This window comes from Marinobacter sp. V032 (genome assembly GCF_052645435.1).
Genome location: NZ_JBQXYE010000002.1, coordinates 57,672 through 173,014, shown reverse-complemented (window position 1 = coordinate 173,014; position 115,343 = coordinate 57,672). Strand labels below are relative to the sequence as shown.

The 115,343-nt window shown below is 55.0% G+C and carries 94 protein-coding genes and 4 tRNA genes (2 of these 98 cut by a window edge); 46 read left to right on the top strand and 52 right to left on the bottom strand.

From position 1 onward, the window contains the following. A protein-coding gene (locus ACUN9X_RS12360; RefSeq protein ID WP_445473471.1) for an ATP-binding protein crosses the window boundary here: on the top strand, positions 1 to 1,543 show its 3' portion. The gene continues 749 nt to the left of window position 1, outside the view; the window shows 1,543 of its 2,292 coding nt (coding positions 750-2,292); the start codon falls outside the window, past its left edge; the stop codon is at positions 1,541 to 1,543. Here ACUN9X_RS12360 and ACUN9X_RS12355 read toward each other — a convergent pair. From ACUN9X_RS12355 to ACUN9X_RS12345, 3 genes are all read right to left on the bottom strand, one after another. Next, the gene (locus ACUN9X_RS12355; RefSeq protein ID WP_260037800.1) at positions 1,531 to 1,983 is read right to left on the bottom strand and encodes a MarR family winged helix-turn-helix transcriptional regulator; all 453 of its coding nucleotides are present in this window, start codon (positions 1,981 to 1,983) and stop codon (positions 1,531 to 1,533) included. The genes ACUN9X_RS12360 and ACUN9X_RS12355 overlap by 13 nt on opposite strands. 9 nt (positions 1,984 to 1,992) lie before the next feature. Beyond that, on the bottom strand, positions 1,993 to 2,478 hold the full coding sequence (locus tag ACUN9X_RS12350; protein WP_445473302.1) for a glutathione peroxidase: 486 nt from the start codon (positions 2,476 to 2,478) through the stop codon (positions 1,993 to 1,995). 137 nt (positions 2,479 to 2,615) lie between these two features. Then, on the bottom strand, positions 2,616 to 3,284 hold the full coding sequence (locus ACUN9X_RS12345; protein WP_445473301.1) for a DNA-3-methyladenine glycosylase I: 669 nt from the start codon (positions 3,282 to 3,284) through the stop codon (positions 2,616 to 2,618). A gap of 169 nt (positions 3,285 to 3,453) precedes the next feature. Here ACUN9X_RS12345 and ACUN9X_RS12340 point away from each other — a divergent pair, with 169 nt between their 5' ends. The 4 genes from ACUN9X_RS12340 to ACUN9X_RS12325 all read left to right on the top strand — a co-directional run bounded on the left by ACUN9X_RS12340 (position 3,454) and on the right by ACUN9X_RS12325 (position 6,566). Next, complete coding sequence (locus tag ACUN9X_RS12340; protein WP_260037806.1) at positions 3,454 to 4,668, top strand: pyridoxal phosphate-dependent aminotransferase; 1,215 nt, start codon at positions 3,454 to 3,456, stop codon at positions 4,666 to 4,668. A 20-nt stretch (positions 4,669 to 4,688) separates the two neighbouring features. Then, entirely contained in the window at positions 4,689 to 5,144 is a 456-nt protein-coding gene (locus tag ACUN9X_RS12335; protein WP_445473300.1) for a hypothetical protein, read from the top strand. Between the two features lie 153 nt (positions 5,145 to 5,297). Then, the gene (gene htpX / locus ACUN9X_RS12330) at positions 5,298 to 6,176 is read left to right on the top strand and encodes a protease HtpX (RefSeq protein ID WP_445473299.1); all 879 of its coding nucleotides are present in this window, start codon (positions 5,298 to 5,300) and stop codon (positions 6,174 to 6,176) included. A gap of 219 nt (positions 6,177 to 6,395) precedes the next feature. After that, on the top strand, positions 6,396 to 6,566 hold the full coding sequence (locus ACUN9X_RS12325) for a PA1571 family protein (RefSeq protein ID WP_260037812.1): 171 nt from the start codon (positions 6,396 to 6,398) through the stop codon (positions 6,564 to 6,566). A gap of 17 nt (positions 6,567 to 6,583) precedes the next feature. Here ACUN9X_RS12325 and pdxB read toward each other — a convergent pair whose 3' ends face one another. The 3 genes from pdxB to ACUN9X_RS12310 form a co-directional block, all read right to left on the bottom strand. Then, entirely contained in the window at positions 6,584 to 7,732 is a 1,149-nt protein-coding gene (gene pdxB / locus ACUN9X_RS12320) for a 4-phosphoerythronate dehydrogenase PdxB (protein ID WP_445473298.1), read from the bottom strand. A 14-nt stretch (positions 7,733 to 7,746) separates the two neighbouring features. After that, positions 7,747 to 9,015, bottom strand: coding sequence for a DEAD/DEAH box helicase (locus ACUN9X_RS12315; RefSeq protein WP_445473297.1), 1,269 nt, complete (start codon positions 9,013 to 9,015; stop codon positions 7,747 to 7,749). Positions 9,016 to 9,179: 164 nt separating this feature from the next. Next, a complete protein-coding gene (locus tag ACUN9X_RS12310) occupies positions 9,180 to 9,770 on the bottom strand; it encodes an elongation factor P hydroxylase (protein WP_445473296.1) in 591 nt (196 codons plus the stop codon). A gap of 248 nt (positions 9,771 to 10,018) precedes the next feature. Here ACUN9X_RS12310 and dsbD point away from each other — a divergent pair, with 248 nt between their 5' ends. Further along, a complete protein-coding gene (dsbD, locus tag ACUN9X_RS12305) occupies positions 10,019 to 11,956 on the top strand; it encodes a protein-disulfide reductase DsbD (RefSeq protein ID WP_445473295.1) in 1,938 nt (645 codons plus the stop codon). A gap of 26 nt (positions 11,957 to 11,982) precedes the next feature. Then, positions 11,983 to 12,810, top strand: a complete 828-nt coding sequence (locus ACUN9X_RS12300) for a DMT family transporter (RefSeq protein ID WP_260037818.1) — start codon at positions 11,983 to 11,985, stop codon at positions 12,808 to 12,810. Between the two features lie 46 nt (positions 12,811 to 12,856). Here ACUN9X_RS12300 and tusA read toward each other — a convergent pair whose 3' ends face one another. Then, a complete protein-coding gene (tusA, locus tag ACUN9X_RS12295) occupies positions 12,857 to 13,096 on the bottom strand; it encodes a sulfurtransferase TusA (RefSeq protein ID WP_260037819.1) in 240 nt (79 codons plus the stop codon). Positions 13,097 to 13,248: 152 nt separating this feature from the next. Here tusA and ACUN9X_RS12290 point away from each other — a divergent pair, with 152 nt between their 5' ends. After that, positions 13,249 to 13,533, top strand: coding sequence for an antibiotic biosynthesis monooxygenase family protein (locus ACUN9X_RS12290; protein WP_260037820.1), 285 nt, complete (start codon positions 13,249 to 13,251; stop codon positions 13,531 to 13,533). Positions 13,534 to 13,546: 13 nt separating this feature from the next. Here ACUN9X_RS12290 and rlmM read toward each other — a convergent pair whose 3' ends face one another. Then, a complete protein-coding gene (rlmM, locus tag ACUN9X_RS12285; RefSeq protein ID WP_445473294.1) occupies positions 13,547 to 14,611 on the bottom strand; it encodes a 23S rRNA (cytidine(2498)-2'-O)-methyltransferase RlmM in 1,065 nt (354 codons plus the stop codon). A 215-nt stretch (positions 14,612 to 14,826) separates the two neighbouring features. On the opposite strand from rlmM, the gene ACUN9X_RS12280 reads away from it, so the two are divergent. After that, positions 14,827 to 16,560, top strand: a complete 1,734-nt coding sequence (locus ACUN9X_RS12280) for a sensor domain-containing diguanylate cyclase (protein ID WP_260037823.1) — start codon at positions 14,827 to 14,829, stop codon at positions 16,558 to 16,560. On the opposite strand, the gene ACUN9X_RS12275 is transcribed toward ACUN9X_RS12280, so the two are convergent. Next, positions 16,557 to 17,261: an alpha/beta family hydrolase gene (locus ACUN9X_RS12275; protein WP_260037825.1), complete on the bottom strand. Its 705-nt coding sequence runs from the start codon at positions 17,259 to 17,261 to the stop codon at positions 16,557 to 16,559. The two genes, ACUN9X_RS12280 and ACUN9X_RS12275, sit on opposite strands and share 4 nt — an antisense overlap. A 317-nt stretch (positions 17,262 to 17,578) precedes the next feature. On the opposite strand from ACUN9X_RS12275, the gene ccoN reads away from it, so the two are divergent. From ccoN to ACUN9X_RS12225, 10 genes are all read left to right on the top strand, one after another. Then, the gene (gene ccoN, locus ACUN9X_RS12270; protein ID WP_260037826.1) at positions 17,579 to 19,009 is read left to right on the top strand and encodes a cytochrome-c oxidase, cbb3-type subunit I; all 1,431 of its coding nucleotides are present in this window, start codon (positions 17,579 to 17,581) and stop codon (positions 19,007 to 19,009) included. A gap of 16 nt (positions 19,010 to 19,025) precedes the next feature. Then, positions 19,026 to 19,634, top strand: a complete 609-nt coding sequence (gene ccoO, locus ACUN9X_RS12265; protein WP_260037827.1) for a cytochrome-c oxidase, cbb3-type subunit II — start codon at positions 19,026 to 19,028, stop codon at positions 19,632 to 19,634. Positions 19,635 to 19,639: 5 nt separating this feature from the next. Further along, positions 19,640 to 19,825: a cbb3-type cytochrome oxidase subunit 3 gene (locus ACUN9X_RS12260; RefSeq protein ID WP_260037828.1), complete on the top strand. Its 186-nt coding sequence runs from the start codon at positions 19,640 to 19,642 to the stop codon at positions 19,823 to 19,825. After that, positions 19,822 to 20,724: a cytochrome-c oxidase, cbb3-type subunit III gene (ccoP, locus tag ACUN9X_RS12255; RefSeq protein WP_260037829.1), complete on the top strand. Its 903-nt coding sequence runs from the start codon at positions 19,822 to 19,824 to the stop codon at positions 20,722 to 20,724. Before ACUN9X_RS12260 ends, ccoP begins: the two co-directional genes overlap by 4 nt. 118 nt (positions 20,725 to 20,842) lie before the next feature. Further along, entirely contained in the window at positions 20,843 to 22,273 is a 1,431-nt protein-coding gene (gene ccoG / locus ACUN9X_RS12250; RefSeq protein WP_260037830.1) for a cytochrome c oxidase accessory protein CcoG, read from the top strand. Between the two features lie 33 nt (positions 22,274 to 22,306). Beyond that, positions 22,307 to 22,822, top strand: coding sequence for a FixH family protein (locus ACUN9X_RS12245; RefSeq protein ID WP_260037831.1), 516 nt, complete (start codon positions 22,307 to 22,309; stop codon positions 22,820 to 22,822). A 3-nt stretch (positions 22,823 to 22,825) separates the two neighbouring features. Continuing rightward, the gene (locus ACUN9X_RS12240; protein ID WP_445473293.1) at positions 22,826 to 25,318 is read left to right on the top strand and encodes a heavy metal translocating P-type ATPase; all 2,493 of its coding nucleotides are present in this window, start codon (positions 22,826 to 22,828) and stop codon (positions 25,316 to 25,318) included. Between the two features lie 22 nt (positions 25,319 to 25,340). Beyond that, positions 25,341 to 25,592, top strand: a complete 252-nt coding sequence (ccoS, locus tag ACUN9X_RS12235) for a cbb3-type cytochrome oxidase assembly protein CcoS (RefSeq protein WP_260037833.1) — start codon at positions 25,341 to 25,343, stop codon at positions 25,590 to 25,592. Next, positions 25,582 to 26,274 (top strand): sulfite exporter TauE/SafE family protein, encoded by a 693-nt coding sequence (locus ACUN9X_RS12230; RefSeq protein WP_445473292.1) that lies wholly within the window; start codon positions 25,582 to 25,584, stop codon positions 26,272 to 26,274. The genes ccoS and ACUN9X_RS12230 overlap by 11 nt, the downstream gene beginning before the upstream one ends. Positions 26,275 to 26,477: 203 nt before the next feature. Continuing rightward, on the top strand, positions 26,478 to 26,975 hold the full coding sequence (locus ACUN9X_RS12225; RefSeq protein WP_445473291.1) for a hypothetical protein: 498 nt from the start codon (positions 26,478 to 26,480) through the stop codon (positions 26,973 to 26,975). 15 nt (positions 26,976 to 26,990) lie between these two features. On the opposite strand, the gene ttcA is transcribed toward ACUN9X_RS12225, so the two are convergent. Further along, positions 26,991 to 27,884 carry a tRNA 2-thiocytidine(32) synthetase TtcA gene (gene ttcA / locus ACUN9X_RS12220; protein WP_445473290.1) on the bottom strand — a complete coding sequence of 298 codons (894 nt, stop codon included), beginning with the start codon at positions 27,882 to 27,884 and terminating at the stop codon, positions 26,991 to 26,993. 176 nt (positions 27,885 to 28,060) lie between these two features. On the opposite strand from ttcA, the gene ACUN9X_RS12215 reads away from it, so the two are divergent. The 3 genes from ACUN9X_RS12215 (at position 28,061) to ACUN9X_RS12205 (ending at position 30,490) form a co-directional block, all read left to right on the top strand. Next, entirely contained in the window at positions 28,061 to 28,684 is a 624-nt protein-coding gene (locus tag ACUN9X_RS12215; RefSeq protein WP_260037837.1) for a TetR/AcrR family transcriptional regulator, read from the top strand. Between the two features lie 70 nt (positions 28,685 to 28,754). Further along, entirely contained in the window at positions 28,755 to 29,432 is a 678-nt protein-coding gene (locus ACUN9X_RS12210) for a DNA-J related domain-containing protein (protein WP_445473289.1), read from the top strand. A gap of 8 nt (positions 29,433 to 29,440) precedes the next feature. Next, a complete protein-coding gene (locus ACUN9X_RS12205; protein WP_445473288.1) occupies positions 29,441 to 30,490 on the top strand; it encodes a polysaccharide deacetylase family protein in 1,050 nt (349 codons plus the stop codon). Positions 30,491 to 30,560: 70 nt separating this feature from the next. On the opposite strand, the gene ACUN9X_RS12200 is transcribed toward ACUN9X_RS12205, so the two are convergent. The 6 genes from ACUN9X_RS12200 to aceE all read right to left on the bottom strand — a co-directional run bounded on the left by ACUN9X_RS12200 (position 30,561) and on the right by aceE (position 40,201). After that, positions 30,561 to 31,868, bottom strand: a complete 1,308-nt coding sequence (locus ACUN9X_RS12200; protein WP_445473287.1) for a MalM family protein — start codon at positions 31,866 to 31,868, stop codon at positions 30,561 to 30,563. A 50-nt stretch (positions 31,869 to 31,918) separates the two neighbouring features. Then, positions 31,919 to 33,544: an OmpP1/FadL family transporter gene (locus tag ACUN9X_RS12195; protein ID WP_260037842.1), complete on the bottom strand. Its 1,626-nt coding sequence runs from the start codon at positions 33,542 to 33,544 to the stop codon at positions 31,919 to 31,921. Positions 33,545 to 33,583: 39 nt separating this feature from the next. Further along, positions 33,584 to 34,594: a transporter gene (locus ACUN9X_RS12190; RefSeq protein ID WP_260037844.1), complete on the bottom strand. Its 1,011-nt coding sequence runs from the start codon at positions 34,592 to 34,594 to the stop codon at positions 33,584 to 33,586. 74 nt (positions 34,595 to 34,668) lie between these two features. Continuing rightward, positions 34,669 to 35,469 (bottom strand): C39 family peptidase, encoded by an 801-nt coding sequence (locus ACUN9X_RS12185; RefSeq protein WP_260037846.1) that lies wholly within the window; start codon positions 35,467 to 35,469, stop codon positions 34,669 to 34,671. 423 nt (positions 35,470 to 35,892) lie between these two features. Beyond that, positions 35,893 to 37,518: a dihydrolipoyllysine-residue acetyltransferase gene (gene aceF / locus ACUN9X_RS12180; RefSeq protein ID WP_445473286.1), complete on the bottom strand. Its 1,626-nt coding sequence runs from the start codon at positions 37,516 to 37,518 to the stop codon at positions 35,893 to 35,895. A gap of 22 nt (positions 37,519 to 37,540) precedes the next feature. Then, positions 37,541 to 40,201, bottom strand: a complete 2,661-nt coding sequence (gene aceE, locus ACUN9X_RS12175) for a pyruvate dehydrogenase (acetyl-transferring), homodimeric type (RefSeq protein ID WP_260037849.1) — start codon at positions 40,199 to 40,201, stop codon at positions 37,541 to 37,543. 233 nt (positions 40,202 to 40,434) lie between these two features. On the opposite strand from aceE, the gene malT reads away from it, so the two are divergent. The 5 genes from malT (at position 40,435) to ACUN9X_RS12150 (ending at position 48,895) form a co-directional block, all read left to right on the top strand. Then, positions 40,435 to 43,191, top strand: coding sequence for an HTH-type transcriptional regulator MalT (malT, locus tag ACUN9X_RS12170; RefSeq protein WP_445473285.1), 2,757 nt, complete (start codon positions 40,435 to 40,437; stop codon positions 43,189 to 43,191). A 165-nt stretch (positions 43,192 to 43,356) separates the two neighbouring features. Next, positions 43,357 to 44,973 carry an alpha-glucosidase family protein gene (locus tag ACUN9X_RS12165; RefSeq protein ID WP_445473284.1) on the top strand — a complete coding sequence of 539 codons (1,617 nt, stop codon included), beginning with the start codon at positions 43,357 to 43,359 and terminating at the stop codon, positions 44,971 to 44,973. A 72-nt stretch (positions 44,974 to 45,045) separates the two neighbouring features. After that, positions 45,046 to 46,161: a maltose/maltodextrin ABC transporter ATP-binding protein MalK gene (gene malK / locus ACUN9X_RS12160; protein WP_445473283.1), complete on the top strand. Its 1,116-nt coding sequence runs from the start codon at positions 45,046 to 45,048 to the stop codon at positions 46,159 to 46,161. 339 nt (positions 46,162 to 46,500) lie between these two features. After that, positions 46,501 to 47,079 carry a peroxidase-related enzyme gene (locus ACUN9X_RS12155; protein ID WP_445473282.1) on the top strand — a complete coding sequence of 193 codons (579 nt, stop codon included), beginning with the start codon at positions 46,501 to 46,503 and terminating at the stop codon, positions 47,077 to 47,079. Positions 47,080 to 47,203: 124 nt separating this feature from the next. Beyond that, complete coding sequence (locus tag ACUN9X_RS12150; protein ID WP_445473281.1) at positions 47,204 to 48,895, top strand: AMP-binding protein; 1,692 nt, start codon at positions 47,204 to 47,206, stop codon at positions 48,893 to 48,895. A gap of 74 nt (positions 48,896 to 48,969) precedes the next feature. Here ACUN9X_RS12150 and malG read toward each other — a convergent pair whose 3' ends face one another. The 3 genes from malG to malE form a co-directional block, all read right to left on the bottom strand. Continuing rightward, positions 48,970 to 49,860: a maltose ABC transporter permease MalG gene (malG, locus tag ACUN9X_RS12145; protein ID WP_260037855.1), complete on the bottom strand. Its 891-nt coding sequence runs from the start codon at positions 49,858 to 49,860 to the stop codon at positions 48,970 to 48,972. 9 nt (positions 49,861 to 49,869) lie between these two features. Further along, the gene (gene malF, locus ACUN9X_RS12140; RefSeq protein WP_445473280.1) at positions 49,870 to 51,366 is read right to left on the bottom strand and encodes a maltose ABC transporter permease MalF; all 1,497 of its coding nucleotides are present in this window, start codon (positions 51,364 to 51,366) and stop codon (positions 49,870 to 49,872) included. A gap of 159 nt (positions 51,367 to 51,525) precedes the next feature. Continuing rightward, entirely contained in the window at positions 51,526 to 52,719 is a 1,194-nt protein-coding gene (gene malE, locus ACUN9X_RS12135) for a maltose/maltodextrin ABC transporter substrate-binding protein MalE (RefSeq protein WP_445473279.1), read from the bottom strand. A gap of 284 nt (positions 52,720 to 53,003) precedes the next feature. Between malE and ACUN9X_RS12130 the strand changes: the two genes are divergently transcribed. Continuing rightward, positions 53,004 to 54,887, top strand: a complete 1,884-nt coding sequence (locus ACUN9X_RS12130) for an alpha-amylase (RefSeq protein WP_445473278.1) — start codon at positions 53,004 to 53,006, stop codon at positions 54,885 to 54,887. Between the two features lie 70 nt (positions 54,888 to 54,957). Here the strand turns inward: ACUN9X_RS12130 and ACUN9X_RS12125 are convergent, their stop codons facing one another. The 6 genes from ACUN9X_RS12125 to ACUN9X_RS12100 all read right to left on the bottom strand — a co-directional run bounded on the left by ACUN9X_RS12125 (position 54,958) and on the right by ACUN9X_RS12100 (position 61,041). Continuing rightward, on the bottom strand, positions 54,958 to 56,700 hold the full coding sequence (locus tag ACUN9X_RS12125) for an ABC transporter substrate-binding protein (protein WP_445473277.1): 1,743 nt from the start codon (positions 56,698 to 56,700) through the stop codon (positions 54,958 to 54,960). A 156-nt stretch (positions 56,701 to 56,856) separates the two neighbouring features. Then, complete coding sequence (locus ACUN9X_RS12120; RefSeq protein WP_445473276.1) at positions 56,857 to 57,132, bottom strand: DUF2160 domain-containing protein; 276 nt, start codon at positions 57,130 to 57,132, stop codon at positions 56,857 to 56,859. A 31-nt stretch (positions 57,133 to 57,163) separates the two neighbouring features. Then, on the bottom strand, positions 57,164 to 57,964 hold the full coding sequence (locus tag ACUN9X_RS12115) for a carbohydrate ABC transporter permease (RefSeq protein ID WP_260037982.1): 801 nt from the start codon (positions 57,962 to 57,964) through the stop codon (positions 57,164 to 57,166). Positions 57,965 to 57,982: 18 nt separating this feature from the next. Continuing rightward, positions 57,983 to 58,849, bottom strand: a complete 867-nt coding sequence (locus ACUN9X_RS12110) for a carbohydrate ABC transporter permease (protein ID WP_260037864.1) — start codon at positions 58,847 to 58,849, stop codon at positions 57,983 to 57,985. Beyond that, a complete protein-coding gene (locus tag ACUN9X_RS12105; protein WP_445473275.1) occupies positions 58,846 to 59,946 on the bottom strand; it encodes an ABC transporter ATP-binding protein in 1,101 nt (366 codons plus the stop codon). Before ACUN9X_RS12105 ends, ACUN9X_RS12110 begins: the two co-directional genes overlap by 4 nt. A 6-nt stretch (positions 59,947 to 59,952) precedes the next feature. Continuing rightward, positions 59,953 to 61,041 (bottom strand): ABC transporter ATP-binding protein, encoded by a 1,089-nt coding sequence (locus tag ACUN9X_RS12100; RefSeq protein ID WP_260037866.1) that lies wholly within the window; start codon positions 61,039 to 61,041, stop codon positions 59,953 to 59,955. A 325-nt stretch (positions 61,042 to 61,366) separates the two neighbouring features. Between ACUN9X_RS12100 and ACUN9X_RS12095 the strand changes: the two genes are divergently transcribed. The 4 genes from ACUN9X_RS12095 (at position 61,367) to ACUN9X_RS12080 (ending at position 66,866) form a co-directional block, all read left to right on the top strand. Then, complete coding sequence (locus tag ACUN9X_RS12095; RefSeq protein WP_445473274.1) at positions 61,367 to 63,319, top strand: sigma-54-dependent Fis family transcriptional regulator; 1,953 nt, start codon at positions 61,367 to 61,369, stop codon at positions 63,317 to 63,319. Between the two features lie 165 nt (positions 63,320 to 63,484). Then, the gene (locus ACUN9X_RS12090) at positions 63,485 to 64,243 is read left to right on the top strand and encodes a DeoR/GlpR family transcriptional regulator (RefSeq protein WP_260037868.1); all 759 of its coding nucleotides are present in this window, start codon (positions 63,485 to 63,487) and stop codon (positions 64,241 to 64,243) included. A gap of 175 nt (positions 64,244 to 64,418) precedes the next feature. Continuing rightward, a complete protein-coding gene (gene glpD, locus ACUN9X_RS12085; RefSeq protein ID WP_445473273.1) occupies positions 64,419 to 65,948 on the top strand; it encodes a glycerol-3-phosphate dehydrogenase in 1,530 nt (509 codons plus the stop codon). A 66-nt stretch (positions 65,949 to 66,014) separates the two neighbouring features. Further along, positions 66,015 to 66,866 (top strand): aldo/keto reductase, encoded by an 852-nt coding sequence (locus tag ACUN9X_RS12080; protein ID WP_445473272.1) that lies wholly within the window; start codon positions 66,015 to 66,017, stop codon positions 66,864 to 66,866. Between the two features lie 17 nt (positions 66,867 to 66,883). On the opposite strand, the gene ACUN9X_RS12075 is transcribed toward ACUN9X_RS12080, so the two are convergent. The 4 genes from ACUN9X_RS12075 to edd all read right to left on the bottom strand — a co-directional run bounded on the left by ACUN9X_RS12075 (position 66,884) and on the right by edd (position 71,670). Then, on the bottom strand, positions 66,884 to 68,080 hold the full coding sequence (locus ACUN9X_RS12075; protein WP_445473271.1) for a M24 family metallopeptidase: 1,197 nt from the start codon (positions 68,078 to 68,080) through the stop codon (positions 66,884 to 66,886). A gap of 50 nt (positions 68,081 to 68,130) precedes the next feature. Beyond that, the gene (locus ACUN9X_RS12070) at positions 68,131 to 68,691 is read right to left on the bottom strand and encodes an LOG family protein (protein ID WP_445473270.1); all 561 of its coding nucleotides are present in this window, start codon (positions 68,689 to 68,691) and stop codon (positions 68,131 to 68,133) included. Between the two features lie 178 nt (positions 68,692 to 68,869). Next, positions 68,870 to 69,853: a glucokinase gene (glk, locus tag ACUN9X_RS12065; RefSeq protein ID WP_445473269.1), complete on the bottom strand. Its 984-nt coding sequence runs from the start codon at positions 69,851 to 69,853 to the stop codon at positions 68,870 to 68,872. After that, positions 69,850 to 71,670 (bottom strand): phosphogluconate dehydratase, encoded by a 1,821-nt coding sequence (gene edd, locus ACUN9X_RS12060; protein WP_445473268.1) that lies wholly within the window; start codon positions 71,668 to 71,670, stop codon positions 69,850 to 69,852. The genes glk and edd overlap by 4 nt, the downstream gene beginning before the upstream one ends. Positions 71,671 to 72,021: 351 nt before the next feature. On the opposite strand from edd, the gene gap reads away from it, so the two are divergent. Both gap and pyk read left to right on the top strand, forming a co-directional pair. Continuing rightward, complete coding sequence (gene gap, locus ACUN9X_RS12055; protein ID WP_445473267.1) at positions 72,022 to 73,029, top strand: type I glyceraldehyde-3-phosphate dehydrogenase; 1,008 nt, start codon at positions 72,022 to 72,024, stop codon at positions 73,027 to 73,029. Positions 73,030 to 73,076: 47 nt separating this feature from the next. Then, entirely contained in the window at positions 73,077 to 74,525 is a 1,449-nt protein-coding gene (gene pyk, locus ACUN9X_RS12050; RefSeq protein WP_445473266.1) for a pyruvate kinase, read from the top strand. A gap of 90 nt (positions 74,526 to 74,615) precedes the next feature. On the opposite strand, the gene ACUN9X_RS12045 is transcribed toward pyk, so the two are convergent. The 3 genes from ACUN9X_RS12045 to zwf are packed head-to-tail and all read right to left on the bottom strand — an operon-like array spanning position 74,616 to position 77,528. After that, positions 74,616 to 75,284, bottom strand: a complete 669-nt coding sequence (locus tag ACUN9X_RS12045; protein ID WP_445473265.1) for a bifunctional 4-hydroxy-2-oxoglutarate aldolase/2-dehydro-3-deoxy-phosphogluconate aldolase — start codon at positions 75,282 to 75,284, stop codon at positions 74,616 to 74,618. Positions 75,285 to 75,343: 59 nt separating this feature from the next. After that, positions 75,344 to 76,063 carry a 6-phosphogluconolactonase gene (gene pgl / locus ACUN9X_RS12040; RefSeq protein WP_445473264.1) on the bottom strand — a complete coding sequence of 240 codons (720 nt, stop codon included), beginning with the start codon at positions 76,061 to 76,063 and terminating at the stop codon, positions 75,344 to 75,346. Continuing rightward, positions 76,050 to 77,528 (bottom strand): glucose-6-phosphate dehydrogenase, encoded by a 1,479-nt coding sequence (zwf, locus tag ACUN9X_RS12035; RefSeq protein ID WP_445473263.1) that lies wholly within the window; start codon positions 77,526 to 77,528, stop codon positions 76,050 to 76,052. Before zwf ends, pgl begins: the two co-directional genes overlap by 14 nt. Before the next feature lie 430 nt (positions 77,529 to 77,958). Between zwf and ACUN9X_RS12030 the strand changes: the two genes are divergently transcribed. The 3 genes from ACUN9X_RS12030 to pulA all read left to right on the top strand — a co-directional run bounded on the left by ACUN9X_RS12030 (position 77,959) and on the right by pulA (position 83,925). After that, positions 77,959 to 78,831, top strand: a complete 873-nt coding sequence (locus tag ACUN9X_RS12030) for a MurR/RpiR family transcriptional regulator (RefSeq protein WP_260037884.1) — start codon at positions 77,959 to 77,961, stop codon at positions 78,829 to 78,831. A 376-nt stretch (positions 78,832 to 79,207) separates the two neighbouring features. Continuing rightward, on the top strand, positions 79,208 to 80,488 hold the full coding sequence (gene lamB / locus ACUN9X_RS12025; RefSeq protein ID WP_445473262.1) for a maltoporin LamB: 1,281 nt from the start codon (positions 79,208 to 79,210) through the stop codon (positions 80,486 to 80,488). 251 nt (positions 80,489 to 80,739) lie between these two features. Beyond that, entirely contained in the window at positions 80,740 to 83,925 is a 3,186-nt protein-coding gene (pulA, locus tag ACUN9X_RS12020; RefSeq protein ID WP_445473261.1) for a pullulanase-type alpha-1,6-glucosidase, read from the top strand. 91 nt (positions 83,926 to 84,016) lie between these two features. Here pulA and ACUN9X_RS12015 read toward each other — a convergent pair whose 3' ends face one another. The 10 genes from ACUN9X_RS12015 to ACUN9X_RS11970 form a co-directional block, all read right to left on the bottom strand. Continuing rightward, entirely contained in the window at positions 84,017 to 85,879 is a 1,863-nt protein-coding gene (locus ACUN9X_RS12015; RefSeq protein WP_445473260.1) for a SurA N-terminal domain-containing protein, read from the bottom strand. 298 nt (positions 85,880 to 86,177) lie between these two features. After that, positions 86,178 to 86,450 carry an HU family DNA-binding protein gene (locus tag ACUN9X_RS12010; RefSeq protein WP_260037890.1) on the bottom strand — a complete coding sequence of 91 codons (273 nt, stop codon included), beginning with the start codon at positions 86,448 to 86,450 and terminating at the stop codon, positions 86,178 to 86,180. 237 nt (positions 86,451 to 86,687) lie between these two features. Next, complete coding sequence (gene lon, locus ACUN9X_RS12005; RefSeq protein WP_445473259.1) at positions 86,688 to 89,105, bottom strand: endopeptidase La; 2,418 nt, start codon at positions 89,103 to 89,105, stop codon at positions 86,688 to 86,690. Positions 89,106 to 89,455: 350 nt separating this feature from the next. Further along, positions 89,456 to 90,739: an ATP-dependent Clp protease ATP-binding subunit ClpX gene (clpX, locus tag ACUN9X_RS12000; RefSeq protein WP_260037891.1), complete on the bottom strand. Its 1,284-nt coding sequence runs from the start codon at positions 90,737 to 90,739 to the stop codon at positions 89,456 to 89,458. A gap of 177 nt (positions 90,740 to 90,916) precedes the next feature. Next, positions 90,917 to 91,552, bottom strand: a complete 636-nt coding sequence (clpP, locus tag ACUN9X_RS11995) for an ATP-dependent Clp endopeptidase proteolytic subunit ClpP (protein ID WP_260037892.1) — start codon at positions 91,550 to 91,552, stop codon at positions 90,917 to 90,919. Between the two features lie 361 nt (positions 91,553 to 91,913). Beyond that, positions 91,914 to 93,221, bottom strand: coding sequence for a trigger factor (tig, locus tag ACUN9X_RS11990; protein ID WP_260037893.1), 1,308 nt, complete (start codon positions 93,219 to 93,221; stop codon positions 91,914 to 91,916). A 316-nt stretch (positions 93,222 to 93,537) separates the two neighbouring features. Next, the gene (locus tag ACUN9X_RS11985; RefSeq protein ID WP_445473258.1) at positions 93,538 to 94,095 is read right to left on the bottom strand and encodes a winged helix DNA-binding protein; all 558 of its coding nucleotides are present in this window, start codon (positions 94,093 to 94,095) and stop codon (positions 93,538 to 93,540) included. 65 nt (positions 94,096 to 94,160) lie between these two features. Next, positions 94,161 to 95,465 (bottom strand): TRAP transporter large permease, encoded by a 1,305-nt coding sequence (locus ACUN9X_RS11980; RefSeq protein ID WP_445473257.1) that lies wholly within the window; start codon positions 95,463 to 95,465, stop codon positions 94,161 to 94,163. A 5-nt stretch (positions 95,466 to 95,470) separates the two neighbouring features. Then, positions 95,471 to 96,010 (bottom strand): TRAP transporter small permease, encoded by a 540-nt coding sequence (locus tag ACUN9X_RS11975; protein WP_445473256.1) that lies wholly within the window; start codon positions 96,008 to 96,010, stop codon positions 95,471 to 95,473. A gap of 32 nt (positions 96,011 to 96,042) precedes the next feature. Then, positions 96,043 to 97,026: a TRAP transporter substrate-binding protein gene (locus ACUN9X_RS11970; protein ID WP_445473255.1), complete on the bottom strand. Its 984-nt coding sequence runs from the start codon at positions 97,024 to 97,026 to the stop codon at positions 96,043 to 96,045. 309 nt (positions 97,027 to 97,335) lie between these two features. Here ACUN9X_RS11970 and ACUN9X_RS11965 point away from each other — a divergent pair, with 309 nt between their 5' ends. Genes ACUN9X_RS11965 through ACUN9X_RS11955 form a run of 3 tightly spaced genes read left to right on the top strand, consistent with a single transcriptional unit; the run spans position 97,336 to position 99,754 of the window. Further along, positions 97,336 to 98,073, top strand: coding sequence for a 5-oxoprolinase subunit PxpA (locus ACUN9X_RS11965; protein ID WP_445473254.1), 738 nt, complete (start codon positions 97,336 to 97,338; stop codon positions 98,071 to 98,073). Further along, positions 98,073 to 98,816: a 5-oxoprolinase subunit PxpB gene (gene pxpB / locus ACUN9X_RS11960; RefSeq protein ID WP_445473253.1), complete on the top strand. Its 744-nt coding sequence runs from the start codon at positions 98,073 to 98,075 to the stop codon at positions 98,814 to 98,816. The genes ACUN9X_RS11965 and pxpB overlap by 1 nt, the downstream gene beginning before the upstream one ends. Then, a complete protein-coding gene (locus tag ACUN9X_RS11955; RefSeq protein WP_445473252.1) occupies positions 98,813 to 99,754 on the top strand; it encodes a 5-oxoprolinase subunit C family protein in 942 nt (313 codons plus the stop codon). The genes pxpB and ACUN9X_RS11955 overlap by 4 nt, the downstream gene beginning before the upstream one ends. 82 nt (positions 99,755 to 99,836) lie before the next feature. Here the strand turns inward: ACUN9X_RS11955 and ACUN9X_RS11950 are convergent. The 4 genes from ACUN9X_RS11950 to ACUN9X_RS11935 all read right to left on the bottom strand — a co-directional run bounded on the left by ACUN9X_RS11950 (position 99,837) and on the right by ACUN9X_RS11935 (position 100,485). Next, positions 99,837 to 99,921: transfer RNA gene (locus ACUN9X_RS11950), tRNA-Leu, on the bottom strand. A gap of 161 nt (positions 99,922 to 100,082) precedes the next feature. Then, positions 100,083 to 100,158: transfer RNA gene (locus tag ACUN9X_RS11945), tRNA-His, on the bottom strand. 134 nt (positions 100,159 to 100,292) lie between these two features. Beyond that, positions 100,293 to 100,369, bottom strand: a tRNA-Arg gene (locus ACUN9X_RS11940). A 39-nt stretch (positions 100,370 to 100,408) separates the two neighbouring features. Further along, positions 100,409 to 100,485 (bottom strand) — tRNA-Pro (locus tag ACUN9X_RS11935). 390 nt (positions 100,486 to 100,875) lie between these two features. Here ACUN9X_RS11935 and folD point away from each other — a divergent pair. Further along, complete coding sequence (gene folD, locus ACUN9X_RS11930) at positions 100,876 to 101,733, top strand: bifunctional methylenetetrahydrofolate dehydrogenase/methenyltetrahydrofolate cyclohydrolase FolD (RefSeq protein ID WP_445473251.1); 858 nt, start codon at positions 100,876 to 100,878, stop codon at positions 101,731 to 101,733. An 81-nt stretch (positions 101,734 to 101,814) separates the two neighbouring features. On the opposite strand, the gene ACUN9X_RS11925 is transcribed toward folD, so the two are convergent. The 3 genes from ACUN9X_RS11925 to ACUN9X_RS11915 form a co-directional block, all read right to left on the bottom strand. After that, a complete protein-coding gene (locus ACUN9X_RS11925) occupies positions 101,815 to 103,995 on the bottom strand; it encodes a malate synthase G (RefSeq protein ID WP_445473250.1) in 2,181 nt (726 codons plus the stop codon). Positions 103,996 to 104,145: 150 nt separating this feature from the next. Next, positions 104,146 to 105,543, bottom strand: coding sequence for a cysteine--tRNA ligase (cysS, locus tag ACUN9X_RS11920; protein ID WP_445473470.1), 1,398 nt, complete (start codon positions 105,541 to 105,543; stop codon positions 104,146 to 104,148). Between the two features lie 6 nt (positions 105,544 to 105,549). Further along, positions 105,550 to 107,226: a glutamine--tRNA ligase/YqeY domain fusion protein gene (locus tag ACUN9X_RS11915; RefSeq protein WP_445473249.1), complete on the bottom strand. Its 1,677-nt coding sequence runs from the start codon at positions 107,224 to 107,226 to the stop codon at positions 105,550 to 105,552. A gap of 239 nt (positions 107,227 to 107,465) precedes the next feature. On the opposite strand from ACUN9X_RS11915, the gene ACUN9X_RS11910 reads away from it, so the two are divergent. Next, positions 107,466 to 107,975: a peptidylprolyl isomerase gene (locus ACUN9X_RS11910; RefSeq protein WP_260037906.1), complete on the top strand. Its 510-nt coding sequence runs from the start codon at positions 107,466 to 107,468 to the stop codon at positions 107,973 to 107,975. Then, entirely contained in the window at positions 107,972 to 108,697 is a 726-nt protein-coding gene (locus ACUN9X_RS11905; protein WP_260037907.1) for a UDP-2,3-diacylglucosamine diphosphatase, read from the top strand. The genes ACUN9X_RS11910 and ACUN9X_RS11905 overlap by 4 nt, the downstream gene beginning before the upstream one ends. An 86-nt stretch (positions 108,698 to 108,783) precedes the next feature. Here ACUN9X_RS11905 and ACUN9X_RS11900 read toward each other — a convergent pair whose 3' ends face one another. Next, entirely contained in the window at positions 108,784 to 109,554 is a 771-nt protein-coding gene (locus ACUN9X_RS11900) for a ferredoxin--NADP reductase (RefSeq protein WP_260037908.1), read from the bottom strand. Between the two features lie 112 nt (positions 109,555 to 109,666). On the opposite strand from ACUN9X_RS11900, the gene ACUN9X_RS11895 reads away from it, so the two are divergent. Continuing rightward, on the top strand, positions 109,667 to 110,566 hold the full coding sequence (locus ACUN9X_RS11895; protein WP_445473248.1) for a LysR family transcriptional regulator: 900 nt from the start codon (positions 109,667 to 109,669) through the stop codon (positions 110,564 to 110,566). A 15-nt stretch (positions 110,567 to 110,581) separates the two neighbouring features. On the opposite strand, the gene ACUN9X_RS11890 is transcribed toward ACUN9X_RS11895, so the two are convergent. After that, positions 110,582 to 111,190, bottom strand: a complete 609-nt coding sequence (locus ACUN9X_RS11890) for a tRNA-(ms[2]io[6]A)-hydroxylase (protein ID WP_445473247.1) — start codon at positions 111,188 to 111,190, stop codon at positions 110,582 to 110,584. Positions 111,191 to 111,582: 392 nt separating this feature from the next. On the opposite strand from ACUN9X_RS11890, the gene ACUN9X_RS11885 reads away from it, so the two are divergent. Together ACUN9X_RS11885 and ACUN9X_RS11880 are read left to right on the top strand one after the other, a co-directional pair. Beyond that, the gene (locus ACUN9X_RS11885; protein WP_260037911.1) at positions 111,583 to 114,183 is read left to right on the top strand and encodes a bifunctional aconitate hydratase 2/2-methylisocitrate dehydratase; all 2,601 of its coding nucleotides are present in this window, start codon (positions 111,583 to 111,585) and stop codon (positions 114,181 to 114,183) included. A gap of 92 nt (positions 114,184 to 114,275) precedes the next feature. Next, the gene (locus ACUN9X_RS11880; protein ID WP_445473246.1) at positions 114,276 to 114,743 is read left to right on the top strand and encodes a YchJ family protein; all 468 of its coding nucleotides are present in this window, start codon (positions 114,276 to 114,278) and stop codon (positions 114,741 to 114,743) included. A gap of 39 nt (positions 114,744 to 114,782) precedes the next feature. Here ACUN9X_RS11880 and nuoN read toward each other — a convergent pair whose 3' ends face one another. Next, positions 114,783 to 115,343 carry the 3' end of an NADH-quinone oxidoreductase subunit NuoN gene (nuoN, locus tag ACUN9X_RS11875; RefSeq protein ID WP_445473469.1) on the bottom strand. The gene runs 888 nt beyond the window's last position, so 561 of the gene's 1,449 nt are visible here — the last part of the coding sequence; its start codon lies beyond the right edge, outside the window — the gene reads right to left on this strand; the stop codon is at positions 114,783 to 114,785.

Sequence of the window (115,343 nt, the reverse complement as noted above, 5' to 3'; positions counted from 1 at the left end):
GCAACGGGGTAACCGGGCGCTCATACGCGCCAAGGAAGATGCGGTTCATCGGGCGCGCAGCAGAGCCAACTTCCTTGCCAGCATGAGCCACGAAATCCGCACGCCACTTAACGGCGTGCTGGGCATGCTCAGCCTGGCACTTGAAGGCGAGCTTGAGCCGAGTCAGCGAAACCGGCTCGACATTGCACTCAACGCCGGCCAAAGCCTGCTCAACCTCCTTAACGACATTCTGGACATTTCCAAGGTGGAAGCTGGCAAGCTTAACCTCGAGAGCATCGAGTTCAGTCTGCGGGATGTGATCGAAGAATGCGCCACTCTGCTAAGCCAGCAGGCCCGACACAAACACGTTGAACTGGTTATCGATCTGGACCCTGCACTTCCGGATATTTTCCAGGGCGACCCTACACGGGTCCGTCAGATCATCAACAACCTGCTGGGCAACGGCATCAAATTTACTGAAACCGGCGAAGTACGGATCAGGGCCAAAAGCGACAAAACCGAGACACGAATCGATATCATCGACACGGGCATCGGCATGGCTGAAGAATCTCTGCGCCGGATTTTCTCGCCGTTCTCGCAGGCCAATGCAGACACGACCCGCCGATACGGCGGCACGGGGCTGGGCCTGACACTATGCCGGCAACTTGTTGAAAGAATGCACGGCCAGATTACGGTTGAATCCCGGGAGAACAAAGGCACTCACTTTACCGTTATCCTGCCCCTACCGGTGCGATCACAGGCCAAACGCGCGGTCTTTGAATCAGAACGCTTGCGACAAGCCGGCATTGTTCTCGACATGAACCACGCCAATCCACATCGACTGCCACTCGAACGGCAGCTCCAGTTCTGGAATATTCCGGTTCAGACATCCAGTGAAGCGCTTGACCGCGATAACCCTATTCACAGCGCTGCTTATCTGTGTGACACAGCAGACTGGATGCGGGGCAAGCTGACTGACATTCCGCTTCCCTGCCCGCTTGTTTTAATTGGCGAGCCCGCCGAATCCATCAAGCCGGTATCGGGCCGTCCGATGCAGGTTATTTCACTGCCATTGAGGCGGGAACAGGTTGAAACTGTACTTCAGTCGGCCACGAGCACACGCCAGCCATCAAAAGAACCGACCCAAACCCAGAACGGCGAGAGAACGAGCAATCGCGCGCTCGACATCCTTCTCGTAGAGGACAACCGCGTTAACCAGATCGTGGCGAGTAGCATGCTACGCAAATTGGGTTACCGGGTAGATCTGGCAGAGAACGGTGAGCGAGCGATTTCAGCCCTGAAGCAGAAAGGCTACGACGTGGTGTTGATGGACTGCCAGATGCCAGTACTTGATGGTTATGAAGCAACACAACGTATCCGGCAGAATCCGGAGTGGGCATCACTGCCTATTATCGCCGTCACCGCAAATGTCATGCAGGGTGACAAAGACGATTGCCTGACAGCCGGCATGAATGATTACATCACCAAGCCCTACAACAAGCATGAACTGCAGGCGATGATCGAAAACTGGGCCGCTGCAGGTGATCCCTCTCAGGAGAACTGATCCAGTAACAGCCTCAAATTGCGCCTGAGTTGATCAGCCTGCTCTACATCCAGACCACTCCGGCACAGCATGTCACCGGGTACCGTCAGCGCTTGCGTACGGAGCTGCTGGCCGTCCGGCGTCAAGGCGACATCCACAACCCGCTCATCGGTTTCCCTGCGACGCCGGGTGACCAGACCCCGATGCTCCAATCGTTTGAGCAAGGGGGTCAAAGTGCCTGAGTCCAGCCTCAAGCGCTCACCAATGCTTGATACCGTCACAGTCGGAGCACCCTCGGCAGATTGCCCCTGAGCCTCCCACAGCACCAGCATTACCAGGTATTGCGGGTAGGTCAGGCCCAGCGCATCCAACAGCGGGCGATATAGAGAGGTCATGGCCCTGTTTGCAGCGTACAACGCAAAACAGACCTGATTATCCAGCGCGAGAGGATCGGTATTCATCACGATGAACTAGAGCAATGCTTCGATGTCAGCACGAATGGCCTCTGGCTTTGCCGTTGGCGGATAACGCTTGACGACTTTCCCGTTACCATCGACCAGAAACTTGGTGAAGTTCCATTTGATTTTTTCTGATCCCATCAAGCCCTTTGCCTGGCTCTTCAAAAAAGCATAGAGAGGATGCGTGTCAGGACCGTTCACTTCAATTTTGGCAAACATCGGAAAATCAACGCCGTAATTCAGGCTGCAGAATTGGCTGATTTCATCGTTGTTACCCGGGTCCTGGCTCATGAACTGGTTGCACGGAAAACCCAGCACTTCAAAAGCATCGGCACCCAGGTCCTTGTGCAAGGTTTGCAGCCCCTCAAACTGCGGCGTGAATCCGCATTTGCTGGCTGTATTGACGATCAGCAGGGTTTTGCCCTTGTACTCCGCCAATGTGTGGGTCTCGCCTTTGATGTCTTCTACTTCAATATCGTAAAGGTTCTGTGCTGTCATGCTGTGCCCTCCTCGGCCTGTAGTATCCGGTATTCCACAATGCAGCCAGTATCCGTCAAATTTAAATTTGTTACAAACTAATTGTGCACAACTTAATTTAACGATACCGAGTTAAAAACCGTGACGCCCTTCAGGCATCAGTTTACTGTCAGCGACAAAATCCTGCTGATATGCGCCAGCGGACGGCCAGATTGTGCTTGCCATTCCATAAACGCCGCATTAACGCGTTCGCGATCAGGCTTTCGGGTCGGCTTGTCATCAATTGCATCACTCGCGATAAGTGCAGTGATAACGTCATCCGTCAGCTGGAAGGTGTCCCGCCCCGCCAATCGCAAAAAGCGTGCTCCCGAATGTCCGCCCATCCGCTCAAAGTGTTTTTTAAGATACGCCCATAACCCAAACAGATCCGCATCAGGCCAGCTGGCGAGAAAACGACCGAAACCATCATTTTCCCGACTGATATCCAGCATTCGGGCCGCATTGGTTGGTATCGTGCGCAGCTTGCCCCAATGGCGAATCAAAGCAGGATTCTGCATCGCTTTTTCGAGCTGCTCTTCCGAAAGCAGCATCAGCTTCTCCGGCTCGAATGACCAGAACCACTCCTCAAACACGGGCCATCGATCATTAATAACGCTGTGACGCATGCCGGCCTGAAAAATTCTCCGCGTCATCACGGATAGGAAGTATCGATCGGGCAGTGCGATCAGTTCACTCTCCGAGCGCACGGCTGGCATCAGGCCTTGCAGAGCTTCCAGGCTCCCAAGGCGCGCCACTGCGCGATCTTCAATCACATTAAATGCGAGCATATCGGCTTAACTCCGGGGAAATGCCCCTACGCTATGAGGTCAATTTCAGGCATTGTGCCACTATTCATCACATTTGATCGCACTTGATCACAACGCACCACTTCCTACCCACGTAACCCTTTGGATAGAATAGGGGTTTGACCCAAGCCGAAGCAGGAACCCTCAGCTCATGCAGAATTACAAGAAGTCCGCCAAACTGGAGAACGTATGTTACGAAATTCGTGGTCCGGTTCTGCGAGCGGCGCGTCAGCTGGAGGAAGAAGGTCACAGAGTGCTGAAGCTGAACATCGGTAATCCCGCTGCTTTCGAACTCGACGTTCCAGAAGAGATTCAGCAGGACGTGATTTCAAACATGTCAGCCGCTCAAGGCTACGTGGAATCCAAAGGCCTGTTCTCGGCCCGTAAAGCGGTCATGCATTATTGTCAGCAACGCGGCATAGACAAAGTGGATATCGACGATATCTACCTTGGCAATGGCGTCAGTGAACTTATCGTGCTTTCAATGCAGGCGCTTCTGAATACCGGCGACGAAGTGCTGGTACCCGCGCCTGATTATCCGCTGTGGACCGCGGCCGTCACCCTTTCGAGCGGTAAACCGGTGCATTATCACTGCGATGAGGAGCAGGACTGGTTCCCGGATATTGATGACATCAAGAGCAAGATCACCTCGCGCACCCGCGCCATCGTATTGATCAACCCTAACAACCCAACAGGTGCGGTCTACTCAACAGAGCTCCTTGAGCAAGTCATAGAGCTGGCCCGCCAGCATAACCTGATCGTGCTGTCTGACGAGATCTACGACAAGATCCTTTACGACGGGGTCAAGCATGTTTCCACCGCTTCGCTTGCAGACGACGTGCTGTTCTTTACTTTTAACGGACTTTCAAAAAATCACCGCGCTGCAGGTTATCGCTCCGGCTGGATGATTATCAGCGGCGCCAAGTATAAAGCCCGGGATCTGATCGAAGGCATCGACATGCTTGCGTCAATGCGGCTGTGCTCAAATGTGCCAGCTCAACTGGCCATTCAGACGGCGCTTGGTGGCTACCAGTCGATCAATGATCTGGTGCTACCAGGCGGACGTCTTTACGAGCAGCGGGAAACGGCCTGGTCACTCCTGAACGACATTCCGGGCGTTAGTTGTGTGAAGCCCATGGGAGCGCTTTACATGTTCCCCAAACTCGACCCCAAGCGCTTCCCTATTCACAATGATGAGAAGCTGGTGCTGGACCTTCTAACCCAGGAAAAAATCCTTCTTGTACAGGGTTCTGCCTTCAATATTGAAGACAAACAACATCTACGCGTGGTGTTTTTGCCCCGGGTCGATACGCTGGAAGATGCCATCAAACGATTGGCCCATTTCCTCTCGACTTACCAGCAATAATAAAAACAAGGCAGGCGACGATGGCGGACATTCATATCGAGGAGTTTTACAAGGACACAGCCATTATCCTTGTTCAGCTCTACAACGCCTTCCCACGCAAGGTGACGCTCTACGTCGAGGACATTGCAGGACCGGATTCCCCCGACGAATTCGGCCTGCACAGTCGCCGGCACAGAGCCTGTTTTTCCACCATGCTGTGGCTCGCAGCCGAAGGCCATATCCGCTACGACGATACCATTCTCCAGAATGCAGCAGACCAGGCCGTCCTGACTCAGGCTGCATTCGTTTGTCTCAACACCCCTGCAAGGGACGGTCGGCTATCGCCGGAACTGATGAACCGGATACCGTCCTCCCCAGAGGATGCGCCGCCTTTCATCCAGTCGGACATGTCAACGAATATTCACTTGCTGCGATCCGCATTGAAAGATGGCAATTCATCGTTTCTCGCAGAAGTTGTCAAGGCCGTGCTCTTTTAAACGCCGATCCTGAGGAAGCGCCCAAGCCTTTGAGTGCCCTGCCCCCTCCATCAAAACAGTCTTTACTTAAATTACTGTAAACCTATTGAACAAAATCCTGTCTGACCCGATATTCTCCGACATATCTCTGATTCAGTCTTTCAGGAACACACCATGAGAATCTTGCTTTTACTGGGCACCAACCTTGCCGTCATACTCGTCGCCAGCATCACGTTGCGCTTGCTGGGTCTGGACAGCTATCTCACCCAAAATGGCATCAACTACCAGTCGCTGCTGGTTTTTGCGGCGGTGATCGGATTTGGCGGATCGTTTGTTTCGTTGCTGATCTCCAAGAAAATGGCCATGTGGAGCACGCGCGCCCAGATTATCGAGAACCCGAAAACACCTGCAGAACGCTGGCTGGTGGACACTGTGGCTGAACTGGCGCAGAAAGCGGGCATTGGCATGCCGGATGTTGCGATTTTTCCCGCCTCCCAATCCAACGCGTTTGCCACTGGATGGAATAAAAACAGCGCACTGGTAGCCGTCAGCCAGGGACTCTTGCAACGCTTCGATAAATCGGAAATCCGTGCAGTACTGGGTCACGAGATTGGCCATGTGGCCAACGGTGATATGGTGACACTTGCGCTTATACAAGGCGTCGTGAACACCTTCGTGTTTTTCGCTGCTCGCGTGATCGGATCCATTGTGGATCGGGTTGTATTCCGCAACGAAAACGGTCATGGCATTGGTTTTTTTGTGGTCAGCCTTGTTGCTGAGCTCGTACTCGGCATTCTGGCGAGTACGATCGTGTTCTGGTTCTCACGGCGAAGAGAGTTTCGTGCGGACGTTGCCGGCGCAGAGTTGGCGGGGCGCAGCGCAATGATCAGTGCTTTGAACCGTTTGCGCCAGGAAAGCGAAGTACCGGACCAGATGCCGGACACGCTCCAGGCTTTCGGTATCAACCGCGGCGCCCGCCAGGGGTTAAGTGCGCTATTTATGACCCACCCTCCCCTTGAAGAAAGGATCGCTGCACTCCAGAGTAGGTCATAAGGGAGCATCATAGACTGCCGGCGGGTCACGCCACTGCCATTGCACCACCTTTGTACAATGGCGGTAAAACCGAAGGCTCGTCAGAATGGGGAAGTTGGTTAATAATGAAACAGAAGGTTGAGAGGACTGTCACGACTTCAGTGTCATCGTTGCGACATAATCGAACCGTATCCTGAGACGGAACTTGGATAAACAGAGACGAAAGAGGCCAGACACGTGATGACCGATACACAGTCAACGGAATCCTGGATGAATGGTGCTGCAATCATTCTTTCTGATGGAAGGGAAATTCCAATTACCGATACGATGGTGCGCAGTTCGCTCGAAAAACTGGCCGCCGATGACGAAGACGACCAGCAAACGTCACGGGTCGCAAACGGCGGCCGCTGATTCAGCGACCGGCCACTTCAGCTTTTCAGTTTGAACTCCAGCGCACGGAATACCTGCTGGAGTTCTTTCACCCCGCCTTTTAGCTGAATCTTGGTGCTTGAGAACTCCCTACGTATCGGATAGTCCCGCCGCATGGCATCAAATGCTGCTGCTCTCTGGTCTGCAGCTAGCAACAGGGAACGGCGATAGAACGCATCATCCTTGCGCACATCGTAACAGGCCCGGATCGCAAGATGAGCCGCATCCAGCGCCTTGGCCGATGACGTAAACGAAAGTTTTCCAAGTGCCGGATCACTCATGAACTGGCCGCTTTGCTTGCGTGCAGGCAACCCCAGAAACCGGCATAACGCCTGGTAAATCATCTCGGTTCCGCCAACTTTTCCCTCAAGGCTGTAGCCCGCAATGTGTGGCGTGACCATCCACAGGCGATCCGCCAACTCTTTATCTATTTCCGGCTCACTCTCCCATACGTCTAACGCAACGTAAGGGCTATTCTCAACCTGCAAACGCTGTTTCAGGGCAGCGCTGTCGATGACACCGCCGCGACTGGTATTGATCAGTAACTGATCGCTGGTAAGGCTTTCAAGACGACCTGCATCCAGCATGTGATATGTGGGAAATTCACCTTCCCGGGTAAGCGGCGTATGCAGCGTTACCACATCACATTGCAATACCTCCTCCAGCGAACTGAAATCGTCCTCACCTTCATTTTCGGCGCGAATGGGGTCGTGGACACAAACGTCAAAGCCCAGCCGATTCAGTCGCGTCCAAAGCCTGCTGCCCACATTCCCGGCACCCACGATCCCTACACTCAGATCGGTCCAGTCATCGTAGCCCCGCTGTTCGGCGTATACCGACAAACAACTCAGCACATATTCAGTCACGCTTGCTGCATTGCAGCCTGGCGCGCAACCGAAGGCGATACCTTCTGACTTGAGCCAGTCCACATCCACATGATCGGTGCCAATAGTGGCCGTGCCGACGAACTTCACCCGGCTACCCTCAAGCAGCGCCTGATCCACCCGGGTGACGGAGCGCACCAGCAGAATATCCGCATCGCGCACCTGATCCGCCGTCAGCGTGCGTCCGGAAACCCGTCTGATTGTTCCGATATCCTCAAAGAACGCATTCAACAAGGGGATATTTTCGTCTGCAACAATTAACATCGCCTTTCCTCGTATTAAGCCCGACGTGGCGGCCGACGCCCGGTAGACGGCCGACGACGGTTCCGCTGACGGGTAATCGGCGGCTTTTCAAGCGCTGCCATCAATGACTCTTCCGGCACGGTGCAAGTCAACTTCTGACCGATATACTTTTCGATAGGAGGCAGCGAGAAGGCATCATCCTCACTGGCAAAGCTGATAGAGGCGCCTTCCTGCCCCGCCCGACCGGTACGGCCGATACGATGGACGTAGTCCTCGGCATTTTCCGGCAGGTGGTAGTTGAAAACATGGGTCACCCCATCAACGTGAATCCCCCGACCCGCAACATCCGTCGCGACCAGAGCCTTGATGCTGCCTTCCTTGAATTTTTCCAGTGTTCGCAGGCGCTTGTTCTGTGCAATTTCACCTGACAGCAACGCCGTGCTCACATCCTGTCGTTTGAGATCTTCTTCCAGATCCCGGCACTGGTCGCGCCTGTTGGCAAAGATGATCGCCTTGGAAACTTCCGGACGCTTGAGGTAATTGACCAATACTGTGAGTTTGTCATCACCGCCAACCATGTAGACGGTCTGTTTGACCCGCTCCGCCGTTTTCTGCTCTGGCTCAATTTCGACAAATTCAGCGCTTCGCGTCCACATGGAAGCCAGATTCAGTACATCCTGATTAAAGGTGGCGCTGAACAACAGGGTCTGTCGCTCTTCCTTTGGCGTGCACTTGCGGATGATCCGTTTAACATCTGGAATAAAACCCATATCCAGCATGCGATCGGCTTCATCGATGATCAGCATGTCGAGCTGATCGAGGAACACATCCTGTGATCCCAGGAAGTCGATTAATCGTCCTGGCGTGGCAACCAGCACATCCACCACATCGTTGCGGAGTTGGTCGCGCTGTTTGTCGTAGTTCATTCCACCCAGTACGGTTACCACATTATGGCCGGTATGCGCACACAGGGTTTCCGCATCCTCGGCTATTTGCATCGCCAATTCACGGGTCGGTGCCAAAGCCAGAATGCGCGGCTCTGACGCGAACTGCTCGTTTTCAGGAATCGGTGATGCCAGCATGCGCTGAATCGCTGTAATCAGAAACGCAGCGGTTTTGCCCGTGCCCGTCTGGGCCTGACCAATCAGGTCATTGCCGGCAAGAGTCAGTGGTAATGTTTCGGATTGGATGGGGGTGCAGTATTCGAAGCCAATACCGGCGATCGCTTTCTGCAACTTCGCATCCAGTTTAAAGTCGGTAAAGCGGGCTTTCCCTTCTACTTCAGGAACATCAATATTATTCAACGGGTCCTCCCGGCACTATGATTCAACACGTTGGTGAGTGCGGGTTGAAAGCGCTTCGATTTCAACGCCAGGCCACCAATCACAACGCATCGTGCGTAAATTTCTGTCGTCTATTATGGACGATAAACGGATAATCAGCCCCGACATTCAATGAGGCTCTGTCGCTAGAGCGCAGCTGGCGCCTGCGCGTGGTTAAATTCCTTATCGGCTGCGCAGCCTGTAGCAGCGCCCCTGAAACAATCAGGGCAAAATTCGGCATGACGGCCATAAAAATCGAGCAACGCGTCTTTGAAAAGTGCAGCTCGTGGCGGCAATCCATTGGCGACATACCGTTGGGCCTGCTCTGAAACACGGGCACGGAACGCATCTTCATCCGCCGGGCCCTCACCCGAGAGGTTGTCAACGCTGATATTAAACTTAGAGCCGGCTGCAGCAGAAAAAACCCATTCTAGCGCCTGCGGCTTTATCTCCGCTTTTTCGAAGGCCGCCTGCTGCTGTTCTGTACGACCGTCTGGACAATACCAGTAACCGTAGTCATGTAACATACGGCGACGCTCGCCGGCTATGCACCAATGGCTAACCTCGTGCAAGGCACTGGCAAAATAGCCATGAGCAAAAATTACCCGGTGATGAGCATCGGCATCAGAAGCGGGAATGTATTCGGGCTCTATGTCCCCTTTAACAAGACGTGTGCGCCACTTCTCGAGAAAAAGGTCATTGAACAACATGATGAGATCGTCAGGATGGTGTTTCATGCGAGCGCTATTGTGCGTCTTTCACCCTTTCAATACCAGCCTGCCCCCCATTCCGCAAGTATTACCGGGTTACAGCGGCCTTCCGATACCGGAACTGACGAACGGTTTACACTCGAAACAGGGAACTTTCTGGTAACATTCCGCACCAAGAGTTGCTCTAAACAAGCCCGTTAGCGATTCAGATATGCTGTGAGGCGCCTTGCTTGTAACGCAACCCAACACCTAACTAGAGATCCAGAATCACCGTGATGCAGTTCATTTCCCACGGCAGCGCACAAGTTTCCTTCCGGCAAATCATTGCGTCAATGATGTTCAGTCTGGTTCTACTTGGAAGCGCATCATCCGTTCAGGCTTTTGATTTTGGAAAATCGGCAACGGCCGGTGCCATGGGCGAGTTCCTGCCAGTGGATGAAGCCTTACCGTTTACATCCGGACTTTCAGAAGACGGTGTGTCCCTGAGCTGGAACATTGCGCCGGAACACTATCTCTACCGCGGTCGCATTTCAGTCAAAGCCGACGATGACAGGGTGACAATCTCCGAGCCCGTTTTCTCTCAACCCGGACACGACAAACAGGACCCCTACTTTGGTGAGGTTGTTGTCTTTACCGAACCTGTCTCTGCCGATGTCGCGATCAGATTGCCGGAGGGCATGAAAGAGGCCAACCTGAAAGTCACCTATCAGGGATGCGCGGATGCCGGTCTTTGCTATCCGCCCCAAACCCGCGATGTGCTTTACATCAGCAACGCCGCTTCAACGCCGGCAGCTCCTGACAATACGATATCTCCCGCTTCCACACCCATCGCGGCGGCTACTGCGGCGGTAGCCATCGGGTCGCCCGTTAATACGGATAGTGCAACTGGCATCGCCGGCATTCTCGCCAATCAATCAACATCGGTGATTATCGGACTTTTCCTGCTGCTCGGACTTGGCCTGACCTTTACGCCTTGCGTCCTGCCAATGATTCCCATTATTTCGACACTGGTGTCGAGCCGAACCACGTCTTCAACGGCCCAGGCTTTCATGCTTTCTGTCAGTTACGTAGTCGGCATGGCGCTTACCTATGCAGCGGCAGGTGTAATCACAGGTATGCTTGGCGCCAGCTTTAACCTCCAGGCTCACCTCCAGTCGCCTGTGGTGCTCAGCGTGTTCGCGGCACTGTTTATCCTGTTCGCACTTTCAATGTTCGGGATGTTCGATATTCAACTACCTGCGTTCCTGCGGGATCGCCTGAACAATGCAAGCCAACGCATGTCCGGCGGCAAGGTGGCCAGCGTGTTCGGTATCGGCGCCCTTTCCGCTTTGATCGTGTCGCCCTGTGTATCCGCACCGCTGGCAGGAAGCTTGATTTACATCAGCACTACGCAGGATGCCGTGCTCGGTGGAGCCGCATTATTTGCACTTGGCCTTGGCATGGGAATTCCACTGATTCTGGTTGCTGTCGGCGGACGACGCTTGCTACCAACAGCCGGCGCCTGGATGAACACCGTGAAAGCTGTCTATGGTGTGATGCTGCTTGCGGTATCAATCTGGTTACTTGAGCGCCTTGTGCCAGGCTGGGCATCAATGGTGCTGTGGGGGCTCCTCGCGGCTGTTACCGGCGTACAATTGGGCGCTTTTGAAAGTGCAAGAGCCGGCTGGCAGCGCACCTGGAAAGGCCTCGGACTGGTGCTATTCGCCTATGCGCTCGCACTGCTCGGCGGCGCGATGACCGGCGCAACTGATCCGCTTCGTCCTCTGGAACCGCTGGTCACCGGCGCAGGTTCGGGCAATGCTGGCAATGCCGCAACAGCCGGACATGCTGAAACCGGTTTTGTGCAAGTGGCGGAACCTGCTGAACTGCGCACGCTGATGGCCGCCGCAGCCAATAGCGGAAAGCCGGTCATGCTCGATTTTTATGCCGATTGGTGCATCAGCTGTAAGGTTATGGAGCGCAATGTGTTCAGTCGACCGAGCGTACAGTCGGCATTGAGCGGATTCACCCTGTTGCAGATCGATGTGACCGACAACTCGCCGGCCCAGCAAGCCCTGCTTGATGAGTTAGGCCTGTTCGGACCACCCGCAATTTTGTTTTATGACGCCAGTGGCAACGAGCTGAAACCCGCACGCGTTATGGGCGAAATGGATCGGGAGCAGTTCCTCGCCCATATTAATGGCCTGCCCGATACCATTACCTCCTCCCTGTGAGCCCACTCTATCGTGGCGCCGCTTGCGTGCTGGCCGGCGAAATGTTGCTGGCGATCATGGGCGCCATTATCAAGTATCTCGCCCCGGACCTGCCCAATGCTGTTCTCGTTTTTCTTCGCAATGGGCTGGGCCTGCTTATTATCACGCCCATCGTACTGTTCCAGACGGGACCTTCGGCACTGAAAACTCGGCATTTGCGCTTTCACCTGATGCGCGCGGTAATCGGCGTGAGCGCCATGTACTGCTACTTTTTCAGCCTCAACAATCTGGCGCTAACAGAGGCCGTACTGCTGAAGCTGACAGCCCCCTTCTTCATCCCGATTATTGCCCTGCTATGGCTAAAGGAAGCGACCAGCTCCAGAATCTGGCTGACGATTGCCATCGGCTTTGCCGGCGTACTGGTGCTTCTTGATCCTCAAACGGCCGGGTTCGACGACTACCTGTTTGTTGCCGCCGGGATGCTGGGCGCGCTACTCGGCGCAACGGCAAAGGTGACGATCAGGAGAATGGGGGTTGCAGAGCCGAGCGCCCGAATCGTGTTTTATTTCGGTTTGTTTGGCTCCCTGGTTACCGCGCCCGCGGCGATACTTGGCTGGGTCACACCGACAACCAGTCAGTGGTTCTGGTTAATCGGACTAGCCGCATGTGCCACTCTCGCCCAGATGCTGATTACGACCGCTTACCGGATCGCACCGGCCGGCCAGATCGGTCAGTTCACCTATTCTTCCGTGCTGTTTGCTGCACTACTGGGGTGGGTTGTTTTTCTGGAACCGACCACTCAGGAACAACTGATCGGCTGTATCCTGATTGTTGGCGCCGGACTCATGAACCTGCGACAGCGCCAGCCAGTGTAACCAGGCAATGAAACAAGCGAGGAAACAGACGGTTAAAGTGTCAAACTCACTGACCTCTGCGGATAAAATAGACAAATAAGGTGTCAGTGTGCTGCTCATCAATCAGCACATGATTCAGAAACTGACAAAACCGGGGCACGTCCCGTGTAGTAGAGGGATCTGTCGCCACCACTTTCAATACGCCATCGACTGGCACATCGTGGATGCGATTATGTAACATCATCACCGGTTCAGGGCACATCAGCCCGGTTGCATCCAACTCGAGATCAAAACAACGTTCTGACACACCTTACTCCCATTCGTTACCGCCTTGTCTCAGGGGTCGTGCTACCTCTGCTGCCACAGCGCTCCGCTGTGATCCCAGTCGCGCTGACTACGCAAAATCGCCAACCACGTGCTAGATTAAAATGACCAGATCAAAGAGCTGTGGAGGATATTATGATCCGGGTATTAATAGACCGCCATATTGCTGACACGCTTGAATCCGTCTACGAACTCAACTCCCGCACACTGCTCCAGCACGCCGTCGCGACCCGCGGATTCATTTCGGGTGAAACCCTTGTCGACTCCCAGGACCCCAATCACAGGCTAACGCTTTGCAACTGGCGTTCAACGGCGGACTGGGACAAATGGTATCACTCCGAAGAACGCAAAGAACTGATGAACGAACTGGTGCCGATCATGGATCAGGACGAGAAAATCATCATTCTCGAACAACACTGACCGGCAGTGGCGTTTAGCTCATCCGCTCGATAAAGCAGGTGATTTCCTCACGATCATGGTAGAGATGCTTTGCCCGGAATATGACGTGGATGCCGGCGGCGTCCAACTGTTCGAGCATACTATCCCGACATACCAGCCATTCGTCATAGCGCTTTTTCATCGGCAGCTTGAGGTTAAACACCGTGTACTTGCACCGCCGGTGGGTCAGCCAATCCACCACCATGTCAGCCGTTCGGCGGGGCTTGTCAACGATATCGCATACCATCCAGTCAACGGCGCTGCGCGGTCGCCATTGATAGCCGTCAGCCTTGACATGCTCGACGTGGCCAGACGCCATCAAGGCTTCATCCATCGGGCCATTGTCGATTGCTGACACCAGCATACCCTGCTCTACGAGCTGCCACGTCCAACCGCCCGGCGCTGCGCCAAGATCAACCGCCTTTTTTGCGCCACCAAGGTAATCCAGCCACTGATTGTCCGGAATAAAAACCTTCCATGCCTCTTCCAGCTTTAACGCCGATCGACTGGGTGCCGCTGGCTGAAGCCGTAATCTCGGAATACCACTGAGATACTTTGCACGATTGCCAGTGAGACTGACACCCAGAAGGACACGATCAAACGTTGGCAGAAATACTTCAAGCCTGGAGCCACCGGCAGACTCCACCAGAAACCCGGACTCCCTCAGGGCTCTGGAGAGCGGCGCCACCCACTTCTTGCCGAAATTGCTCAAGTCCCGGTTCTGGGACTCTTCCGGTATGCGCACTTCTACCCTGGATGATGGTCGCAACCCATCCTGCTCTCGCAGAATATCCAGCACCGCGCCAACCCGATCCGCCTTCGGCAACACCTCATCCGCTACAACAGCGAACCAGTCGCGCACAAAAACCAACGACTCGAAAGGAATTCGATCCATCAATGTGATCGCGTCAGTGCCATCAGCAAGTATAAACAGCACCCAGCCGCTACCTGACTCGGGCTGAAAATATCCATAAACGCCCTCGGCTGCGGCAGCATCCGTCAATTCCCGGCCAGCTTCCGTTTCAAAACCTGCACGACAAAACAAAAAAATCTGACTCATATCTCAACTACTTAAAGAATTTATAATGTTTTAAAGCGTGCCAGCGGGCGCTTTAGCTATACTCAGCGCCTATGCACCCACACCGTAGAAACGGCTCTCACTCGCAACGTGCCGGCCGCTGCATCTTCCGTTTTATACTATTGCTCTGCACTTTGTTGCCGGGCACGCATGCGCTTGCCCTGAACGCAGCAAGCTGTCCGGAAGTCGCAGCCAACATGCCGGAACACAGGGCAAGTCTGCTGGACAACATCTGCTACTACGTCGACAGGCGCCGGCTTGCAAACCCCGAAGAAAATGCGCGATTTGAGAACCCCGATGAGCTCGCGTCCATCCAGGACTGGCAGCGCAGCAAAGGTGACGAACTGATCTTCACCCAGTCCAGCGCTGATTACTGGCTCAAGATTACCATGAAGAACACAGCGGACAGCGCCGGATACTGGTTTCTGATGCTGAGCTACGCGCCCCTCGACAACATCGCGATGTGGGTAAGCGAAGGCGACGGCTATCGTCAGATTCACACCGGCGATCATACGGTATTTTCGTCCCGTGACGTCGACTATCGATATTATCTGGTACCCATTCTGCTGGAAGGAAATGCCAAAACCGACATTTATATGCGCATCAACAGCAGTGGTGCCATCAACCTCCCCTTGAGCATTGAAGAGCCAGCAAACCTGATTGCCCAGAGTAATGCACTGACACTGACTCACGGGCTATTTTATGGCGCACTATTGATATTCTCGGCATTCAACCTGCTGCTGTTCTTCAGCACAGGCACAGCCTATTACTTTTTTAACGCCTTTTATATGCTCGCCACCGGACTCTTCCTGTGTTCGATGGCTGGCCTGTCGTTCCAGTATTTATGGCCGAACGTTCCCTGGCTGGCCAACATGGCGATCCCGCTGAGTGAGGGCCTCAGCACGCTCGCCTTCATCCTCTTCGGTCGCGCCTTTCTGGACATTGACGAAGCACAACCCCGGCTCTCCGGTTTACTGAAATACCTGGCGTCGTTCAGCGTGCTTGTGATCGCGCTGTGCTTTGTTTTGCCGTACAGCATCGTCATCAAAATTGCGACGCTGTACGGCCTGTTCTGCATCGTCACGCTGTTCGTCATCGGCATTCAGCGCTGGCTTCAAGGTTACTCCCCTGCCAAATGGTACGTGTTTGCCTGGTCAACAATGGCAATAGGGACGTGTATATACGCCCTTGCAGCATTTGGCTATCTGGCCGATTTTCTGGCCCAGGAAATTCTGATGCAGATTGCAGTGGGCGTGCAGGTTATTCTGCTGAACTACGCGATGGTTCAGCGCTGGCGACTGCTGACAGACAAGGTTCTCAGCATGGAAACGGCTGCACGGCATGAATTGGAGATTCGGGTTGATGAACGAACAACCCAGTTGCGCGACACCATGCGACAACTTGAAGTCGCTAACCAGCGGCTGGAGGAACTCAGTATTCACGACGACCTCACTGGCCTCCACAACCGCAGACATCTGGATGCCGCGCTGCCCGACATTTGCGCAGAGGGGCGGCGCCTCAAGCAACCGGTCGCCTTAATCATGCTGGATGCCGACCGTTTCAAGACGATCAACGATACCTACGGACACCCCTTCGGCGATCGGTGCCTCAAAGTGATTGCCGAAACGCTTTTGCGGCACATCAAGCGCCCGATGGATATTGTGGTCCGGTTTGGTGGCGAGGAATTTGCCGTGGTGCTACCAAAAACCGAACTCGCGGGTGCGATGGCTGTGGCGCAGGCTATTCTGGAGGATATCGCATCACAGGCGATCGAAACGCCAGACGGTGATACCTATACGATCACTCTCAGCGCTGGCGTGGCCACCTACAGTCATCGGGATTCACTGGAAGCGCTATACCAAAGAGCGGACAAAGCGCTTTATCAAGCGAAAGAAACCGGTCGCAATCGCGTCTGCGCCAGCGAAGCCTAGTCGTTCAATGTGCGCATCCAGGTTGCTGCGTCCTGCGCTGCAGAGGCAATCAAATCGTCCTGATCGCGACCGGACGCCTTCGTCGGCCTGAAGTCATGCTCGCCGCTTTCCAGCCAGCTCACCGTTAGCGACGGGCTGCCAAGCAGCCGCTCTGCCAAATGATGCTCGACCTCCTCGTAACGTCCGAAAGGATCACGCGTGCCCTGAGCTATTCGGACTGGCATCGCCAGTTCATTGAAATGATCCGTTCGCCACCGCCCGGGCTTCCCGGGAGGGTGGAATGGATATCCAGCGCAAAAGCATCCCGCCACACCGCTTTCGACCCAGTTGGCATCGGCTGCGAGCAGACTCGCAATCCGCCCGCCCATTGACTTGCCGCCGATAAATAAGGGCATGCCAGAGTTCATGGCCGATACAGCCTCGACAACCTCCCGAAACTCGCCAAGCAGTTTCTCAGCTTTTGGCGGTGGCCGGCGTTTACCGTCAAGACGACGCTGGTGCATATAGCCGAACTCAAACCGAATAACATGGACACGATTCAGGGCTAGCTGTTCTGCCATGGCTACCATGAAACCAGAATCCATTGGCGCGCCGGCACCATGGGCAAAGATGATCATCGCTATTGCCTCGCCTTCCGACGAATGGTTCACAAGCCAACCAGCCTTCTCGGCGCTACCCATATTCTCGGTTCTGACTTCCATTTTTCGTTATCCATTTATGTCGATGAATGTGCAAAGCTCATCATTTATTACAAGGACTGCAGTCATGCACTGTTTTTCATTCCGCATCCTTATAAAGAGGACGGCGCGATTTTTCCAGAACCCGCTACCCTTATCTAGAAGTGTCCTTGGAATTTCGTGTCAACTGAGCGCTGCAAGCGTGTAACTTCGCGAGATAAACCGCCCCATGTTGCTGATTTCGGCGGGTTGTTTCCTTGATTTGGGTCATTGCAAATACGTAATCAATTCCCCATACTTGCGGCCTCAAACATTCCCACTCGTAATCCTCTGGTAAGGCTATGAGCACAGTACATCCAAACCTGACTTACAATTACAAGGTGGTGCGTCAGTTCGCCATCATGACGGTGGTATGGGGTATCGTCGGAATGGGCATGGGCGTGCTGATCGCAGCACAGCTTCGATTCCCGTTCATGAACTTCGATCTTCCATGGACTCACTTCGGTCGTCTTCGCCCACTCCACACCAACCTGGTTATTTTCGGGTTCGGCGGCAGCGCCTTGTTTGCCACGTCTTACTACGTGGTTCAACGCACCTGTCAGGCGAGACTGTTCTCGGCTGGCCTGGCGGCTTTCACCTTCTGGGGCTGGCAAGCCGTTCTTGTGGCAGCGATTATCACGCTGCCAATGGGCTTGACGTCTACCAAGGAATACGCAGAGCTTGAGTGGCCGATTGATATCCTCATCACTCTGGTCTGGGTGTCCTATGCGGTCGTGTTCTTCGGAACCATCACTCAACGCAAAACCAAGCACATCTACGTTGCCAACTGGTTCTACGGCGCTTTCATACTGACAGTTGCCGTTCTTCACATCGGTAACAACCTGGCACTGCCTGTCAGCGCATTCAAATCCTACTCAATCTATGCCGGTGTAACCGATGCCATGATGCAATGGTGGTGGGGACACAATGCGGTTGGCTTCTTCCTGACAGCTGGCTTCCTTGGCATGATGTACTACTTCGTTCCCAAGCAAGCTGAGCGTCCGGTTTACTCGTACCGCCTTTCGATCGTTCACTTCTGGGCACTGATCGCCACTTACGTCTGGGCTGGTGCTCACCACCTTCACTACAGTGCACTGCCAGACTGGGCACAGACAGCAGGCATGGTGATGTCCCTGATCCTGCTGGCACCAAGCTGGGGCGGCATGATCAACGGCATGATGACGCTTTCAGGTGCCTGGCATAAGCTGCGTACTGACCCCATCCTGCGCTTCCTTGTGGTGTCACTGTCGTTCTATGGCATGTCCACATTCGAAGGCCCCATGATGGCAATTAAAACCGTCAACGCCCTCTCTCACAACACTGACTGGACCATCGGCCACGTTCACTCCGGTGCACTGGGCTGGGTTGCCATGATCAGTATCGGCGCCATTTACCACCTGATCCCGCGCCTTTGGGGACTGCAGAAGATGTACAGCATCAACCTGATCAACGTTCACTTCTGGCTGGCGACAATCGGCACCGTACTTTACATCGTCGCTATGTGGGTCAACGGCATCATGCAAGGTCTGATGTGGCGTGCAGTCAATTCGGACGGCACCCTGACCTACAGCTTTGTTGAAGCTCTTGAAGCCTCCAAGCCTGGTTACCTGGTTCGCCTCATTGGCGGTGCCCTGTTCCTGTCGGGCATGCTGGTAATGGCCTATAACGTGCGAATGACCATTCGCCAGAAAGATGCAGTAGCGCTCGACAACAGTGCGCCACAGGCTGCCTGAGTAAGAGAGAGACAGAATGAAACACGAAATTGTCGAAAAAAACATCGGCCTGATGGCAGTACTGATCCTGTTAGTGATCAGTGGCGGCTTTTTGGTCGAGGTTGTCCCCCTGTTCTTCCTCAAGGAAGTCAATGAGCCGATTGCCGGTCTCGAGCCGCTCACGCCGATGGAAATGGAAGGCCGTGACATCTATATCCGCGAGGGCTGCCACGTCTGCCACACCCAAATGATTCGCCCATTCCGTGCCGAAACTGAACGCTACGGGCACTATTCGGTTGCCGGTGAGTTTGTTTATGAGCACCCCTTCCTTTGGGGCTCGAAGCGCACAGGGCCGGATCTGGCGCGTGTTGGCGGACGCTACTCCGATGCCTGGCAGCGGGTGCATCTCTACAACCCGCGTGATGTTGTGCCTGAATCCGTAATGCCTGCGTATCCCTGGTTGTTCGACACTAAGCTCGACCCTGAGGGAATCACCGGCAAGCTTGAGGCAATGCAGACACTCGGAGTCCCCTACACTGACGAGCAGATTGCCAGCGCCCCGGACGAAATTCGCGATAAATACGAAATCGAAGCGCTAGTAGCTTATCTACAGCAGCTCGGCACGGTGATTTCAACCAAGCGGTGATGTCGATGGATATTAATGATGTGCGCGGGATTCATACCCTGCTTGTTCTAATAGCCTTCATTGGTATTTGCTGGTGGGCCTACAGCTCGCACCGGAAAAACGCCAACGATGAAGCGGCTCATCTGCCGTTTGACGACGATGAGATAGACCAGCGCACTCAACAGCAAGACAAGACGGAGAATAAGGAATGAGTACGTTCTGGAGCATCTGGATCAGTGCGATCGTGCTCGGCACGGTGTTTGGGTGCTGGTGGCTTCTGTGGTCAACACGTAAAAGTCAGGTGACCGACAAGGAAACTGACCGGACAACCGGTCACTCCTTTGACGGTATCGAAGAATACGACAACCCGCTGCCAAAATGGTGGTTCTATCTGTACGTCGCTACTTGCATCTTCGCGCTGGGCTACCTCGCGCTCTACCCTGGCCTGGGCAACTTCAAAGGCATACTGGGCTGGACACAGGAAGGTCAGTGGCAGGAAGAAATGCAATTGGCAGATGCCAGATACGGCGAGTTGTATGCAAAATACGGCAGCGTACCGGTAGAAGAACTGGCAAAAGACGAAGATGCCCGCAAAATGGGACAACGTCTTTTTGCAAACAACTGTGCAGTTTGCCACGGCTCAGCGGCGCGCGGCGCTGTTGGCTTTCCAAACCTGACAGATAATGCCTGGATCTGGGGCGGCGAACCTGACCGCATCGTTGAGACTATTCACAAGGGGCGTCAGAACCAGATGCCCGCAAAAGGCCTGATGCCCGGGATGACCACGGATCAGGTTGATTCGGTTGTAAACTATGTCCTGAGCTTCAGCGGCCGCGAAAAAGACGCTGAAGCAGCCGAACGTGGCTCAAAGATCTTTGCTCAGGCCTGTGCCGGGTGCCACGGTCAGGAAGCCAAAGGCAATCCTATGGTGGGTGCTCCCAACCTGACAGACGATGCCTGGCTTTACGGCAGCACCTATGAGTGGATCAAGGAAACCGTCACTCATGGACGCCAGAACAGAATGCCGGCCCAGGAAGGCCGCCTCAGCGACGATCAGATTCACATCCTCGCTGCCTACGTGTACGGCTTGTCCCACCGCGAAAGCAAGTAATCCGTCGCGACCGACAGGGTAGCTCGAGGCTGCCCTGCCGGTTGTCGGACACAGTCTTTTGAAATCTGGGCACCTCTCGTGCCCATACTTGAGAAGACCGTGCCATTGAGAGGTCCCTATGAGCAGTCAAATTCCGGTCAAACAAGTTGACCCCGCGACTGACGCCTCCTCTAATAATAAAAATACCGAGACCGTTGAACTCTACGCCAGCCGCAAAAAGATATACGTCAAATCTGTTAAAGGTTTCTTCCAGCGCATACGGTTTGTGAGCCTGTGGGCCCTCATGGGCATGTACTTCCTTTTCTGCTGGATTCATATCGGCGGCGAACCCCTGCTTTACTTTGACCTTCCAGCACGGGAATTCCATCTGTTCGGGACGACGTTCTTTCCGAAAGATTTCATCATGCTGTCAGGCATGTTGATCATTGCCGCCTTCGGCCTGTTTTTCATCACCACACTGTTTGGCAGGGTCTGGTGCGGGTACACCTGTCCGCAAACGGTCTGGACCTTCATTTTCATGTGGGTTGAAGAAAAAATAGAGGGTAGCCGCAACAAACGGATGAAACTCGACAAGGCACCCAACAGCGCCGAAAAGATGATTAAAAAGGGCGCTAAACACGCTGTATGGCTGCTCATCGCCTTTGCCACAGGCTTAACATTTGTTGGTTACTTTTACCCCGTTCACGACCTGACGATTGACCTGTTTACGCTTAACGCCAATGGCTGGGCCTACTTCTGGGTCGGCTTTTTCACACTGGCGACGTACACCAACGCAGGCTGGCTGCGCGAGCAGGTCTGCCTTTACATGTGCCCCTACGCCCGCTTTCAGTCCGTCATGTTTGACGAAGACACCCGGGTTGTTGCCTATGATTTCAACCGGGGCGAACCTCGCGGCGGCCGGCGAAAAGATGCGGACAAGGACGAGCTGGGCATCGGCGATTGCATCGATTGCGGCATGTGCGTGCACGTCTGCCCTACCGGCATTGATATCCGGGATGGCCTGCAATACGAATGTATCAACTGTGCGCTTTGCATTGACGCTTGCGACGAAGTCATGGAAAAGATGGACTACCCCACCGGACTGATTCGCTACGCCACCGAACACGAACTCGAACACAAGACATCAAAGCTGTTGCGACCTCGCACATTCGGCTATGGTGCAGTGCTGGTGCTGATGATCAGCGCCCTCGTATACACACTGGTCACCCGTGTACCCATTGAACTGGAAGCAATCCGAGATCGCGGCGCGCTCTATCAGATGAATGGCCGTGGCATGATCGAAAATTCCTACACGCTGAAGATCCAGAACATGACCGAGATACCGCAGACGTTCTCGATCACAGTATCAGGTCTGGATAGCGTGCGGATGCTGGGCGACAACGAGATCACGCTGGGTGCCAGTGAAAGCCTGTCACTTCCGACTGTTGTCGAAGTCAGCCCCGATGCCCTGCAAGGCACGAATAACAACATTACTTTCACAGTGAAAGTCGAAGGTAACGACGAGCTCATGGCCGAGAAAGAAAGCCGGTTCCTTGGTCCGAACCGATAACGCACGTTATTTACGAGAAAGGCGTACACCTGAATGAGCGAACACGTAACTGAAACCATTGCACCCTGGTACCGCCAGTTCTGGCTATGGTTCCTGCTGTCTATTCCCGGCATAACCATCGTGTTGTGCATCGGGATGATTTACGTTGCAGTGGTCACCAAAGACCCGCTGGTCACCGATGACTATTCAAAAGAAGGTCTCGGGATCAACCTGGAACTGGCTCGGGATCGCGCGGCTGCAGATTTCAAACTCGGTAGCACCGTCATTTTTAGCGGGAACACCATAACCCTCGAGATAGAAAAGGCTGGCAGGCCCGCCAGTTTCGATTATTTGATACTCGACCTCTCCCATCCAACTCTCGCCGATCGGGATCGACGGATCCAGTTCCAGCCTGTTGGTGATGGTCTGTACGAAGCGAAGCTGCCCGTTAAACTCGATGGCCGCTGGTATATGGAGTTGCGGGGCCCTGAAAACAACTGGCGCTTGAAGGGAGAGGCAATACTCCCCTCGGACAAGCCCCAGGTACTGGCGGCAGCACATCAGGGGTAACGATTGTCCTTCGAAGTCTGTTTCCATTGCGGCGAACCCGTTTTGAGTAGCGCCCGGATTGAGCTTGACGTCGACGGCTCGATTCGGGCGTTTTGCTGTCACGGCTGCCGGGCCGTGTGCGAACTGATTGTGTCGGAGAATCTGACAGGGTTTTACCATCACCGCACCAATACTGCGGTCACACCAACCCCGCTCGCGGAACAAGAGAAAGAACAACTCCGGCTTTACGACCACCCGCTTGTCCAGGACACCTTTGTTTCAGACGTGCCAGGCAAAGTCGGTCAAAGCAAATCGGAGCCCATTAGCCGCGAAGCCCTCCTTCTGATTGATGGCATCACCTGCGCCGCCTGCATCTGGCTACTGGAGCATCACCTCGCCGAACAGGCGGGGGTCGTCCAGTTCAACGTCAACCATTCTACTCGGCGGGCGCGATTGGTGTGGGCCAAAGACGATACCCGTCTCAGCGACCTTCTGATCGCTATCCATCAACTGGGTTACCGTGCCCGTCCGTTTGAGCCTGATCAGGCCGAGGCAGCGCTCCAAAGGGAGAAACGCAGCGCACTGATTCGACTGTGTATCGCCGGCATGGGCACGATGCAAAGCATGATGCTGGCGATGCCGTTGTATTTCGGCATTATCAGCGGGCTTTCTGAACAATTTCTCGAATTCTTCCGCTGGGTCAGCTTACTGGTGGCCACGCCGGTCGTGTTCTACAGCGCCCGACCGTTTTTCACCAACAGCCTGCGGGATATTCGTAGCCGGCACCTGACCATGGATGTGCCGGTTGCGCTGGCCATCGGGCTCGCCTACTGCGCCAGCGCATGGGTTACTGTCGTGGGTGGCGAAGAAGTCTATTTTGAATCCGTCTGCATGTTCACTTTCTTCCTGTCACTGGGACGGTATATCGAGATGCAGGCTCGTTACCGGGCAGGCCTGACCGGCGCATCAGTCGGATCGGTGATGCCCGCGATAGCGACTCGCCGCCAGAACAACACGCTGGAGATCGTCCCGGTACATCAGCTCCAGCCCGGCGACACCGTTGAGGTAAAGCCTGGTGAAGTTGTTCCGGTTGATGGCATCATTTCCGCGGGTAGATCCACGCTTAACGAAGCGGCGTTAACTGGCGAATACATGCCCGAACAACGCGGCCCGGGTGATGTCGCGCACGCCGGCGCCATTAATGGCGAAAGCCCACTGACACTGACCGTTGAACGCGCCGGCGCAAACACCCGGCTGTCCAGCATTCTTCGTATTCTCGACCGCGTGCAATCTGAAAAGCCACCGGTTGCCCGAACCGCAGACAAGGTTGCTGGCGTCTTCGTCAGTCGTATTCTGTTGATCGCGCCATGCGTCTGGCTTGGCTGGTGGCTGGCAGGTTCTGACCGAGCGTTCGATATTGCTTTGTCGGTATTGGTCGTGACGTGCCCCTGCGCATTGTCGCTGGCAACGCCTACCGCGATTACCAGTGCCACCATGAAGCTTCGCAATATGGGGTTCTTGCCCACTCGCGGCCATACGCTGGAATCCCTTAACAAGATTGATACGGTGGTTTTCGACAAAACGGGTACGGTCACAGAAGGTGCGCTGACTCTCCAGCAGACCAGGACCTATACGGAGATGTCCGAGGCAGACTGTCTGGCGCTGGCAGGCGGTCTTGAGCAATACTCGGAGCACCCCATCAGCCGGGTGTTCCGGCGCTTCGCACGCTCGGACACCCCGATAAGCGATGTGCACAATCACCTTGCCGGCGGTCTGACCGGGCACCTCAACAACGCGCCCATTATAATTGGTCATGCCGGTTTTATCCGTGAGCACAGCACTGCTCAGGAGCTGGACGAATCCGGCGACGGCCTGACAGTGTTTCTGGCCACTGACACTGCGGTTTTGGCCAGGTTTGTACTGGACGATCAGCCCCGGGCCGATGCCCGGATTGCGATTGCGCAACTGCATGCTCTCGGGCTTAACACAGCCCTCTTAAGTGGCGATCGCTCGGCGCATGTCCAACGCATCGCCAACGAGCTGGGTATTGCCGAGGTCCGCGGACAGGCATCACCGGAGGACAAGCTCGCTTACCTCAGAACACTGCAAGAAAGCGGCTGCCACGTTATGATGGTGGGGGACGGCTTGAACGATCTCCCGGTCATGGCGGGTGCCGACGTGTCCGTGGCCCTGGGAAGCGCCGCGGACCTGACACAGTTACGAGCCGATGCGGTTTTGCTGAATGGTCAATTGACCCGACTGGTCAGCGCACTTGAAACAGGCAAGCAAACCCGGCGGATTGTCCGCCAGAACATGACCTGGGCGATTGCCTACAATATTTGCGCCCTGCCTCTCGCGGCTGCCGGTATGATTTTGCCCTGGGTCGCCGCGATTGGCATGTCAGCCAGCTCACTGGTGGTTGTCGCCAATGCGCTACGGCTGGGCAAACGCAAAGCCAGCGACAAGACTCGAGAGACGGAGCTGGCGATGCCATCGCGGGCTGACACGCTGAATTAACGCAGTTTTAGAGGTCCTGATTGTGGAAATTGTTTATCTGTTGGTTCCGGTCACCCTGATACTCGTCACCATTGGTGTCGTTGTATTTTCTTGGGCGGTGAAAAGCGGCCAATATGACGACCTTGAAGGCCCTGCACACCGTATTCTCTACGATGACGACCGCGACATGATCCCCGAAGACGCCAAGACCGAAGCTCAGAAAAAAGCAGCTCGCCCTTCAAAGACCGCTCCGGAACAGTCCGGACAGGATAAAACGAACGACAATGGGCAGTGAGCTCTACCTGAGTTATCCCGGTGCTTTCATGATTGGTTTATTGGGGAGCACCCATTGCCTGGGAATGTGTGGCGGCATCAGCGCCTCACTTTCCATGGCCATTCCAGTGGGTCAAAACTTCCGGGCGCGCCAGTCTCTTATGCTGCTGGGGTTTAATGCAGGTCGAATCGGCAGCTATATGCTGATCGCCGCACTGATTGCTTTGGTCAGCACCCAGGCAGTGGATACCTGGGCCCAGCTTGGCACTGCATTGCGATCAGTCGCTGGCCTGCTGCTGATTCTGATGGGATTGGCGATGGGTCAATGGTGGCAGGGCATCCGTTATATCGAGCGAGTTGGTGGCCCGTTATGGCGACGACTGGCACCCCTGACGCAACGCCTTATGCCTGTGCAACGTCCGTATCAGGCGCTATTGCTTGGAATGCTTTGGGGATGGCTTCCCTGCGGTCTGATTTACAGCACACTCGGCTGGGCGGCGCTTCAGCCCACGGTCCCTGCGGCTACAATGACCATGCTTTTCTTTGGGCTGGGAACATTACCGTCAATGCTGGCTTCGGGCTTCGCGGCGACATCGCTCCAACGCCTCAAGTCCAACCGCTACTTCAGGCAAATAACTGGCGCCTTGCTCATTGCCTTCGGGCTGTGGACACTACCGCTCCTTCATATCCCACAACTAACCTGACGCGACCATGAAACACGTGCGGATCGCGAGGGATCCCCATTTTGCCATGTTTAACTGTTTATTTATTGACCACACCTGCGTTGCCAGCTATATTCATCATGAACTTAGCTTTAAATGCTAGAGTGTATCTGCAGAATAAAACTTAACTTGTTGTTTCTGCTAAAGACCCGGTCGTAAGAGTATTGCTAGCGAGGACGTTGGTCATGTCCCAGGCACACGCACTTCTGAACCATATCATCCGCCCAGTCTCCCTGGCGCTAGGCGAACCCCATCTGATTCACGAAGAAATTCTACTGAGCGCGGCAACGCTTCGGGGTTTTGATCCGTTTGCGGAAGACCGGGATGAAGGACTGGGTGTATTTGGCATCTCCCCTACCCTTCACCGACAGGTGTGGGATGAATACCTGGCATTTGAACCCGACAAGGCAAGCCAGGTGCGCGGCTTCGCCAGTCAGCGGCAGTTTCTGGTGAACCCTGATGCCGAACTGATCACCAACACCCAGTATGCGGCAGCTGTAGGTATCAGCGCACTGCAGTGGGTTCGACCATCCTGGCCAATGCCAGATGATGCACCGGCTCTTTCTCAGCTCTGGGCAGACCTCACCCACATACAGGAGCGCCGTTGCATCGCCCGGTTCCAGAAAACGCTGGAAAAACTGTGTTTACAGGGGACTCCAGACAACTTATTTCATCCTGCCTGAAAACGGGAACCCTGGTCAGATATTCAGTACATCCAATCGGTCATAGCTTGGCGCCGGCTCAGACGCCGAGGCTGTTACGGCGCTGCCAGTATTGCCAGCCACACCCTCTACCCTCAGGTTTTCAAAGTCATACAGCTTCGGGTCAGCAAGATGCGAAGGTTCGACATTGCAAATTGCCCGGAACATGGACTCGATGCGTCCCGGGTGCTGTCTGTCCCACGTCTGTAACATATCCTTGACCACCTGGCGCTGCAGATTCTCCTGCGAGCCACACAAATTGCACGGAATGATAGGAAATGAACGCAGCTCGGAGTAGCGCTCAATATCTTTTTCCCGAGCGTACGCCAAAGGACGAATGACGACATTCCGACCGTCATCACTTTTGAGCTTGGGCGGCATGGTTTTCAGCTTGCCGCCATAAAACATATTAAGGAACAGCGTTTCAAGCATGTCATCCCGGTGATGGCCCAGCGCAATTTTTGTGACGCCGTGCTCATCTGCGAAATTATACAGGATGCCCCGCCGCAGCCGTGAACAAAGGCCGCACGTGGTTTTACCCTCCGGCACCTTCTCTTTCACGATGCTGTAGGTATCTTTCTCGATAATATGGTATTCGATGCCCAGCGCTGCCAGGTATGCCGGCAGAATATGCTCAGGAAACCCAGGCTGCTTTTGATCGAGATTCACCGCAATCAGCTCGAAATCGACCGGCGCGCTCCGCTGCAGGTTCAACAGTATGTCCAGCATGGCGTAGGAGTCTTTGCCGCCACTGAGGCAGCACATTACCTTATCGCCTGCTTCGATAAGTCCGAAATCAGATATCGCCTGACCGACATCGCGCCGCAGTCGTTTTTGCAGCTTGTTCAGTTCAAGTGTTGATTCGCGGTCACCGGTTTGATGCTCAGCCATAACCCTGCCAGACATTAAAAAAATTGGGGTGCGGAGTATAACGGATACACCCCGGCTGCGTCAGTGTCGGAATCCCCTGTTCCGGATTTCACGTATAGCCCGAAAACGGCCAATCAACGAGCCTATGAACAACTGATTAATCTTTTGAAATCAATCCCACGGACAGGGAATACGACATGGAAGCGTTGAAACTCGGTAAACGTGAGCAAAACCGAATCAATAATCGGCATGCGATATTACAGGCTGCCAAAGCCTGCTTTCGCGAGCTCGGATACGAACGAACCACCATTCGCGATATTATCCGCCGCACTGATCTCGCAGCCGGCACCTTTTACAATTACTTCTCTGATAAACGTGACATCTTCTCCGCCCTGCTGCACGACTTTCTCGCCACGCTGAATCGCAATATTGAAACACTTCGCCAGTCCGCACGCACCGAAACCGACTTTATTCGCTCGACCTACCTGGCATTGTTTCAAGCGACTGCGGAAGATCCTCTCATTTACGAGTTGGCCCACAAGAATGATCAGGCCATCAGGGAATTATTTGGATCCGACATTTTGGGGCTTGCCATGGCCTCCCTCGATGACGATATTCGCAATGCTGCCAAACGCGGGCTATTCCAACACGTCAACCATGAATACCTTAGCGCAGCCTTTTTCGGCATTGCCTACGAAATGAGCCTCCAGGTGGCGCGCCGGGTTCATCACGCTCCCGAAACCCGGGACTCCGAGGCTGAACAGGCAGCCGATTTCGTCACTTCGCTTTTTCTGCGCGGTATTTCGCGGTTTGATGCATAAGGGCGCGACAAAAGCGTCGCCCGGAAAGTTTACCCTTTCCCTGAGCTGATGGCTGGCTTAGGCTTGAGTGATGAACAACCGTCAACAAGACTATCCAGCCCGACATGAATCGCACAATGAGCTGAAGCCAGAGGAGGCGCTGGAACGGCAGATTGTGCTGCTTTCGGAGGCCATTGAAGCCACTCTGAGGGAGTTCCCCGAGGGGCTTTCCGAGCTGCAGCTTATCCGCACGCTCCAATCACCGCCCTGGGCTTTGCTCGAAAGCGTGGACTTTTCCGATCCGGCCTCACTGTATCCTGTTCACTTTCTGGTATTTCATTGCCTGTATCGACTCAGGGATGAACTGTCTGTTCAGGGCGAACAACTCACCATCTCGCCTCTGCGCATCACTCTTGGCCCCGCCAGTACGGTAGCGGGCAGCGGCGTTCCCGATGCTCTCGATGCACTGCGGCTTTTTTACCTTGATCTGTCCCAGTATGATTTGTCCGGACTGACTGTTCGCCGGATGGTCGACGATTTCTGGAAAGGGGTTCGCCGTCCGTTCATCGGAGAAAGCGATATTGCTGAAGCTGCCAGAGCACTCGGCTTTGATACCGTGCCAGATGATTTTTCAGTAGTTAAGAAAGCGTATCGCAAGCAGGCCATGCGGGCGCACCCGGACCGGGGCGGCAGCAATCAGGACGTTCAGGTTCTCAATCAGGCATTCGCATGTTTGCGTCAGCATTTCCGTTCAGCTGTACAGGAGTGATTGAACTAGTGATTTCGAAACAACGTCGTTTTAATAGCGTCGCGGCTGCGGCCGTCCTGCTGCTGGCCAGTGGCGCAGTATCTGCTGATCTGGCAGTTCTGCAATACCATCATGTCAGCAATGAAACACCGGCCTCAACCAGCACCACCCCGTCGCTTTTTCGCAACCAGATCGACATGATTCAGTCTCTCGATATCGACGTAAAACCGCTTGAATCCGCCACTAAAGAAGCACTTGACGGAGATTTGAACGAGAGCCAGCAAGTGGCGATCACGTTTGACGATGCCTACAGCTCGGTCTACACATTTGCTGCTCCGCTGCTGCTTGAGAAAGGGTTGCCGTTCACTATTTTCGTAAACAGCCAGGCGATCGATGATCAAGACCGAGGCTCAATGACCTGGGAACAACTTGAAGAGTTGGCAAACCACCCGGAAGTGACGATCGGCAATCACAGCCTGGATCATGGGCATCTGGCCCGCAAACCCAATGAGGCTGAAGCGCAATGGCACGAGCGGGTATCGCACAGTCTTGACGCATCTGCCGCGCGTATTGAAGAGAAGCTGGGCGTAACGCCCACGTTATTTGCCTACCCTTATGGCGAATATGACAGCGAACTTGAAAAGCTCATCGAAGATCGCCAATGGCTGGCGTATGGTCAGCAATCCGGCCCCATAGGGGCTCAATCCGCCAAAACCCGGCTGCCCCGTTTTCCCATGGCGACCAGTTTCGGTCAGTTGTCATCACTTAAAGACAAGCTCATGAGCAAGGCATTGCCGGTAGATGCAGCCTCGCTGCCGGATGGCATCGTTAAGGACAACCCACCGGAGCTCCGATTCAGTCTGCCTGCCAACATGCCCACCAAAGCACTATCCTGCTACGGTTCTGGCGTGGGGCAGCTGGTGGTAAAAAGCGATGAAGCTGAAGGCGCCGTCATGGTGACGGCGGACCGGGCGTTCGATAGCCGGCGATTCCGATATAACTGCACGTATCCGGCTAGTGAGGGGCGTTTTTACTGGCAGTCAGTGCAGTGGATTGATCTTTCAAAGCCGGAGGACTGAACACACCAACCCACGCCACTCCAGACGCATCAAGCACCCTGCCTGGCATTCAAATGTGCCAGGCAGGTTTCTAGTGAAGTTGCGACACGCCCAATAATCCGGTCGGTTTGTGGGGAATAACCAGTGGGCCCGTATCTGTTTCGACTACAGTCTGATCACGCTGGTCCGCACCACGGCTCATTACCAGTAGCCAGCGATCGCCCTCTGCAGGAAAAACCGGCACTCTCGCCTCAATATAACCGTGGCTATGCCAGGATTCCGGCTCGTAATCAAAAGCAACTTCGGTCACCAACCGCCTTGTAGCCATTCCTTTATCTAAAAACACCAAAGTGGGCACAAAGACACCAGACTGGACATAGGAGCGAATACGCACAACGAATGCCGGTGCCTCGGAAGAAGCGGGCAATTTCATGAGGCGGTAGGCACTCTCACCAGTAGAGAACAGATATTCAGGCGCCATATCATCAAGGTCTACCTGAAACTCCCTGGAATCGTCCCATTCGACAAGATCCTTTACCGGCAAACCGACACAACAGTTCGCCATCCACTCATCCATCAACGAGCCGCTCTGGTCGAGTTCCAGAACCGCTATCGCTTCAGCGCTCATCTTGTTATCGGCCTTACCGCGCGAACCATCGAGCACCATCGCCTCGCTCAGTTCAGGTGGTTCAGCAGCTGATTTCTTTTTCTCGAATCCGGGCTCAGGCCGATAGTAATCGACCCTGACATTGCCTTGCGCATCGCGCCAGGTGTAATACGGCAGTGCGTCTCCTTCTCTGAGAAACCCCTTTTTGGCCAACTCATCACCATCGGGATAATTTTTGAGGTTGTAATCAGGGTTGGTTGGACGCTGCACGCCGCTCGGCGCGGCATCAGCTCCGGAAGTGGCCGGCGTAGCGGCCTGATTCGCGGGCGCTTCAGGTGCAGCGGCAGCAGGTTGGGCTTGTTGCGGGAGTGGCGCGTCCGATATGGGTGCCTGTTCACCGGCTTCGGGCACAGGCTCTGTCACCAACTGGTCACCGGCCGACTTCGGGAATTCTGCAGCTGCAGGCCCATTTTTTGCGGTCGAAGCCTCGTCATCCGAAGCGGCTGGCTCATTGGCACCAGCAGGTTCGGAGGCCGTTTCCTTCTGCTTACTGGCTGATGATCGCGGTTGGTCGACGTCGGTTGCTGAACTGGCTGATTTCTCTTCGCGGACGGCTTCGGCCCGCTCTTCCACCGGATTGTCTTCTTCCTGAATTAGCGTGTGCTGGACGTGACCGTTTTCATCCACCCAAGTAAAGTACCGGTCAGCGCTTTGAAGCGGTCCGGCCGTGGCTATCAACGCTGCCACCAGCATAATCCCGGCCGGGCCGATCGTGAGTCTGGAATTAGCCATTCAGCCTCCGCTGGAACCCGGAGCCTGCTTGCGCCGGATTCGGGCGACTATCAAAATTTGGTTCGAAAACTCAGGCCAGCCATGACAACACGCAAAGACGTTTTAACATCAAGCCCGGCATAAGGATTGTAAATGATATTGGTGATACCAGTGCAGTTCAGATTACAACTGGTATCTGCAGGGATCGATTCAACCGAATGTAAATAGCTTAAGCTCAAATCAATTTCGGTATCGCGATCCCAGCGATAGCCCATCCCGACACTGTACAGGTTTGCCCCGCCAAACGGCGCCATGACCTGTCGCTGATCATCCGGAATAACCGAATCACGTATCTCCACCCCTGCCCTGAGATCAAGCCGTGACGACGCATGAAACTCTGCGCCAAACCCCCAGTTCCACTGATCCTTGAACCCCAGAGGCAGACTCAATGAGTTCGAAGTCGCGTTGTCTGGTGACAAAATACGGGCGGCATTCAGGAACTCAAGGTTGCGGTCAAACACGAAGTTGAAAGCATCCCATTCGGAATAATCGGTCCAGCCCACATCAACGTTAAGAGTCAACTTGGGATGTACGTCGATACTGATACCGGTCTGAAAGTGCTGGGGGTAAGTCAGGTTAAGGCTGACGTTGCCAGCTTCCCGCGGTGCGCCGGACGGCAGACTTAGGATTGCGGAGCCGATCGCGCCCAGAATCGAGCTGTTAACGCTCTGCCAGAAACCAGACCAGTCTTCGGTATACTCGATCGAAAACTGACCTTTCATGTTCATGTCAGCTTCCGAGGTATAGCTCGCCCCCCACCTGAACCACTCGGTGGGCTCCCAGGTCACACCAAGCGAGTAGGTAGGCGAAATCGACTCCTCAACGTCAATACTCAGCGCGCCGATGTCATCCCAAGGGCCCACATTACCGCCACACAAAGCCAGCCAAGGTGCCAGAGGCTCATCACCGGACTGACAGTTAAAGGCATCCTGCAGCACTTCTGCCACGCCAAGCAGCATGTTCGGCGCGCGCATATACTGGTCTGCCGCTACCGCCATATGGGAAATATGAATACCGGCACCAACTGACCACTCGTCATTGATTTCGTAGGCCACCGTTGGTGACAGATAGGTCGTACGCTGCAATGCCGTGGCTTTTGGCTGGTATTTGCCCGGATCGTCATAATCCCGGTAAAAGCCGGCCGCCATCGGTATAAAAAAGGCGTTGGCAAACGTCAGCTTGGATCCCGGTTTCTGGAGACTGATACCTGCAGACGGCGCAAATGCGGGGCCTGGTGGTAGCTTAGTGATGCCGCGCCCGGGAACATATAGCGCAACGGTGTTGGTATGACTGTGGCTGTTGGCAACAGGATCCCGCTGTTCGCCGGTGACAGGATCTGTTTCAAGTCCATCAATACCAAAAATGTTGTATCCAGGCGGTGCGGTAAAATCAGCATCAACATCCAGATAGATGCTCATCAGGTTCACTTCAAGCTGGCGACCATCCAGTTTGGTCAGGCCGGCAGGGTTGTAGTGAATCGCCATAATACCCGGGGTATCCGCGGTCACCGCGTTACCCAAAGCCAATGCTTTCGGGTGGATCGTCAGATTCTGCGCCAACTGTGCGTGAACACCGCACGACATTGCGCTGGCTGCAATGGCCCCGATAAGTCGTGATTTGCAGCAGTTCAATTGCATGACATTCGTCCCTAACCGATAAAACGTCCGAAGCGCCAATTATTCCTTCAGACCCGAAATGTTGATCGGGAGTGAAAGGCCCAGAGAAAAATCCGGAGCGTCTTCAGTCAGGCCTATACCCAAACTGGTGTTGATAATGGTCGTATCGCTGACACGAGTACCCAGAGAGAAGCTCAGGAAACCGGTCATCTGGTCCTGGGCAACCGCCTGTTCGCCGGTACTGAACGTCAATGTGGTTTCATCGCTGTAGCTGATTTGCGCGGAGGCGCTCAGGGAGATGTCATAAGACAATGAGTAGGCAAAGCCCATCGATCCTGACAGACCAAAACCCGGTTCGACTTCAGTCAGCAGGCGTGCGCCCCTGACCTGGTTGAGATTGTCCTGTGGTGTGTTGTAGCTTGCGCTCGCGGAGCCAAACAACACCACTGGATCAAGCACCTTTGACAGACTCGCGCCGCCGGCGATGGTGTAATAACCACTACCGGTGGAAAGTTGGCGGCGAATGTCGATTTCGTAGGGGCTGACACCGGTTTTGGTCGTCAGTGACGTAAACAGAGTGGTCGACATCTTGCCCGGCACGTAGGGATTTGGCTGCCAGCGTGCAGTCAGGGAAACGTCACCCAGATCATAGATGTTGAGCTCGTCTTCGGTGTCGTACTTGACCACCAGCGGCACCCGGGTACCAATCGTCAGGTTGTCCAGCAGACCGTAGTCATAGGAAAACGCATTGGTGAAGCTGTGTGTGGCTGACGGTACGATATCCAGATTCCGAACCGAGCCGTTCTCGATATTCAGATCAAGCCGCTGGTCTCCGGTGTAGGCATAATCGAAGGAGTAGGTCAGCGCATGGCTGCCCTTTTTCTGCAGCGAATAATTCTGCTCTGCAGACTGGAATACTTCTTCGAGCTGCTTGGCCGAATCTTCGTCATCAGCCTGTTTGGCAAGCGCCTCACGGGCCTTGTCCACACTGTCGTCTTCCTGAGCCCACACCATTGCCGGCTGGCCCGCCACGGAACAGATGAGTAAACCTCGCACAACCCAACGATTCATCCTGGCTCCCTTTTTATTGGTATTTGTTTCCCTGACGCCGTGCCTGCTAACAAGGCGCCGCATGACAATCGTGGTCAGTTGCGACGGTAATAGAGTTCTTTACGGGTGTTCTCTACCGTGCCGTCAGGATTATTTTTCTGTCGTTCCAGCAAATTATTAATGCGACGATCAATTGCTTCGTAGTATTCGGGTATGTGATCCAGCGCCAGTTGCGTCATGGTCTGATCATCAATAAACCGGAGATCCTCTTCTTTGAGCTCCAGAGCATCCAGCGGCTTTTCACCGCCCGGGAACACAATAAACAGGACGTTGTCGTCCCACTTCTCTTCGAACTGGGCCAGCGTGAATGAGATATTGCCGACGGAAGGATCAGCGATGAAGATGCGATCGTGCTGAATCGCACGCACCACAACAAAGTGCTTAAAGCCCGCGTGTTTGATGGGCACAATCGCCGGATGGTCGAGTTCCTTGAGGTCTGCCATGGTGGCCCTGAAGCCCCCTGACGGATAACCGAGAGCCGTTACCAGGCGCTTCATGTCCAGCATCGAAAATGCGCGGCGTTCAATGATGCGTTCGCTCTGACCGTAGTGCAGCAGGCCTTCCATAACCTGGCGTTCCTGCAAGTTGCGGCCGAGGTAATATCGGAGAACCGTGGTCAGTGCCGCTGCACCGCAACTGTAGTCGTATGCCTGACGCACCACATTGCGATAGCGCTGCTCAACAAGCGGCGCAATTCGGACATCGTTGCGGAGCTTCTGGGGAGTCTTGTCGTAGTCCTGCTCAATGACCACAGCGCCTCGTTCAAAAGGCTCAACAACTGTAGCCTCCTGCACGATTGCAAATGTCAAAAGGGACCCCGCCAGCACCAAAATCATGGCAAAAAAGCTTCCTTGTTATTGGAATAATACGATGGCGCACGGTCAGATTCGTAGCGCAGCCGGCGGTCTGGATTATGATTATTTTGGGCCCAGTCGCCGTTACATCCTGTTACGGTAAGATACCGGAATGGTAAAGCGCTGAAAGATAACTGTGCCTCAATTCTATTCGGGCAAAAAAGGCCTGAGAATGCTGTTTTGGGAGCCAGTTCACGTCATTCACACAATGTTCAGAGCGCGCGGCAAGTGGGGAGCTGTCAGGAAGGTAGCGGCAACAGGAGGCCAAGATGCCCCGAACAACACGCAGTTCAGGTCATCAATTGTTCAGCAATTGATAAGCGCGGTTCCGGCGTCAGCATCATATCGCCAACACCGGTGACCGCTCATTCGGAGATTGTTTCAGGGAATGCCCTGGATCTTTCCCTACAGAAGAAGCTGGCGCAGGTCCTCCAGTGCAGCCTTCAATGTATTGGTAAATCGCGCCGCATCAGCACCATTGACCGCACGATGATCATAGGACAACGACAGCGGCAGCATCAGACGTGGCTGAAATGCGTTCCCATCCCAGACCGGTGCCATCGACGCTTTGGACACTCCCAGGATAGCCACTTCAGGCGTATTCACGATGGGTGTAAATGCCGTACCGCCGATACCACCAAGACTGGTGATCGTAAAGCATGCACCCTGCATGTCCCGCGGGCCCAGCTTCTTGTCACGCGCCCTCCTGGCCAGGTCCTGCGCTTCTTCGGCAAGCTCCCACAACCCTTTCTTGTCAACATCGCGAATGACCGGCACAACCAGTCCGTCAGGGGTGTCCACCGCTATACCGATATGGATGAAACGTTTTTGAACGACTTCCTTTTTCTCCATGTCCAGTGACACATTGAAGCCGGGATGAGCGGCCAGCGCCTTGGCGCAGACCTTCAGCAAGAACGCCATGGGCGTAAGCTTCACACCTCTCGTCTCGCCCTGCGATTTCATCGACTTTCGGAAGGCTTCCATCTCGGTGATATCAGCCTGTTCAAACTGGGTTACGTGAGGCACATTGAGCCAACTACGCTGCATGCTGTCTGCCGTCAGCTTCATCAGGCGACTCATGGCCTGTCGCTCAACCTCACCAAACTGGCTGAAGTCTGGCAGCTTCACACCGGGAAGACCGGCACCCGCCGTCGAGCCACCTTCCTGCGACGTCGCCAGAGCCTGCTTGATATAAGCCTGAACATCTTCCTTGAGGATGCGCTTTTTGGGGCCGCTGCCCTGCACTCGCCCAAGATCGGCACCCAGCTCACGAGCGAGGCGTCGAACCGCAGGGCCTGCGTGAACACGTTTTCCGGAAGCCGGCGAGGCTTCTGCCTGCGGTGTTGGTGTGCTTTCCTGCCTCGCTTTAGGCGCTGACTCAGTATGCTTTTCTTTTTCCGTCGAAGAGGTCTCTTGAGCAACCGTTTCCGACTTTGGCCCGGCGCTGCCCCCTGCCACTTCGATCTGACCGACCACGTCACCTTCGCTGATCCGGTCGCCCACTTTTACGGTGATCGATTTAATGGTGCCACCACTGGGAGCCGGCAGTTCGACTGACGCCTTGTCCGATTCGACCACGAGAATCGGATCTTCCTCGCCAACCTGATCGCCCTCTGCGACCGCTATTTCGATCACCTCTACGGAATCAGCGCCGCCAAGATCCGGTACGCGGATGTCGTCAATGCTGGCAGAGCCGGACTCAGGTTCAGATGATGTCTCTTTGGCGCTTTCATCAGACTCAGATTCGGCTTCAGGTTCGGATGCAGGTGTGTCCTGCTCGCTGTCGTCTTCACCCTCAATTTCCAGCTGGCCAATCACATCGCCTTCGCTCACGCGGTCGCCGACGCTGATGCTCAGGGACGCAATCTTGCCGGCCAGCGGCGACGGCAGTTCAACAGAAGCCTTGTCTGATTCCAGTACAAGAATCGGATCTTCTTCAGCGACGGTATCACCCACCTTGACGCTGATCTCGATGACCTCAACCGACTCGGAGCCGCCAAGATCGGGAACACGAATATCTTCAGTCTGCATAATCGGGTGTCTCCTCCTGGTTTCAGCTCAGCGCCGGATCCGGCTTGTCGGCATCAATTTCGAATGCCCGAATCGCATCTTCCACGACTTCGGCCTTGATCTTGCCCTGGCGAGCCAAGGCACCCAGCGCTCCTACCACAACGTGATGGCGATCCACCTCAAAATGGCGACGCAGCTTCTCCCGGGTATCACTGCGACCGAAGCCATCAGTTCCGAGCACCGTATAGTCCCCCGGTATCCACGCGCGCACCTGCTCGGCAAACAGACGCATGTAGTCCGTGGAGGCAATAACAGGCGAATCCGTCTCACCCAGGGTTTCCTGAACAAACGCACTACGCGGCCGGGAAGCGGGATGCAGACGATTCCAGCGCTCAACATGCTGACCATCCCGCGCCAGCTCGGTAAAGCTGGTGACGCTGAAGACATCGGACGCCACGTTGTACTGCTCCGCAAGAATCGTCGCTGCTTCCCGCACTTCATTGAGAATGGTGCCGCTACCCAGAAGGCGAACAGCCAATGCCGATTTCTTCTGCTTTGCAGGTTGGGACTCAAGCTTATAGATACCGCGAACAATGCCGTCCTCGACACCCTCAGGCATCGCCGGGTGGGCGTAATTCTCGTTCATCAGGGTGATATAGAAGTAGACGTTCTCGTTGTCGCCGTACATCCGCTGCAGGCCGTGACGCACAATTGTCGCGACTTCATAGGCGAAGGTGGGATCGTAAGACACGCAGTTGGGCACTGTGGACGACAAGACGTGACTGTGTCCGTCCTGATGCTGCAGACCCTCGCCGTTTAGCGTTGTGCGCCCGGCTGTGCCGCCCAGCAAAAAGCCTCGGGCACGCATATCCCCTGCCGCCCAGCACAGATCACCCACGCGCTGGAATCCAAACATCGAGTAGAAGGCGTAGAACGGAATCAGAGGGTAATCATTGGTACTGTATGACGTCGCAGCAGCAATCCAGGCCGACATGGCGCCGGCTTCGTTGATACCTTCCTGAAGGATCTGCCCCTTGCGATCTTCCTTGTAATACATAATCTGTGCACGATCGTTTGGCGTGTACTTCTGGCCTTCAGCGGTATAAATACCCAATTGACGGAACATGCCGTCCATACCGAAGGTTCGCGCCTCATCCGGAACAATAGGCACAACGCGGGAGCCGATCTGCTTGTCTTTGATCAGGGTCCCGAGCATGCGAACAAACGCCATGGTCGTCGACAACTCGCGATCGCCACTGGATTCCAGCTGAGCTTTGAAGGTGGAAAGCGGTGGAATGGTGAGCGGCTGACTGTCTTTCAGACGACGAGGCAAAGAGCCGCCAAGCTTGCTCCGCATTTTCTGCATGTAGAGCATTTCCGGCGAGTCCGGAGCCGGCTTGTAGTAAGGCATCTCCTCGATTTCATCATCAGAAATCGGAACACCGAAACGGTCCCGGAAGGCCCGAATGGTATCGCTGCTGAGTTTCTTCTGTTGGTGCGCGGTGTTTTGTGCCTGCCCCTGCTCACCAAAACCATAACCCTTAATGGTATGGGCCAGAATCACAGTAGGACCGCCTTTGTGGTTGACCGCCTCGTGATACGCAGCGTAAACCTTGTAAGGATCGTGACCACCACGATTCAGAGCATAGATATCATCGTCGGATAATTGCTCAACACGCTTCAGCAGCTCCGGATCCTGCCCGAAGAAGTGCTTGCGCACGTAGCCGCCGCCGTTGGACTTGAAGTTCTGCATTTCACCATCGACGGCGGTATCCATAACCTTCTGCATGCGCCCGTCAGTGTCTTTCTCGAACAACGGATCCCACAGGCGTCCCCAAACGACCTTGAGAACATTCCAGTTGGCTCCGCGGAAGATACCTTCCAGTTCCTGAATAATCTTGCTGTTCCCACGCACCGGGCCGTCCAGGCGCTGCAGGTTACAGTTGACCACGAAGATCAGGTTATCCAGTTTCTCCCGCCCAGCCAGGCCGATAGCGCCGAGTGTTTCCGGCTCGTCACACTCGCCATCACCAATAAAGCACCAGACTTTTCGATCCTTGTTTTCGGTGAGTTCACGCCCCTGGAGGTACTTCATCACATGGGCCTGGTAGATGGCCTGAATCGGCCCCAAGCCCATCGAAACCGTAGGAAACTGCCAGTAATCAGGCATCAGCCACGGATGCGGATAGGAAGACAGGCCATTGCCATCCACTTCTCGGCGGAAATTATCCAGCTGCTCTTCGGTCAGACGACCTTCCAGAAACGAACGGGCATAAATGCCGGGCGACGAGTGGCCCTGGATGTAAACCAGATCGCCTTCGCGCGTCTCGTCACCGGCATGGAAGAAATAGTTGAACCCTACATCCATCAATGTCGCAATAGATGAGAACGAATGGATATGCCCACCGAGATCTCCGGGCCGCTTATTGGCACGAATCACCATCGCCAAAGCGTTCCAGCGGATCAATGACCGGATCCGGCGCTCCATGAAAAGATCCCCGGGCATCCTGACTTCCCGACGGGTGGGAATAGTATTGCGATAAGGCGTATTAACGCTGTAGGGCAGCTTTACGCCATCTCGACTGGCTCTTTCTCCCAGTCTTTCCAGCAGGAAAGCAGCACGCTCCAGCCCCTCTTCATCCAGCACCGAGTCCAGCGACTCGATCCATTCACCCGTTTCAATAGGATCTTCATCATGCAGCATTGATTTCTCCTGGCATGAACAAAGACATCAACTGACACTTACCGGATCGCCTATCCGAAATCGGACACAGATTTGGCAGAAATAAACAGGCAGGATAAGTGGATCAGACATGATCGCCTTTGCTCGACATGTCGTACCTATGTAGTAATTTGATAAACAAACATCTACTTTACTACACAATAATAGTATTTTTTTACTAGTATTTACATCATACCAAGGTATTGGCAGACACAATGACCACAACAATTACCGCTGGCAGCCACACCTATATCGGCGCAAAGACCTTGCCACCACAGGCCCCGACCGCATTGGTTGCGCGGGAAAAATTTAATGACCTGTTGCACGAAACCGATCCAGTGAGCCTGCTACTGGTGCAGGCACCGGCTGGTTTTGGTAAAACAACGACCATCGCTGATCGCCTTGCCGCGCTTGAGGCTGACACCGTCTGGTATCGGCTCGACAGACCTGATGACAATCCATCTCAGTTTGCGGCCTATATGGCATACGCACTGGAGACCCATCGTCCCGGCGCCTGCCCCGATACGCTCAAGCGACTATCGTCCGAAGGCTTCCCTGATTTACAGACGTTCCTGACGCATCTTGTGGCTGAATTGCCGCTGGACGCGCCACCCCTGTATCTGGTGCTGGATGACTATCATCTGATAGCTGACCCGGCCATTCATGACGGCATTCGCTTTTTACTGCGCCATCAGCCGGCCTACCTCACATTGGTTTTGCTGTCTCGCACATTGCCGCCAATTGGTGTCGCGCAGCTGCGCATGCAGGGGCGGATGATAGAAATTGGACCACGGGAATTGGGCTTTGGTGCTGACGAGGCCCAGACCTATTTCGATGCCCGCCTTCCCTACGAAATATCCCGGGAAAGTATCGAACGCGCCGTTCGTCGTGTTGAAGGCTGGGTGTCTGCCCTGCAGTTACTCGCCGCAAGCGCTCCCACCAGCGTGGATTTCAATGATCTGGTTGCACAGTTCGAGCATGGCAACCAGTACATTTTTGACTACTTTGAAGAACTGCTCGGGCGCGGCATATCCTCCGAGGAACTGTCGTTCCTTCTGCGCACCAGTATTCTTGATCGCTTCAATGCATTCCTCGCCATGAGGGTAACCGGCCATAACGACGGCCAGGCGTTACTCAACCAGCTTATCGGGCGCGGTCTTTTTGTGATGCCACTCGATAGCAGCGGACTCTGGTACCGGTACCACCCGTTATTCAACGCCTATCTCAGGCACCTGCTGGCCTGCACCGCTGGCGAAGACGTCACGCTGATACATCAGAAGGCCTCCGATGCGTGGCGGGAAATGGGTCAGCATGAAGAAGCCGCCCGCCACGCGGTCAAAGCGCGTGATGCGGACAGGATTATCCGGATCCTGATGGAAACCGGCAGAAGCTTTTTCACCGAGGGCCAGTTTTCGCTGCTACAACAATGCCTGGATGCTCTGGATCCGGCCGTTATCGCTGACGAGCCGCTGCTTACTTTGCTGAGAGCCTGGGTGACGCAAAGTCAGTACAAATTCGACGAAGTGGAACAGTGGCTGTCAGCCGCTGAAACCCGCCTGAAAGAAACGCTCGGCGAAGCGGATCTGAATGCCCTGCGCTGTGAGTTCAGCGCATTACGGGCACAGGTAGCGATGAACTATGGTGACGTCGATACGGCAATGGGGCTGGCCGAAGATGCCATTCAACAGGAATCCAGGTTCCTCCCCACATCAAAGGTCGCGGCGGCATCTGTGATGGGCGAGGCGCTGTTTGTTCAGGGTCACCTGACAGATGCGTTGGCGCGAATGCAGGACACGGAACACCTGGCTCGGACACACGGCGCACACCAGAACGTGCTCTGGTCCCTGTGTCAGCAATCTGAAATCTGCATGGCGATGGGGCTGCTTCAAAAGGCCTACAACATTCAGGAACGCGGCTTCCAGTATGCCGAGGAAAACCACCTCAACCACATGCCGATTCTCGAGTTTCTGTACCGGGTGCGCAGCCAGATCATGTGGGAGTGGCATCATCTCGAGAATGCAGAACGGTGCGCGCTCGTCGGCATCGAGATCCTCGAATCCCAGGGCGAGCGCTGGTACGTGCAGAGCTACACGTCGCTTGCCAAGGTCGCCCAGGCAAGAGGTCGACAGACACTCTGTGCGGACTACGTTCAGAAGATTCAGAAAATGCTGGCGTCCGGTGAATACCATATCGACTGGGTCGCCAACTCCCATGCCACCATGCTGTCGTTCTGGGATGCGGTCAGAGACCTGGAATCAATCCAGCGCTGGTTGACGGCTGCACCGGAATACACCATCGAAAACGCTACCAATCACTTCCTGCAGTGCAATGCCCGCAACTGGGCACGCGCCTACCTGAGCCTTGAGCAACCCGACAAGGCCCTGCCAATTCTGGAAGGCCTTCAAACGGTAGCCGAGCGCGTCGGCCTGCAGACCGATCTGAACCGAAATCATATCGCCCTGGCGCAGCTTCACTGGCTAAAAGATGACCGGGAACGGGCGCTGCACCACATGCATCAGGCGCTACAATTGGCCAGCACAACCGGTGCCGTCGGCAGCTTCCTGCGTCTGGGCAAGGTGCTGATTGTGATTCTCAAAGGCCTGATTGCAGATCACGCACTGGATGGCATGGAACTCCAGAGGGCCGAACGTCTGATTCAGCTCGCTCAGCAGCAACGCGATTTCAGCCGGGCCATTCGCATCTCGCTTGATGAGGCAATTATTCAGGACATTATTGACCGGCCCGATGTGCCCGAGCTAATCCGCACGTCACCTCTCACCCGTCGGGAGTGGCAGATTCTGAGCCTGATTCACGCCGGCCTGTCGAATGACCAGATAGCAGAGCACCTCAAGGTTGCCGCCACTACTGTCAAAACCCATATTCGCAGCCTCTATCAGAAGCAAAACATTGCGCATCGGTCAGAGGCCATTGCCCTCGCGCGTGATCTGCTCAGCAAAATCCAGGGGGAATAACCGCCAGATCAGAGCGCAGCAGATTGCCTCCTCCCCCTCTCATCCCCCGGGCTACGCCAGCAAAAATAAGCCCGGGAGGATGCACGAACAGATGCCGTGTCGCACCATCAGATCATCGATAGCTATCAACAACTAATGACAACAACACGATCTGAGTGAGGCAGCATGCAGCAGAAAGATCCGGACTGGTGGCGCGGCGCCGTCATATATCAGGTTTATCCCCGAAGCTTTTATGATTCCAACGGCGACGGCATCGGCGACTTGCCCGGCGTTACGGCCAAGCTTGATTACATTGCCAGCCTGAATGTAGATGCTATCTGGCTGTCCCCCTTTTTCACGTCACCGATGAAAGATTTCGGTTATGACGTTGCGGATTACCGCGGTGTCGATCCGATCTTCGGCAACATTGACGATCTGGATGCACTGATTACCAAGGCCCATGACCTGGGCCTGAAGATCATGATCGATCAGGTGCTGAGCCATTCATCAGACCAGCATGCCTGGTTCGTTGAAAGCCGCAGCGGCCGGGACAACCCCAAAGCAGACTGGTATGTATGGGCAGAAGCCAAACCAGACGGGTCGGTACCCAATAACTGGCTTTCGGTGTTCGGTGGACCAGCCTGGACCTGGGACACACGGCGCAAGCAGTACTACCTCCACAACTTCCTGAGCAGCCAGCCGGATATCAATTTCCACAATCCGGATGTCGTGGCACAGGTACTGTCCGATATCCGGTTCTGGCTGGACCGGGGCGTGGATGGCTTCCGCCTCGATGCAATCAATTTCTGCTTCCATGACCCGGAGCTGAGAAACAACCCGCCCAGCGAGGCCGTCGCAGAAGCGTCAATTGGTGTTCGCAAAGAGAACCCTTACGGCTACCAGCAACACATTTACGACAAAACCCGCCCGGAGAACCTGGCCTTTCTGAAACAGCTGCGCTCCTTGTTGGATGAATACCCGGGCACAACGACAGTCGGCGAAATCGGCGACGACAACTCGCTGCAAACCATGGCGGACTACACCAGCAACGGTGACAAACTGCATATGGCCTATTCGTTCGACCTGCTGACTGAGCAGCACAGCGCTGCATTCATTCGTCACACAGTCGAAACCATTGAAAACAAACTCCAGGATGGCTGGCCCTGCTGGGCTGTCGGCAACCATGATGTTGCCCGCGTGGCCTCGCGATGGGCAACCCGCTCGCCTGAACAGATCAAACTTTACATGGTGCTGCTGCTTAGCCTGCGAGGCAGTGTGTGCATCTACCAGGGCGAAGAGCTGGGGCTTGGAGAAGCCGAACTGAATTATCGGGATCTGGTTGATCCCTATGGCATTCGCTTCTGGCCGGAATATAAAGGACGCGACGGCTGCCGCACGCCGATGGTCTGGCATCCTGAAGAACAAAACGCAGGTTTCTCGTCGGGAACCCCCTGGCTACCGGTTTACAGCGAGCACTACAACATGGCGGTCGATATCCAGGAGCAGCAAGATGAGTCAGTGCTGCACGCGTATCGCACTTTTATGGCCTGGCGGCGTGAGCAACCCGCTCTGCTGGAGGGCGACATAACCTTCCACAACAGTCCGGACAACACACTGCTTTTCAGCCGAAAAACCGATGGTCAGCAGTTATTGATCGGGATTAATCTGGGCGATCAACCCGCTGCATTCGACTTGCCAGCCACTGCGCAGCGCATCGACAATGCACCGGCCTCCCTTGGCGGTGACTGGCAAGGCAACAGGCTCGAGCTACCGGCGTTCGGTGCCGCCATCGGCCAGCTGTAAGGCAAACGCATCGGAACATCGCTCCGGCATCGCACGGAGCGTGCGATTTACCAACAACAAAGACGGCATATTATGGCAAGCGTCACCCTCAGAAACGTCTACAAGCGTTACGGCGACATTGAAGTGACTCGCAACGTTAACCTCGATATTCAGGACGGTGAATTTGTTGTCTTCGTCGGGCCGTCAGGCTGCGGCAAATCGACCTTGCTTCGCATGATTGCCGGGCTTGAGGATATCTCCGATGGCGATCTGTATATCGGCGAGTCGCGCGTTAACAACCTGCCCCCCAAAGAACGCGAGGTGGGGATGGTGTTCCAGTCTTACGCCCTGTACCCCCACATGAACGTGGCCGAAAACATGGCGTTCGGCCTCAAGCTGGCAAAGGTCCAGAAAGGCGAAATCGATCGGCGCGTGAACGACGCCGCACACCTGCTGCAACTTGATCCCCTGCTGGAGCGCAAACCCAAGGATCTGTCCGGTGGCCAACGCCAGCGGGTAGCGATCGGCAGAACGATTGTGAGGGAACCGGAAGTCTTCCTGTTTGACGAACCGCTTTCCAACCTCGATGCCTCATTGCGGGTTCAAATGCGCATTGAGATATCCAGCCTGCACAAGCGGTTGGGCGCTACGATGATCTACGTAACCCACGATCAGGTTGAGGCCATGACCATGGCAGACACTATCGTGGCATTGGATCACGGCAGTATCGCGCAGGTCGGCAAGCCACTGGAACTCTACCACTACCCGGCAACCCGGTTTGTTGCGGGCTTTATCGGCTCACCGAAAATGAACTTTGTGGCGTGCAAGGCGGTCAAAGTAAGCAGTCAGGAGGTGACCGTCAGTCTGCCGGGGGCAACGCAACTCACCTTGCCCGTGAACGGAACCGATGTGACGGAAGGCGACATGCTCACGCTAGGCATTCGCCCCGAGAATTTCTGCACTGAAGAAGATTGCGAACTGTCGATGGCCGGCGAGGTCACGGTCGTTGAACGACTGGGCTACCAGACCCTGGTGCATATGACCGTCGAAGGTGTTGATGACATTCTGACCATGCGCACTGATGGCGGCAATCCCGTTCAAGAGGGCGATACCGTAACACTCGGTATTCGCGCCAATCGGTGTCACCTTTTCCGGGGAGACGGCAACGCCTGCCCGAGGCTCTACAAAGAACCCTGCGTCGATCTTTAGACGCCCCCAGTTTTCAGGCCCTGCCTGGAATGCCCGTGTGTTTGTTGTGTCACGTTGCCCGCCCACTCCGGCGGGCTTTTTTATGTCAGGAAAGGAAAGTCCCCCTGCCTGGGCGCCACATCAATCGCTGATTCCCGGCGGCTGCTATTCTTTTACGCACAGCTTTGGAAGCGGTTGTATCCTGCTCCACTTTGATCTAATTTACGTTTACGTAAACTTTATCTAGTGTAAACAAATTCTGACGTTAATTCGGCTGGCATGGTGAGCAAATGCGGGTCCCGACAAGCGCGATATCATCCCGGCCGGTAAGCCTTAAAACGTAAATCTGAAGGTAACATCATGTCTGATAATGAACGGCCCGTCGCACTGGACTTACCTATCCCGGACCCCGCGGATCTCCCGGAAGAAACCCGGCGTTACTTCGATATCTGCCAGACCAAGCTGGGCATGATCCCCAACGTATTGAGGGCCTACAGTCAGAACCTCGAACAGCTTGAAGCCTTTACCCGCATCTATAATCAAATGATGTTGGGTGAAAGCGAGCTCGATAAACTCGAGCGAGAAATGATTGCCGTCGTGGTGTCTTCCGAGAACAAGTGCTTTTACTGTCTTGTGGCCCACGGCGCAGCCGTTCGCAAATACAGTGGCGACCCGGTTCTGGGGGAGCATCTGGTGATGAATTACCGCAGCGCTGAACTGTCAGCCCGGCATCGCGCCATGCTGGATTTCGCCTCTGCCCTCACGCGCTCCCCTGCAACGATTTCCGGGGCTGATACTGATGCGTTACGCCAGGCAGGTTTCAACGATAGCGCTATCTGGGACATCAGCAACATCGTCGGTTTCTACAACATGACAAACCGGGTCGCGATTGCCAGCGATATGCGCCCCAACCCCGAATATCACAGCCAGGATCGCTGATATCTTCGATTCCGGCACGATTGCAGCTCGACCATCGCTCGATCGGCTATCGATCAGAACCAGGTCAAACCGGATGAATAGCAACTCCAAGCCCACGGCTTAACAACAATAATGGAGCCCGACTATGAGCACAGCACTGCCCAGCTACACCAGCGGCACTTCGGAAAAGCCGCTTATCGGCATGACAATCGGCGATATGTTCGACCGGACTGCCGAGCGCTTCCCTGACAACGATGCACTGATCGCACTGCACCAGAATATCCGCTGGACCTATCGTGAATTTCAGCAAAAAGTGAATCAGTGCGCCCGCGCCCTGCTCGCGATCGGCGTTAAGCCGGGCGATCGTGTCGGCATCTGGTCACCTAACCGGTATGAATGGACGGTGACCCAGTTTGCAACCGCCAAAGCGGGGGCCATTCTGGTCAACATCAACCCCGCCTATGGCATTCACGAACTCGAGTATGCGCTTAACCTCGCCGGCACCCGCTTTGTAGTAACGGCGGACAGCTTCAAGGCGTCCAACTACCGCGCCATGTTTTACGAGCTGGCACCGGAGCTGAAAACCTGTGCACCCGGGCAACTGAAAGCGGAACGGGTGAAACAGCTTGAAGGCGTGATCAATATGGCCGAAGAGCGCCATGACGGGATGTGGTCGTGGCAGGATTTCATGGCCCGGGCCGATGATGTCTCTCAAGCGCAGCTCGACAAGGTGCAGTCAGATCTGCAGTTCGATGATCCTATCAATATCCAGTTCACCTCAGGCACCACCGGCGCCCCAAAGGGTGCAACCCTGTCGCACCACAACATTCTGAATAACGGCTACTTTGTGGCCGCCAGCATGAACTTCACCGAACAGGATCGCCTGGTCATCCCGGTGCCGCTCTACCACTGCTTTGGCATGGTGATGGCCAATCTGGGCTGCATTACGCATGGTGCGGCAATGATTTATCCTGGCGAAGGTTTTGAGCCGCGCGCTGTGCTCGAGGCAGTCCACAAAGAAAAGGCGACCGCGCTTTACGGTGTGCCGACCATGTTTATTGCCGAACTGGCAGATCCGGACCTTGCATCGTTCGATTTATCGTCATTGCGCACTGGCATCATGGCCGGCTCGATTTGCCCGGCGGAAGTGATGAAGAAAGTGAACAGCACCATGCACATGAAAGAAGTGCAGATCGCGTATGGCATGACAGAAACCAGCCCGGTTTCCACCCAGACCAGCTCAGATGATCCGTTCGACAAGCAGGTCACTACCGTAGGCCGCACTCAGCCGCACCTGGAGTCAAAGATTGTGGATGCCGCCACTGGCCGCATTCTCCCCAGAGGCGAGATCGGTGAGCTGTGCACCCGTGGCTACAGCGTGATGCTGAAGTACTGGAACAACGAAGAGAAAACCCGCGAAGCCATCGATGAGAGCGGCTGGATGCATACCGGCGATCTGGCTCAGATGGACGAAGACGGCTACCTGCAAATTGTGGGTCGCATAAAGGACATGGTGATTCGCGGCGGCGAGAACATCTACCCCAAGGAAATCGAGGAATTTCTGTACACACACCCGGCGATATCGGATGTGCAAGTGACGGGCATTCCCGATGATAAATACGGCGAGGAACTGATCGCCTGGGTCAAGCTGCGCCCGGATGCCGGCAGTGTGACCAGCGAAGACCTGCAGGCTTTCTGCAAGGGCCAGATTGCCCACTTCAAGATTCCGCGCAACTTCAAATTTGTCGATGACTTCCCGATGACGGTCACCGGCAAAATCCAGAAGTACAAAATGCGCGAGATATCCATTGAGGAATTGGGGCGAAGCAAGAACTGACGTCACCCCCGCCATACAGAAATGCCGCCGGGGAATGGTCAGCGAATGGCCATTCCCCGGCCTCCAGCTCTCCCCTAGCCTTTAACACCGCCTGCGGTCAGGCCGCCGACAATCCACTTCTGGCAGTAGAGGAACACCAGCGTAATGGGCAGCCCTGACAGCACCGCAGCTGCAGCAAAGTCGCCCCAGAGGTAGTTCTGCTCATAGAGGTATTGCTGGGCACCCACCGCCAGCGTCAGCTTGTCTGTATCCACCAGCAGGATCGACGCCATGGGGTATTCCATGATCGTCATAATGAAGGCGAGGATAAATACCACCATCAGAATTGGCACAGACAATGGCAGCAGAATATAGCGGAATGCCTGCCAGGTTGTGGCCCCGTCAACGATAGCCGCCTCTTCAAGCGACCGGTCGATCGAGTCAAAGTAGCCCTTGATGGTCCAGATATGCAGCGCCATCCCCCCCAGCGAGGCCACGATAACCGCACCATGGGTATTGAGGCCGAGCCAGCTCACATGATTGCCGATCTGGTCAAACAACGCATAGAGCGCAACCAGCGACAGCACCGGCGGAAACATCTGGAAGATCAGCATCGACTTGAGCACAAACCCCTTGCCGGCGAACCGCATCCGCGCGAAAGCGTAGGCACTGGTTGTCGACAGCGCGAGAATCAGTATCGACGACACCACCGCAATCTTGATCGAGTTCCAGAGCCACAGCAGCACCGGAAATGGCGGCTGTGTGACATTGCCCGCGTCGTCGGTATAGGGAATCCCCAATGCCAGCGACCAGTGTTCAAGCGATGGCACCTCCGGCAGCAAACTGCCGGTTGCAAAGTTACCGCTGCGGAAGGAAATCGAAATCACCATCAGCAGTGGAAACAGGATCAGTGCGATAAAACACAGCATCCCGATATGGGAGGCCAGCACCCGGTATTTCGTGGATCGTGGTTGAACCATTGCCATAGCCGCCTCCTATACCTTGATTTTGGACAGTTTCAGATTGATCAGGGACAGCGCCCCGACCACCAGGAAGATCACCGTCGCAATTGCCGCTGCCAGGCCAAAGTTCTGACCGGAATCCTGAAACGCAATGCGGTAGGTGTAACTGACCAGCAAGTCTGTTGTACCCGCCGGTGTACTGGCGCCCAGAATATCCGGCGCGCCGCCTGTCAGCAGTGCAATCAACACGAAATTATTGAAGTTGAATGCGAAGCTGGCAATCAGCAACGGAGCCAACGGCTTTATAATCAACGGAAAGGTAATGTTCATCAGGTTGTTGATCGGCCCGGCACCATCCATCGCCGAGGCTTCGTACAGGTCCCTTGGAATCGACTGCAGTAGCCCCATCGACAACAGCATCATGTATGGATAACCCAGCCAGGTATTGACGATCAGAATCATGGTCCGGGCCAGTGCCGGATCGCTGAACCAGTCAGGCCGAATGCCAAACAGGTTCTCCAGCACCAAATTGATCTCGCCAAAATTCTGGTTAAACAACCCCTTGAACACCAGTATCGAGATAAAGGCCGGCACTGCATACGGCAGAATCAGCATGGTGCGATAGAAGCCTTTCCCGCGAATCTGGTCCCACTGCAACAGATTGGCCAGCAGCAGCCCCAGAATCAGGGTAAAGATCACCGTGCAGACAGCGAATACCAGCGTCCAGATAAAAATCTGGAGAAACGGCCCGCTGATCGTCGGGTCCGTGATCACTTTGGTGTAATTATCCCAACCGGCAGAGACCGTCCAGCCAGGCACCAGCCTGTCACCGTCCGCGCTTTCGTAAAACCCCTCATCATGATTAGGGAAATAAGTAACGCCGGTCCGGTTGTTGGTTAATGTGTCATTTTCGCTAACAGCATAAAGCGACTGTATCGCTGCGAAGTCCCTCAGGCTCGCCATGCTGAGTTCGCGTCCGTCTTCGGTAGACAGTTTCAACTCGTTGAGCGCCGAACGGTGTTTGATGATGTCACGAATCTGCAGGGGCTCGCCGGACGGCGTCTGCTGAGCCGGCAGAACCGGTACCGGTTGAATCTCGTCGCCTTCCAGACTGAACGGTGGCGACATCAGGTTCTGGTGCTTGCCTTCCAGGTAAATAACATAGCCCTTGTCTGTATCGTAAAGGCTGTAGCCATAGCGGACGGATTCAGACTGGAAGGTGCGCCCCATCAGGTTATTCTGCACCCGCTCGAAGCTCAGCAGGTTGCTGGCGCTATAGTTGGTAAAACCGATGCCCACGGTATACATCAGCGGAAAAATCACGAACAGCGTCATGCCTGCGATCGCAGGAAAAATGTAACGGTGGGCGTACATCCGCTTGTTCACAAAAACGAATACGGCCGATGCCGTAAGCACCAGAAACAGCATCGCAAAAACAAATGCCTGTTGCGCATAGAGCGCAAATATCAGATAGAGCGCCATGCTGACGGTAATCGCCAGCGCACTCCATTTCAGAATTGATCGAGTCATGAATGCTCTGTTTTCGGCTCGAGGGTAAGTCAGCGTATCAGTCAGCATTGTAGTAAGCCCTGCCACAGTAAGCCCTGCAAATACCTTGCAACCGCTATGGAGTGCGATCACACGGAACCCGACGCCCCTCCTGACGGAAGCCGCCGGGTTCTCAAGGCATTATCGGGTGATGCGCTTCGCAGCGGCATTCAGCGCTTCTTCTACTGACTGGCGCCCGGATGTAATATTTTGCAGAGCCGGCGCCATGGAAGACCAGAAAGCTCCCATCGCAGGCACGCTGGGCATGGGCTCGCCCATTTCGGCGTTCTTGAAGGTCGCGTTGATGTTCGGATCTGCAGACAGCTCGTCCATCAGCTCCTTGTTGGCAACGGCGCCCAGTGGTACGTCGTCGTTCACCATCTTCAGCCCTTTAACCGAAAGCGCGTAGTTCTCAAGAAACTCGACAGCCAGCGCCCGGTTCGGGCTGGCTGTATTGAGCGTCGCGGCCATCACACCGACCATCGGCTTGGGCTCACTGCCGTTGATTGTTGGCAACGTCGTGACACCAAAGTTGATGCCGCTCTTCTTGAGATTACCCCAGGCCCAGGGGCCACTGATCATCATCGCCAGCTCGCCCTTGTTAAAGCGCGAATCCATAGCGCCGTAATCCGCTCCGCGAGGCATGACGCCCTGTTCGATCAGGCTTTCAAGCACCGTGGCACCCTTGATGGCGCCATCAGAATTAACCCCGGTGTCTTTAACATCGTAACTGTTGCCGGATTTGGCAAAGATGTAACCACCGTTGGCCGCCATCATCGGCCAGGTGAAATAGGTGTTGTTATAGTCCCACAGGATGGCCTTCTTGCCCTGCTCGGCCAGCTTTTTGTCCAGCGCCGGGATTTCCTCGAAGGTCTTGGGTGGTTCGGATACCAGATCCTTGTTATAGATCAGGCCAATGGATTCAACGGCCATGGGGTAACCGTATACCTTGCCGTCAACTGTTACGGCATCCCAGGTAAAATCGTAATTGGCATCTTTCACTGACTGGGAAGGATTGAGCTCGGCAATCAGGCCACTTTGAGCCCACTCGCCCAGACGGTCGTGTGCCCAGATAAAGATGTCGGGCCCGTTACCGGTTGCGGCAGATTGCTGAAATTTGTCAGTCGCACTATCAGGATGTGCCACTTCAACGGTAATACCGGTTTCTTCAGCGAACCAGTCACCTACTTCCTGAAGACCGTTATACCCCTTGTCACCATTGATCCAGACAACAAGCTTACCTTCCTGAATGTCAGCCTGCGCGGGCGAGACCGCACCGAGTGTCGCCAGGATGGATACGGCGAGTGTGCTGCGGATAAATTTCCGGCGGTTCATGGTTCAGTACCTCTCTTTCCTTGACTTATTCTTGTTGGCCGGTGCCGGCATGAGGCTTTCGATCACCGGGGCGGTCGCAATCTTTTCTGCGATGCTTCAAATCCTGTGGTAATCGGGCAACAAGAGCATCCCCCCTGTTTTTAATCGACGAGGCGTAGAACGGGGGAGTAGACCGGCATAGAGGATTCCGTCTACCCACAATCACCACACTCTGGTTATATCGGTTAAGTCTCAACTCGTCCGCAACGCCGGACTTGCCGATAACAATAAAACCGGAGTCGCCCATGTTGGCCCTACACAGATCCGTCTATGCCTTCCTGCCCGGCAAGGCCCTTGCTACTGGCATCACAATCGTCGCCATTGCCGCTACTCTGTCTGCCTGTGCGACCGGAGAGTCAGCCAGGCGTGCCGGTGATAGTAAGGGCACTACCCCGACCAGTTCCAGCGACCAGCCAGCAAATCCATCCTCTGCGGCGTGCGCTGTGGATGATGCACCGGTCACCATCCCGGTCAACAGCACTTTTGCCGATGGAGCCTGGTTAAAAGACGCCTTCTCGGGTCAACGGGTACAGGTTCGCCAGGGTGAGGTCACGATTGCCCCCGCGCTGGGATCGGAAGGGGTCATTCTGCTGGAACCTGTCGAGCCGGAGACACAGCACTTCAGTTGGGCCGGCGCCACGGTTTATTTCGCACTGACCGACCGATTCAACAACGGTAACCCGGCAAATGACAACGCCTACGGTCGCCAGCCAGACGGCGACCAGGAAATCGGGACTTTTCACGGTGGCGATTTCGCGGGACTCACGCAGAAACTCGATTACATCGCCGCACTGGGTGTTGATGCACTATGGATATCGCCGCCAGTTGAACAGATACACGGCTGGGTCGGTGGCGGCGATCAGGGCGACTTTCGTCATTACGGCTACCACGGCTACTACGGGCTCGACTTTACCGTTCCTGACGCGAGCTACGGCAGCGAAGCCGAATTCAGAACACTGGTAGACGAAGCGCACAAACGCAACATCCGGGTGGTCATGGATGTGGTCCTGAATCACCCGGGTTACAGCACATTGCAGGATATGCAGGACTTCAAGTTCGGCGCACTGTTCGAAGGCTTTGAACAATACCTGCCCGAGCACTGGGGTAACTGGCAGCCCGAGTCGTGGGAAAACCTCCATGCTTACCACGCGCTGATTGACTACGACAACACGAATGCCTGGGCAAACTGGTGGGGCAAAGATTGGGTACGCGCAGGTATCGCTGACTACGACTCGCCACCAAACGCCACTATTGATCCCATTCGTGGGTCGCTGGCGTTTTTACCTGACTTCAAAACCGAGTCTGCTCAGCCTGTTTCCCTTCCGGCGTTTCTGACCTCCAAGGCTGATACAAGAGCCCGCCCTCTCGACGGCGCCACAGTTAGAGATTACCTGATCGCCTGGCAGACAGACTGGGTGCGCCGCTACGGTATCGACGGGTTCAGGGTTGATACCGTCAAACACGTGGAGCCCGCCACGTGGATAGCGCTCAAAGCGGCAGGACAACAGGCCCTGGATAACTACCGCAAGTCGCATCCGGACAATCCCCTGCCGGCATCGGATTTCTGGATGGTGGGTGAAGTATTCCCGCACGCGGTTACCCGCAGTCACTATTTCGATGAAGGTTTTGATGCTGTTATCAACTTTGATTTTCAGGAGCAGGCAAAAGCGGGCGCACTTTGCCTGCCAGCGATGGAGCCTGTTTACCGGCAATACGCCGAGAGCCTGCAGGGTGAAAAAGCCTTTAACGTTATGAGCTACATCTCATCCCATGACACCGCGTTGTTCAGCAGCGAAACGGCTGATGATCCGCTTTTGCAAAAACGCGTTGCCGCTGCATTACTGCTGGCGCCCGGCACCACGCAGATTTTTTACGGCGATGAAAGCGCCCGCATTGCAGGGCCCGGCGGCTCAGATCCGCAACAGGGAACCCGATCGGATATGAACTGGCGTGCAATCGATTCGGGAGAAGTGGCCGCGCTTATTGAATACTGGCAGACACTTGGACAATTCAGACAACGGCATCCGGCCATTGGTGGCGGTCAGCATAAAATGCTCAGTGAGCGACCGTATGCTTTTTCAAGACAGAATGGAAACGACAAGGTCATCGTCGTGTTTGCGCGGAAATAGCTTAAGGACATCACCATAACCAGTTTCAGGCGACAGAGACCTGCTCTCTGCCGCCTGAATACCGGGATGCCTAGCTTTCAGCTTCCCATTTCTTCAGCAGTTCCTTGTATGGCACGGTCTGCCCTTTAGGCTTCTCGTTGTCCAACTTCGGCTTGGGCGCACCCGGTTGGTCCAGCCAATATTGCGCATCGCGTTCTTCGTTCAGCTTGGGACCGCAGGTTTCCATCACATTGGCCCGCTCCAGACGCATCATGATGTTGTCCTGAGCCTTGGCCAGGCCGTCCAATGCTTCCTGCGGTGTGCTTTCGCCACTGGCTGCCTGAGAAATATACTGCCACCACAGCTGGGCCAGCTTGGGGTAATCCGGCACGTTGGTGCCAGTCGGACTCCACTGGACCCGCGCAGGACTGCGGTAGAACTCAACCAGACCGCCCAGCATTGGCGCCGCTTCGGTCATCGCATCTGAATTGATATCAGACTCGCGGATCGGAGTCAGACCCACCAGCGTTTTCTTCAGAGATACCGTTTTGGAGACCGTGAACTGCGCATACAGCCATGCAGCCAACCGACGCTCTTTAGGCGTTGATTTCATGAAGGTCCAGGCGCCAACGTCCTGATAACCCAGCTTCATGCCCTCTTCCCAGTATGGTCCGTGGGGCGATGGCGCCATCCGCCATTTTGGAGTGCCGTCTTCGTTGACGACCGGCAGCCCTTTCTTGGTCATGCTGGAGGTGAACGCGGTGTACCAGAATATCTGCTGCGCGACATTACCCTGCGCAGGTACCGGACCGGACTCGGAGAAGGTCATGCCTTTTGCTTCAGCCGGGGCATACTCGTTCAGCCAGTCCACATACTTCTGTGTGGCATAGACAGCTGCCGGACCATTGACGGCACCACCACGGGTGACACTGGAGCCAACCGGGTGACACTCTTCAACCCGAATACCCCATTCATCAACGGGCAGACCATTAGGCAGACCCTTGTCGCCCGCACCCGCCATTGAGAACCAGGCATCAGTAAACCGCCAACCCAGAGACGGGTCTTTCTTACCGTAATCCATGTGGCCGTATACGCGCTTGCCATCAATGGTCTTCACATCTTCGCTGAAGAACTTGGCAATGTCTTCGTAGGCTGACCAGTTAACCGGCACGCCTAGCTCGTAGCCATAAATTTCCTTGAACTTCTTTTTCAGATCTTCGCGCTCGAACCAGTCGGCCCTGAACCAGTAGACGTTTGCAAACTGCTGATCGGGAAGCTGGTAGAGCTTGCCGTCGGGTGCAGTCGTGAAATCCAGGCCGATGAAATCGTCAAGATCAAGCGTTGGCAAGGTGAAATCCTTGCCGTCGCCTTCCATCATGTCGGAGATCGGGACCACTTTGCCGTAGCGAAAGTGTGTGCCGATCAGATCAGAATCGTTGATGAATGCATCATAGATGTTGCGGCCTGACTGCATCTGCGTCTGCAGTTTCTCAATGACGTCACCTTCCTGAATCAGGTTATGGGTCACCTTGATACCGGTAATGTCGGTAAACGCCTTGGCCAACACACTCGACTCATACTCATGAGTGGCGATGGTTTCAGACACCACATTGATCTGCATGCCACGCATGGACTTGGCGGCCTGGGTAAACCAGGCCATTTCTTTGAGCTTTTGCTCTTCCGTCAATGTCGATGTTTCGAACTCGCTGTCGACCCATTTCTTGGCGGCATCCGAGTACTGATCTGCCAGAGCCGGCATTGCGGCCCCCAAACCAGCAACGCTGATGGCGGCACTCAGCATGAGCGCTCTGGGACTTTGATTGTTCCTGAACATAGCCAACCTCGTTCGTATTGTTAGAGTTGTAGACGAATGGGTCTCGGTAAGACCCCTTTTTCACCGCTCATGCCCATGCGCACAGCAACTACCGGGCAACAGATTGAAAAACACTTTCCAAACATTCGTTCTATTGTCAGTTCACACCTTCAAGCGCTATCCCCAGCGCAACAGGATGCACAACCACACCACCGAAATCCCCAGCGCGATCCATAAACTCACTTCGGATAGCCCAAGAAACATCAGATGAATATAGGCGCTGGTAAGCAAACCGATAAACAACCGGTCGCCCCGCGTTGTCGCAATCGGCAGAAACCCCTTGCGCTCGGTACAGGGCGACACGACTTCGTAAACGGTCATTACCAGCAGTATGGCCGCAATCACCGCGAAGAAAATCGCCGTCGGCATTGTCCAGGACATCCAGGCAATCATTGTTGTTCTCCCCCGGGTTTATTCATGGCAATTACACCCGACCCAGCGCGAAGCCGGTGGCCACGTGATTACGTACAAACCAGATCACCAGCAAGCCTGGCACGATAGTCAGAACACCGGCGGCCGCCAGCACCCCCCAATCGATACCACTTGCCCCCACCGTTCGAGTCATGATGGCGCCAATCGGCTGGGCCTCCACTGATGTCAGTGTTCGGGCCAGCAGCAGCTCGACCCACGAAAACATGAAGGCAAAAAAGGCCGTCACGCCAATACCGGAGCGGATCATCGGAATAAAAATCTTGATGAAAAACTTTGGGAAACTGTAACCATCGATATAGGCCATCTCGTCATATTCACGCGGAACACCGGAGATAAACCCTTCCAGGATCCAGACCGCCAGCGGCACATTGAACAGACAGTGCGCCAACGCCACAGCGATGTGGGTATCAAACAACCCGATCGACGAATAGAGCTGGAAGAATGGCAGCAGGAATACCGCCGGCGGGGCCATCCGGTTACTCAACAACCAGAAGAACAGGTGCTTGTCGCCGACAAACTTGTAACGGCTGAAGGCGTAGGCTGCGGGTAACGCAACCAGCAATGTGATCACCACGTTCATTGAGACGTAGATCATCGAATTGATATAGCCGTTGTACCAACTGGGGTCAGTGAAGATCACCGCATAGTTTGCCAACGTGAAATTCTGCGGCCAGAGCGTAAGCGCGCCCAGAATTTCCTGATTGGTCTTGAATGACATGATCAGGAGCCAGTAGATCGGCAACAGTACAAAGACGATGTAAATGCTGATCCCGAACCCTTTGCGTTTATTCATTTTCATATCAGGCGCCCCTCACTTTTCTTTGTCGAGGTGGGTGATGGCCGTAAAGAACAACCAGGACACCAACAGGACAATCAGGAAATAAACCAGCGAGAAAGCGGCCGCCCGACCAATATCAAACTGGCCTATCGCCATGGTGGTGAGTGTTTGACTGAGGAAAGTTGTGGAGCTGCCCGGTCCGCCGCCCGTCAATACGAAGGGTTCGGTATAGATCATGAAGCTGTCCATAAAGCGCAACAGCACCGCGATCACCAGTACACTTTTCAGACGCGGCAACTGGATGTAGCGGAAAATCGCCCAGCGGGACGCCCGGTCAATCTCGGCAGCCTGATAGAAGGCCTCCGGAATGGCCCGCAGGCCCGAGTAGCACAAGAGCGCGACCAGCGGCGTCCAATGCCAGACATCCATCAGCAATACAGTGGCCCAGGCATCACCGGTATTGCCGGTATAATTGTAGTTGATCCCTATCTCGTTCAGCGCCCAGCCAAACAGCCCAATATCGCCCCTGCCGAAAATCTGCCAGATAGTGCCTACCACGTTCCACGGAATCAGCAGCGGAATGGCCAGCAGAATCAGGCAAAGGGAACCGCGCCGTCCCGATGTCGGCATCATCAATGCCACACCGATTCCCAGCGGAATTTCGATCAGCAACACAGCGGCTGAAAACACAAACTGGCGCCCAAGAGACGCCTGGAGATTCTCGTTTTGCAGCACTTCCCGGAACCAGTCAGTGCCCACAAAGTAAGCGCTATTGGGGCCGAAGATGTCCTGCACCGAATAGTTCACCACCGTCATCAGTGGAATCAGCGCAGAAAAAGCCACCAGAATGAAAACCGGCAGCACCAGCCACCAGGCTCTGTTATCAGGGATCTTGTTCATTCTGCTTGCTCCTCAATCAGAAACTCATCGACATAGAGCTTCAGCCACTGGCGGGGAAATCCTGCATGGATCTTTCCAGGCGCTACAGCGTGATCTTCGTCCACGCGCGCCTTGATCGACTGATTGCCCAGCATGAGAGACACAATCTTGTATGTGCCCAGATCCTCAATGTCCGTCACATCACACTCAAAAGTGTCATCCGACGGCGTGGTGGTCAGCTGAATAAACTCCGGGCGAATGCCCAGCTTCAGGTTGGATGAGGTGCTTTGCTCCAACAGCGATTGCAATCCGGCGCCAAGTTTGACGGTCATACCATCGAAACGAACCCCTTCTTCGCACCGCTCGACCGCGACCAGATTCATCCCCGGGCTCCCGATAAAGTAGCCTACGAATGTGTGATTCGGGCGCTCGAACAGTTCTCGCGGCGTGCCAAACTGGACAATCTGGCCGTCGTACATCACTGCAATCTTGTCAGCAAAAGTCGATGCTTCTAGCTGATCGTGGGTGACATACACCATCGTGATATTGAATTGCTCGTGGATCTGCTTCAGCTTGCGGCGCAGTTTCCACTTGAGCTGCGGGTCGATAACGGTGAGCGGCTCGTCAAACAGAATGGCCGAGACATCGTCTCTGACCAGTCCGCGACCCATCGATACTTTCTGTTTTTCGTCAGCCGTAAGATTCCGTGCCTTGCGGTGAAGCACCGTTTCCAATTCAAGAATTTCAGCGACTTCGTTAACTTTGGTCTCGATGCGGTCCTTTGCCATGCCGGCATTGCGCAATGGAAAAGCAAGGTTCTGGAACACTGTCATCGAGTCGTAAATCACCGGAAACTGGAACACCTGAGCAATGTTCCGCTCTTTGGGCGATAGTTCGTTGACCCTGACATCATCAAACAGAACCTCACCTTCCGAGGGGGCCAGCAATCCCGAAATGATATTGAGCATCGTGCTTTTGCCGCACCCGGATGGCCCTAGCAGCGCATAGGCCCCCCCTTTGTGCCAGGTATGGCTTATTTGCCTGATGGCATAATCTTCGGGGCCTGATGGATGCTTGCTATAACTGTGAGCGAGGGATTTGAGCTGAATTTCTGCCATGACCGCTTACTCCCCTGCCCGTTGTGAAGGTGCATGAACCAGCGCGCCATCAACATCAAAAACAAACAACTTGCTGATGGGCAGATAGATTTTGATCGGCGTGTCCGTGTGATATTCATGAACCCCCATCAACTGCAGCACCATGTGGAAGTGCTCGTTGTTCACGTGCATAAAGGTTTCGGAGCCGCTGATTTCTCCCAGCTCAACCGTCATGGCTAATTCCAGGTCGTCTTCGTTCTGGGGAACAAGACTGATGTGACTCGGCCTGATACCAAACTGATAATCGGCAGGACTCAGGGATTGAAGTTCGCGCGTCAGTGGATGGTGTGCGTAGTTATCGAAAGTGACGTCGGTATCCGTTACCCGGCCGGGTATCAGATTAATCGGAGGCTCACTGAACAGTTCCGCCGCGGTGACATTGACCGGTTCCCTATACACCGACATCACCGGTCCGGACTGAATAATACGGCCTTCATGAAGTAATGTGGTGACGCCTCCCAGGGCCAGCGCCTCGTTCGCTTCAGTGGTGGCGTAAACCGCAATACAGTTGCGGGCACGGAACAGTTCCCGGAGCTCTGCTCGCAGCTCTTCCCGCAGTTTGTAGTCGAGGTTGACCAGCGGCTCGTCAAACAGGATCAGACTAGCGTCCTTCACCAACGCCCGAGCCATCGCCGTACGCTGTTGCTGACCTCCCGACAACTCCAGCGGATACCGCTTCAACAGCGGCTCGATCTGCAACATCGCGGCGGTTTCCTGAACTCGCCGGGTTATCTCGGACTCGGGCATTTTGGCCAGCCGCAAGGGAGACGCTATGTTTTCCCAAACTGTGAGGTTCGGGTAGTTAATGAACTGCTGGTAGATCATCGAAATATTGCGGCGCTGAACGGACTCGCGGGTGACGTCACGGCCGTCGACCAGCACGCGGCCTTCCGTGGGCTTATCCAGCCCGGCCATCAGCCGCATCAACGAGGTTTTGCCAGCCAGTGTCCGGCCAAGCAATACGTTGAAGGAGCCCGCTTCAAAGGTGATGTTCGCGTCCGCAATGTAGGGCACGCCATCCACAACATGGGAGACGTTTTCCAGAGTGAGCGACATTAACGCTTTCCTTGTTTTTGTTTTGGACGTCCGTGATGTCATTCCCGCAGGCATGATCCGTCACGTGAGCGTTCGAATACGAATACCGCAACGCAATGAACATACCAGTCCACATCATTTTATTTCGCACACACCCTATAATATTGATTTTTATTATTTTTTGTCTTCAACCGAATATTTTCGGTTGCTCAATAAATGTTCGCATACGAATCAACTTGATCAGTGTGAACATTGACAAGTCAGTAAAATGAACACAATACTGAACAAAAACCACATCCTCTGGCGCGCGAAAACATAAAAACGAAACAACAACAGGGACGATACGTTGAGCAGCCAAGTAAACCTCAGCAAATCAGACGATTTTGCGGATGCGATCGCCGCTTCGTGGGCGCGGTGCCAGCAATTCGGCCTGTCACCCGCTACCAGGCCTCAGGCCGAAACCTTTGATGAACAGGACCTCGCAGCGTTGCGCAACAGCAACGCCATATTGCTGACGACGACAGAAAATGAAGTACTGCCCTATTACGACAACATTTTGTCCAATAGCCGCAGCATGATCGTGCTGGCCGACAACGGCGGCCGGGTTCTGAAATACTGGGGTGACAAGCGTTTTATTCAGGCCGGTCGGGAATCACTGTTCATTGAAGGTCGCAGTTGGCTCGAGCAAACCAGCGGCACCAACGCAATTGGCACCGCTATTGCCACCGGTCAGGCCGTTCAGGTGCAACGTAATCAGCATTATCTGAAAGCGAACCGTTTTATGGCCGGCAGTGCTGCTCCCATCCTTGATGCTGAACAACGTCTGATCGGCGTGCTCAACGTCTCCAGCGACGCTTATCTGCCGCAGGCCCACACGCTGGGGATGGTCAAATTGATGTCGCTCGCGGTCGAAAACAGACTGATGATGCGAAGCTATAAGACCACCTGCTTTTTGCTCACGCTCAATACCCACGCCGATAATCTCGACAGCGAATGGTCGGGGCTGATTGCATTTGATGAAAGCGGATGCATTCGTGCAGCCAACCGCCGGGCATTGCAGCTGCTGGGGCACGATCTGGTGGGCCAGCGCCTCGCCGATGTATTCTCAGCGGGCGAGCAGCCGCCCGTCAGCGATATGGAAGATGGCAGCCATGTGCAGCTGGCAACAGCTCAGCAACGACGGTTCCACGGTTTGATCAAACGGCCTGCACCAAAGCAAGCGACGCTCGACACGCCAGCCATAACAACGCTGTCCCCCAGCACGCCTCCAACGACCCGGGACGCGCCTTACCACAGGCATGGCCAACAAGGCGCTGTACCTCTCAAGCACATTGAATTCGGCGACCCTCAAATCAAACGCTGCATACGTCAGGCTTCCCGTGTTGCAGACAAGGATATTCCGATCCTGATTCATGGTGAGACCGGCGTCGGTAAAGAAGTCTTCGTAAAAGCACTCCATGGCGCCAGCGCACGACACAACCAACCACTGGTAGCCGTCAACTGTGCCGCCATCCCCTCGGAGCTGATCGAATCTGAACTTTTCGGGTATGAAAAAGGTGCCTTCACCGGCGCCAGTACACGAGGGGCTATCGGCCTGATTCGCAAGGCCCATCAGGGCATACTGTTTCTGGACGAAATCGGTGAGATGCCTCCCCGTGCCCAGGCCCGGCTATTGCGCGTATTGCAGGAGCGCGAAGTAACGCCTCTGGGTTCAACGGAATCCTATCCCGTTGATATCCGGCTGGTCTCAGCAACCAATCAGCACCTGGAAGAACACCTCGAGTCAGGCCTGTTTCGCCGTGATCTGTTCTACCGTATCAGCGGCCTGAATATCGAATTGCCACCGCTGCGCAAACGCGCCGACAAACGTGAAATATTCAGGCAGGTTCACCGCCAGCATCGGGAGCCGGAGCAGGCGCCAGACTTGCCCGATGCGGTGCTTGATCTGTTCGAGAAGCACCCCTGGCCGGGCAATATCCGCCAACTGATCAATGTTATGAAGGTGGCACTGGCAATGGCCGATAACGATCCGCTGGAGATGTGGCACCTGCCCGACGACTTTATCCGGGACTTACAGGCGATGTCCTCCCCCTCCGGCGCTGCGGGTGACGCGCAAATGCCAGAACCCCAGACGGCGAAAGCATCGGTCAACACATCAGACCATTCAAAAGACAATGGGCTGGATCGGCTGCTGGAAACCTACAACCATTACCGGGGTAATATCTCCAGAACCGCACGGCAACTGGGATACAGTCGGAACACTATTTACAAGCACCTGAGGGAACTCGGTGTTCGGTAAGGTGTGAGGTAAGATTTTCAATCGGACATCAGTTGACTTGAGCCCCTGTTGCATTATTCCATAGCGGGCTGAATCGCTTCATGACCGGGCTTCCAGGGTGCCATCAAACGCATGGCGTCACCTGATTTTCCCGGCATGGGTTTTGGCTGTATCAAGAGGCGCGGAATGGCACAGATTAACCGGCATGATCTGATTATCGAACTGATCCAGAAAAACGGGTTCGTCACCACCGAACAACTGGTTGATCATTTTCAGGTTACACCGCAAACCATTCGCCGGGATCTCAACCAGCTGGCTGAGCAGAACCGGGTGCGGCGTCATCACGGTGGTGCGGGCATTGACTCAAGCACCGTGAACACCGCGTACCAGACCCGCAAGATCATGGAGCTCGAAGCCAAAAAGCGGATTGCCGAGGACCTGGTGCGGCATATCCCCGATGATGCGTCGCTGTTCATCAACATCGGCACCACGACCGAAACCATTGCCCAGGCGCTACTGAACCACAATAACCTGCGAGTGGTAACCAACAATCTGCACGTCGCGTCCATCCTTGCCGCCAAGGAAGATTTCAACATCATTATCGCAGGCGGTGAAGTGCGTAACAGGGATGGTGGTATCGTGGGTGAAGCGACCCGCGACTTTATCAACCAGTTCAAGATGGACTTCGGCATCATCGGTATCAGCGGCATTCATACTGATGGCTCATTGCTCGATTTTGACTACCGTGAGGTGCGGGTGGCACAGACCATCATCGCCAATTCCCATCAAGTACTGCTTGCAGCTGATCACTCCAAGTTTGGCCGCAACGCCATGGTCCGGCTAGGCAACATTACCCAGGCCGATCATTTCTTTACGGATCAGGCACCGCCCCGTGAAATCCAGCAAATGCTCAACGACAACGCCGTGGAACTTCATGTGGTCTGAACCACACTGAACACTACGAAGCAGGCATCCGAAACCGGGAATCCTGCTTCATTTTCGTTTTCAATCTTTGTCTTTTCCTTTACGAACCTCCGCGGGTTTCCCATAATCATCAGGGAATCCATTTGCATCGACAGTGGCTCGCCTGAAAACAAGGTGAGTACGGGGACGTAGAGGCATGACGGCAGACAATACCGAGTTCGATCTGATTGTAGTAGGTGGCGGTGTCAACGGTAGTGGTATCGCCCGTGACGCCGCGGGCCGAGGCCTCAAAGTCTTGCTTTGTGAGATGAACGATCTCGCATCAGCCACCTCATCAAACAGCAGCAAACTGATTCACGGCGGGCTGCGGTATCTGGAGCACTACGAATTCAAACTGGTCCGTCAGGCGCTGGGCGAACGAGAGGCACTGTTACGCAGTGCGCCCCACATCATGTGGCCCATGCGTTTTCGGCTGCCCTACCTCCCTCACCTGCGCCCTGCATGGATGATCCGCACCGGGCTTTTCCTCTACGACCACCTGGCCAAACGCGAATTACTGGGTGGCTCAAACAGCATTCGTTTTGACGAAAACTCCCCGTTACTGCCCTCGATCACCAAAGGCTTTGAATACTCCGATGGCTGGGTTGACGATGCCCGGCTGGTTGTTATGTCGGCAAAAGGCGCCGAAGAAAACGGCGCCGAGATCTGTACGCGAACGCGATGCCTTCGGGCCGAACGCGATGGCAAGCACTGGCAGGTGACGCTGGCCGATGTTGATAGCGGTGAGCAAAGACACTGCCGGGCACGGGCGATGGTCAATGCCGCCGGCCCCTGGGTCAGCGCCCTGTTCAAGGAAACACTGAGCCTGCCCGCACCGAAGCAGATCCGCATGGTAAAGGGCAGTCACATTGTAGTGCCGAAAGTCCATGACGAGCCTGAAGCCTATATGCTCCAGAATGCCGACAACCGGATCATCTTCGTTATACCCTACGAGGATGACTATTCGCTGATTGGCACAACCGATGTGGATTATCACGGTGACCCCGGCAAAGCGACGATCTCTGCTGAGGAAACCGAATATCTGATTGGCATCGTCAACGATCACTTCAAGAATACCCTGTCGCCAGCCGACGTTGTCTGGTCATACTCGGGGGTGCGCCCATTAATGGATGACGAATCCGGCAGCGCCCAGAAAGCCTCCCGAGACTACACTTTTGAAGTGGACGGTAATGCCGAGACTGCGCCACTTATCTCGGTCTTTGGCGGCAAGATTACGACATACCGCAAGCTGGCCGAAGCGGCGACAGACCAGATCTGCCGCTTCTTCCCTGATGCAGGCCCACGCTGGACCCGACAAGCCACCATGCCTGGCGGCGACTTCTCCAGTCAGGACGAACTCATTGCGGCTTTCAAAGCGGAGTTTCCATGGTTGGATGAGGTTCTGATACGACGTTACGTGCGCACCTATGGCACGCGCACACGGCAAATGTTGAAAGGCTGCCAGGCGATGACTGATCTCGGCCAGCATTTTGGCGGCACCCTGTACGCCCGAGAAATCGATTACCTGACCATCCATGAATGGGCGCGTGACGCTCAGGACATCATCTGGCGCCGCACAAAGCTGGGCTTAAGGCTAACCGCCGCGCAAGTCAGTAATATTCAGAGTTATCTGAAGACCCACACCCCATCCACTGCGCAGCATGAACCTGATCACGACTTACCTTAAGCCCCCGGTTATGCCACGCTAACCGACCGATAATTATCTACTAACCCCAAGCTGGAGGAGTAACCCATGCCCGCCTTTCCCCCGTTGATCCTTGGCATGATGCGCCTGGAGGACTATCCGGAACTGGCAGGCGCCGGGCCGCTGGCTCGCTGGATCGGAGAGCAACTCGATAAAGGACTGAACACCTTTGACCATGCCGATATCTATGGTGGCGGGTCAGCAGAATCAGCCTTCGGGGCAGCGCTGGCGTATGCGCCCTCACTCAAAGAGCAGATCCGGATCATCACCAAAACAGATATTGTGCATGCCACAGACGACACCGTTAAACACTACAGGGCCGAGCCCGGCTACGTGGCGCAAGCGATCGACAACGCTCTGGCGCGCCTCAACATCGACCAGATCGACACCTTTCTGATTCATCGCCCTGATCCGTTAATGGATGCCGAAGGCGTGGCAAACGTGCTGGAAGAGGCGGTACAGGCTGGCAAGATCAGCCAGATCGGCGTGTCCAACTTTTTGCCGGAACAATGGCGTTGGCTGCAAGCCAATACCGATCTGCCACTGGCCTGCAATCAGAGCGAACTCTCACTGACCGCAAACGCCCCCCTCTCTGACGGGGTTCTGGAAGCGCACCTGACGGACCGATTGCAATGGCTGGCCTGGTCGCCACTGGGCGGCGGCAGCCTTGCGAAAGGTCGCATTGCCAGTGCACTTAAGAAGTTAGGCGCTGAAACCGGTTTGTCACCCACGGCACTGGCGATCGCCTGGCTCAGGCAGATCCCCGGCAACCCGATTCCGGTGCTGGGTTCAATGAAGCCAACCCGCATTGATGACGCCCTGACGGGCGCTGAAGTGGGCATGTCACGGACCGACTGGTTCACACTGCTAGAGGCCGCACGCGGGAACCCCGTCCCCTGACGCCGGCCATACGGGACTCAGTGACCACTGCTCGTGAGACGCCAGTCGTTTCGTGTGATCGGCTCAGCCGCGTCAATACCGACTCTGACAGTATCGCTGAACCCGATACCCCAGACGCCGGGTATCCGGAAGCAAAGCGGCAGGTGAAACACCATGTTTTCTTCAAACTGGACATTCTCACCCGCCGCAACAAACCCGCTCCCCTCAACCCATGACGGCGGAAACTGTGCACCCACGGTGTAACCGAATACGCCGGAGAAAAACACCTCATCCTGAATCGGTCTTAGCGCCTCATTTGCAACCCGGGCAGCGTCACCAAACCTGTTGCCAGGGCGCATGGCTGCCAACAAACGCTCATAGACATGACGACAGGTATCGAAGACTTTCAGCATACGGACATCTGGCGTTTCGCTGCCTGCTACCACTGTATGCATGATCGGTGCGGTGTATCGCTGCCAGGCCGAACCCAGCTCGATAAATACCGGTTCCCGGTCGGCAATGGTGAAACGCCGGTGGTTGGTGTGAATCACGCTGCTGCGCTGTCCGGCGACTACAATGGGTTGCATGCTCATAAACTCGCTACCCGCAGCAATCATGGCCTCTGCCGCCGCTGACGCCACCTTATTGTCAGTGCTCCCCACAGCTACAGCGCCACGTGCAGCCAGAATACCGGCTTCCGTGATACGCGCGCTTTGGTGCAGGCACTCCAGCTCAACCGCAGACTTCACACGCTTGATGCTGGCGAGTATGCCGGAGGCGTCAAGCAGTTCATGACGACCCAGGCGTTGACGCAAGCCATCAACGATCCCCGGGCGCAGGCCGCCGCCCCAGCAATCCATACCGATACGGGGCCCCATACTCCCAAGCGTGTCGGCGAGCGGCGCCAGAACCTCGCCCGGCCCCTCCCAACGATAGCCGATTACCTCATCGCATCGTGCACAGGCGATTGCAGGTCCGGTTTCAATCGACGGCACCTGTAGCACGCAACGCTCAGGTCCGTAGATAAGGGCGGTGTGAACGGAGACTTCGAAGGTGTTGTAGCCGGTAAGGTAATAAATATCGGAGGGGTGAGTGATCAATATCGCATCCAGCCCGTTGTCGCTCATTTTGCTATTCAACAAGCGTTGGCGGCGATCATATTCGGCATCTGGAAAGGCAGACTCTCGTCCTGCCAGCATGTGTCTGAGTTTTAACTGGTACGCCACGTGATCCATAACGGTCTCCCGTGCCTGATGAACGTCTGGTCAGGCCAGTTGGCAACGACTCAGCGCCACTTCGATTGCGGCGCCTCATATTCGACACACGACGCCAGCAGCTCAGCTGGCGAGTCGCTCACCAGCAGCATGTCACGATAGACCGGTTTCAAAAACTGTTTATCACACATACTGTCAATAAACGTCAGCAACGGATCGAAGTAACCTTCGACATTCAGAAAGCCGCAAGGCTTTTCGTGATACCCCAGCTGGGCCCAAGTCCAGACCTCAAAAATCTCTTCCAGCGTGCCGGCACCACCGGGCATCGCCACAAAGGCGTCAGACAAGGCGGCCATCTTGGCCTTTCGGGCGTGCATGTCATCGACAATGAAAAGCTCACTGATATCCTCATGAGCCACTTCCCGCTCTTTCAGTAACCGCGGAATCACACCAACGACCTTGCCACCCCGATCCATCACTTCATCAGCAATAATACCCATCAGCCCCACATTTCCCCCACCGTAAACAAGGCTGTGCCCGCCCTCGGCTATTTGCTTGCCAAGGGCTTTTGCCTGATCGGTGAAAACGGGGTCTGAACCGGTGCTTGAGCCACAGAATACGGCGATTCTCATCGGGACGGGATCTCCTTGATGTCTCGCAGAGTGCGACGATGCCGGTACCAGGCCCGGCACAAGATGGCGGAACCCCGTCAGGCTTCAGCCTGCGAGGTTCCTGTATAGAGTGTATTGAAGCATGGAGAAAGGCATGTGTCAGCTAACCGACATCAAACGGACACCGATTCAAATAGCCTCAGACTTCCGGATTGCGCAACGCCTCGCCTGCACCCAGCAAACCGGTATATTGCTCGGTGACAATATACACAGGCGTTGATTCCATCAACGGGCGCATTCGCCCTTTATCTTCGAAGCCAGTCTGAAAGGGGCTCTCAAGGAAGAAATCGATAAAACGGGGAACGATGCCGCCACAGATATAGACGCCACCCAGTCCTCCCAGCGTCAGCACTCCATCGCCGGCCACTCTTCCCAGAATGCCACAGAAATGCCGCAAGACTTGCCGCGCCAGCGGATCCGCCTGCTCGACTGCTGCCATCGTGATCTTGTGAGGTTCATCCAATGGCGCGGCAACGCCCTGAATCTCGGCGTGGGCCTGATACAGGTTCAGCAGCCCCTGACCACACAGAATTCGCTCCACCGATACCCGACCGAAGCGGGCCTTGAGAATACGCAGCACCGCGATTTCGGTTTCGTCGGTTGGCGAAAAATCCACATGGCCACCTTCTGTAATCAACGGCACCCACCCGTCCCGGATCGGGATAAGCCCTGATACACCAAGCCCTGTGCCCGGACCTATTACCAGGCGAGGCCGCGTCGACTTGCCCGCGCCCCCACAGACATGAACCAGATGGTCTTGCGGCACATGAGGCACACCCAGTGCCATGGCGGTGAAATCGTTGATGACCTTGAAGTGGCGTAAACCGAACGCCTCGCGAATCGCCTGTACACCAAACCGCCAGTGATTGTTGGTCATGCGCACTTGAGCATCGGGATCGTTGGGCTCTGGCACCGGCGAGGCAACAGCAAGACAGGCATCGGTAACCGATGCCACGCCAACTTTGGCAAGATAGGCTGTAATCGCACTGTCCAGATTGTCGTAGTCACCACAAGGCAGTACCTCGATAGCCTCCGGACGCACCTCGCCTTCGCGCACCAGCGCCAGTCGCGCATTAGTGCCGCCGATATCGCCTACCAGTGAAAAGGACAGGTTATCATTCATGCATCGTGGTTCCAGAAAAAGCAGGCGCCTTCTTCAGGCGTGCTTGCGGAACGGCGCATCCAGCCAAACATTTCACGCCCCAAACCGCTGTGATGTTTGGAAAGGTCATTTTTCGCAAGCGCCCGTTCACTGAGTTCATCTTCCGACAACGCCACCGTCAGCGCGCCCTCTACAGCATCCAGACGAACAACATCGCCACTTTTCACTCGCGCCAGCGGGCCGCCGTCCAGAGCCTCAGGATATACATGAATAGCAGCGGGCACCTTGCCGGACGCTCCGGACATACGACCATCCGTCACCAGCGCGACATGATAACCCCTGTCCTGCAGTACACCCAGATACGGCGTCAGCTTGTGCAACTCCGGCATTCCGTTGGCTTTGGGGCCCTGGAAACGCACAATAACCACACAATCCCGATCAAGATCGCCGGCCTCAAAAGCCGCCTTCAGTTCGTTCTGGTCGTCAAAAACAACTGCCGGTGCTTCAACAATATGATTTTCCGGCGCTACAGCAGACACCTTGATCACGCCTCGCCCGAGATTACCATCGAGCACTCTCAAGCCCCCTTCCGGCGCAAAGGGCTCAGTAGCCGAACTCAGCACCGACAGATCGGATGATTCTGTCTTGGCGGGTGACCAAACCAGCTTGTCACCGTCCAGCGACGGCATTTGCGCGTATCGTTCAAGACCGTGCCCCACAACGGTTTCCACATCGTTGTGCAGCAACCCCTTATCGAGCAGTTCACCGATCAGATAAGGCGTTCCGCCTGCATCATGAAAGGCGTTGATATCAGCCTGGCCGTTTGGATAGATGCGTGTCATCGACGGCACAGCGGATGACAGCTCCGAGTAGTCATCCCAGTTGATATGGATACCCGCTGCACGGGCAATGGCTACCCAGTGAATGGTGTGATTGGTCGATCCACCGGTTACCAGCAATGCCACGAGCGCGTTGACAATCGTTTTCTCGGACACCATGTCCGCAAGCCCGAGCGCCCCCCCATTTGGCTTGGACAAACGAATCACCTGCTCCGTCGCAGCGCTGGTCAGAGCGTCCCGCAACGGGGTATCCGGATGAATAAACGCGGCGCCAGGCATGTGCAACCCCATAACCTCAACCAGCAGCTGGTTGCTGTTGGCCGTGCCGTAAAAGGTACAGGTGCCAGGACTGTGGTACGACTGACTTTCGGATTCCAGCAATTCATCTCGGCCAACCTTGCCTTCAGCGTGGAGCTGGCGAATACGTTGCTTTTCTTTATTGGGGAGCCCGGAGGGCATAGGGCCGGCAGGTACCAACACTGTTGGCAGATAACCAAAGCTCAGCGCGCCGATGAGCAGGCCGGGCACAATCTTGTCGCAGATACCCAGCAACATGGTCGCATCAAACATATTGTGACTCAGGGACACCGCCGTGCTCATGGCGATAACGTCCCGGGAAAACAGACTCAACTCCATTCCAGGCTGCCCCTGCGTCACACCATCACACATTGCGGGCGTGCCACCGGCAAACTGGGCAACTGACCCCATTCCATGCGCCGCCTGGCGGATAATATCGGGAAACCGGTGGTAAGGCTGATGCGCCGACAGCATATCGTTGTAGGCCGAAACGATCGCGACATTCGCCTTGTTCATGAGCTTAAGGGTGTCTTTGTCTGATTTGCCACATGCCGCAAATCCGTGAGCCAAATTACCGCAGGAGAGCGATTCCCGCTGAGGAGACTGAGCTCCCAACGCCGCCATCCGCTGCAGGTAATCTTCGCGGCTGCCACGGCTGCGCTCAATAATCCGCTGCGTGACTTTCTCGATCGTAGGATGCATTGCCCTCTCCTCACTGACTGTTGACGCAAGACCCTGATTGCTGATTCGGCACACCGACCAGGCCTTTAGCCCTTCTCGGCGCCGGGAACATAACGTTGCAGCACAGGTCGTAAACTTTAAAGCCTCATTTGTTCGACTAAAGACGATCTGACCTTCGAACATGAAACCATTTGATCACAATACTACGTAGTATTTTTACTTTATTCAGCATTTACGTGCACAAATAATCTAACTTTTGTTATATTTACTACGTAACTTCGAGAACCAGCAAAGCATAATTTCCATCGACGGGAGCATTTTCACTGCCCCTTCCGCCGACAAACAAAACAATTACCGGCCGTGGAGCTAACAATGACGATTCGCATAGGTATTAACGGATTTGGCCGTATCGGACGCAATATTCTCCGTGCACTTTACGAAAACGATTATCGCCAGACCATGCAGGTTGTGGCGATCAATGATCTTGGTGACGCCGAAACCAACGCCCACCTGCTGAAATACGACAGCGTGCACGGGCGGTTTAATGGCATTGTCAGCCATGATGCAGAATCACTTTCAGTCAACGGTGACAGGATTGCCATTTGCGCTGAGCGCAATCCAGCTTCACTGCCCTGGAAAGATTACCATGTCGATGTCGTGCTCGAGTGCACCGGCCTGTTCACCAAGCGCGAAGCCGCGGCAGCGCATCTGAGCGCTGGTGCCCGCAAAGTGATTATTTCTGCACCCTCGCCCGACGCTGATGCCACCATCGTATACGGCGTCAATGATCACAGCCTGACCGCTGATCACCACATCATCTCCAACGCCTCCTGCACCACTAACTGCCTGGCACCCGTGGTGAAAGCCATATCCGATGGCATTGGTATTGAGAGCGGCCTGATGACGACCATTCACTCCTATACCAATGACCAGAAACTGAGTGATGTCTACCATACCGATCTCTATCGTGCGCGCTCGGCTACCCAATCCATGATTCCCACCAAAACAGGTGCGGCAGCCGCAATTGGTCTGGTTCTCCCGGAACTTGCCGGCAAGCTCGACGGAATGGCGGTGCGCGTGCCGACAATTAACGTATCGCTGGTGGATCTCAGTTTTATCGCCAGTCGCGATACCACCGCAGACGAAATTAATGATTTACTGAAATCTGCCGCACAGAAGAGTTCTATACTGGGCTACAACCAGGAAAAGCTGGTCAGTGTCGACTTCAATCACTCCGTACTTTCCAGCATTTTCGATGCCAATCACACGCGGGCGCTAGGCCGTCACGTTAAAGTCATGGCATGGTATGACAATGAATGGGGATTCTCGAATCGCATGCTGGATAATGCTACGGCACTGATGCAGGCCGCCAGTCGCTGATAATTCCCAACCCAACAGAACTCTTCAAGCCATCAAAAGGAGCACACATGCTCAGGCGCACCAAGATTGTCGCCACGCTCGGTCCGGCCACAGACTCTCCCGAATCGCTATCTGCCATTATTGCCGCAGGCGTTGATGTCACACGACTCAACTTTTCCCACGGCAGCGCAGACGATCACATAGAACGCGCAAAACAAGTGCGGGCTATCGCCAAACAACAGCAACGCTTCGTCGCTTTGCTGGCCGACCTGCAAGGCCCCAAGCTGCGTATCGCCCGCTTCAGCGAAAACAAAGTCACGCTTAAAGCGGGGCAGCAGTTTGTGCTTGATGCCGCGATGGACAAAGAAGCCGGCACCGACCAGTGCGTCGGCATTGACTACGAACAACTGATCAATGATGTGACCGCGGGCGATATCCTGGTGCTCGACGATGGCCGGATCGAGATGGAAGTCGAACAGGTCAGCGAGCACAGCATCACCTCCCGCGTATTGATCGGTGGTCCTCTCTCCAACAACAAGGGCCTCAATAAACGGGGCGGCGGCCTGTCTGCCGAAGCCCTTACCGAAAAAGACAAGAAGGACATCGTAACTGCCGCCGAACTGGGTGCAGACTATGTCGCCGTCTCTTTCGTGCGCACCGCTGAAGACATGCACACCGCTCGCAAGTTACTGCGGGCTGCCGGCTCCAACGCGTCGCTTATCGCAAAAATTGAGCGCGCAGAACTGGCCCACAACCCGGAACAGCTCGATGCGGTTATCGAAGCGTCCGATGCCGTCATGGTAGCGCGGGGCGACCTGGCGGTAGAAATCGGCGATGCAGAACTGGTCGGCGTTCAGAAGCACATCATCAGCAGGGCCCGCAGCCTGGACCGTGTCGTAATCACCGCCACCCAGATGATGGAATCGATGATCGACAACCCCATGCCGACCCGCGCGGAAGTATCTGACGTGGCCAACGCGGTCATGGATTACACCGATGCAGTGATGCTGTCGGCTGAAACCGCCGTGGGCGACTACCCCAGAGAAGCGGTCGAAGCGATGGTGCGCATTTGTCTGGGCGCTGAAAAGCAGCCGTCCATGCACCAGTCAAAGCACCGGATTCACGAGAGCATGGAGCGTATCGACGAGGCGATTGCCCTGTCGGCCATGTACGCTGCCAACCATCTAGCCGGTGTCACGGCCATCATCTGCCTGACAGAAACCGGCGCCACACCGTTGCTGATGTCCCGAATCAAATCAAGCTTGCCGATCTTTGCATTCTCACGCCATCACAGCACCCAACATCGGGTAGCGCTTTATCGCGGCGTGCAGACGGTACCATTTGACTCCGACACCATTGCCAACGAAAAGACCAACAGCGCGGCGGTAGATGAGCTGATGGAACGTGGCGTGGTGAAAGATGGTGACTTGGTGGTCATCACCAAAGGCGACTACGCCGCTCCCCAAGGCGGCACCAACTCGATGAAAATCGTCCGTGCCGGCGCTACCGTCAAATAGCGGAGTTCAAAATTGCAGGTTTGAATCCTGAAGAATTGAATAGAAACAAAAGGGGTATGGCAGCAACGCCATACCCCTTTTTTTATCCCTTCAACATACCTTACCGTTTCGCAACAAGGCCAAACTCTCTCGCGCTATCGCCGTAACACGCTGCCAGTCACCCTGATCAATCGCATCCTGTGGCGTTAGCCAGCTCCCACCAACAGCAGCCACATTAGCCAACGCGAGATAGTCACTCGCTGTCTCTTTACGGATGCCACCCGTCGGGCAGAAACACACATCCGGGAATGGACCGGAAAATGCTTTCAGCGCAGACACCCCGCCCGCCACTTCAGCCGGGAAGAACTTGAAATGGCGATAGCCCCGCTGATAGCCCCGCATCATCTCTGACAGGGTAGCGACACCCGGAAGCAGCGGTGCTGAGGCTGTCAGGCCGTAATCAAATAAAGAATCAGTGGTACCGGGCGTAATCACAAACTGGGCGCCCGCCTCCTCCACAGCACGGTACTGATCGACACTGGTAACCGTACCGGCACCAACCCAGGCTTCCGGTAGCTCTTTGCGAAGCTCCCGAATAGCATCCAGCCCGAAAGGCGTGCGCAGGGTGATTTCAAGAATATTGATCCCGCCCTCAACCAGCGACCGGGCGAGAGGCAGGGCATGCTCCGGCCGATGAATGGCGATTACCGGTATCAAAGGACACGCATCAAGCACTGCCTGAACCTGCGCCCGGCGGGCATCCGTTATTGAGGATGACATAAACCCCTCTCTTCGATATCTGACTAACAAAAATGGCGAAATATCCGCGCGCGCTAAGATCAGGGGCTCCAGTAAACCTGCGCCCCATCACCCAAAAATGCGCGTATCGGCATAGCATGAACATTGGCGAGATCGGCAAACGCCCGCTCAAGCGTCTCAAGCTTGTCTGTACCCTTGAGGTGCACTGCAGTCCAACCGGCCTCGGCCAGGACGCGGCGTGACAATGAAATCCGGGGAACAGCCTGAGACGGCGGGTGCATCGCAATGCAGCGAGCCGGGCGGCTCGAATCAAGGGCCTCGCCGATTTCCGGTGCATCTGGAAACAGTGACGCTGTATGCCCGTCATTGCCCATCCCCAGCACCAGCACATCCAGCGGCCACTCCATCTCGGCAAGGGCTTCTTCAGCGATGGGTTGCCCGGCATTGGCCGTGTCATGAGGCTGCTTCAGCCCGATGAGCCTGGCGTTGGCAGCCGGCCCTTGCAACAGCGCCGCCCTGACCAGCCGTTCGTTACTGGCGTCCGCATCCACATCAACCCAGCGCTCGTCTGCCAGGGTCACATCGACGCGGGACCACTCAACAGGCAACTGACTCAGCGCCTGAAAAAAAGCTTTGGGTGTACTGCCCCCGGACACCGCCATACAGGCGCGCGACTTGCGGCCGAGCGCCTCAGTCAATTTTCCGGCAACGGTCCGGGCAAGCTTGTTCGCGATCACATCGGCACTCTCGTCCTGGATCACATCAACGTCTGCGGGCCAGTGCAAATCAGACATCTTCATACCAGCTTCTCCCATCACGGGTGATCAGCGCGACAGAGGCCACCGGCCCCCAGGTTCCGGCTGCGTATCGCTTCGGTGGCGCGGCATGATCTTCCCAGTTCGAAATCACCTGATCGACCCAGCGCCAGGCGTGCTCTACTTCGTCACGGCGCACGAACAGGTACTGGTTTCCCTTCATTATTTCCCACAACAGGCGCTCATAGGCATCCGGTATACGGCCCTGACCGAAGGTTTCCGAGAAGGTCAATTCAAGCGGCCCCTGACGCAGACGCATCCCTTTATCCAGCCCCTGATCCTTGGTCAGGATCTGCAAAGACATACCTTCATCCGGCTGCAGTCGAATGATCAGTTTATTGTTGGCCATTTGCTTCTGGTCAGGATCGAAGATGTAATGCGGGGCCGGCTTGAAGTGAATAATGATCTGGGAAAGCTTCTCCGGCAGGCGCTTGCCTGTACGGATATAGAAAGGCACGCCGGACCAGCGCCAGTTGTGAATCTCCGCTTTGAGGGCAACAAAGGTTTCAGTGGAGCTACCTCTCACTGCGTCCTCTTCTTCCAGATAGCCAGGCACCGCCTTTCCACCGGAACTCCCCGCAGTATATTGGCCGCGAACCAGATGCGTCTCCATCACGTCAGCCGTTATCGGGCGCAATGCTTTAAGCACCTTGACCTTCTCGTCCCGAATGCTATCGGCAGTAAGATCAGACGGCGGGTCCATGGCGATCAGGCAAAGCAACTGCAGCAGGTGATTCTGAATCATATCCCGCATTTGGCCGGCCTGGTCAAAGTAGCCCCACCGCCCCTCAATCCCAACGCTCTCGGCGACGGTTATCTCCACGTGGGAGATCTGGTTCTGATTCCACTGGGTCTCAAACAGGTTATTGGCAAACCTCAATGCAATCAGGTTCTGAACAGTTTCCTTGCCCAGATAATGATCAATACGGAATAGCTGATCCTCATTAAACACCTCAGCTAACTGATCATTGATCTCGCAAGACGACTCAAAATCATGGCCGATCGGTTTCTCCACAACCACACGGGTTGCAGCATCAATGCACGCAGCTTCCCGGAGATTGCGGGCAATGGTGCCATAGAACGAGGGCGGCGTTGCCATGTACGCAATCAGTGCACCATGACCGCCCTCTTCCCGCCACTCGCGCAGAGCGTGGTAGTCGTCCAGCGTGCCGAAATCCAGGCGGTGATAATCGACGCGCTGGAGAAATCGATCGAGCACAGCCTGATCCATCTCTTCGGACTTTACGTTCTCAAGGATTTTCTTGCGCAGTTGTTCTCGCGCGCCTTCAACATCCAGATCCTTGCGAGCTACCGCAAGCACGCGGGTGCCCGCTGTCAAAAGCTCAGCAGCATCCAGCTGATAAAGCGCAGGAAACAACTTCCGCTGCGCCAGATCACCCAATGCGCCAAACATGATCAGGTCACACCGGTTCTCAGTCTTTTTAACCATGAATACAGTCCTTTACTGTCCGTATACGCGCCATTTATTGTTGTCATATCAGGCTGGAGCCTTGAGATCGTGACCAACAACTCCGCTGACTGAAGATTCGATCCAACTCAACGGGCAATAGCGTTCTGGCACCTGCCGTGCAGACGCCACGGTATCCCGTTATGGTTGCGAAAGCCGTGCCAGCCGCCAATCGCCGTGCTACAACCACAGACAACCAGCATGAAACGGGCACTTTGGTAACTTGCTATCGCCAATACGTAGTAATTTAAACAAAATAATGACACTTAATTTTGCCACATCCAAGTTAAAATCGTCATTTGTGATATTTTTACTACGGATTTTAATGCAAAAAACACGCTATAATCTCAGCACAATCATCCTTCGGCACATCTCTGCCAGGCAGTGACAGCCGGCAATTCAGGGAAAGCACATGCACAAATTCAATGACAGCAGCCACCTGAACCTGCTGGAACAGATTCAGGCAAAACTCGACAACCTCAACAAGTCCGAGCGCAAAGTTGCTGAAGCTATTCTGCAAGACCCTTCAGCTGCAACACGTTACAGTATTGCAGCACTGGCGCGCGCCGCCGACGTCAGTGAACCCACGGTGAACCGCTTCTGCAGGGGCTTTTCAACCTCCGGCTTCCCTGATTTCAAAATCCAGCTGGCACAAAGTATTGCCACCGGTACGCCGTATGTCAGCCAGATAGTGAAGCCGGATGACGACGTTGCCACCTTCGCTGACAAAATAGTACTCAGCACTATGGCCAGCCTGGACAAAGCGCGCCAGGCGCTCAACCCCAGCGCACTGTCATCTGCCATCGACTATCTCATCCAGGCCAAACAGATCAACTTCTTTGGCATGGGCGGCTCAGCGCCTGTTGCCATGGATGCCCAACACAAGTTTTTCCGTTTCAATATCCCGGTCATGGCCTACGACGACGTACTGATGCAGCGAATGGTTGCAGCCGGCAGCAGCACCGGCGACGTTATTGTCGTGATCTCCTACACCGGCCGCACTCGCGAAATGGTGGAGATCGCGAAAGATGCGCGCAAAAACGGTGCGACCGTTGTCGGCATTACCGCGCCGAACTCACCGTTATCCGAAACTTGCACCGTCGCACTGGAAGTCACGGCACCGGAAGACACCGACGTCTATATGCCCATGACGTCACGAATCATTCATCTCACGATAGTCGATATCCTCGCGACCGGGGTAACACTCAAGCGCGGCAGCGATTTCCAGCAGCACCTGAAAAAAATCAAGGATAGCCTCAGGCCGACGCGATACGCAGCCGACTAACCCCCGCCCGGAATATTGCAGCGTATCGCGCCCAATCTGTGGCGTGGTGCGCCGCGCCCTGCCGCAAGACCGGATATTCTAGCGGGATGCTCATTAAACCCGTTTTATCTACGCCCCTCCTCCCCCCTGAATCTCCACCCCCAAAACTTCATGACCGGATGATGTGGCTTGCCTTTCGTTTAAGGAGTATGAAAACAGGTTTCCCGACTCAAATCGGCTGGAAGCCCCGCATGCAGCCTTGCACATACGTTGGCATGGTCGCTACGGCAGGTTTCGGAAATCGGTACACGCTTATGGGCCCTGGTTAACCCGACCGTTCGTGTGCAGGCAACGAAACCCTGGCGCTCAAAACAATACAAAAAGCACAGGAATCAGGATGATGCAGAACAACAACCGATTGATCACACGTCTTTCCCCGCTTGCGGCTGCTATCGCAACCATCGCGTTCACCACACCGGCAGCCGCACTCGATTTTAATGGCTACGCCCGCGCGGGCGCCTCAACCAACCTCAATAGCGGCGGCGAGCAAACCTGTTTCGGCAGCGGTGCAGGCGGCCATTACGTGGGGCGCCTGGCTGACGAGTGCGACACCTATGCCGAAATAGGCCTTGGCGACGAACTCTATAATGAGAATGGCAAGTCATTCCGGTTTGATTCCATGGTGTCATATGGCGCCAACAATCAGGGCAACGACTTTCAGAGCTACAGCTACAACAATGACGGTGGTGGCTACGATGGCGGCGATACGTCACTGCGCCAACTTTATATCTCCGGCAAAAATGTGGTCGACCTGTTCCCCGGAGCCACACTTTGGGCGGGTAAGCGCTACTACCAGCGTCACGACGTTCACCAGCTTGACCTCTATTACCTGAACAACTCGGGCTACGGTGGTGGTGTGGAAAACATCAGCGCCGGCCCGGGCCAGCTATCACTCGCATTTACCAACCACGACAATAAGGATGGCACTGAACTGGTCCAGAACAACAAGTTCGACGTTCGGTACGCTTTCCCTGTGGGCTCAAGCACCCTGACACTGGTTGGCATTTACGGCATGGCCGACCTGACTGACCAGCAAGAGGATGCCGGCCTTGATGACGAAGACGGCTACTTCCTGACCACTGAGCTGGCAAGCGGCTTTATGGGTGGGTTCAACAAGTTTGTGCTTCAGTACGGTGCAGACTCGATGGGCTTCGACGCCTTCGAAAATGGCGGCGGCGGACGTATCGCCAACAACAATACCAGCGGCTACCTGCAAAGCAGCTGGCGTATTCTCGATCATGGCGTCATCAAACTGGGCGGCAGCTGGGACCTGGGTTACTCAGCACTCTACCAGCGTGGCGAAGCACACGACTCCAGCCTTGACGACGCGGAACGCCTGAGCGTTGTTGCCCGTCCGATCTATAACTGGAGTGCGGTGTCCAGCACGGCCCTTGAAGTTGGCTATGACAACGTCAAATCCACCGGCCCTTCCGATAAGGAAGACCTCCAGAAGGTCGCCATCGCGCAACAATGGTCTGCCGGCGAAGGCTACTGGGCCCGCCCGGTAATACGGGTCTACGCCGCAGCATTCTTTGGCGATCAGGCTGAAGCAGCCCGCAGCGGCGACGGTGTCGATGGCGATGTGCAGCTCGGCGTCCAGATGGAAGCCTGGTGGTAAAGTAACCTCCGCACCTGTTATTTAAAGACACGCAAGCCGGGCCCGATTATCCCACAGCGGTGATCGGGCCTGTTTTTCTTTACGCCCCAGGCTTCAATCCTTTCTGCGCCCTCTCCCGAAATTAATCGCTGAATACGCCTCCCGTCCTACGCCATAAAAAATGGCTCCCCAGAGGATGCGCCCCCCTTGCCCCAAAGATCACCATCAATAGAGCAGTACAAAAACAACAAACAGAGCAAGGAAACGACGTTATGATTCAGCGCATGACCCCTGCCTGCTGCCCGGGAATTGGCAGCATTCTACTCATCACCGCCAGTCTTATTCTGACAGGCTGCAAATCGGACAATGACAAGCCGACGGATCCAGGCACTTCGCCGAGCACCGAGGCGCTAATTGAACCCGGCCCTAATGAAGCCATCCTGTACTATCTGCGCGAAGACAAACGCTATGATGAGTGGGGCCTGCACCTCTGGAATACAGACACCTGCAGCGGTGCCGCAGCGCCGACTGAATGGGCCACTCCACTGTTGGCTGATGGTATCAGCGAGACTTACGGAGCTTACTACCGCATTGACGTCACAGACGATGGCGACTGCCTCAACATGATCATGCACCAGGGCGACAACAAAGACCTGGGCGGCAACGACATCCAATGGCGCTTTGCCGAACTGGGGCGGCGCGTTTTTACGCTCAGTGGATCGCCCGATCTGTCAGCTGATCCGGTTGCCATCCCCTCAGTAGCACTGGAGGGCGCAAGTGCCCATTGGATTGATGCGAATACGCTGGTTTGGGACGATGCGTCAGAAGCAAACAGAGTTGAGCTTCGCTATGACGAAAATGCAGACATTCACGTAGACGAAGGCGTTCTTACTGGCGGAACTGCGATCGAACTCCCTTCATCAACTATCTCCCAGCAGGCCGCCAATCAGTTTCCCCACCTTGCAAGCTGGCCGGCGTTCAGAGTCGATATAAATGAAGCAGAACGGGCTCGCATTGTTAAAAGCCAGCTCATTGCCGCCGCGTACGACAAGACAGGGAAACTCACACATGCGACACGGCTACAGATTCCCGGCGTGCTCGACGCAGCCTACGCCTATGAGGGACCACTTGGTGCTCGCGTCACAGGTAGTGGCGTTGAGTTCGCGGTCTGGGCGCCAACCGCTCAATCGGTAAAATTAAGGGCTTTCGATTCCAACAAGCAGCCGCTTCCGGGATTCCCTGTCGCCATGACACCCACCGCCGAAAACACCGCTGTATGGCACTACACCGGCCCTCTGTCACTGGATCGCGCCTACTACCAATACGAAGTCACAGCCTTCCATCCGCAAACGGACGGGGTCGAGACTGCAATCACATCCGATCCCTACGCTTTGAGCCTCTCAACCAATGGCGAGTATGCCCAGGTGGTCAATCTTGATGATGCAGACCTCAAACCCGCTGGCTGGACTGGCGTCGCGCCGCCCGCAGTCGCTCAACCTGAAGATGTGGTCATCTACGAAACGCACATTCGGGACTTCAGTGCGTCCGACGCAAGCGTTGCGCCTGCTCAGCGTGGCAAATACGCCGCATTCTCGGCCAGCGGCAGTGTAGGCCTGACCCATCTGGCACGCCTGGCTAATGCCGGCGTTACTCACATTCACCTGCTGCCGGCATTCGATATTGCCACGGTCAACGAGGATCCGGCGAAGGTCGTCGATATCGATGATGAATTCAGTCGGCTCTGTGCGCTTTCCGATGTCGCAGCCGACCAGTGGGCAGATCAATGCAGCAGCGGCACCATCCGTAGCGTGCTGGAAGGGTTCGATCCGGCCTCAGGCGATGCACAAGCGCTCTATTCCGTTCTCAGAGGCCTGGACAGCTTCAACTGGGGCTACGACCCCCAGCATTACACCGTGCCGGAGGGAAGCTATTCCAGCGATGCTGAAGGCGTGACCCGGATCATTGAGTTTCGCGCCATGATCAAGTCGCTGACCGAGATGGGATTCAATGTAGTGATGGACGTGGTGTACAACCACACCAACGCCTCGGGATTGGCCGAAAAGTCCGTACTGGACAAGATCGTACCTGGTTATTATCACCGCCTTAACCCTCAGACCGGGGCTGTGGAGCAGTCCACATGCTGCGAGAATACCGCCACTGAACACCGAATGATGGCGAAGTTGATGACCGATTCTCTCAGCACATGGGCCAACCAGTACAAAGTATCCGGCTTCCGCTTCGATCTTATGGGGCACCATATGCTGTCGAACATGACGGACGCGTTGGCCGCCGTTCAGGCGATCGACCCCGATACCTATTTTTATGGCGAAGGCTGGAACTTCGGCGAAGTGGACGACAACGCCCGGGGCGTGAATGCGATCCAGAAAAATCTCGGAGGCTCAGGCATTGGCTCCTTCAATGATCGCAGCCGGGATGGCGTCCGCGGAGGCGGCCCCTTCGACAGCGGAGAGTCGCTTCGCAGCAACCAGGGCTTTGCAAATGGTCTCTATACCTTTCCGAATGAACTGAATAACGGGAACGAAGAAGAGAAACAACGTCTGCTCCAGACAATGGACTGGATTCGAGTGGGTATTACAGGCGGACTGGCAAGCTACCGGCTGGAAACGTTCGATGGCAGCACGAAAACCGCTTCGGAAATTGATTACAACGGTCAAGCAGCCGGTTACACCGCGGATCCCCAGGAACTGATTAACTACGTGTCAAAACACGACAACCAGACGCTATGGGACAACAACCAGTACAAGGCACCAACGGCTGCATCAAGCCGCGACCGGGCCCGCATGCAGGTCATTGCACTCGCCATCCCGATACTGAGCGAAGGCATTCCGTTCCTGCATATGGGGTCAGAAATACTGCGGTCCAAATCGATGCAGCGGGACAGTTACGATTCCGGGGACTGGTTTAACGCTGTCGACTTCAGTTATCAGACCAGCTCTTGGAACCGGGGACTCCCCCGTGCCGACAAAGACGGTGACAACTGGCCGATCATCACACCGATACTGGCAGACAGTGAGGCAAGCCCAACCACCGCCGACAGGCTGTATACCCGCGATGCCGTCGAAACCCTGCTACGCATTCGCAAGCAGTCAGCACTCTTTCGGCTGACAACTGCCGAGCAGATCAAGAGACGGCTGGTTTTCCATAACACCGGACCGCAGCAATTGCCGGGACTCATAGCATTCAGCCTTGATGACGGGACGGCTGCAGGCAACGATATCGACATTAACAGCGACGCCATCATGGTGGTAATCAATGCCACACCCACCACCCAGACCTTACAAACGAGTCTGACAGGCTTTGAGATCCACTGGGGGATGCCCGCTAACGGCGCGTCATTCGCCAGCGGCGATTTCGAAGTCCCCGCCTTGTCGGTTGCTGTATTCGAGCAACAACAAAGCGGAGCACAAGGCTCCGGCGTTCCAACCGTCACCTATTAGCCGGTCAGAACCCGGCTGATCACAGCGGTAATCCATAAAAAAAGGCAGGATTCTCATCCTGCCTTTTTCGTACTTCCGGGTCGGTATCGCTTTACGGCTTCTCAATCTCCGCACTATCGCGCAGAGAGGCACTGTATGCGATGTACTCACGCTGCCCGCGCTGCGATGTCAGGAAGTTGGCAATCGCCTTAACCTGCTCATCACCTCCGGATATTTCGCCCTCCTGAACATTCTCAAGACCGACGATCACAACACGCTGGGCACCTGCTACAGAATCATAGGTCTTGCCGTCCTCAGGCCGCGGCATGCTGAATACCGATTGAAGGACATCAAACTCAACCCCTCGACCATTGCGGGACATGGCGGGGTGCTCCTGCCACTCTGCACCCGCTTCTTCAGCAACACTGGCGGGATCTGCGCCATCCTGCAAACTTGCCACCAACTCGCTGCCCTTTTCGGTAAGCGCCTTCTGGATGTGCTCGGCCTTCAGCTGTTCGCGAATCTGATCACTGACTTCAGCCAGGCTCAACTGCTTTTCTTCGTGATGCTCACGAACCCGGGCAACAACCGCCGTGCTGTTATTTACGTCTACCATCTCGGTATTGAACTCACCGTTCAGCACATCGTCGGAGAACAACTGACGCACCAATCCCTGATGATCAAACGGAGCGTCCCCACCTTCGCGAGCGACATCTTTAACAACCTGAATTTCGAGTCCCAGCTCTTCGGCAGGCACGTCCAGGTTTGGCTCGGAATAGGACAAATCGGCCAACTGGGTGCGCTTCTCGGAAAACAGCTTGCCAGCCTTTTCACGCGCAACGCCCTCGCGCAGCTCATCTTTCATTGACTCGAACGATGGGCGCTCAGTCTTGCGAATGCCTGTGAGTTTGATGATATGGAAACCAAACCGTGTCTCTACCGGCTCGGATGTCTCGCCTTCTTTCAGCTCGAACAGCGCATCTTCAAACGGCCCGGCATAGGCCCCTTTACCGGCATAGCCGAGATCACCACCTTCCTGAGCCGAGATTGGGTCCTTTGAATACTCCTCAGCTACCTTCGCAAAGTCTTCGCCGTCTGCCAGCTTCTTTTCGACTTCCGCTACTGTAGCTTCAGCATCATCGCCTGGCTCAATCAGAATATGCGACGCGCGACGCTGCTCTTCACCACCAAGATCTTTGGACTGGGATTCATAGGCCTCTTTCAGTTCTTCGTCAGATACTTCGACACCCTTCGCCAATGCGTCCAGCGACAAAGCGACATAAGCAGCATCGACGTTCTCGGGCACCTTGTAATCCGCCTTGTTCGCGTCGTAGTAGTCCTGAATTTCGTCGTCCGTTACCTTTACGCTGGCACTCACTGCATCGGCAGGGATCGTCAGAGTCGAGAAGCTGCGCGTCTGTGACTGAAGCTTCAGAATATCTTTTGCGGTTTCCGGATTAACAATGGCGCTGGCAGCGATACCACTGCGGATTTGATTGATAACAAACTGACGACGCAAGGCTTCACGGAACTCCGCTACGCCCATGCCAGCATTACGAACTGTCGCAGTAAACGCCTCGCGACTGAACTCGCCGTCGACCTGAAACTGACTCATGGACGTAATGATGCGATCAATATCAGTGTTCGACAGCTGCATACCCTGATCGACTGCGTCCTGTGACAGAACCGCTTCCCGGATCAGCCCCTCCAACACGGAGTTGCGCAGCTCATCATCGTTAATCAGTGAGGGGTCGGGGTTTTCCATCTGAGAAAGCTGGCGTTGCCGCTCCATTTGCACGGTACGCTGAAATTCGCGCTCGGTGATGTCCTTTCCGTTTACAGTGGCGACTTCAGGCTCACCCGAAAATCCCCCGATAATGGCGTCCATACCGAACATGGAAAGCCCGATCACCAGTAACCCGATGATGACTTTGGCAATCGTACCCTGAGCGTTATTCCGGATATCTTGAAGCATGTTTCTCCCAGACAGTCGTTACCAGCGGAGACGACATCCACCGGCAGCTGCATCAGGCCTCTTGTTTCTATTTGTCCTGAAAAACCAGACGCGCCCACAAACCACGTACTATCGACATGGGCAAGTGAAGCGCACTGAACGTAAAAAGGCGCATCCGGCAAGGAATGCGCCTCAAAACCAACGGGGCAGTCAATCAGGGGATTTCAGCGTGATGAGGTCAACGACCTACCGGAACCGGATGCCTTGAAGAGACCACCCCGGCAACGCCAATAAAAGCGCTGCCGTTAAAGGCCGCTTCTTACTTGACAGCGTCTTTCAGAGCCTTGCCAGCCTTGAAGCCTGGAACCTTTGAGGCCGGGATCTTGATCTCAGCGCCGGTCTGCGGGTTACGACCAGTGCGCGCTGCACGTTCTTTTACTGAGAAGGTGCCAAAGCCAATCAGAGTGACCTGATCGTCTTTTGCGAGTGCACCTGTAATAGAGCTCACCATAGCGTCCAGGGCACGTCCTGCACCGGCCTTGGAAATGTCTGCTGACTCTGCAATTGCGTCGATAAGTTCGGACTTGTTCACACTAAACCCCTTCGATTTCAGGTTGAAGATGTTATATGTTGGTTTGTTTTTCTTGGATCTTCTCGACTATCGCATAAGCGTCTCGAGAATTCCATTCTTCGGTATTGTTATTCCTTTCGGTCATCTGGTGTCGATCGGAATATGGTCAAAAACCCCTCGAGCCCTTGGTACAGGCTGCTTCAGGTCGAAACAGTTATACCAACGGGCTCTCTGGCGTGTCAACAACGGGATCCACGTTTAATGTGTATTTATGCGTTCGCCGACGTCGCCTTCGTCGTCACGGGATTTTCCACCGGCTGACTTTTGTGGCAGATCACCTGTATCCGGCCCTGGCTGATAAGCCAGCGCGATATCAAGCACCTCGTCAATCCACGCGGCTGGCCGAATCTCCAGTGACTCCTTGATATTGTCGGGTATCTCTTTGAGATCACGGACATTTTCGTCAGGAATAATCACGGTTTTGATACCGCCGCGATGTGCCGCCAGAAGCTTTTCCTTGAGGCCACCGATGGGCAAAACACGACCGCGCAGGGTGATTTCACCGGTCATCGCCACGTCAGCCCGCACCGGAATACCCGTCAATGCGGACACCAACCCTGTGCACATGCCAACACCTGCGCTGGGACCATCTTTGGGTGTTGCGCCTTCAGGAACGTGAATATGAAGGTCCGTATTCTCGTAAAAGTCTTCCTTGATACCAAGGCCAACAGCACGACTTCTGACTACTGTCAGCGCCGCCTGAATAGACTCCTGCATCACATCACCCAGCGAGCCCGTCTTCACGACCTTGCCCTTACCCTTGGTCAACGCGCACTCAATAGTGAGCAACTCACCGCCAACCTGGGTCCACGCCAGACCAGTGACCTGCCCGACCTGATTCGCTTCTTCCGCCAGACCGTACTTGAAGCGGCGAACACCACTGTAGTCTTCCAGCATTTCAGGGGTGAGATCGAGGGACACTTTCTCCCCTGCTTCAACATGCTCCCTGACAACTTTACGGCAAATCTTTGCAATCTCACGCTCAAGGCTCCGCACACCCGCCTCTCGCGTGTAATAACGCACCAGATCACGCAGCGTCTCGGCCGGAATATTCAGCTCGCCCTTGCGCAACCCGTTGGCCTTGAGCTGCTTGGGTAGCAAATGCTGCAGCGCAATATTGACCTTCTCGTCCTCGGTGTAGCCTGGAATACGGATAATCTCCATACGGTCAAGCAGCGCCTGAGGCATATCCATCGAGTTGGAAGTACAAACAAACATCACGTCCGAGAGATCGTAATCAACTTCAAGATAGTGATCGTTGAAGGTGTGATTCTGTTCGGGGTCAAGCACTTCAAGCAATGCCGACGCAGGGTCGCCACGGTGGTCCATGCCCATCTTGTCGATTTCGTCGAACAGGAACAGCGGGTTTTTGACCGCAACCTTGGAGAGCTTCTGAAGCAGCTTACCCGGCAAAGCACCGATATAGGTTTTCCTGTGGCCACGAATTTCAGCTTCATCGCGTACGCCACCCAACGCCATACGGGTGTACTTGCGATTTGTCGCTCGCGCAATGGATTGCCCAAGGGAGGTTTTACCGACACCCGGCGGCCCCACCAGGCATAGCACAGGGCCCTTCACTTTCTTGACACGGCTCTGCACGGCCAGATACTCAAGAATGCGCTTTTTGACCTCATCCAGCCCAAAGTGATCCTCGTCCAGAATTTCCCGGGCCTTTTCAAGATCATGACGCACCCGGCTGCGCTTTTTCCAGGGCACGGCCAACATCCAGTCGATGTAGCCGCGAACAACCGTTGCTTCGGCTGACATCGGTGACATCATTTTGAGTTTATTCAGCTCGGCTTCGGTTTTCTTGCGCGCCTCTTCGGGAAGCCCCGCTTCCTCCAGGCGCTGCTCAAGCTCTTCAAAATCGTTATTACCTTCACCCAGCTGACCCATTTCTTTCTGGATCGCTTTCATTTGCTCGTTCAGGTAATACTCGCGCTGGCTCCGTTCCATCTGCTTCTTAACGCGGCCACGAATGCGCTTTTCGACTTCAATCAGGTCGATCTCACCATCAAGTCGCCCGAGCAACAGCTCAATACGGGTGCGGATATCCAGCGACTCCAGCAGTTCCTGCTTCTCATGGATCTTCAGCTCAAGATGAGCCGCCATGGTGTCCGCCAATCGCTCCAGATCGTCGATTCCGGTCAGCGAGTTGGTGACTTCTGAAGGCACTTTTTTGGATAACTTGACGTATTTTTCAAATTCCTCGGTCAGTGTTTTGACCAGCACCGACTCTTCACGCTCAGGAAGCGGGTCCTCGTCGATCAGCATTGATCTGGCAGACAGGTAGTCGCCATCTTCAATTGAATCAAGGCGAGCGCGGGCATTACCCTCAACAAGCACCTTTACGGTGCCGTCAGGCAGCTTCAACATCTGAAGCACGGTAGCAAGGGTGCCCATATCATAGACATCGCCCGGCCCCGGATCGTCGGTGCCAGCATCCCGCTGAGCAACCAGCAAGATCTCCTTACTCCCCTCCATTGCTGCTTCCAGCGCAAGAATCGACTTCTCACGACCAACAAACAGGGGAACAACCATGTGGGGAAACACCACAACATCCCGCAGGGGAAGCATTGGATAGTCTTTCATGGGGGTCTCAGGTCTTGGTGTCATAGATAATCCTCTGACTAGCATGCCCTGACAGAGCATGAGGAGAAACAAGCGAATGCGACATCACCGGCCTTGTTCGTTAACTGGCAGGCATCCGAACAACATGAGCCTGTTCATGATGCCACAGAAACCGGGCCGACGATGTCGTATGAATGTCATTTGAATTAATCATTGGGGCAGGCTCATCATATTGCAATGCCTTTCGGGCCAGACTGTGATCAGCGAAGATGCTGCCTGGCGAGACAGGGAGGACAAATGCCGCATAAAACAAAAGGGGCGCGAGCGCCCCTTTTGTTTTTAACCGCGTCATGCCCTTCATCTCTGACGGGATGACACGCTATTGCTTCAACTGATCAGTCTTCAGGAACAGCCTTGGCACGGTCATTGTTCGCGTAAATCTTGAACGGCTCGGAATCACCGTTTATCACGCTTTCGTCAATGACAACCTTGCTGACGTCTCGCTCCGAAGGAATCTGATACATCGTATCGAGCAGCGTTGCTTCAAGAATCGAGCGCAACCCCCTGGCTCCGGTCTTCCGCTCCATTGCCTTTCGCGCCACAGCACGCAGGGCATCTTCACGGAAATCGAGCTCAACCTCTTCCATATCAAACAGCTTCTGATACTGCTTGGTCAGGGCGTTTTTCGGTTCCGTCAGAATCTGGACCAGCGCAGCCTCATCCAACTCAGTCAGCGTCGCCACAACTGGCAAACGGCCTACAAACTCCGGAATCAGCCCGTATTTGACCAGATCTTCAGTTTCAACGTCCTTGATCAGATCGCCGGTGCTCTTACGGTCGTCATCACTGATAACCGCAGCGGAGAAACCGATGCTGCTGCGCTCGGAACGCTCACGGATAACCTTATCCAGGCCCGCAAACGCGCCACCACAAATAAACAGGATATTGCCAGTATCAACCTGCAGGAATTCCTGCTGCGGATGCTTTCGACCGCCCTGCGGTGGAACCGACGCAACCGTGCCTTCGATAAGCTTCAGCAATGCCTGCTGAACACCCTCACCCGACACGTCACGGGTAATGGACGGATTGTCAGACTTACGGGAAATCTTGTCGATTTCGTCAATGTAAACAATGCCGCGCTGGGCCTTGTCGACATCGTAGTCACACTTTTGCAGCAGCTTCTGAATGATGTTTTCGACGTCTTCACCGACGTAACCGGCTTCGGTCAACGTGGTCGCATCGGCGATCGTGAACGGAACATTGAGCATCCGCGCGAGCGTCTCGGCCAGCAGTGTCTTGCCGCTGCCGGTAGGGCCGATCAGCAGGATATTACTCTTGCCCAGCTCAACATCGGATTTGCCTTCGCCGTAGCGCAACCGCTTGTAGTGGTTGTAGACAGCGACTGCCAGCACAATCTTCGCGCGATCCTGACCAATGACATACTGGTTCAGGTTCTCACGGATCTCCGCGGGACTGGGCAACCGATCGCTCTGTTCTTCCTGTGCATTCTCCTGAATTTCTTCACGGATAATGTCATTGCACAGGTCAACACACTCGTCGCAGATGAAAACCGAAGGCCCTGCAATAAGTTTGCGGACTTCATGCTGGCTCTTTCCGCAAAACGAGCAGTAGAGCAACTTGCCGTTATCGTCGCCTCTGCCGTTTCTGTCATCTGCCATTGAATTACCTCTGTCTTGGCTTACGTGTTCACCGAAAAAGCGGCGCGAAGCTCATGCTTCACCTGCCTGCTCTAACATACGCCCGCGAGACGTCGTGCGATCACGATACATTTATATATAAAGTCAAAGCTCGGGTGCCCCGGCCTGTCAGCAAAAATCAGGGCACCTGAGTCAGTATTATGTATTCTGGACGCGTTTATCAAGCACAGCGTCAATCAGACCGTACTCCTTGGCCTGATGCGGATCCATGAAATTGTCGCGCTCTGTATCCCGCGCAATCGTTTCCAGATCCTGGCCAGTGTGATGCGCCAGCAGCTTGTTCAGGGTCTCACGAATCTTCAGGATCTCACGGGTGTGAATCTCGATATCCGTCGCCTGCCCCTGATAACCGCCCAACGGCTGATGGATCATCACCCGCGAATTCGGCAGACATGCACGCTTGCCATGAGCACCACCCGCCAACAGGAAGGCGCCCATGCTGGCTGCCTGTCCTACACACAGGGTTGCCACGTCAGGCTTGATAAACTGCATGGTGTCATAAATGGACATACCCGCAGTCACAGACCCACCGGGACTATTAATATAGAGGTGAATATCCTTGTCGGGGTTCTCGGACTCCAGAAACAGCAGTTGTGCGACGATCAGGTTGGCCATGTGATCTTCAACCGGCCCCACCATAAAAATAACCCGTTCTTTAAGCAGACGGGAATAAATGTCAAAAGAGCGCTCACCTCGTGCGGTTTGCTCGATGACGATGGGCACCAGACCAGAGTTGGTAACCATTGTTGGACCGTCGTAAGGTTTTTGCATCATGATGTGCCTGAACTCCTTAGCTATTTGAGCGAGCCAGCCGCCCGTATCATGGATACGGCACTGCGCTGGAAATCGATCCCGACGCCCCGTTTACCGGGGTCGCAGATAAGTCACTGGCATTCAGCTACCGAGATAAAAACAGCCGGAGAACCCGGCTGTTCCACAGTGTAGCTTATCGAGTATGTTGCAAAACCAATGACCTCAGCCATGCGGCGCTGAAAATCGGCTCAATATGCTCATTTACGCAGCGTAAACTGCACTTTTCGCAAATCTTCGCCTTGCCTGACCTTTGCTCTCTGCGTTTTGCAACACCCTCGAGCTGCTCCCGCTTTCGCCGGAGCAGCTATTGACGGCAAGCAGATTAGCCTTGCTGCGGCTGACCGGCCTGAACCGCTTCTTCGTACTTCATCTTCTTATCTTTTACTTTGGCCTGAGACAGGACAAATTCAACCACCGAGTCTTCAAGAACAACAGATTCGATCTGCGCTTTCTGCTCCGGGTTGCTGTTGTAGTGGGCAACCACCTCTTCAGGCGACTCGTAAGTTGAGGCAATTTCCTGGATCTTTTCTTCAACTTTATCCGCTTCAGCCTTGATGTCATTCTGACGGATCAGCTCCTGGAACAGCAGACCGGTCTTCACCCGGCGCTTCGCCTGGTCAGTGAAAAGTTCGGCTGGCAGTTGCTTCGGATCCATCTGACCACCGAAGCGCTGAACCGCGTCTTGACGCAGGCGATCGATTTCCTGGTCAATCAATGACTGTGGCACTTCAAAATCGTTCACTTCAAGCAGGCCGTCAACAACGTCGTTCTTCACCTTGTTGCTTGTCGCCTGCTTCAGCTCACGCTCCATGTTTTTCTTAACATCTTCGCGGAAGCCTTCTTCGTCTTTGGCATCAACACCAAACTTGGCGAAAAACTCTTCGTTCAGCTCAGGCAGAACAGGCTCTTCGACTTCGTTGATCTTGATTTCAAACTTGGCAGGCTTACCAGCCAGCTCTTCGTTCTGGTAATCCTCGGGGAAGGTCACTTCAATTTCCAGCTCTTCACCGGCTTTTCCACCAATGATGCCTTCCTCAAAGCCAGGAATCATCTGGCCTGAGCCCAGAGTCAGCTTGTGACCTTCGGCTGCACCACCTTCAAATTCTTCGCCATCAACGAAACCTTTGAAATCGATGGTGACGATGTCTTTCTTCTTGGACTTGCGCTTGACAGATTTCATGTCAGCCTGCTGACGGCGCAGGCTATCGATCATTTTCTCAACGTCTTTGTCCGCAATATCGGCAACAGGCTTTTCGATCGTAATCTTGCTCATATCACCCAGGGTGATTTCAGGGAGCACTTCGAAGATTGCGACAAACTCGAGATCCTTGCCCTCTTCCATTGTTTTCGGCTCGAAACGCGGCCAACCAGCTGGAGAGATGTTCTGCTCTTCAAGTGCTTTGACATAGCTATCGCGCATCAGTTCGCTAACCACTTCCTGACGAACGCCTTCACCAAAACGACGCTTCACTACGCTCATTGGCACCTTGCCTGGACGGAAGCCGTTCATACGGACGGTGCTGGCTGTTTGCTGCAGTCGGCTTGCTACTGCCTGATCAATATCCTGAGCGGGCACACCAATCGTCATGCGACGTTCGATGTTAGACGTCGTTTCAACAGACACTTGCATGGAAGATCCTCGAATTACCGGTTCAATAGTTAAAGGACACGCAGGCCGACGTGAGGAGTCCGACTGAACCACAGAAGTCGCCTGATCAGACCTGCGAAAATTTAAACGCGCATTTTATCATGCTTTTGGTGGCAGAGAGAATCGCTCTGACCCCAGAGTTTTCAGGATCAGGTAACAAAAGCGCGTTTTTCAGACACAATGCGGCGCAGCAAGGCGCAACATTGTATGCAAGCACCTGGAGTACGACGCTGAAGAGAAGCCAGTTCAACCCGGAAGGGAGGCGTCACTGTTTGACCACAACAATGCCCTTCAATGACTACAGTGATGCGGCCGAGCGCGCCGCCTGATCATACAGCCCGGAAATACCCCGCAAAAAGCTGGCAATGGACCCCAGGTCTGCATTGGAAAAGCCCAGCGTCCGCAGAGAATCGACCAGGCAATCTTCGCGAATTTCACTATAGCGCCGGCAGATTTCCTCACCTTTTTCGGTCACGGTGTAGAAAGTCTCCTTGCCTCGCTTCTCCGACCCGACAACGCCGCTTTTGAGCAGTTTTTTCAGGGAATAAGTCACGGTGTGACTGTCCTCAACATTCAGTACGAGACAAATGTCAGCCGATTTTTTGGGGCGATTACGGTGATTCACACTGTGCAGTACCAGTACATCCAGGGGGCTGAGATCCTCCAGCCCTGTGGCGTTCATGCAACGCACCATCCAGCGATTGAAGGCATTGCCCGCTACAATCAGGCCGAACTCCAGCTCGGACAACTCCGCCGACTTGCCCGCCGCCAGATGAGCGGAGGATACAATTGGCCCGACCCGATGCGAGCTTTCTTCCTGCGTTTGCGGTGTCTTGCTATCACTGTTCTTTTTCATACATGCATCTTTAATCCGTTAACAATGGCATTCGGCAACCCATACACCGAACGGTGGGCAGTCTATCAGTTGCCCATCTTGCCTGGCAGATAAGTCACAATTTCCGGAAATATCGTGATCAGCACAACGCCAGTCAGTATCAGCAGGAAGTACGGCAAAGCCGCCCACGCCACCCGCAAGATGTTCTCGCCTGTGAGCCCCTGAATCACGAACAGATTGAAACCAACCGGCGGTGTGATTTGACTCATCTCCACCACAATAACCAGATAGATGCCGAACCAGAGTGGATCAATACCTGCTGCCTGCACCATTGGCAGGATGACCGACGTCGTCAGCACCACCACCGAGATGCCATCCAGAAAGCATCCCAGCAGAATGAAGAACAGCGTCAGTGCCACCAGCAACATATACGGCGACAAGCCCAGCGTGCTGATCCAGGCCGCCAACTCACGCGGAATTCCGGTAAACCCCATTGAAGTTGTCAGGAAATGGGCGCCCACCAGAATGAACGAAATCATCGATGACGTTTTCACCGTGCCCATAAGTGCGCTTATAAAGGTATTCCGGCTCATGGATCCACTGCGCCAAGACAGTAAATGAGCCAAAGCGACACCGATCGCAGCTGATTCAGTTGGGGATGCAAGCCCTCCGTAGATTGATCCGATCACCCCGACGATCAACAACACCACCGGAATCAACGGCCGACTGCGCTGAAGCTTGGCCGGAAACGAAAGCGATTCGGAATCGCCCGCAGGCACCCCCGCAGGATTCATCAGCGACCAAAACATAACGTAGGCGCCAAATAACACCATCAACATGAGGCCGGGGAGGATACCCGCAACGAAGAGCCGCGCGATTGACTGCTCCGTGGCCACACCGTACACAATCAGAATGATTGAAGGTGGAATGAGCAGTCCCAGCGTCGCTGAACCGGCCAGGGTACCCAGAATCTGCTTCTGGTCGTAGCCGCGCCGGGTCAGCTCCGGAATCGACATCTTGCCGATTGTCGCCGCCGTTGCTGCGGAGGAGCCGGATATCGCGGCAAATATGCCGCAGCCCACGATATTGGTGTGCAGTAGCCGCCCGGGTACCTTGCCTACCCAGGGCGCGATACCACTGAACATTTGCTCCGAGAGCCGAGAACGGAACAGCACCTCCCCCATCCAGATAAACATCGGCAAGGCCGCCAACTCCCAGGAAACACTGGCGCTATAAAATGCAGTCGACAGACTGTCACCCACCGGAATGCTGCTGAAGCAATAAAGTGCCACACAGCCAATCGCCGTCAGAGCAAATGCCACCCATAGCCCTGCTCCCAAAAGTGCCAGGAGAACGACGAGAAGGATAAGACTCATCCAGATCATATCCATGCCGTTTACTCCTGCGGCGATTCAGTAGGAATTGTCTGGATCCGCCCGGTCACCAGCGAGAAAAACGCATCCAGCAATGCAATCAGCAGCCAGACGAGGCCCAGCACCATACCTAGCTGGGGCACCCACAACGGCACCGGCACCATACCGATCGACAGATCGCCGAAGTCATAGCTGTCGTATGCAAGCCAGGCGCTATTCCAGGCGGCAAATGCCGTGATCGCAGCCGCAACCAACACCGTGGCAATATCCATAAACCGCTGAGCAGGGAGCGGCAGATGCTGCACCAGCAGGGTGACCCGTATATGGCCCCCTTGCCAGAAAGTGTATGCAAGGCCAAAGAATGTCGCTCCGAGAAGGAAGAAAGCCGCAATTTCTGCCAACCCCGGGATATTCAGCCCAAGAGCATCAGCGCCAAGCCAGACCAATACCCGATCAAGCACCCGGCCCAGTACCTGCAACACCACCATCACCATAATGGCCACAAGTTGCAGCGCAGATAGCGCACCGCCGAAGCGATAAAACCCATTCAGAGCATTGCGCATGGGCAGCCTCTTCCCTCTCTAAAGTGCCAGGTTTATTGTTTGCGGTAAGCGTCAAGCAAAGCCTGGCCATCGGGCCCTGCACGCTCAAGCCACTCTGCGGTCATGGTTTCACCGACCGCCTTCAAGCGCTTTTCCAGCGCATCGGATGGCTCTGCGATATCAATGCCGTTTTCGCGCATGATCGCAATCTTGGCATCGGTCTCTTCTTTACTGGCCTCCCAGCCACGCTTTTCAGCTTCAGCCGCTGCCTCTTCAACAGCCGCCTGGACATTCTCCGGCAGCTTCGCAAACGCACGCGCGTTCACGATAACCATATTCTTGGGGAGCCAAAGCTGGGCGTGGTTAAAATTGGTCAGATAATCCCAGGCCCGGGTGTTCGCGCCGGTAGACGGCGACGTGATCATGGCGTCCACGCGGCCCGTGCCAAAGGCTGTCGGGATGTCCGGAACCTCAACCTGGGTCGGAATTGCGCCCAGCAACTCGGCCAGATGCTCACTCGATTTGTTGTAAGCACGCATTTTCACGCCCTGCAACTCTTCGCCCGTCTCGACCGGGAACTTGGTATAAATACCCTGTGGCGGCCAGGGAACCGCGAACAGCAGCTTCAGACGCTGCCCCTCCAGGCGCTTGGCCAAGATATCTTTGGATGCCTGCCAGAGTTTCCAGGCCTCATCATAATTGCTGGCCAGATACGGCACAGAATCCACCTCAAACAACGGATCTTCGTTCGCCAGGCGCGACATGATCAACTCTCCCATTGGCACCAACCCGCGGCGCACGGAGTTTTTGATCTCAGGATGCTTGATCAGTGATCCGCTGCTATGGACCGTGATATTCAGCTCGCCGTCCGTCGAGGCTTTTACGTCTTCGGCAAACTGGCGGATATTGACCGTATGAAAATTGGAATCGCCGTAAGGCGTTGGCATGTCCCAATCCGTCGCCTGCGCCCCGGCCATTGCAATTGACGACGTAACAGCAGCCAGAGAGACCCACAAGTGCTTCATTCGAATTCGCATATCGTGTCCTCCGGGTGACTGCCGATCCGGTCGAATACCGCGCGCAGCCGCCCTAATTTATTGTTTATAAACGCCATTACGGCGCATCCGGATTGCTTTCCGCCTGTACGGAATCTGTACTTTATTCAACCAAACTAGCGGCGCCCAAAACCCCTGTCAAACTTTTTGATTAGATAATATAGGTGTTTTTACCTTTTTTTATCGATATTTTATCTATACTTTGTTTCTATTAGGACATGACAAACATCGTTCGCTGGCCCATTCTGGGAACACCCCCCATGACAGAATAGCCATAGCCGGGAGACTGACATGCGACTGAACTGTGATATTGGCGAGAGTTTTGGAGCCTGGGCCATGGGTCTGGATGAACAGGTCATGCCATTTATAGATCAGGCCAATATTGCGTGCGGCTTCCACGCCGGCGACCCGATTGTAATGACGAACACGGTACGCTTGGCGATCGCACACGGCGTCACCCTGGGCGCACACCCAGCCTACCCTGACCTGCAGGGATTCGGTCGTCGCGATATAGCCTGCAAACCAGACGAAATCACAGCAATGGTTCTGTACCAGGTGGGTGCGCTCAACCAAATCGCCAACTCGCAAGGCGGACAACTGGCCTACGTCAAACCTCATGGCGCGCTTTACAACAACATGATGCGCGATACCAACATCCTGAACGCGGTGCTGAAAGCACTTAGCCAGTCGCCGCAATCCTTGTCGTTAATGGCCATGACTACTGCGGACAACCGCCCCCTGAAGTCAGCCTGTGACGCCCACGGCATCGATCTGATACTGGAAGCTTTTGCCGATAGAGCGTATGACGCGGAAGGCTACATCGTGCCTCGCAGCCAGCCCGGCGCCGTCCACCACGATCCGGACATAATCGTGCAACAGGCCATTAGCCTCGCCCGTCAACAACCCATCCACACCCTTGACGGCCAACCACTGACCCTGGAAGCCGACTCCTTGTGCGTGCACGGCGACAACCCGGAATCCGTCGCCGCTGTGCGCAGCATTCGGGAAGCACTGCAGGAGCTGGCGTAATGTTCTGGCGTTACGAGGTTACGGGCGTCGATACCATTACCCTGCATTTCGGCGAGAAAATTGACGTCGCATTGGTTTCGACAATTAACAGAGCCGCGGCGGTCCTGCACAACACTCTGGGCGAGCGCCTGCTGGACGCAGTGCCGTCCTACACCACGCTTCTGCTTCGCTATGACCTGTTGCAGGATGACCTGGCCAGCCTTGTTGCTGACCTGAAACCGGCCCTGGATTCGCTGTCGACAGCGGGCAACGAGTCAACAAAACCGCCAGAGGTCGTGGACGTACCGGTATTTTATGATCCCCGAGTGGGGCCGGATCTGGAGAACATTGCCAACCGGGCAAATATCAGCGTTGAAGAGGCTATCAAGCGCCACACAGGCCGGACTTATCACGTGTTTGCAATCGGATTTGCACCGGGCTTTGCCTATCTGGGCCAGGTTGCAGACGAACTTGCCGCGCCGCGACTCTCTACACCCCGCAAAAAGGTACCCGCGGGCACTCTGGGCATCGCAGACACCCAAACCGCAATCTATCCGATCAGCTCTCCCGGGGGCTGGAACCTTATCGGCCGAACGCCACTCACACTGTTCGACCCGGACCGCGCTCGCCCGAGCTTGCTGGAAGCGGGCCAGCAGGTTCGTTTTCGAGCCATCAGCGAATCGGAGTACACAGCGCTGGGTGGCAAGCTGGACGATTTACCTTGGGAAACAGCGGCGGCGAACGCGAAAGGAGACCAGAAATGACGGATCAGCCCCAAGGACTCATCGTTCGCAAACCTGGCTTTCTGAGCCTTTTACAGGATGCCGGGCGAACTCGCGTCATGCACCTCGGCCTTGCCTGCGGCGGTGCAATGGATCGTCACGCATGGGCTTGGGGCAATCAATTGTTAGGCAATCGCTACGGCGCTACAGCTCTGGAAGTCACTTTTGGGGGCTGCGAGCTCACCTGCAACCTGAACACCCAGATTGCTGTTACAGGTGCCGCGGTAACCTGCACAGTGAATGGCGAAGCACGCCCGTTATGGGCAACCCTGAACCTCTACCCTGGAGACGAAATCGCCCTGAGCGCACCCCAATCCGGGCTGCGCGCCTATCTCGCTGTGCGCGGCGGCCTCCAGACAGAAGCCGGACTTGGCGGCAGCTGCGCCACTTTCACCCGCGAAGGCACTGGCGGCCTGCATCACAACGGCAAACCATTGCAGACTGGCGATGTACTGCCCTGCTCTCCAATGACACACGAAGCACCTAATCGAAAAGTCCCCAATCACTGGATTCCCGACTACAACGCCGAAACCGCACTGGACGTCATTCTGGGGGCTCAAGTGGACCGTTTCCCGGCCTGTGCGCTGGAGAGTTTTTTTAGCGAAAGCTATGAGCTCAGCCCCCAAAGCGATCGCATGGGGGCTCGCCTCAACGGCCCAGCTCTGGAGATAAACGGAGAACGACTGATATCCGAAGGCATCAGCCTGGGGGCGATTCAGGTACCGGCGGATGGGCAACCCATCATTCTGCTGAACGACCGTCAGACGATCGGCGGGTACCCTAAACTCGGTGCGGTGACGCCACGCAGCCTGGACGCGCTTGCCCAATGCGTGCCGGGCAGCAAACTTCGGCTCCGCCCCACTTCACTGCATGAAGCCCAGCAACAGGAGCAAACCTTTCTGCGTTTCTTTAACCAATGAACACTTTCGCGGCCCATCCGGGACACAAACGATTTTGGCAGGCATAAAAAAAGCCCTTAGACGATGTCTAAGGGCTTTGATTTGGTACTCCGGGAGGGACTTGAACCCCCACACCTTGCGGCAGTAGGACCTAAACCTACCGTGTCTACCAATTCCACCACCGGAGCATAAAACTGTGTTCTGGCTAAATGCCAGCTCAACGAACCTTGTCGTTGAATAACCAACTCGACTCACTCATAACAGCTTTCTGAGTTCATCCAAATCTATGGATGACTATATAAGCCTATTACCGGAGTTTATCAGATGACATGCACCCGAAAAAAGGAGTTGGGGTGGACGAAGGGGATCGAACCCTCGACCGCAGGAGTCACAATCCTGAGCTCTACCAACTGAGCTACGCCCACCATATCGACATGTTACGGTAGTTGATCCGCAACATCGGGCAACTTACTACCCGATAAGTCCTGTACTGCAAACGTTCAAACTTTGCCTGGGCTTTAGCCTCAACTGATTCAGACTGCTTCCAGCCGGGTTAAGTTGGCGCGCCCGGCAGGACTCGAACCTGCGACCCATGGCTTAGAAGGCCATTGCTCTATCCAGCTGAGCTACGGGCGCGTGCTCTTTCGCCCCATCTGAATTTCCAGGAATTAAAAGTGGTCGGGGTAGAGAGATTCGAACTCCCGACATCCTGCTCCCAAAGCAGGCGCGCTACCAGACTGCGCTATACCCCGATTTCTACTTCCTGAACAACAGTTGCTGTAGCAAAGTTGGCGCAAAGAATACCGGCGGTTTTGCGGTCCGTCAACATGGATTTCATAATACTTTCAAATTAACGGTGATACCGTTTGTTTCTTGATCAATATTACCCAAAATACGACGCAAACCGGTTATCAAATAGCCTCACGCTCCGTTGGCCGAAGCATCGAACCGTGCGACAATAGCGCACTTTCTCAGGATAGCACTTGGCAGCATGGCCCCGAACCGGACACTTAATGTGCCCCTGGCGTGATCCAGACGTTGCCCAACACTTGCGGCGGACAAGCCTACCCGTCAGCCGACACCCTATCCCTCAGTCACCCGTGCGCAGCCCGTTGCTGCTCACCAACCAGAACTGGCAGGTAATGACAGCACAAATTATTGATGGCAAAAAAATCGCGGCTCAAGTCCGTGACGACGTCGCGGAAGGTGTTAAAGCTCGCACTGACAAAGGCCTTCGACCGCCAGGGCTTGCTGTGGTTCTAGTGGGAGAAGATCACGCCTCAAAGGTCTATGTAGGTAACAAGAGAAAAGCATGCGACCAGGCCGGCATATACTCGCTATCCTACGATTTGCCCGCAGACACAACGCAACAGGCACTCGAAGCCCTTATAGACGAATTGAACGAAGACCCTTCGATAGACGGCATCCTGGTGCAACTGCCCCTGCCCGCGCCTCTTGATGCTGACCCGATTCTGGTCAAGATCCGCCCCGACAAGGATGTGGACGGCTTTCACCCATTCAACATCGGCCGCCTTGTTCAACGCCGCCCGGAACTGCGCCCCTGCACACCAGCAGGCATCATCACACTGCTGGACAGTGTTGGTACTCCCTATAAGGGCCAGCACGCCATTATTGTCGGCGCATCCAACATCGTGGGGCGCCCAATGGCGATGGAACTGCTACTCAAGGGCGCCACGATTACGGTCACGCACCGGTTTACCGACAACCTCCCCAAACTTGTCAGCGAAGCGGATATCGTGATTGCCGCTGCAGGCAAACCAGGACTGGTAAAGGGCGAATGGATCAAGCCCGGCGCCACGGTCATTGATGTCGGCATCAATCGCACAGCCGAGGGTAAGCTGATCGGTGACGTGGAATTCGATGTCGCCGCAGAGCGCGCGGCCTACATTACGCCGGTACCTGGTGGTGTTGGACCGATGACGATCGCGACATTGCTGCAGAACACACTGTTTGCCGCAAACGAACTGCACAAGGACTAACGGGCGAACCCGCCAGCCCACAACGCTATTGGCAGACACAAAAAAACCCGCTCGAAGGCGGGTTTTTTTGTGAGCTTTCGCTTACTGACCGTATTTGGCTTTCGCCTTCAAACGGTAAGCATGCAGAAGCGGCTCGGTATAGCCATTCGGCTGCACACGACCTTTCAACACCAGATCGACCGCCGCCTGGAAAGCAACGTTATCGTCAAAGTCTGTTGCCATCGGGCGATACGCCGGATCATTGGCGTTCTGCTTATCAACAACCGCTGCCATGCGCTTCAGCGTTTCCATGACCTGCTCTTCCGAGCAGATGCCGTGGTAGAGCCAGTTGCAAATATGCTGCGAGGAAATACGCAATGTCGCACGATCTTCCATCAACCCTACATCATTGATGTCAGGCACCTTGGAACAACCAACGCCACTGTCGACCCAACGCACAACGTAACCAAGCAGGCCCTGGGCGTTGTTGTCGAGTTCCTGCTGAATATCGGCAGCAGACAGCGATGACGGATCCTTCATTAGCGGCACAGTAAGGATGTCATCCAGACTTGCGCGCGCACGGCTCTCGAGCTGAGACTGAACGTCAGCAACGCTAACCTGGTGGTAATGCAGCGCGTGCAAGGTTGCGGCTGTTGGCGAAGGCACCCACGCAGTATTGGCGCCGGCTTTCGGGTGGCCAATCTTGGCTTCCATCATTGCCGCCATCAGATCCGGCATTGCCCACATACCCTTACCAATCTGAGCGACACCTTTCAGGCCTGCCTCCAGACCGATATCAACGTTCCACTGCTCGTAGGCCTGAATCCAGGCTGCAGACTTGATATCGCCCTTGCGGATGATCGGGCCTGCTTCCATGGAGGTATGAATTTCATCACCGGTGCGATCAAGGAAACCGGTGTTAATGAATACACAACGGTCCTTGGCAGCTTCGATACACGACTTGAGATTAACTGTCGTGCGACGCTCTTCGTCCATGATGCCAACTTTCAATGTAAAGCGCGGCAGACCCAATGCATCCTCAACACGACCGAAGAACTCGTTGGTGAACGCAACTTCTTCAGGACCATGCATTTTCGGCTTAACGATGTACACGCTGCCGGTCTTTGAGTTGCGGATAGCGCCCTCACCCTTCAGATCGTGAATCGCGATCAGAGAGGTCAGCACACCGTCCATCAGACCTTCAGGAATCTCATTGCCATCCTTATCGAGGATCGCATTGATGGTCATCAGGTGACCCACGTTACGGACGAACATCAGGCTGCGACCTTTGAGCGTCAGCTCACTGCCATCTGCCGCGGTGTAGGTGCGATCGCCGTGCATCTTGCGGGTAACCTGCTGACCGCCTTTCTCGAAGCTTTCTTCCAGATCGCCCTTCATCAGACCCAGCCAGTTGCGATACACAACCGTTTTGTCGTCAGCATCAACTGCTGCAACTGAGTCTTCGCAATCCATAATGGTGGTCAGTGCAGATTCGACCAGCACATCTTTTACGTGAGCACCGTCGTCTTTACCGATCGGATGGCTGGCATCAACCTGGATTTCAAAGTGCATGCCATTCTTGACCAGCAGAATACCGGTAGGCTCAGCGGACGCGCCGGTGAAGCCAACGAAGCCGGATTCGTCTTTCAGACCCGTGGTCTCTCCATTCTGGAGCTTGACGACCAGCTTGCCGCCTTCGACCAGATACTTGACGGAATCCTTGTGGCTTCCGTTAGCCAGCGGTGCGGAGGCATCCAGCATGTTGCGGGCATACTCAATCACTTTCGCGCCGCGTACCGGATTGTAGCCGCGACCTTTCTCGGCGCCGTTGTCTTCTGACAACACATCGGTGCCGTACAGCGCGTCGTAAAGGCTGCCCCAGCGAGCGTTTGCTGCGTTGAGCGCAAAACGGGCATTCATGACAGGCACAACCAACTGCGGGCCGGCCATAGTAGCGATCTCGGCATCAACATTGGCAGTCGAAATCTTGAAGGCCGCAGGCTCTTCAGTCAGGTAACCGATGTCGGTCAGGAACGACTTGTACTCGGCCATATCAATCGACTGACCCTTGCGCTCGGTGTACCAGGCATCCATTTTGGCCTGAAAGTCGTCACGCTTGGCCAGCAGCGCCTTGTTACGTGGCGCCAGCTCGTGAATGATGGTGTCAAATTCTGCCCAGAATTTGTCAGCATTTACACCCGTTCCGGGAATCGCTTCATTGTTCACAAAGTCGTACAGGACCTTTGCGACCTGCAGGCCGCCGACTTGGACGCGTTCTGTCATCGTTATCGCCTCAGTGGTTTGCTAAATTCTGTGGAGTCCGCAACGCGGAGTTTCTATTGCCGCTTGGGCCACTCTCTGTTTGCCGGCCATCCGGGCCGGCAAAGTGCGCTTATTCAGAGCGCGGTATTCTACGGGATAATACGGATGAATTCATGCCCGACGCCACGTTGTACCTTCACGTGAGTCATCCAGGATAACGCCCTTTTCCGCCAACTCATCGCGAATGCGATCGGCGCCGGCAAAATCACGATCACGACGGGCCTGTGCCCGGGCTTCAATCTGCTGCTCTATTTCCTCTGGGGACAGGCCATCCTTTCCGCCAGCCTGAAAGTAGACTTCGGGGTCCTGCTGCAACAACCCAAGCACACCACCAAGACGAATCAGCACCGCCGCCAGCGAAGCGGCTTCGGCATCGTCGCCGTCCCGGCGTAGCCGATTAATCTCGGACGCCACCGCGTGCAGCACCGTGTTGGCGCCAGCAGTATTGAAGTCATCGCTCATGACCTCAGCAAAGCGCCGGTCAAACTCTGTCTCGCCCACCGCCTCGGCGGGCACCACTCCACGCAGCGACTGATACAAACGCGCCAAGGTGTTGGATGCCTCTGCCAGATTATCTTCGGAATAATCCACCTGACTGCGATAGTGACTGGACACCAGAAAGTAGCGAACCACCTCCGCCGGGTACTTGTCGAGAATTTCGCGAATTGTGAAAAAGTTGCCCAGTGACTTGGACATTTTCTCTTTATTGACCCGCACGGCGCCGGCATGCATCCAGTAATTCACAAAGTGCTTACCGGTCGCAGCTTCAGACTGCGCGATTTCGTTCTCGTGGTGGGGAAACATCAGATCCGGACCACCACCGTGAATATCAAAGGTGTTGCCCAGGCAGCAGGTCGACATCGCGGAGCATTCGATATGCCAGCCCGGACGCCCCTCACCCCAAGGTGAAGACCAGCTTACCTCACCTGACTTCGCCGCTTTCCATAGCGCAAAGTCTGCAGGGCTGCGCTTCACTTCGGAGACATCCACCCGGGCACCGGCTATCAGATCTTCCAGCTTTTTCTTGCTGAGCTTGCCGTAGGTTTCAAACTTCTGCACCGCGTAATAAACGTCACCGTTATCTGCAGCATAGGCATAGCCTTTATCGATCAGGGTCTGGATCATCTCCAGAATCTGGCCGATATAGGCTGTCGCACGAGGCTCATCGTCAGGCGCCAGCACGCCGAGCGCACGCTCATCCTCGTGCATTGCATCAATCATTCGATCGGTTAGCGCATCAAAAGCCTCACCATTCTCATCTGCACGACGCAGAATTTTGTCATCGATGTCGGTGATATTGCGCACATAGGTGACGTCGTAACCGCGATGACGCAGATAACGTGTGATGACGTCGAACGCTACCAGCACACGGGCGTGACCAAGGTGGCAGTAGTCGTACACGGTCATCCCGCAGACATACATACGCACCTTGCCTGGTTCAATGGTTCTCAGCGCTTCTTTTTTCTGGCTCAGCGTGCTGTAAAGCTGAATGGCGTTATCAGTACTCACTTGCACTTACTTGCCCCCTTTCGCCCAGGAATCGCGCAGGGTCACGGTACGGTTAAAAACAGGCCGCCCACCCTCGGATCGCGCTGCATCAAAGAAGAAATAACCCTCACGCTCGAACTGATACGGGATGTCAGTCAACGGCGTCGCAAGGCTTTTCTCAACACGCGCATTCTGCGTGATCTGCAACGACTCGGGATTAATATGCGTGGCGAAATCCACGTCTTTATCGTTGTCCGGATTTTCTTCATTGAACAGACGATCGTACAGATAGACGTCTGCATCGATACTGTCGGTTGCAGACACCCAGTGGATCACGCCATTCGGTTTGTAGCCCTCAGGGTTGACGCCCAGTGTCGCCGGATCATATTCGCAGCGAAGCTCAACAATCTCGCCCCGGTCATCACGAATAATCTCGCGGCAGGTCATCACGTAACCGCCACGCAAGCGCACTGCCTGATCGGGCGCCAGACGCTTCCACTTGCGCGGAGGCTCTTCGACAAAGTCTTCCCGGTCGATATACAGGGTTTGGGTCCACGGCACCTCCCGGGTGCCCATTTCAGGATCCTGTGGGTGCACCGGCAGGGTCAGGGTTTCGGCCTGACCTTCGGGGTAATTCGTCAGCGTGACCTTCAGAGGCCGCATCACACACATGGCGCGTGGTGCGCGGGCGTTCAGATCTTCGCGGATGGCGTGCTCCAGCATGCCCACATCAACAGTGCCGCCGGCTTTGCTAACACCGACCATATCGCAGAACTGGCGAATCGAAGCCGGTGTAAAGCCGCGACGACGCATTCCCGAGATGGTCGGCATGCGCGGATCGTCCCAGCTCTCGACGTGTCCTTCGTCGACCAGACGTTTGAGCTTTCGCTTGCTGGTAATGGTGTAATTGAGGTTCAGCCGCGCAAACTCGATCTGGCGAGGCTTGCAGGGAACCGAAATGTTATTGATAACCCAATCGTAAAGCGGGCGATGATCTTCAAATTCGAGCGTGCACAGCGAATGGGTAATACCTTCCATTGCATCGGATATCGGGTGCGTGAAGTCATACATCGGGTAGATGCACCACTTGTCACCGGTCTGATGGTGGGATGCATAGCGAATACGGTAAAGAATGGGATCGCGCAGGTTTATATTGGGTGACGCCATATCGATCTTCGCGCGCAACACCAACGCCCCGCCTTCGTGCTTACCATCGCGCATTTCCTGGAACAGTGTCAGGTTCTCTGCCACCGGACGATCGCGATGGGGGCTGTTGCGACCAGGCGAGGTCAAAGACCCACGATACTCCGCCATTTCGTCGGCCGTCAGCGCGCAAACATACGCCAGACCTTTTTCGATCAGCTCCACTGCAGCTGCGTAGATCGTATCGAAATAGTCAGACGCGTAACGCACCTCGCCCGCCCACTCGCAGCCAAGCCATTTCACATCACGGGTAATGGCATCGATGTATTCCTGGGACTCTTTCTCAGGGTTGGTGTCATCAAAGCGCAGCGTGCAATCACCGCCAAAAGTTTCCGCAATGCCGAAGTTCAGGCAGATCGATTTGGCGTGACCAATATGCAGATATCCGTTGGGCTCAGGCGGGAACCGGGTCACCACTTTGCCCTGTTGCTGACCATTGGCAATGTTTTCTTCGATCAGGTTACGGATAAAGTTGTTGGCTTTTTTCGACTCTGCGCTCATATATACTCGTCTGACATGTAAATGGATGGTCAATGGAATGCGGCTATTATACGCATAGATGAGGACGTATCTCATGCACACAGGCGTGCTCTCGCGTACAATTAGGCTTAATTTTTTATCACAGTCTCCATTGCGCCCGCACCGGAAGGTTGTATTGCAGCACTCGCCTGCTGTTTCAGCGTTATGAGACCGACACGTTAAACACCTATCAAGACTGACCCGACCTACAGGACCCCCAAATGATTCTGCTGAAAACCAATCATGGCGATATCAAGATCGAACTGGATTATGACAAGGCCCCGAAAAGCGCCGCGAACTTTGAACAATATGTCAAAGATGGCTTTTATGACGGCCTGATCTTCCATCGCGTCATCGGCAATTTCATGATTCAGGGCGGCGGTTTTGAACCGGGCATGATCCCCCGCAAAACCGGCGAGCCCATTCGCAATGAAGCCAACAATGGCCTCAGCAACATGATCGGCACGGTTGCCATGGCACGCACCATGGATCCTCACTCAGCGACCGCGCAGTTTTTCATCAACGTCGAGAACAACGGTTTTCTTGACCATACCGCTGAAACTCCGGAAGGCTGGGGCTATACCGTATTCGGCAAGACCGTCGACAGCATGGACACCATCAACAGCATTCGTGGCGTGCGCACCACCATGATCCAGGGCCATCAGGATGTTCCGGCTGAGGAAGTGATTATCGAGAGTGCAGAAATCATCGAGGACGGAGGCGCAGCGTGACCACGCTGTTTATCTCGGACCTGCACCTCGTAGAATCGCGCCCGGATATTACCCGCGCCTTTCTGAACTTTCTTGAGCAGCGCGCTGCTAAAGCCGAAACTCTCTATATTCTGGGCGACTTTTTTGAAGCCTGGATCGGTGACGACGAGCACACACCGCTGCAGGATGAAGTGGCAGCAGCGCTGCGCAAGCTGACTGATGGCGGCACACGCCTCTACCTGATGCATGGAAACAGGGACTTCCTGATTGGTAACGCTTTCTGCGACAGCGTCGGCGGTGAACTGCTCGATGATCCAACGGTGATTGATCTTTATGGCACCCCCACCCTGATAATGCATGGCGACAGCCTGTGCACAGCGGATGTGGAATACCAGAAGTTCAGAGCCAGCATGCGCAACGCCCAGTGGCAGGAGATGTTCCTCAAGCGTCCGCTGGCCGACAGGCAACTGGTTGCCCGCCAACTACGCGAAATCAGCATGGCCAAGAACAAGGGCAAAGACGAGTTCATCATGGACGTGACACCGGAAGAAGTCGTCAAGGACATGGAGTCTCACAAGGTCCAACTTATGATACACGGTCACACGCACCGCCCTGCAGTGCATGACCATGAGGCCAACGGCCAACCTGCGCAGCGTATTGTGCTAGGCGACTGGGACAAGCATGTCTGGTGGCTGGAAGCGGAACCTGATCGCAAGCCTGAACTGAAGAAAGAGCCGCTCTGACAGGCCGGCAAACAAAAAAAGGGGCCAATTGGCCCCTTTTTCTATGCCCCGCGTTTACAGCGCGGGGACTAGCGCATAACGTCGCATTATTTCTCTACGAACGCCCGCTCAATCACGTAATGTCCAAGGTCGCCCTGACGCGCTTCCTTGAAGCCCTGCGCATCGAGAATTGCACAGGTGTCCTTCAACATGCTCGGGCTACCGCAAATCATGAAGCGGTCGTCCTCGGTATTGAACTCAGGCAAACCCAGATCCGACATCAACTTGCCACTTGCCATCAGGTCCGTCAGGCGCCCCTGGTTACGGAAAGCCTCTCGGGTAACCGTTGGGTAGTAAAGCAGCTTGCCGTGCACCATCTCGCCGAAAAATTCGTTATCAGGCAAACCGCTGATTTCCTCCTGATAAGCCAGCTCAGATACATGGCGCACACCGTGCGTCACAATCACTTTATCAAAACGCTCATAAACCTCGGGATCCTTGATGATGCTCAGGAACGGCGCCAGCCCTGTTCCAGTGCTGATCAGGTACAGGTTACGCCCTGGCAACAGTTGATCAACGATCAGGGTACCCGTCGGTTTACGACTCACAAGGATCTCGTCGCCGACTTCGATTTTCTGCAGCTTGGACGTTAACGGGCCGTCCTGCACCTTGATGGAGAAGAACTCAAGCTCCTCTTCATAATTGGCACTGGCAATACTGTAAGCGCGCATCAGCGGCTTACCTTCGGTTTCCAGACCGATCATGATGAAGTGACCATTCTTGAAACGGAAGCCGGCATCCCGGGTTGTCTTGAAACTGAACAGGGTATCGTTCCAGTGACGGACACTGGTGACACGCTCGAGATTCATATTGCTCATTGCGATTACTCCGCTGATGAGAGGCATAATTTCAGGTTGAGAGCAGTCTACCGCAAGAGTAACCTATCGACAAAATGGGATATTTTCATAACCTTATTCGGAATTATCGATAATGAAATATACATTCCGCCAACTGGAAGTTTTTTTAGCTGCTGCCAGCATGGAAAACATCACCAAAGCTGCGGAATCACTGGCCATGTCGCAATCCGCCGCAAGCAGTGCACTGAAGGAGCTCGAGTCCCAGTTCGACATTCTGCTTTTCGATCGTGTCGGTAAACGCTTACAACTCAACGAGCTCGGCAGGCTTTTTCGCCCGCAGGTTGAAGCACTTCTGGCCCAGGGCGCCGAGCTCCAGCAAGCATTCAGTCAGCATGCGGAGGCAGGCGCCCTTAAAGTCGGCGCTACCCTGACTATTGGCAACTACCTTGCCGTTGGTGTCATGGCGAACTACATGCGTACCCAGCCGCACGCCCGCGTATCGCTGGAAGTCGCAAACACCAGCACCATTGCCCGCCGCGTGAAAGATTTCGAACTGGATATCGGCCTTATAGAAGGCGAGCTTCAATCGGCAGAGCTGGAGGTTATACCCTGGCGGTCGGATGAACTCGTGGTGTTTTGTGCACCGGATCATCCTCTCGCCCGCAGAAAGCGACTCGGAGATGACGATCTGCGTGAAGCGACCTGGATCATGAGGGAGCCGGGATCCGGCACCCGGCAAACATTCGAGCGAGGGATGCACGGCATACTGTCCGACCTGAACATCCTGCTTGAGCTTGAGCATACCGAAGCAATCAAGCGGGCGGTAGAGGCAAACCTGGGCATTGGCTGCCTGTCCCGGGTATGCCTCGCAGACGCCTTCCGGCGAGGCAGTCTGGTGCCGTTAAATGTACCGGAGTACCGCCAGTTTGATCGTCAGTTCTACTTTATTCTGCATCGACAGAAATACCGCAGCGCCGGCATAGCCAGCTGGATGGAACTCTGCCGGGCACTTCAGACAGACAACAAAGACTGATGTTGCAACGCCTGCTTATTGCTCGATAGGCCCACTGTGAAATCGGAATTCGGTGTCAGGCGACTGAATCAACTCCTTCTCGATTTCAAGAAACAGCTCAACCCGGTCATCAATCGGCTCATCAGAGGCTTTTTCGGCCAGCGTCAGGTAATCACGGTAGTGCCGCGCCTCTGATTTCAGCAGACTGCTATAAAAGGATGCCAGCTCATCGTCAAGATGCGGCACCAACGCCGCGAAACGCTCGCACGAGCGTGCTTCGATAATGGCGCCAACCACCATGACATCAACCAGACGCCCCGGATCATCCTGCCGGATCTCTTTTCGCAGCCCCGTTGCGTAACGCGCCGCGGTCAGGTGACCATACTGAATGCCGCGCTTGTTGATAATCGCCAACACCTGCTCGAAATGACGCAGTTCTTCGCGCGCAAGTCTGGACATCCGGTTCAGCAGATCGGAATTCTCCACATACCGGTACATCAAGCCTAACGCCGTGGACGCGGCCTTCTTTTCACAGTGCGCGTGATCGATCAACATGATGTCCTGTGCGTCCAGGGCGTTCTCTATCCATCTGGACGGCGTCGGACACCGCAAAAAATCGTGTATTTCAGCGAGTGCGGCTTGCATATTCTGGGTTCCCCTACTTCCGATGGCGGGCATTATACACAAAGCCTACCGGTTGAATTCGGTCGGCTTGAAACAGCTAAAACAGCGCCTGCAAACGGCCGTTTGCAGCGTGCGCATTTACCGGAAGTTGACCTGACAACAATCGCCCAGCTTAACTTTTCACCGCGTTTCCTATAAAATCCTGCGCCTGAACTAACGCCCAGGGAACCAAAGACGGCTCCCTAATCAACTATAAACCCCCCGTTATAAAGAAGGAGCCACTGAATAAGTAACTTGCCTGTCGCTGTGGCCGTCTTCCGAGACACCTTTATCTTCCCGGCGACCTGCGTAACCTATTTATTCAGTGCCTCCTCTCCACACTGCGGGGCATCCTAACTGATGAGGGTCTTACCGTGTTAGAAGCATACCGTGCACACGTCGAAGAGCGCGCAGCTCAGGGCATTCCTCCCAAGCCGCTGAACGCCGAGCAAACTGCCGCGCTGGTTGAACTACTGAAAAACCCGCCTGCTGGCGAAGAAGATACGCTGGTTGATCTGCTGGAAAATCGCGTCCCACCCGGGGTCGACGAAGCCGCGTACGTCAAAGCCGCTTTCCTGACAGCAATCCTCAAGGATGAAGCCACTTCACCGCTGATCGACAAGCCCAAAGCCATTCAGTTGCTGGGCATGATGCAGGGTGGCTACAACATTGCCACTCTGGTTGAGCAGCTGGACAACGCCGAACTGGCGGAACTGGCTGCAGTGCAGCTCAAGAAAACCCTGCTGATGTTCGACGCCTTCAATGATGTGAAGGACAGAATGGACGCTGGCAACGCCGTCGCCAAAGAGATCATGGAATCCTGGGCCAACGCTGAGTGGTTTACCGGCAAGAAAAAAGTACCTGAAAGCATCAAGATGACCGTTTTCAAGGTGACCGGTGAAACCAACACTGACGACCTGTCACCTGCTCCTGATGCCTGGTCACGTCCTGACATCCCGCTGCATGCCCGCGCTGCCTACAAGATGGAACGCGATGGCCTGAAGCCGGAACAGCCAGGCCAGGTTGGCCCAATGAGCCAGATCGACGAAATCAAGGCCAAAGGCCTGCCGGTTGCCTTCGTAGGTGACGTGGTCGGTACCGGTTCTTCGCGCAAGTCTGCAACCAACTCGGTACTCTGGTTCTTCGGTGAAGATATGCCGGGCGTGCCCAACAAGCGCAGCGGCGGTGTCTGTATCGGTAACAAGGTCGCGCCTATTTTCTTCAACACGATGGAAGATGCCGGCGCACTGGTTTTCGAAGCACCTGTTGATGACATGCACATGGGCGATGTGATTGATATCCGTCCCTATGAAGGCAAGATCCTGAACGAGAATGGCGATGTCATCTCCGAGTTCGGATTCAAATCAGACGTTATCCTGGACGAAGTTCAGGCCGGCGGCCGTATCCCGCTGATCATCGGCCGCGGTCTGACCAACAAGGCCCGCGAAACGCTGGGGCTGGGCGCTACTGACCTGTTCCGTCTGCCAAAAGATCCTGAAGAAGGCACCAAAGGCTTCACCCTCGCCCAGAAAATGGTCGGCAAGGCGTGTGGTCTGCCAGAAGGCAAAGGCGTTCGTCCGAACACCTACTGCGAACCCAAGATGACAACGGTTGGCTCTCAGGACACCACCGGTCCGATGACCCGTGATGAGCTGAAAGACCTGGCCTGCCTTGGTTTCCAGTCTGATCTGGTCATGCAGTCGTTCTGTCACACCGCGGCTTATCCGAAGCCGGTTGACGTTGAAATGCAGCACACCATGCCTGACTTCATCCAGACCCGTGGCGGTGTTGCCCTGCGTCCTGGCGACGGCATCATCCACTCCTGGCTGAACCGTATGCTACTGCCTGACACTGTCGGCACCGGCGGCGACTCCCACACCCGCTTCCCGATGGGTATCTCCTTCCCTGCGGGTTCAGGCCTGGTGGCTTTCGCAGCGGCGACCGGCGTTATGCCACTGGACATGCCTGAATCTGTGCTGGTTCGCTTCAAAGGCGAAATGCAGCCAGGCATCACCCTGCGTGATCTGGTACACGCCATTCCGCTGTACGGCATCAAGCAAGGCATGCTGACCGTTGAGAAGAAAGGCAAGATCAACGAATTCTCCGGTCGTGTACTGGAAATCGAAGGTCTTGAGAGCCTGACTGTCGAGCAGGCATTTGAACTGTCAGACGCCTCTGCAGAGCGGTCTGCGGCTGGTTGCACCATCAACCTGTCGGAAGATTCAGTTGCCGAGTACCTGCGTTCCAACATCACTATGCTGCGCTGGATGATTGCCGAAGGTTACGGCGATCCACGTACGCTTGAGCGTCGCGCCAAGGCGATGGAAGCGTGGCTGGCTGAGCCTTCACTGATGCGTGCAGACAAAGATGCTGAATACGCTCACGTGATCGAAATTGATCTGGCTGACATCAAAGAGCCAATCGTGTGCTGCCCGAACGACCCTGACGACGCCAAGCTGCTGTCAGAAGTCGCTGGCGACAAGGTTGACGAAGTGTTCATCGGCTCTTGCATGACCAACATCGGTCACTTCCGCGCAGCAGGTAAACTGCTTGAGCAGAACAAGGAACCGCTGAAAACCCGTCTGTGGATGTCACCGCCAACCAAGATGGACGAAGCCCAGCTGATGGAAGAAGGCTATTTCAACATCTACGGCACTGCCGGTGTGCGTACCGAAATGCCAGGCTGCTCACTGTGTATGGGTAACCAGGCGCGTGTGGCTGCCAAGTCTACGGTGCTGTCGACCTCTACCCGTAACTTCCCGAACCGTCTGGGTGATGGTGCCAACGTGTACCTGACCTCTGCGGAACTGGCTGCGGTAGGCGCGGTTCTGGGTAAACTGCCCAGCCCTGCGGAGTACATGGAGTACGCCAAGGACCTGAACAGCATGTCGAAAGACATCTACAAGTACCTGAACTTTGATCAAATGGAAAAGTACACTTCCAAGGCTGCCACGGCTAACGCCGAATCAGCCTGATCAACAGGTAAGTTGAAGGGTTGAAAGCCCTGAAAAACGCCAGCCTTTCGGGGCTGGCGTTTTTTTTCGCCAGTAACTGACACGCCGTTTTCATGGAGAGCACCATGGACCCACAGACCCCCTGCCCCTGTGGCAGCAAGCAACCATATTCTAACTGCTGCTATCCCTGTCATCAGGGAACCGACGCCCGTTCTCCAGAGGCATTGATGCGATCCCGCTACACAGCCTTTGTGACCGGCGATGTGGCGTACCTCACGCAAACATGGCACCCGGATACCCGTCCCGAAAACCTGAGTCTTGAAGGCTCTCCCGAATGGACATCTCTCACTATACTGTCTTCGGATGAAACACAGGCGACCGGCAAGGTGCGCTTCCGTGCGCTATACCGGGAACAGGATCAATGGGGATATCTGGAAGAGCATTCGGACTTTGTTAAAGAAGACGGCCGCTGGTACTACCTTTACGGAGAACCCAAACAGGGCATTTTCAAACCGGGTAGAAACGACCCCTGCCCCTGCGGTAGCGGCAAGAAATTCAAAACCTGCTGCATTAACCGGTAGGCCAAAATCAGCCGGTGAACACAGCTGTTCGTCGCGCTATTAATGCACGGGCGACGTGAGTACCGACATCCAGTCGATGACCGGTGTTGGATATACGCCAAACGCAATCACCAGCAGCGCCAGACCCAACACAACCACACCACCGGCCTTCATTCCCCAATTGTCCGGCGCGTCGCGACCACGCATCCCCGGCTCAACCAGATAAAGCGTCACCATCACCCGCAAGTAATAGTAAAGCCCAATCACGCTGCCCGCGATGATACCTCCGACCAGCCACCAGCGCCCGGCCTCGACTCCCAGAGCGACAATATAGAACTTGCCTATAAAGCCTGCCGTAAAGGGGATCCCTGCGAGAGACAGCAAACAGACCGTCAATACCGCGGCAAGATACGGGCGACGCCAGAACAGCCCACGATAATAGTGAAGTGCCGATGCATCTTCACCGCTATACGGGCTGGAAAGCAGCGTCACCACGCCAAACGCACCGAGCGTTGTCATCAGATAGGTGATCAGGTAGATGCCGGCTGTTTCAACAGCAAGCCCATCTGCCACGACCAAAGCAACCAGGAGATACCCGAAATGGGCAATAGATGAATAGCC

Excerpts from the sequence above, each read along its gene's own strand:
- ACUN9X_RS12355 (WP_260037800.1), bottom strand. The coding sequence starts at position 1,983 with ATGAATACCGATCCTCTCGCGCTGGATAATCAGGTCTGTTTTGCGTTG.
- ACUN9X_RS12350 (WP_445473302.1), bottom strand. The coding sequence starts at position 2,478 with ATGACAGCACAGAACCTTTACGATATTGAAGTAGAAGACATCAAAGGC.
- ACUN9X_RS12345 (WP_445473301.1), bottom strand. The coding sequence starts at position 3,284 with ATGCTCGCATTTAATGTGATTGAAGATCGCGCAGTGGCGCGCCTTGGG.
- ACUN9X_RS12340 (WP_260037806.1), top strand. The coding sequence starts at position 3,454 with ATGCAGAATTACAAGAAGTCCGCCAAACTGGAGAACGTATGTTACGAA.
- ACUN9X_RS12335 (WP_445473300.1), top strand. The coding sequence starts at position 4,689 with ATGGCGGACATTCATATCGAGGAGTTTTACAAGGACACAGCCATTATC.
- htpX (WP_445473299.1), top strand. The coding sequence starts at position 5,298 with ATGAGAATCTTGCTTTTACTGGGCACCAACCTTGCCGTCATACTCGTC.
- ACUN9X_RS12325 (WP_260037812.1), top strand. The coding sequence starts at position 6,396 with ATGACCGATACACAGTCAACGGAATCCTGGATGAATGGTGCTGCAATC.
- pdxB (WP_445473298.1), bottom strand. The coding sequence starts at position 7,732 with ATGTTAATTGTTGCAGACGAAAATATCCCCTTGTTGAATGCGTTCTTT.
- ACUN9X_RS12310 (WP_445473296.1), bottom strand. The coding sequence starts at position 9,770 with ATGAAACACCATCCTGACGATCTCATCATGTTGTTCAATGACCTTTTT.
- dsbD (WP_445473295.1), top strand. The coding sequence starts at position 10,019 with ATGCAGTTCATTTCCCACGGCAGCGCACAAGTTTCCTTCCGGCAAATC.
- ACUN9X_RS12290 (WP_260037820.1), top strand. The coding sequence starts at position 13,249 with ATGATCCGGGTATTAATAGACCGCCATATTGCTGACACGCTTGAATCC.
- rlmM (WP_445473294.1), bottom strand. The coding sequence starts at position 14,611 with ATGAGTCAGATTTTTTTGTTTTGTCGTGCAGGTTTTGAAACGGAAGCT.
- ACUN9X_RS12280 (WP_260037823.1), top strand. The coding sequence starts at position 14,827 with ATGCCGGAACACAGGGCAAGTCTGCTGGACAACATCTGCTACTACGTC.
- ACUN9X_RS12275 (WP_260037825.1), bottom strand. The coding sequence starts at position 17,261 with ATGGAAGTCAGAACCGAGAATATGGGTAGCGCCGAGAAGGCTGGTTGG.
- ccoN (WP_260037826.1), top strand. The coding sequence starts at position 17,579 with ATGAGCACAGTACATCCAAACCTGACTTACAATTACAAGGTGGTGCGT.
- ccoO (WP_260037827.1), top strand. The coding sequence starts at position 19,026 with ATGAAACACGAAATTGTCGAAAAAAACATCGGCCTGATGGCAGTACTG.
- ACUN9X_RS12260 (WP_260037828.1), top strand. The coding sequence starts at position 19,640 with ATGGATATTAATGATGTGCGCGGGATTCATACCCTGCTTGTTCTAATA.
- ccoP (WP_260037829.1), top strand. The coding sequence starts at position 19,822 with ATGAGTACGTTCTGGAGCATCTGGATCAGTGCGATCGTGCTCGGCACG.
- ccoG (WP_260037830.1), top strand. The coding sequence starts at position 20,843 with ATGAGCAGTCAAATTCCGGTCAAACAAGTTGACCCCGCGACTGACGCC.
- ACUN9X_RS12245 (WP_260037831.1), top strand. The coding sequence starts at position 22,307 with ATGAGCGAACACGTAACTGAAACCATTGCACCCTGGTACCGCCAGTTC.
- ACUN9X_RS12230 (WP_445473292.1), top strand. The coding sequence starts at position 25,582 with ATGGGCAGTGAGCTCTACCTGAGTTATCCCGGTGCTTTCATGATTGGT.
- ACUN9X_RS12225 (WP_445473291.1), top strand. The coding sequence starts at position 26,478 with ATGTCCCAGGCACACGCACTTCTGAACCATATCATCCGCCCAGTCTCC.
- ttcA (WP_445473290.1), bottom strand. The coding sequence starts at position 27,884 with ATGGCTGAGCATCAAACCGGTGACCGCGAATCAACACTTGAACTGAAC.
- ACUN9X_RS12215 (WP_260037837.1), top strand. The coding sequence starts at position 28,061 with ATGGAAGCGTTGAAACTCGGTAAACGTGAGCAAAACCGAATCAATAAT.
- ACUN9X_RS12210 (WP_445473289.1), top strand. The coding sequence starts at position 28,755 with ATGAACAACCGTCAACAAGACTATCCAGCCCGACATGAATCGCACAAT.
- ACUN9X_RS12200 (WP_445473287.1), bottom strand. The coding sequence starts at position 31,868 with ATGGCTAATTCCAGACTCACGATCGGCCCGGCCGGGATTATGCTGGTG.
- ACUN9X_RS12195 (WP_260037842.1), bottom strand. The coding sequence starts at position 33,544 with ATGCAATTGAACTGCTGCAAATCACGACTTATCGGGGCCATTGCAGCC.
- ACUN9X_RS12190 (WP_260037844.1), bottom strand. The coding sequence starts at position 34,594 with ATGAATCGTTGGGTTGTGCGAGGTTTACTCATCTGTTCCGTGGCGGGC.
- ACUN9X_RS12185 (WP_260037846.1), bottom strand. The coding sequence starts at position 35,469 with ATGATTTTGGTGCTGGCGGGGTCCCTTTTGACATTTGCAATCGTGCAG.
- aceF (WP_445473286.1), bottom strand. The coding sequence starts at position 37,518 with ATGCAGACTGAAGATATTCGTGTTCCCGATCTTGGCGGCTCCGAGTCG.
- aceE (WP_260037849.1), bottom strand. The coding sequence starts at position 40,201 with ATGCTGCATGATGAAGATCCTATTGAAACGGGTGAATGGATCGAGTCG.
- malT (WP_445473285.1), top strand. The coding sequence starts at position 40,435 with ATGACCACAACAATTACCGCTGGCAGCCACACCTATATCGGCGCAAAG.
- ACUN9X_RS12165 (WP_445473284.1), top strand. The coding sequence starts at position 43,357 with ATGCAGCAGAAAGATCCGGACTGGTGGCGCGGCGCCGTCATATATCAG.
- malK (WP_445473283.1), top strand. The coding sequence starts at position 45,046 with ATGGCAAGCGTCACCCTCAGAAACGTCTACAAGCGTTACGGCGACATT.
- ACUN9X_RS12155 (WP_445473282.1), top strand. The coding sequence starts at position 46,501 with ATGTCTGATAATGAACGGCCCGTCGCACTGGACTTACCTATCCCGGAC.
- ACUN9X_RS12150 (WP_445473281.1), top strand. The coding sequence starts at position 47,204 with ATGAGCACAGCACTGCCCAGCTACACCAGCGGCACTTCGGAAAAGCCG.
- malG (WP_260037855.1), bottom strand. The coding sequence starts at position 49,860 with ATGGCAATGGTTCAACCACGATCCACGAAATACCGGGTGCTGGCCTCC.
- malF (WP_445473280.1), bottom strand. The coding sequence starts at position 51,366 with ATGACTCGATCAATTCTGAAATGGAGTGCGCTGGCGATTACCGTCAGC.
- malE (WP_445473279.1), bottom strand. The coding sequence starts at position 52,719 with ATGAACCGCCGGAAATTTATCCGCAGCACACTCGCCGTATCCATCCTG.
- ACUN9X_RS12130 (WP_445473278.1), top strand. The coding sequence starts at position 53,004 with ATGTTGGCCCTACACAGATCCGTCTATGCCTTCCTGCCCGGCAAGGCC.
- ACUN9X_RS12125 (WP_445473277.1), bottom strand. The coding sequence starts at position 56,700 with ATGTTCAGGAACAATCAAAGTCCCAGAGCGCTCATGCTGAGTGCCGCC.
- ACUN9X_RS12120 (WP_445473276.1), bottom strand. The coding sequence starts at position 57,132 with ATGATTGCCTGGATGTCCTGGACAATGCCGACGGCGATTTTCTTCGCG.
- ACUN9X_RS12115 (WP_260037982.1), bottom strand. The coding sequence starts at position 57,964 with ATGAATAAACGCAAAGGGTTCGGGATCAGCATTTACATCGTCTTTGTA.
- ACUN9X_RS12110 (WP_260037864.1), bottom strand. The coding sequence starts at position 58,849 with ATGAACAAGATCCCTGATAACAGAGCCTGGTGGCTGGTGCTGCCGGTT.
- ACUN9X_RS12105 (WP_445473275.1), bottom strand. The coding sequence starts at position 59,946 with ATGGCAGAAATTCAGCTCAAATCCCTCGCTCACAGTTATAGCAAGCAT.
- ACUN9X_RS12100 (WP_260037866.1), bottom strand. The coding sequence starts at position 61,041 with ATGTCGCTCACTCTGGAAAACGTCTCCCATGTTGTGGATGGCGTGCCC.
- ACUN9X_RS12090 (WP_260037868.1), top strand. The coding sequence starts at position 63,485 with ATGGCACAGATTAACCGGCATGATCTGATTATCGAACTGATCCAGAAA.
- glpD (WP_445473273.1), top strand. The coding sequence starts at position 64,419 with ATGACGGCAGACAATACCGAGTTCGATCTGATTGTAGTAGGTGGCGGT.
- ACUN9X_RS12080 (WP_445473272.1), top strand. The coding sequence starts at position 66,015 with ATGCCCGCCTTTCCCCCGTTGATCCTTGGCATGATGCGCCTGGAGGAC.
- ACUN9X_RS12075 (WP_445473271.1), bottom strand. The coding sequence starts at position 68,080 with ATGGATCACGTGGCGTACCAGTTAAAACTCAGACACATGCTGGCAGGA.
- ACUN9X_RS12070 (WP_445473270.1), bottom strand. The coding sequence starts at position 68,691 with ATGAGAATCGCCGTATTCTGTGGCTCAAGCACCGGTTCAGACCCCGTT.
- glk (WP_445473269.1), bottom strand. The coding sequence starts at position 69,853 with ATGAATGATAACCTGTCCTTTTCACTGGTAGGCGATATCGGCGGCACT.
- edd (WP_445473268.1), bottom strand. The coding sequence starts at position 71,670 with ATGCATCCTACGATCGAGAAAGTCACGCAGCGGATTATTGAGCGCAGC.
- gap (WP_445473267.1), top strand. The coding sequence starts at position 72,022 with ATGACGATTCGCATAGGTATTAACGGATTTGGCCGTATCGGACGCAAT.
- pyk (WP_445473266.1), top strand. The coding sequence starts at position 73,077 with ATGCTCAGGCGCACCAAGATTGTCGCCACGCTCGGTCCGGCCACAGAC.
- ACUN9X_RS12045 (WP_445473265.1), bottom strand. The coding sequence starts at position 75,284 with ATGTCATCCTCAATAACGGATGCCCGCCGGGCGCAGGTTCAGGCAGTG.
- pgl (WP_445473264.1), bottom strand. The coding sequence starts at position 76,063 with ATGAAGATGTCTGATTTGCACTGGCCCGCAGACGTTGATGTGATCCAG.
- zwf (WP_445473263.1), bottom strand. The coding sequence starts at position 77,528 with ATGGTTAAAAAGACTGAGAACCGGTGTGACCTGATCATGTTTGGCGCA.
- ACUN9X_RS12030 (WP_260037884.1), top strand. The coding sequence starts at position 77,959 with ATGCACAAATTCAATGACAGCAGCCACCTGAACCTGCTGGAACAGATT.
- lamB (WP_445473262.1), top strand. The coding sequence starts at position 79,208 with ATGATGCAGAACAACAACCGATTGATCACACGTCTTTCCCCGCTTGCG.
- pulA (WP_445473261.1), top strand. The coding sequence starts at position 80,740 with ATGATTCAGCGCATGACCCCTGCCTGCTGCCCGGGAATTGGCAGCATT.
- ACUN9X_RS12015 (WP_445473260.1), bottom strand. The coding sequence starts at position 85,879 with ATGCTTCAAGATATCCGGAATAACGCTCAGGGTACGATTGCCAAAGTC.
- lon (WP_445473259.1), bottom strand. The coding sequence starts at position 89,105 with ATGACACCAAGACCTGAGACCCCCATGAAAGACTATCCAATGCTTCCC.
- clpX (WP_260037891.1), bottom strand. The coding sequence starts at position 90,739 with ATGGCAGATGACAGAAACGGCAGAGGCGACGATAACGGCAAGTTGCTC.
- clpP (WP_260037892.1), bottom strand. The coding sequence starts at position 91,552 with ATGATGCAAAAACCTTACGACGGTCCAACAATGGTTACCAACTCTGGT.
- tig (WP_260037893.1), bottom strand. The coding sequence starts at position 93,221 with ATGCAAGTGTCTGTTGAAACGACGTCTAACATCGAACGTCGCATGACG.
- ACUN9X_RS11985 (WP_445473258.1), bottom strand. The coding sequence starts at position 94,095 with ATGAAAAAGAACAGTGATAGCAAGACACCGCAAACGCAGGAAGAAAGC.
- ACUN9X_RS11980 (WP_445473257.1), bottom strand. The coding sequence starts at position 95,465 with ATGGATATGATCTGGATGAGTCTTATCCTTCTCGTCGTTCTCCTGGCA.
- ACUN9X_RS11975 (WP_445473256.1), bottom strand. The coding sequence starts at position 96,010 with ATGCGCAATGCTCTGAATGGGTTTTATCGCTTCGGCGGTGCGCTATCT.
- ACUN9X_RS11970 (WP_445473255.1), bottom strand. The coding sequence starts at position 97,026 with ATGCGAATTCGAATGAAGCACTTGTGGGTCTCTCTGGCTGCTGTTACG.
- ACUN9X_RS11965 (WP_445473254.1), top strand. The coding sequence starts at position 97,336 with ATGCGACTGAACTGTGATATTGGCGAGAGTTTTGGAGCCTGGGCCATG.
- pxpB (WP_445473253.1), top strand. The coding sequence starts at position 98,073 with ATGTTCTGGCGTTACGAGGTTACGGGCGTCGATACCATTACCCTGCAT.
- ACUN9X_RS11955 (WP_445473252.1), top strand. The coding sequence starts at position 98,813 with ATGACGGATCAGCCCCAAGGACTCATCGTTCGCAAACCTGGCTTTCTG.
- folD (WP_445473251.1), top strand. The coding sequence starts at position 100,876 with ATGACAGCACAAATTATTGATGGCAAAAAAATCGCGGCTCAAGTCCGT.
- ACUN9X_RS11925 (WP_445473250.1), bottom strand. The coding sequence starts at position 103,995 with ATGACAGAACGCGTCCAAGTCGGCGGCCTGCAGGTCGCAAAGGTCCTG.
- ACUN9X_RS11915 (WP_445473249.1), bottom strand. The coding sequence starts at position 107,226 with ATGAGCGCAGAGTCGAAAAAAGCCAACAACTTTATCCGTAACCTGATC.
- ACUN9X_RS11910 (WP_260037906.1), top strand. The coding sequence starts at position 107,466 with ATGATTCTGCTGAAAACCAATCATGGCGATATCAAGATCGAACTGGAT.
- ACUN9X_RS11900 (WP_260037908.1), bottom strand. The coding sequence starts at position 109,554 with ATGAGCAATATGAATCTCGAGCGTGTCACCAGTGTCCGTCACTGGAAC.
- ACUN9X_RS11895 (WP_445473248.1), top strand. The coding sequence starts at position 109,667 with ATGAAATATACATTCCGCCAACTGGAAGTTTTTTTAGCTGCTGCCAGC.
- ACUN9X_RS11890 (WP_445473247.1), bottom strand. The coding sequence starts at position 111,190 with ATGCAAGCCGCACTCGCTGAAATACACGATTTTTTGCGGTGTCCGACG.
- ACUN9X_RS11880 (WP_445473246.1), top strand. The coding sequence starts at position 114,276 with ATGGAGAGCACCATGGACCCACAGACCCCCTGCCCCTGTGGCAGCAAG.